The sequence below is a fragment of the Nonomuraea sp. NPDC050786 genome (assembly GCF_040654115.1).
Lineage (GTDB): Bacteria > Actinomycetota > Actinomycetes > Streptosporangiales > Streptosporangiaceae > Nonomuraea.
This window is the reverse complement of record NZ_JBFAHJ010000008.1, coordinates 1-113374: the sequence shown is the minus strand read 5'-3', so window position 1 is coordinate 113374 and position 113374 is coordinate 1. Positions and strand designations below refer to the sequence as shown.

Below are 113374 nucleotides of genomic sequence, written 5' to 3'. Positions count from 1 at the left end.
TGAGGTCCGGCTGCTCGGGGGCGAACAGGTGCAGGTACCACTGCCCGTCCTCGACCTGCGTCCAGGCGGGGCCGCCGAAGATCGACTCCCAGTCGTTGGGCCGGTCGCGGAAGATGTAGCGATCGCGCAGCCCGGCCTTGAACCACGGGTGCTGGTCGGAGGAGTGGTTGGGGACCAGGTCCACGATGACCCTGATGCCCTTGTCGTGGGCGTCGGCGATGAGCGCGTCGAAATCGGCGAGCGTGCCGAACATGGGGTCCACGTCCCGGTAGTCCGCCACGTCGTAGCCGCCGTCGGCCATGGGGGAGGTGTAGAAGGGGCTCAGCCAGATCGCGTCCACGCCCAGGTCGGCGAGGTAGCCGAGGCGGTCCCGCACGCCTGCGAGGTCTCCCATGCCGTCGCCGTCGGAGTCGGCGAAGCTGCGGGGATAGACCTGGTACACGACGGCGTCACGCCACCAGTCGTCGTTGCCGAGCATGGCTGTCCCTTTGCGTGAGATGTCGGTGATGTGTGATGAAGGATGGCGCGCCCGTTTGTCGAGGGTCAAGTGCAACTTGCGGAAAGTTGCAGAAGTCACCTCAACCGTTCAGTTTCCGTGTCCGGAGAGGGCCTGCAGCCTCCGCTGGGGGCTCGGCGGTGAGGATCGCGTAACGCTCTTTCGCAAGTTCTTCCAATTCTTGCAAAGAGCCGCTAACGTCCCGGAAACGTTCGGCTTTTCTCATCACGGCGGCGCCCGCGTGGCGTCGCCGTTCCTCCGTGACCTCAGGAGGTCCCATGCGCAAGCGGGCTCTGGGTGTGGCCGCTGTCGCGGCCCTCGCGTTCGCCGCGACAGCGTGCGGCGGTTCCCAGCCGGCTTCCCAGCCGGCTTCTTCGGCGGCACCCAGTGCGTCCGCCTCCACCTCGGCGGCGAAGAGCGGCGGCACGCTCGTGATCTGGGCGGACCCCAGCCGCGTCAAGCCGCTCAAGCCGTTCGCCGACCAGTTCGGCGCCGAGAACGGCGTGACCGTCGAGGTGAAGGAGATCAGCAAGGACAACCAGACGACCTTCCTCACCGCCTCCCAGCAGGGCAGCGGCCCCGACATCATGATCGGCGCGCACGACTGGATCGGCAACCTCGTCCAGAACGGCGCCATCGACCCGGTCACGCTGACCGACGAGCAGAAGGCCGCCTTCTCGGCCAAGGCGATCCAGGCCGTGACGTTCAACGGGCAGATCTACGGCGCCCCGTACGCGGTGGAGAACATCGCGCTGATCCGCAACACCAAGCTCGCCCCCGACGCGCCCGCCACCATCGAGGACATGGTCGCCAAGGGCAAGGCCCTCAAGGCGGCCGGCAAGGTCAAGGAGGTGCTCTGCATCCCCGTCGGCCAGAAGGGCGACGCCTTCCACGTCTACCCGATCTTCGCCTCCGCCGGCGGCGCGCTGTTCGGCGCCACCTCCAGCGGCGACCCCGACGCCAAGCAGGTGCTGGTCGGCTCGCCGGACTCGGTCAAGGCGTTCGGCAAGCTCAAGGACCTGGGCGAGAAGGGCGACGGCGCGCTGCGCACGTCCATCACGAACGAGAACTACATCACCAACTTCGCCGGCGGCAAGTGCGCCTACCTGATCTCGGGCCCATGGGCGATGAGCGAGGTCAAGAAGGGCGGCATCGCGTACGACATCTCGGCCGTCCCGGCGTTCAAGGGCGGCAAGCCCGCCACCCCCTTCGTCGGCGTGCAGACGTTCTTCGTGGCCTCCAAGGGCAAGAACAAGGCCCTGGCCCAGGAGTTCGTGGCCAACTACGTGACCAACAAGGACGTCGCCAAGGCGCTGTACGAGGCCGACCCGCGGCCCCCGGCGCTGACCGCCGCCCTCCAGGAGGTCCAGGCGAGCGACCCGGACGCCGTCAAGTTCATGGACGCCGGCAAGGACGGCATGCCGATGCCGGCCATCCCCGAGATGGCGGCGATCTGGGAGCCGTTCGGCATCGCCGAGAACGCCGTCGTCAAGGGCGGCGACGCGGCCAAGGCCGCCGCGGCCGCGCAGAAGGCCATCGACGGCTCGCTCAAGCACTGATCATGGCGCTCGACGTGCGCAAAGCCGTGGAGACCGAGGCGTCTCCACGGCCTCGCCGTGAGATCACCACGGCGTTCGTGGTGAGCAGGGTCGCGGTGCTCGCCGTGACCGCCGCGATCCTGCTCTACGCCGTGCCGCCGCTGGTGGCCGCCGGGTCCTGGGTCTCGCTGGCGCTGCTGTGCGCCGCCGGCGCGGCCATCGCCTTCCTCTACCTGACCCGCCGCTTCGTCCCGGCCAAATACCTCGTCCCCGGGACCGTCTTCCTCATCGCGTTCCAGGTGTTCCCCGTCGCCTACACGGTCACCACCGCGTTCACGAACTTCGGCGACGGCCACCGCGGCGACAAGGACGCCGCCGTCACCGCCATCGAGACCGGCTCCGTCCGGCAGGCCCCCGGCTCGCCCGAGTACTCCCTGACCGCCGCGCTGCGCGGCGCGGAACTGGTCTTCCTGCTGGTCGACCCGAAGACCAAGCAGGTGCGGCTGGGCGACGCGAAAGGGCTGTCGCCGCTGGCGGGCGCCCAGGTCGGCGTCACTGGCAAGGTGCTGAGCGCGCCCGGGCTGACCGTGCTGAAGGCGCCCGAGGCCGCCGCCCGCGGCGCGGAGATCTCCGCGCTGGCCGTGCCCACCGCCGGCGGCGTGATCAAGGCGAACGGGCTCAGCCGGGCCGTCGAGGGCAAGGCGGCGCTCGTGTACGACGCCGGCTGCGACTGCGTGCGCGGCAACGGCGACACCTGGAAGGCCGACGAGGGCCAGGGCTACTTCGTCAACGCCAAGGGCGAGCACCTGGCGCAGGGCTGGCAGGTCGGCGTCGGGCTCGGCAACTTCACTCGCGTGCTGACAAATCCCACTATTTCGGGATATTTCGCCGGGGTGCTGGGCTGGAACCTCGTCTTCGCGCTGGCCTCCGTGCTCGGCACGTTCGCGCTCGGCATGTCGGTGGCGCTGGCGCTGCACCATCCGCGGATGCGCGGCACCCGGTTCTACCGGATCGCGCTGATCCTGCCGTACGCGATGCCCGCCTTCGCCATGCTGCTGGTGTGGCGCGACATGTTCAACCGTGACTTCGGCCTGATCAACCAGCTCCTCGGGGTCAACATCGACTGGCTGGGCGAGCCGGGCACCGCCAGGCTCGGCGTGATCCTGGTCAACGTGTGGCTCGGCTTCCCGTACATGTTCCTGGTCACCACCGGCGCGCTGCAGGCCATCCCGCGCGAGCTGACCGAGGCGGCGGCCATCGACGGGGCCACGCCGTGGAAGGCGTTCCGCCGGGTGACGCTGCCGCTGCTGCTGGTCGCGCTCACGCCCCTGCTGATCTCGTCGTTCGCCTTCAACTTCAACAACTTCAACGCGATCGCGCTCACCACCGACGGCGGGCCCTTCCCGGCGGACAGCCCGCAGGTGGGCGCCACCGACCTGCTGATCACCTACACGTTCCGGCTGGCGTTCGGGGCGGGCGGCGCGCAGTTCGGCTTCGCGGCGGCGATCTCGGTGTTCATCTTCGCGATCGTGGCCCTCATCTCGGCCGTGGCGTTCCGCCGCACCCGCAAGCAGGAGGAGGTCTACGCGTGAAATTCGCCCTCAGGCATGTCTTCGTGCTGGTCGTGTGCGCGTTCGCGCTCTTCCCGATCCTGTTCGTGGTCTCGGCCGCGATCAACCCCCTGGGCACGCTGGCCTCCACCGACCTGCTGCCGAACGGCGCCAGCCTGGCCAACTTCGCCAACCTGCTGGGCTCCGACAGCTACCCGTTCGGCCGGTGGTTCTTCAACTCCGTGTCCATCGCGCTGATGTCGTCGTTCGCGAGCCTGCTGCTGTCGATGTTCGCCGCGTACGCCTTCAGCCGCATGCGCTTCGCGGGCCGCCGGGTCGGGCTGCTGGCGCTGCTGCTCATCCAGATGTTCCCGCAGTTCCTGGCCATCGTGACGATCTTCATGATCTTCACCAGGGTGACCGAGCTCTATCCGGTCTTCGGGTTCAACACCATATGGGGCCTCATGCTCCTCTACCTGGGCGGCGCGCTCGGCGTGAACACCTGGCTGATGAAGGGCTTCCTCGACACCGTGCCGAAGGAGCTGGACGAGGCGGCCACCGTGGACGGCGCCACGCACGCGCAGATCTTCTGGCGGATCATCATGCCGCTGGTCACGCCGATCCTCGCGGTCACCGCGCTGCTGGCGTTCATCGGCACGATGAGCGAGTTCCTCATGGCGAACGTGTTCCTGCGCGACACCGGGAGCAAGACCCTCGCCGTCGGCATGTGGGGCATGATCGCCGGCGACCACCGCAACGCGAACTTCGGCATGTTCGCCGCGGGCACGTTGCTTACCGCCATTCCCACGGTGGGTGTGTTCCTCTGGTTGCAGAAGTACATCGTCTCCGGGCTCACCGCCGGGGCTGTCAAGGGATAGGTTCATTGCGCTTCATCGGGGAGCCGCATCACGACGGCTCAGCTCTGTACGTCTCCGACCAGGAACCCGCCGTGGGCTCGCGGGTGACGCTGTGGCTGCGGGCGCCGCTCGCGGCCGGGGTCACGGGCGTGCACGTACGTACGGTGCACGACGGCGAGCCGCGCTACGCCGAGGCCGCTCCGGACCCCTCGCGGCGGGAGGCCGGCGGGTACGGCGGCAGCGACGTCTGGTGGCGGGCCGAGATCACCGCGGTCAACCCCGTCACCCCGTACCGCTTCCTGCTCCACAGCGGCGGCGGCCAGGCGTGGCTGACCGCGGCCGGGCTCGTCACGCACGACGTGACCGACGCGGGCGACTTCCGGCTCGTGTGCCACCAGGCGCCGCCCTCGTGGATGTCGGACGCGGTCGTCTACCAGATCTTCCCCGACCGCTTCGACCGCTCCGGGCGCATGCCCGACCTGCCCGACTGGGCGCTGCCGCGTGACTGGGACCGGGACCCGGTCATCCCCAGCGGGCCCGGCACCTCCGAGCAGTTCTACGGTGGCGACCTCGACGGCATCGCCCGGCGGCTCGACCACATCCAGGGTCTCGGCGCCGACACCGTGTACCTGACGCCGATCTTCCCCGCCCGCTCCAACCACCGCTACAACGCCTCCACGTTCGAGCACGTCGACCCGCTGCTCGGCGGCGACGAGGCCCTGCACCGGCTGTCGGGCGCGCTGCACGCGCGCGGCATGCGGCTGCTCGGCGACATCACCACCAACCACTGCGGCGACACGCACGAATGGTTCACCGCGGCCGTGTCCGACGTGAACGCGGTCGAGCGCGAGATGTTCTACTTCGACCCCGACACCGGCGACTACGAGTCCTGGTGGGGCGTCAAGACGCTGCCCAAGCTCAACTGGGGCAGCGAGCTCGTCCGTTCGAGCATGCGGGCGGTGCTGAAGAAGTGGCTGGGGCCGCTCGACGGCTGGCGCGTGGACGTGGCCAACATGACCGGCCGGCGCGGCGCCGAGGACCGCACCCATGAGGTCGCCGCCATGCTCCGGGCCGAGCTCGGCCCCGACGCCGCGTTCATCGGCGAGCACAACCACGACGCCTCGACCGACCTCGACCGCGACGGCTGGCACGGCACCATGAACTACGGCGGCTTCACCCGTCCCGTCTGGACCTGGCTGCGCGGGCCCGAGCTGGACCTGGAGCACTTCCTCGGGGTGCCGGGCGGCGTGCCGGCCCGCGACGGGCTGGCCACGCTGGCCACGTTCCGGTCGTTCGCGTCCCACATGTCGTGGCGCTCGCTCGTGCACTCCTGGCAGCTGCTCGACTCGCACGACTCGCCCCGCATCCGCACCGTGACCGGCTCGCGCGAGCGCCACCTGCTCGCGCTCGGGCTCCAGGCCACGCTGCCGGGCACGCCGATGGTCTTCGCGGGCAGCGAGTTCGGCCTGACCGGCGTGAACGGCGAGCACTCCCGCACCCCGATGCCCTGGAACCGGCCCGCGGACCAGGACCTGCCGACGCTGTCGGCCTACCGCGAGCTGCTCGGGCTGCGCCGCGCCGAGCCCGCGCTGCGCCACGGCGGCCTGCGCTGGCTGCACGCCGACGCGGACTGCCTGGTCTTCGCGCGCGAGACGTACGAGGAGTCGATCCTGGTGTGCGTGCGGCGCGCGCCGGGGGCGCCGCTCCGCCTCGGCGTCCGGGCCACCGGCGTCTACAACGCCGAGGACGGGGACGTGCTGCCCGGCGACGGGCCCTCGCTCCGCATCTGGCGCCTCACGCGCTGACCGGGATGTTCATGGGCGGGCTGCGCTCGTTCTAGAGTGGGCGGGTGCTTCCAGATCTTCGCCAGCCGCTGGTGAGGCAGCTCGCCGAGTCCGACGCGCCCCGCCGCTACTGGCACATGGCCGACGACGACGGGCGCGCCTGGCTCTTCGAGAGCGTCGAGGGTGACGGCCGCGAGCAGTGGGCGGTCCGGCAGGTGCTGGTGGGCGCCGACCGGGAGGCCCGCCGCTACTGGTGGCGCCACCTGCAGGACGAGCACGGCTTCCTCACCGACCAGCCGCTGGAGGTCTGGGAGCTGACCGAGATCACGGAGCCGGCGTTCGAGGCCGTCTGGGAGGCGAGCGCCGGCTGATCCGGGCTCAGTCGGGCTGGTGTTGCCGGCGATCACGTCGTCCACCCCCCTGGCGCGAGCGAGTTGGATTTTCCAACGCGCTGTCCGATCAGCCGGAGAAGCTCACCATGCCGTTGATGATCAGGTGGACGGCCGTGTCGAAGTTGCGGTCGATCTCCTCGGGGTCGTCCGACATGTGCCCCTGGGTCTCGGCCACGATGAAGCCCGAGACGAACGCGTTCAGGATCTCGCTCGTCCGCCGCAGCTCCGGCTCCGGCACGCCCGCCAGTCGCAGGATGCGATAGAGCGTCTGCCAGAGCACCAGCCGGTGGTCGGCGATCAGCTGCGGATGGGTGTGCAGGTACCCCCACAGGGCCGGATGCTCGCGGGCGTGCCGGTGGTAGGCCAGCGCCAGCGCCTTGAGCTGGTCCTGCCACGACGCTCCGTCGTCCGGCGGTATGTGCATGCGCTCGGCCGCGGTGGCGCAGACCAGTCCGAGCAGCGCCTCCTTGCTCTCCACGTGGTGGTAGAGCGACATGGGGTTGACGTCGAGCTCGGCCGCCAGCTTGCGCATGGACAGGCCCTCCACGCCGCCCTCGTCGATCAGGTGTACCGCCGTGGAGCAGATCTCTTCGATGGTCAGGGGCGTGCCCCTGCGTGCGCTCACTGCCATACACCGTATGGTAGCGTGAGCCATACGGTGTATGGCTACTCGAAAGGGAGCATTCATGGCGCAGATTCCCGCACCCCAGGGCCTGCCCATCCTGGGCAACACGCTGCAGATTCCCTCTCACTCGCCGGTGGAGCACTTCGTCCAGGTCGCCTCCCGGTACGAGGAGGGCATCTTCCGGCTGGAGGTCGCCGGTCGCACGATCGTGCTGGTGTACGACCCCGATCTGGTCGCCGAGGTGTGCGACGAGAGCCGGTTCGTCAAGCGCATCAAGCCGCCGCTGTCGATCGTGCGTGACTTCGGCGGCGACGGGCTGTTCACGGCCGACCACGACGAGCCGGTGTGGGGGCACGCGCATCGCATCCTGATGCCCGCCTTCAGCCAGCGCTCGATGAAGGCGTACTACCCGCAGATGCTGGAGATCGCCGAGCAACTCGTCGAGTCGTGGTCAGGTCGTCAGGGGGAGGACCTGCCCGTCGCCGACGACATGACCAGGCTCACCCTGGACACGATCTCGCTCACCGGGTTCGGCTACCGCTTCCGCTCGTTCGACTCGCCGCAGCTCCACCCGTTCCTGCAGGCCATGGGCGGCGCGCTGACCGAGGCCATGCTGCGCAACCAGCAGCTGCCGTTCGTCACCAAGCTCAAGCGCTCGCACGAGGAGGCGTACCGGCGCGACATCGCCGCCATGCAGGAGCTCGTCGACGACGTGATCAGGCAGCGCCGCGCCGAGGGCGGCACCGGCTCCAAGGACCTGCTCGGCCTGATGCTGGAGGCGTCCGACCCGCAGTCCGGCGTCCGCCTTACCGACGAGAACATCCGCAACCAGGTCCTCACCTTCCTCATCGCCGGTCACGAGACCACCAGCGGGCTGCTCTCGTTCGCGCTGTACAACCTGCTGCGCGAGCCGCACACCCTGGCGCGCGCCTATGACGAGGTGGACCGGCTGCTGCCCGGCGACGAGCCGCCCACGTACGAGACGATCATGAAGCTCGACGTCATCCCGCGCATCCTGGAGGAGACGCTGCGCCACTGGTCGCCGATCCCGGCGTTCAGCGTCAGCGCGGTCGAGGACACCACGATCGGCGGCTACCCCATCGCCAAGGACCAGGGCGTCGCCGTGCTCCTGCCGGTGCTGCACCGCAACCCCAAGGCGTGGGAGCGGCCCGACGAGTTCGACATCGACCGGTGGCTGCCGGAGAACAGGAAGAGCCACCACCGCGCGGCGTACAAGCCGTTCGGCAACGGCGAGCGGGCCTGCATCGGCCGCCAGTTCGCGCTCACCGAGGCCAGGCTGGCGCTGGCGATGATCCTGCGGCGCTTCGCGATCTCCGACCCGAACGTCTACCGCATGAAGATCAAGCAGACGCTCACCATCAAGCCCGACGGGTTCACGCTCAGGGTCCGCGAGCGGCGCGCGCACGAGCGGGCCGCCGTCGCGGCGCAGGTGGTCGAGGAGCGCGAGCAGCAGGAGATCGCCGTCACCGGCGTGCCGCTCACCGTCGCGTACGGCTCCAACCTCGGCACCAGCTCCGACATCGCCGAGCGCCTGGCCGAGCGGGCCGGTCGCGCGGGCTTCGCCGTCACGCTGACCACGCTCGACGACCTGACGCCGCCGAGCGAGGGGCTGCTGATCGTGGTCGCCTCCTCCTACAACGGCAAGGCCCCCGACAACGCCCAGCGCTTCGACGCGCTGGAGACGCTGCCCGACCTCGCCGGTGTGCGGCTGGCCGTGCTGGGCTGCGGGAACACCCAGTGGCCCACGTACCAGGACTTCCCGAAGCGCGCGTACGAGAAGCTGACGGCCGCGGGGGCGGTGCCGCTGATCGAGCGCGGCGAGGCCGACGCCGACGGCGACTTCGACGGCGACGTGTCCGCGTGGACGGCCAGGCTCTGGGCCGCGCTGGCCGAGGAGTACAGCGCCGCCGCCGAGAGCGCCGGTCCGCGCTACGAGATGGAGGTGCTGAGCGAGGCGGAGATCAGGCCCGCGGTCGTCTCCTCGCGCGCCTTCCCGCTGACCGTCGTCTCCAACGAGGAGCTGACCGGCGACCCCACCGGGCTCTGGGACTTCTCGCTCGAGGCGCCGCGTCCCGGCGTGCGCTCGATCGTGGCCAGGCTGCCCGAGGGCGTCACGTACTCGGCGGGCGACCACGTGGCCGTCTTCGCCAAGAACGACCCCGAGCTGGTGGAGTGGGCGCTGCGCTGCCTGCGCGTCCCCCGCGAGCAGGTGGTACGGCTGCGCGCCGCCGGATCCACCCACCTGCCCGTGGACACGCCGGTCACGGCGGGCCTGCTGCTGACCGAGTTCGCCGAGCTGCAGGACGTGGCCACCAGGGCCGACATCGAGGCGCTGGCCGCCCACACCGCATGCCCGTGGACCCGCGGCCAGCTCGCCGAGCTGACCGGCAACTACGCCGACGAGATCCTGGCCAAGCGGGTCTCCGCGCTGGCGCTGCTCGAGCGCTTCCCGGCGATCTCGCTGCCGCTGCCGGTGTTCCTGGAGATGGCCGGGCCCATCAAGCCGCGCTACTACTCGGTCTCCTCCTCGCCGCTGGAAGACCCTTCGCTCGTGCGCCTCACCGTCGGCCTGGTGGAAGGTCCCGCGTGGTCGGGCACCGGCACGTACCAGGGCATGTGCTCGGCCTACCTCGCCGGGCTGAAGGAGGGCGAGGTGTTCTACGGCTACATCCGCGTGCCCGCGCCGCCGTTCCGGCTGCCGGAGGACCCGGCCACGCCGGTGATTCTCGTCGGCCCCGGCACCGGCTTCGCCCCGCTCCGCGGCTTCCTCGAGGAACGCGTCCTGACCGGCGCCCCCGGCCGGGCCGCGATCTTCACCGGGTGCCGCCACCCTCAGCACGACCAGCTCTACGCCGGCGACCTCGCCCGCTGGGGCCTGTCGGCGCACGTCGCGTACTCCGCCGTGCCGGGGCATCCGTACCGGTACGTCCAGGACGCCATCGCCGCGCACGCCGACGAGGTGTGGGAGCTGCTCTCGCAGGGCGCGCACGTGTACGTGTGCGGCGACGGGCTGCGGATGGCTCCGGCGGTGCGGCAGGTGCTGCTGGACATCCACCGGGAGCGGACCGGGCAGGACGGCGCCGAGTGGCTGGCCGGGCTGGAGGAGGCGGGACGCTACCAGCAGGACGTGTTCGCCTGACCGCACCGGGCTCCCCCCAACCCCGCCTGGGCGGAGAAGGCGTACCATGACCTGCGGAAACCTGCGCCAGCCCTTTATCGACAATCCGGACTTAACGCTGCATGCTGGGATATAACCGCAGCATGTGCGACATATCCGTGGAATATTCTCGAAATCTTTCTACGGCACTGTGGGAGCCTCTGGAAAGGAGGCGGCAATGCTGCTGCGACTGAGGGTGTCGCTGCCGGACCGGCCCGGCGGCCTTGGCCAGTTCGCCAGGGCCCTGGGTGCGCTTGGCGCGGACATCCTGCAGGTCACCGTGCTCGAACGCGAGCGCGGTCGGGCCGTGGACGACTTCACTGTCTCCTGGCCGGGGCCGGTGACCACGTCCGAGGCCCGCGAGCGGCTGTCCGCCGTGCCGGGCGTACGGGTGGAGGGTGTCTGGGCGACCAAGGAGGTGCCGGGCTCGGCGCTGGACTACGACCTGCTCATGCACGTGGTGTCCGAGCCCGCACGGGGCTTCGCCACGCTGGTGGACGCGCTGCCGGGGTTGTGCGGCGCGGAGTGGTCGGTGGCGCTGGCCGACGGGGCCGTGCGGCACGCCTCGCTGGCCGCTCCCAAGAAGTTCGAACTCGACCTGCCGGAGCCGCCGCCCCGGGCCGCCACCATGGACGCCGACCAGCTGCGCCTGATGCTGCTGCCGGTGGTGGCCCAGGGGCTGCATCTGGTGGTGGCCAGGGCGGACGGGCCGGTGTTCCACCGCGCCGAGCTCGAACGTGCCGCCCGCATCGTGGACGTGGTCGCCAAGCTGGCCGCCCGGGCCTGATCCCGCTGACGGCCGTCCCGCGACCGATGGCGCGGTCAGTCGTGGCGGGGCCGCCCTGACAGCTCATGGTCGGCGTGGAACAGCGCCTCGGCGATGAGGGCCCATACGTGGGAGTCGCGTGCCTGGTAGAGCACGCGACGCCCGTCCCTGCGCGTGTCCACCAGTCCTGCCAGCCTGAGTTTGGCCAGGTGCTGCGACACCGACGGCCGCGGCACGCCGACGGCCTGGGCAAGGGAGTTCACATCCTGCTCGCCGGACGACAGCAACCACATCAGCCGGAGCCGGGTGCCGTCGCTGAGCATGCGGAACGCGTCCACGGCCGCGTTCACCTGGGCGGCAGTGGGTTGCTCCTGCGACTGGTTGGCACCTGAGACGTTGTCGCGTGCGTACATGACTACATATCCTGGTCAGAACGGACCAAGAGCGCAAGCGAGGGACGCCATGGCTGACCAGCGGGACCTTCGAGGACACGGGCACGGGCACGGGCACGGGCACGGGCACGGGCATCCGGGGTCGGCCGGGAGATTCGGGCGCATGGTCCACGGCCTCTTCACGACGCACAGCCACGACAGCGCCGACAGGACCGACGCCGCCCTGGAGTCCAGCAGCCGCGGCATGCGCGTCCTGGCCATCTCGTTCGCCGTCCTGATGGCCACCGCCGCCGTCCAGGCGGTGATCGTCGTGGCCTCCGGTTCGGTCGCGCTGCTCGGCGACACCCTGCACAACCTGGCCGACGCTCTCACCGCCGTCCCGCTGGCGATCGCGTTCTCCCTCGGCCGCCGCGCCGCCACCCGCCGCTTCACCTACGGGTACGGCAGGGCCGAGGACCTCGCGGGCATCGCCATCGTCCTGCTCATCGCCGCCTCGGCGGCCTTCGCCGGGTACGAGGCCGTCATGCGGCTGCTGAACCCCCAGGACGTCAGGGCCGTCGGCTGGGTGGCGGGGGCGGCCCTGGTCGGGTTCGCGGGCAACGAGTGGGTGGCCCGCTACCGGATCAAGGTGGGCAGGGAGATCGGCTCGGCCGCGCTGGTGGCCGACGGCCTGCACGCCAGGACCGACGGCTTCACCTCCCTGGCCGTCCTCCTGGGCGCCGGCGGCGCCGCGCTCGGCTTCCCCCTCGCTGACCCCGTCGTGGGACTGCTGATCACGTTCGCCATCTGCTTCGTGCTGCGCGACGCCGCCCGCGAGATCTACCACCGGCTCATGGACGCCGTGGACCCCGCTCTCGTGGACACCGCCGAACGCATCCTGGCCGCGGTGGACGGGGTGCGGCGGGTCGGCTCCGTACGACTGCGCTGGATCGGCCACGCCCTGCACGCCGAAGTGGAGATCCTCGTGGACCACGGCATGTCGGTGGTGGACGCGCACGCGGTGGCGGTGGAGGCCGAGCACCGCCTCATCCACGACCTGCCGCGCCTGAAGGCCGCCACCGTCCACACCGACCCGTACGGCCCGGACGGCGCCGACCACCACGCCACCCTGTCCGCCCACCGCGGCCGCTGAACCCCAACCACCGCCCGCTCCAGAAGCGCCACCCGTCTCCCTTGACCGCGGGCCGACCGTGAGGAACGCTGAAGCGGGAGACGTTGCCGGGGGCTATTGCGCGTGAGGCGTCCATTCATCACCTTGCTGGCCGCCAACGCCCTTTCCGTCACCGGAAACGTGCTCTCCATGCTCGCCGTCCCGTGGTTCGTCCTGGAGAGCACGGGGAGCGCCGGCCTCACGGGGCTGGCCGCCTTCGCCACCACCTTCCCGATCGTCATATCCGCGGCGTTCGGCGGCACGCTGGTGGACCTGCTGGGGTTCCGCTGGGCGAGCGTGCTGTCCGACCTGACCAGCGGCCTCGTCGTGCTCGCCATTCCCGCGCTGTCGCTGACGACCGGGCTCTCCTATCCGATCCTGCTGCTGCTCCTGTTCGTACGGTGGCTGGCGGCCACGCCGGGGGAGACCGCGCGCAAGGCCATGCTGCCCGACCTGTCGGCGCTCGGGCGGGTGCGCATCAGCCGCGCGACGGCGGCGTACGACGGCGTCAACCGCGGCGCGACGATGGTGGGCGCCCCCCTCGCCGGGATCCTCATCCTCTGGGCGGGGCCCAGCACGCTCCTCATCGTCGACGGGGTCACCTTCTTGCTGTCCGCGCTGCTCATCTCCGTCGGGGTCCCGCACATCGACACGGGAGAACGCGAATCCGGCGGCTACCTGGCCGACCTGCGCGACGGGCTGACCTTCCTCTGGCGCGACCGGCTGCAACTGAGCGCCACCGGGATGATCGTTGTCGTCAACATGCTCGACACGGGCGTGACGCAGGTGCTGCTGGCGCTGTACGCCCGCGACATAGCCGGCGACCCCCGCGCGTTCGGCCTGCTCACCGGCGGGCTCGGGGCGGGCGCGGTGGCCGGGACCATCGTCTACGGCGCGGCCGGCGGCCGATTACCCACGCGGCTCACCTACGGCTGGTGCTTCCTCCTCGCCGGCGTGCCGCGCGTGCTGGTGCTGGCGCTCGGCGCGCCGTTCCCCGTGGCGCTCGGCGTGGCCGCCCTCTCCGGCTTCGCGGCCGGCGCGATCAACCCCATTCTCGGCGTGATCCAGTTCGACCGCATCCCCGCCCGCCTCAGAGCGCGGGCGCTCAGCGCCATGACGGCCGCCGCCTACGCGGCCATGCCGCTCGGCGGCCTGCTGGCCGGCTCGCTCACCGAACTGACCGGCCTCACGACCACCCTGTACGCCTTCACCAGCGTCTACCTGATCGCGTCCATCCCGCCGTTCGTCTGCCGGGCCTGGCGCGAGCTGGACCAGCCGTCTACCGCGAAAACCTAGCCAGCAGCAGGGACTCGGTGATCGGGGACTCGTGGGTGCCGGCGACCGTGCAGGCGTGCGCCCCCGCGATGGCCCCCAGCCGTACGCACTCCTCCAGCGACCGGCCGCGCACCGTGCCGTACAGGAAGCCGGAGACGAACGCGTCGCCCGCGCCGTTGCTGTCGGCCACCGGGCCGGGCAGCGGCGCGGCCGGGAACGCGCGCGGCCCGGAGCCGCGCGTCAGGACGAGGCAGCCGTCTGCCCCGCGCGTGCACACGACCGTGTGGGCCCGCCCGCGCGCGAGAATGTCGCGCATCGTCGCCTCGGGGTCGGCCAGGGCGGTGGCCGACAGGAACACCAGGTCCGACCGGTACGCGAAGTCCTTGTGATAGTCGTTGCGCCCGTCCCAGTCGTGCAGGTCGGTGGAGATGTGGGCGCCGTCGAGGTCGGGGTAGACGTGGCGGCAGAAGTCCATGATCGACACGTGGACGTGTCCGGCGCGCGCGTTCGCGTACAGCTCGCGCGGCATGCGTTCACCGGGCGTGCCCTTCGGGTCGTGGAGCGAGGTCCGGCGGCCGTCGGGGCCGACGAGCAGGACGCTGCGCCGGGTGCCCGCCGCGGCCGGCCCGAAGGAGCAGTCGATCTCGCGCAGCGCGTGGCGGACGAGCGCGCCCTGCGGATCGTCGCCGATCAGGTCGGCGAAGGCGACGCCCAGCCCGAGGGCGTGGCAGCCGAGCGCGACGCCCGCGCCGGTGTTGCCGACCCGGTCGACGACCGGCGGCACGTGGTATGTGTCCTGGTACGGCAGCGGCAGCTCCGGCACGTACACCGTCGTGTCCACCCCGGCCCCGCCGAGGACCAGAATGTCGCGCCTCACGTGCTCATGGCCTCCACTCCGTGGAGGCGGGTTCGGTCGCTGCCGAGCCGTTGCCTTCCCTCGTCGCTCTGGTCGCTGCGCTCCCGACGCTCCTCAGTCCAGGCAACGGCGCTCCCTCACCGGTTGACCAGGGGGCCGGAGCCGGTGGAGCCGCGTACGACCAGCTCCGGCTGGAAGATCAGCTCGACGTGCTTGGCGGGGGCGCCGTTCACCTCTTCGAGCAGCGTCTGCACGGCCGCCGAGGCCATGGCGCCGATCGGCTTGCGTACGGTGGTCAGCGGCGGGTCGGTGAACGCGATCAGCGGTGAGTCGTCGAACCCGACCACGGACACGTCTCCCGGCACCGACAGCCCCTTCTCCCTGCAGGCGCGGATCGCGCCCAGCGCCATCAGGTCGCTCGCGCACACGATGCCGGTGCAGCCCCGGGAGAGCAGCTGCGCGGCGGCCGCCTGCCCGCCCTCGACGGAGAAGAGCGAGTGGGCGATCAGCTCGTCGACGTCGGTGGCGCCGAGCAGCTGCGCCATGGCCTGCTTGTAGCCCTCGATCTTCCTGATCACCGGCACGAACCTGCGCGGCCCCTGCGCGAGCCCGATGCGCTCGTGGCCGAGGTCGACCAGGTGCTGCACGGACAGCCGGGCGGCCAGGCGGTCGTCGGGCGAGATGAACGGCGCGTCGATGTGCTCGCTGTAGCCGTCGACCAGCACGATCGGCAGCCCCCGGTCGGTCAGCCGGGTGTAGCGGTCCATGCGCGCGGTCGTGTCGGCGTGCAGGCCCGAGACGAACACGATGCCGCTCACGCCGCGATCGACCAGCAGCTCGGTGAACTCGTCCTCCGGCGCGCCGCCCGGCAGCTGGGTGCAGAGCACGGGCGTGTAGCCGTGCTGGGTCAGCGCCTTCTCGATGGCCTGCGCGAACGCGGGGAAGATCGGGTTGTCCAGCTCCGGCGTCACCAGGCCGACCAGCCCGTTGCTGCGCTGCCGCAGCCGGGGCGGGCGCTCGTAGCCCATGAGGTCGAGCGCGGCCATCACCGACTGGCGGGTGGCGGCCGAGACGCCGGGCTTGCCGTTGAGCACCCGGCTGACCGTGGCCTCACTCACCCCGGCCTGGGCGGCGATGTCGGCTAGGCGAGCGTGACCGTTCATCTGGACTGTGGCGCGGAGACCCGGTCCTTCAGAGCCCTGAGAAAGCGCCACCCCTCCTTTCGAAAACAGTAGGGAAAAACCTGGTAACAGTCAGTACGCTTTGCGGTGGGTGATGCCGCAGTTGCAGAAGGTGCGTGATGGCGATCCGCCGCTCGGTCGCCAAACGACAGGGCCTGCCCTCGGTCGTGCAACTGCGTCTCGCTCCCACCTCTGCCCAGGCTGACGCCCTGGCCGCCGCTGTGCAGGTGTGCGATCAGGCGGCCACCTACATCTCTCGGCCGGCCTGGCAGCAGCGCACCTTCGCCCTCCTGGACCTGCACCGGCCGGCCTGCTAACAGGCGCGCGCCCATGTCGGAGGGCTGGCCGCCCAAGCAGCCGTGCGGGCCATCGCTCGGATCGCGGGCGCCTACGCCAACCGCCGCGCCCGCTACAAGGCCGCCAGGGCCGGGATCGCCTTCACCCTCGTCGATCCCGCCTACACCAGCCAGGCCTGCCCGCAATGCGGATGGACCAGCAGGGCGAACCGGCCGGCACGGGGCCGCTTCGCCTGCACCCGGTGCGGCCTCGCTGGGCACGCCGACCACATCGCGGCCCGCAACATCGCCCAACGCGGCGTCGCGGGCTGGGCTGTCGTCAACCAGCCACACGCTACCGGCCTCCCTTCAGCCAGACGGGACCGTGAGAGCAAACCACCGGCTTCAGCCGGTGGTTGTTGACGCCTCACACTTTACTTTCCACCACGCCGCCGAATCCCCTGCTCCAGGGACATCCGAGGCCGGCAGGAGCTCGCCCTCGACCCCGAAGTCCACCAGTTCCAGCGTCGAGCCGGTCACCCCGTCCCGGGCCTCGACGGTCAGCTCGGCCCAGTCCGCCGGGATCGGCGGCCACAGGCTCCGCCATCCGTCATCACGGGTCCACGGCAGCGGCACGCGGCAGCCGTCGCGGCCGCTGCCGGCGTCGCGCGGGCGCTGCGGGTCCGGGCACATCTCGGCCGGCAGGTCGAGCACCTCCGGCAGGCCCAGCTCCTCGCCCTGGTAGACGGAGACCGAGTCGGGCAGTGCGGAGTCGAACAGGTGCAGGCACCACTGCCCTCCTCGACCCGCGTCCACGCCCAGACCCGCCAGGTAGGGGAGGCGATCGCGAACGCCGATCAGGTCGCCGCTCCCGTCACCGTCGCCGTCCGCGAAGCTGCGCACGTACACCTGGTGGATCGCGGCGTCCCGCCACCATGCCGTCATAGTCCCCCCTGAAGGTCCCGACCATGAAATCCCTTGCCGCAACTTTCCGCAAGCCCTTACATGCCACCCCAATACGGAAATTTCGGCTTATGACTCATCAAAACGCTCGACCGAAACCCCTTTGAAGGAGATTCTTTATGTCAAGGGTGGACATGTAGCGTTAAGGCGCGATGTACTACCTCTTCAATCAGCCTCGTCACAGGTGACACGCGCGCAAGGTGTAGGCCCATGAGCTCGGTCGTTCTCGACAAAGTGACCAAGGTGTATCCGGGCGACTACCTCGCAGTCGACCGGATGAGCCTTCGGGCGGAGGCCGGCGAGTTCCTCGTCCTCCTCGGTCCCTCCGGATGCGGCAAGTCCACGCTGCTCCGCATGATCGCGGGCCTGGAGGAGATCACCCAGGGGGAGCTCTGGCTGGACGGGCAGATCGCCAACCACCTGGCCCCGCGCGACCGGGACGTGGCCATGGTCTTCCAGAACGGCGCCCTGTATCCGCACAGGACCGTGCGGGGGAACATCTCCTTCCCGCTGGAGATCGCCAAGTCGGACCCGGCGATGGTGCGGGAGCGCGTGACGGAGCTGTCGAAGGCCTTACACATCGACGAGACCCTGGACCGCCGCCCCGGCACGCTCTCCGGCGGTCAGCGGCAGCGCGTGGCGATGGGCCGGGCGATCGTCCGCCAGCCCAAGCTGTTCCTGATGGACGAGCCGCTGTCGAACCTCGACGCCGGCATGCGTACCGAGCTCCGCATGGAGATCTCGGCGCTGGTCAGGTCGCTCGGCGTGACCACGATCTACGTCACGCACGACCAGGTGGAGGCCCTGACGCTGGCCGACCGGATCGCCATCATGAACCGAGGGGTCCTGCAGGACGTCGGCACGCCGGCCCAGATTTACAACGATCCAGCCACCGCCTTCGTCGCCGCGTTCCTCAACTCCCAGCAGCTGAACCTGTTGGCGGCGGGCGTCAGGACGCCGCAGAACCAGTACGTCATGCTCGACTTCGGCCCGCACCGGCTCACGCTGCCGTGGAGCGATCCGAGGGCGTACGCGATCTCGCAGCACACGGGCGGCCAGGTGCTCGTGGGCCTGCGGCCCGACGGGCTGGCTCCGGTGCCGGAGTCGTACGACGGGCCGTCCTTCTTCGGGCGGGTGCGGGCGCTGGAGTACCACGGGCACGAGTGGCTGGCCTACATCGAGTGCGGGATGCCCGCCGTGCCGGTGCCCGAGCCGCCGGACCCGCGCCAGCGGATCAACGGTGAGAAGAACGGGTCCGGGAAGCTGGCGGGGCTGGTGCGGCGGATGTTCTCGTCGTCGTCCGAGCAGGAGCACCAGGAGCAGGAGAGGGTGGGCCAGCATCCGAACAGCGGCATCCACCGCCGCTCCGACCTGATCGTCCGCCTGGGCAACCGCCCCGTCTGGCGCGCCGGCGATGCGGCCAAGGTGGCCGTGGATCTCTCCCGGGTGATGATCTTTACCCTGGACGGCGCCCGGATCGACCCTCCCCGCCGGTAGTTCCTTCTCCTGCCGAACCCGCCCTCCGCATGCCCCCTGCCTGCCCTCGGCCGCGCAGGTTGACTAACCGGACCGGAGTCCGTATTTTCATGAGTGCTAATCGGACCACAGTCCGGAAAGGACATGACCTCATGAGCAGACTGCTGCACATCTCCGCCTCCCCTCGGGGTGCGGAGTCGATCTCGCTGGGGATCGCTCAGACCTTCGTCGAGGAGTACCTGGCGGCCCGTCCGGACGCGACGGTCGATCACTTCGACCTGTGGGACGGGACGCTGCCCGAGTTCGGGCCCGCCGCGGCAGGGGCGAAGATGACCGTGTTCGGAGGCGGCACTCCCGAGGGGGAGCAGGCCGAGGCGTGGGCGGCCGCCGTGCGCACGTTCGAGCGCTTCGACTCCTATGACCGCTACCTCTTCAGCGTGCCGATGTGGAACTCGGGCGTGCCGTACAAGCTGAAGCAGTTCATCGACGTCGTCAGCCAGCCCGCGATGATCTTCGACGTGCACCCGGAGACCGGCTACCGCCCGCTGCTGGCCGGCAAGCGCGCCGCCGTCGTCTACACCAGCGCGGTCTGGGGCCCGGAGCTGGGGCCGGAGTTCGGGAACGACCACCAGTCGACCTTCTTCAACGGCTGGCTGCGCTGGACCGGCATCACCGACATTCAGGAGATCCGCCACCACCCGACGCTCACGGGCTCGTACGAGGACGAGCGCAAGCAGGCCGACGAACGCGCCCGCCAGATCGCCAGGACCTTCTAACGGCAGGTCATCGAGATCGCGGCCCGCTCAGCACGGCTGGATCGAAGGAGACGGGGAAGGGCTGTTGGAGCGTCAGCACGGTGCCCGCCTTCGCCTCCGCGACGAGCTCGTAGCCCTTCTCGCGCAGGTTGAAGACTTCGACGCGAGGTCCGTCCTGGAGTTCGACCCGAATGAAGACCGGGATGCCCGCTGCGGCGTATTTGGGCGGCTTGATCGTGTAGTCGCGATCTCGATTGACCTTGCCGGGGCTCACGACCTCGACCACGCACACGACGTCGGAGGCGGAGAGTGTGACGGGGCCCTCGAGTATGGCATCGGCATGCCCAACCACGATGTCGGGAATCAGCCCATCCTCCCCGACTTCGAGGTTGCCGGTCTCGACTATCTCGTAGTCCTTAGGGCACGCGTCATCCAGGATGCGGACCAGCCGTTTCGCCGCAAGCGCGTGATCATAGGCGGGCATGGGACTCACTACGAAACTCCCGTCGATCAACTCGATCCGCTCCCCGGTCTCGGGAAGCTTGAGCCAGTCCTCGACGGTGTAGCCATCCGTAGTCGGCGGCAGGGCGAAAAGCCTCACACGCCGGGGTGGCGGATGCGCAACAAGCCAGCCTTCATCCGGCAGAGCAGTCATCGCCTCATCGCCTTCCATGGATCGAGTCTTGCACGCACGGCGACACACAGCCAAGTGTATCCATGTGATCACGTCGAGTGACGAAGTCGCGTTGCCGTGCCTTTGCCGATCTCGTCAGGCATCCGCCAGAACTCTCACGAGGTGTAGGTCCAGCGGGGCCCGTCAGGTGTGTCCTCCACCGCGACGCCGCCCTCCAGCATCGCCGCCCGCACCGCGTCCGCCATCTCGTACCGCCCCTCCTCGCGCAGCCGAGCCCGCAGCGCCAGCACGGACTCGACCAGCGAGCGCAGGTCGCGCGAGCGGAGGCCGGCGGCCGAGGCGAGCTCGCCCAGGCGGGCGATCAGCAGCCGCATCAGCTCCCTGGCCTGCTCGACCCCGCCGGAGTCCTCCTCCGTGTCGGCGGCCCATTTGACGATCTCCGCCTCGAGGTCGAGGACGGTCTGGGCCGCCGCCACCAGGTCGGGCTTGCCCACCGCGGCCTTGAACAGCTCCTCGCACGTGTGGACGGTCTCCTCCAGCGTGACCTCCGCGGGAGCGGGCTCAGCCAGGGGCGGCGGGATCGTCGCCGCACCCGTGGCGCCCTCGGCCAGGCGGCGGAGCTCGGCGAGGTCGGTGCGGGTGCCGGTGGGCAGGACCGTCTGGGAGCCGGGGCGGCGGACGGTGACGCCGCCGCGGCCCGCCACCCGTACGGACTCGGTCTGCAGATCGATCACCAGTGCGGTGTGCTCGTCGAGGCCGAGGAGGGCGGTGCCGGGCGGCAGCTCGCGCTCCATGCGCGACAGCCGGCGCTCACCGAGGTAGCAGTAGCGCGTGTCATGGGTGCCGCCCTCGGCGTTGTCGAAGTGGGGGATCAGCACGGCCTGCAGGCCCAGCGGCTCCAGCAGGTCGATGCCCTCGCGCCAATGGGGCTCCGCGCCCACCTTGTAGATCTCATAGACCGGCACCGTGGCCAGGCCCGCCGTGCAGGCGGCCGCCGAGGCCAGCACCGTCACCCCCTCACGCGAGCGGACCCGGGCACGCAGGTCGCCGGCGATGCCCGAACCGGTCCACCGGTCGAGCGCGTAGGTGGGGCTGCCCGGACCGGAGAAGACCCAGTCGGCGCCCGTGATCCCGGACGCCACCTCGACCTCCAGGCCGACGCTCTGCGCGAAATAGCGGCGGGCGCGGGCGGAGATGTCGGCGGCGTTCTCCTGGAAGGCGTAGGGGGTGTCGAGCAGCACGGCCCGCGCGCCCGGGCGCAGCGCCCGCGCCGCCGCGCGGTGGATCTCGACCATGGTCGGGCTCGTCTCGCCCGACCCCATCAGCACCAGCAAACCGGGCATTCGCTGTCGGCCTCTCTCTCGCACGCCATCGACTACAGCCGGGCCCGCCGCCGTGTTCAAGAGCGAGAACATAATGCGTGTGGGACGTACTTGCATATCATTGGCAGTAAGTTGTTGACGGTGACGGGAAGACACGTGGTCTCGGTTGAGACGCTCATGCTACGGATGGGCACCGACAGTCGCTGGTCCTACCGGCATGCCATCGCCCAGCCCCGGCGCGGGGAGAGCCCGGACGAGTGCGCGCGCCGGCTCAGCGGGGTGGCGGCGGGCGACCCCGGCACCGTCGTGCACTCCACGAGCTGGCGCCACGAGCCGGACGGCGGGATCGTGCTGACCTATGCGGTCTGCCCGGATCCGGCGCCGTGGCTGCCCGCGGTCGAGGTGCCCGCGCTGGAGATCGCCAGGGGCGAGGCCCCCGCGACACCGTCACCCGGCCGCGTCGCCCTGGCCAACGTGGTCGCGCACGCGGTCAGGCACCTGGCCTTCCTCATGGCCGAGGACCCCGTCGTGGCGCGCGCCCTGTCCGGGCATCCGGAGATCGCCCGCGCGCTGGAGCCGGCGGGCGCTCCGGCGTGACAGGCGGCGGCCCAGCGCCTGCATGGGCCGCTCGACGTATCTGAAGGACAGCGCGCTCACGGCCAGCACCGCGGCCACGGCCAGTGCCGTCATCATGAGCTGGTACGGCAGCTCCGCCCGCCGCAGGTCACCGGTGATCTCCACGAAGTACTTCAGCAGCGGATGATGCACCAGATAGAGCGAGTAGCTGATCAGACCGAGCCAGGTGAGCACCCGGGGCAGCCGCCGCCCGCGCAGCGCCATCCCCGCCGCGAAGGTGGCACCGGCCAGCGCGATCGTCGTCAGCCACACGTCCGCCCGCACCCACCACCATCCGGCCTCGATCGCCCACAGGGGCGCGACCGCCACCAGGGCCGCCGTGACCGCCACCGGCCACAGCCGCCCGCCGCCGCGTTCCCACCGGTGGATGGCCGTGCCCGCGAACATCACCGCGAGCACCGCCGTCCCCAGCCACGGCACCCGGCTGCTCAGCAGCAGCAGCACCAGCGCCATCAGGCCGAGCACGCAGGCCGAGGCCGTACGGAGGCGCCCCCACACCACGCACGCCAGCCCCACCACGAACACCGCGGCCGAGACGTAGGCCGGCCATCCGCCTGCCACCGCCGCCCCTGATGCCACGAGCCCGACCGCCACGGCGCCCGCCGCGAACAACATCGACAGCAGCCCGCTGCGGCCATGCCCCCTGACCAGGAACAGCGCCGTGACCAGGAGGTAGAACACCATCTCGTACGAAAGCGTCCACATCGTGTCGGCCACGCCGCCCACGCTGACGACGTCGAGCAGCATGGTCGCGTGCGCGGCCACCGCGCTCCCGTCCCGCGGCACCTCCGTGCGCAGCGGCACCCACCAGGCCAGAGCCAGCATGACCACGATCACGCTGAGATAGAGCGGGTAGAGGCGGAAGAGCCGGCTGATCCAGAACGCGCGCACGTCGCCGTGGCGCTCCAGCGAAGTGGGGATGATATAGCCGCTGACCAGGAAGAACACCAGGATGCCGTAAACGCCGAGGTTGAACCAGTACGGCCTGAGCTGGGGGAGGAACCACGGCAAAAGGTGCTCGGCCACCACGGCCACCGCGCCGATCCCGCGCAGCGCGTCCAGCCACGCGAGCCTGGAGGAGCCGGGCCCGGACGTGCTGGACCCGGAGCTGGGCAGGGCGGCGAGGGCGGACACCCGGCACAACATACCCACGCTCCCTGAAGAGATGCTGGCACCCGCAAACGCCGTGCTCACAAGCCATCGATACGCTGGTGGCCCCATGCGAGAAGGAGACGCAGCATGACCGTCGCCGTCCACGTCGGACCTGAGCCGGTGCCCGTGCTCATCGATGCCGTACGCCGGGCGGGCGGTGAGGTCGTGCCGCTGGAGGACGCGGAGGCGATCGTCTACTACGGCAGCGGCGGCCCCGAGGAGCTGCGCTCGATGCTCCACGACGGCATCCGCTGGGTGCAGCTGCCCAGCGCGGGCGTCGAGCGGTTCACGGACGCCGGGGTCGTCTCCGAGCACCCGGTCTTCACCGCGGCCACCGGCTCCTACGGCGTGCCGGTGGCCGAGCACGCGCTGGGCCTGATGCTGGCGGCCGCGCGCGGCCTGCACCGGGCGGCCAGGGCCACGAAGTGGGGGCGCAACGACTCCAGGGAGTTCGCCGGCTCCACGGTCGCCATCGTCGGCTTCGGCGGCATCGGGCGGGCGCTCATCCGGATGCTGGAGCCGTTCGGCTGCCGCGTCCTGGCGGTCACCGACAGCGGCGAGGCGCCCGGCGCCGACCTCGTGCTCCCGCGCGCCCGCTACCGCGAGACGCTGCCCGAGGCCGATTACGTGGTCGTCTCGGCGCCGGCCACGCCGGAGACGCGGGGGATGTTCGGAAAGCGGGAGTTCGAGCTCATGCGCGAGGACGCCTGGCTGGTGAACGTCGCCAGGGGCTCTCTCGTCGACACCGACGAGCTGGTGGACGCGCTGCGCGGGGGCCGCATCGGCGGCGCGGCCATCGACGTGACCGACCCCGAGCCCCTGCCCGACGGCCACCCGCTGTGGAGCCTGGACAACGCGCTCATCACACCGCACTGCGCGAACCCGCGCTCCTCCTACTGGCGCGGCCTGGCCGAGCGCGTCACCTCCAACGTGCGGCGCTTCCAGGACGGGGCGCCGCTGGAGGGCGTGGTCTCGCCGTCCCGAGGCTTCTGAGGCGCGCCCGCCGGGAGGCTTGTGAGGCGCGCCCGCCGGGAGGCCCGTGCGGCGCGCCCGCCGGGAGGCCCGTGCGGCGCGCCCGCCGGGAGGCCCGTGCGGCGCGCCCGCCGGGAGGCCCGTGCGGCGGCCCGACAGCGGTCGCCCGTGAGGCGGCCCGGCGGCGGTCGCGCCGTGCGGATCAGCCCAGGTTGAGCCTGGCTCCGTTGCTCAGCCCCGAGTCGTGCACCTCGAGCCCGGCCGGGTCGAGGCCCTTCGGCAGCTCGAACACCAGCGCGCCGGTGAACGACCGACCGGCCTCGATGCGGATCGGCGTGATCTCCTTGCCGTCCTGGTCGAGCAGCTTGGTGCCGCCGTGCAGCTCGTCGTTCTCGTCGATCAGCTTCTGCTGGCCCGGGTAGAGCACCCTGGCCTCCGGCCCGACGTTGCTGACCTTCACCCCGACCTGGCACGTGCGCTTGGCCGCCGATCTCGCCGGTTTGGGGCACTTCGTGCTCGTCACGGCGAAGCGCAGCTTGCCGTCCTGCACCGGCCCGTCCTCGCCGATCGCCGGGGAGCGGAACACCCACGCCAGCAGCGCGATCAGCGCCACCAGCAGCACGACCGCGATCACCAGGGCGGTCAGGCAGCCGGTCAGCACGCCCCGCTTGCGCTTGGCGGGCGGGTAGCCCGGCAGCGGCCCCTGACCGGTGGTCGAGTGGTGCGGCAGCGACCCCTGCTGGTGGGGGAGCGGCCCCACCGGCCCCTGAGGCCCCCGCCCGGTGCCCGGCACAGGGCCGGTCCGCTCCGGATGGGGAGCAGGGGGTACGGGCCCGGTCCGCTCCGGATGGGGAGCAGGGGGCACGGGGCCGGTCCGCTCGGCGGGCGGCGGCTGCTGCGGCCCGCGACCCATTCCAGGCGTGGGACCGGTACGTTCGGCCGGCGGTGGCTGCTGCGGCCCGCGGCCTGCTCCAGCACCGGTGCGCTCGGTGGGTTGCGGCCCGCGGCCCGTCCCCGCTGTGGGGCCGGTGCGCTCGGCAGGCGGGACCGGGCCCGCTCCGGGCGTGGGACCTGTGCGCTCCGCGGGTGGCGGAGGCTGCGGGCTGCGCGCGGGCGCCTCCGGGTGCGCGCCGCGGCCCTGCTGCGAAGAACTGTGCGACGGTCCGTGGGCCGGGCTCTGGGATGGACCGTGCGACGGGCTCTGGGACGGTCCGTGCGACGGGCTCTGGGACGGTCCGCGTGATGGGCTCTGGGACGGTCCCGGGGACGGGCTGCGCGACGGGGCCTGGGATGGACCGTGCGAGGGTGCCTGGGACGCGCCGTGCGACGGGCGCGGCCGCCCGGCACCCGGCACCGCGCCCGTGCGGTCGGGCGGCATCCGGTGCGGCTGCTGCGGCATCAGCGGGAAGTCCGACGGGTTCCACGCGTTGGTCAGGTGCTTGGTGGCGGCCAGCTGCGCCGCGGGCTCGTCGGCCGCCCCCACCAGCTCCAGTAGCAGCTGCCTGGCCGCGGGCCGGCGCGCCGGGTCGGGGTGGATGGCCGCGGCCACCAGCCGGTCCAGCGGCGCGGGCAGCCCGCGCAGGTCGGGCGGCGCCGTGCGGGCCCGGGCCGCCATCACGTACGCGTCCCCCTCGCCGAACGGATGCCCGCCGAGCCCCGCGTAGGCGATGAGCGACCCCCACGCGAACACGTCGCCCGCCGGGCTCGTACGCCCCTCGAAGACCTGCTCAGGAGCGATCCAGCCCGGCGTGCCCATCACCATGCCGGCGTTCGTGTGCCGGGAGTCCACGTGCGTCGACCGCGCCAGCCCGAAGTCGATCACCCGGGGCCCGGCCAGCGTCAGCATCACGTTGGCCGGCTTGAGGTCGCGGTGCACCAGCCCCGCCGCGTGGATGGCGGTCAGCGCGGCGGCCACGCCGACGGCCGCGGAGTGCAGCACCGACGGCGAGAGGGCGCCGTGCTCGATCAGGTGGTCTTCGAGCGAGATGCCGTCGATGTACTCGGTGACGAGGTAGAGGACGCCGCGGTCCTCGCCGTGGTCGAGCACGCGCGCCGTGCAGAACGAGGCCACCTTGCGCGCGTTGGACACCTCTTCGTGGAAGCGCGCCCGGTAGACCGGGTCGGCCGTGTAGTCCCGCCGGATCGCCTTGAGCGCCACCCGCGACCCGTCGGCCGCCTTGGCGAGGTAGACCACACCCATGCCACCGGAGCCGAGACGGCTGATCAGCTCGTAGGGGCCGATCGCCGGCGGATCTTCCGGCTCCAGCGGAGTGCCTGCGGAGCGCCCCAACGTCGCCGTCCTCTCGCCGTCGTCATCCCGTCTCAACCCGAACCGTTCCTCCGCCCGGCACGCCTTTTGTACCCAAGACTCTAACGGAGGAAGGGGCCACCCGGTGGCCACTGGTTCTGAGCAGGCATGCGCTCTGACGACAGCCGGACGACAGGGTTACGACACACGATTCCGGTAGTGTCCCGCTCCTTGTCTCATCGCAGCAGAACAGGAGTTCGATGACCCTCGTCAAGGGCTTATGCTCGCGATCGCCGGCCTTGCTTGCGATCGTCATCCTGACCTCCGCCCTGGTCGGCACGCCCGGCCCCGCCCATGCGACCGGGGGCAGCGCCACCACCCCGGAGTCCTGGGCGCTTGTCACGTCGGAGCACCCGGACCGCGCCCATCATGTGAAGTACGAGCCGGTCTGGGACGGCGACGACGACGCGGTGGTCGGCCGCACGGAGCAGCCGGAGAACATCACCCGCGCGTTCTTCCAGCTGAAGGTCTCGCAACTGGCGGGGAAGCGGGTGTTCGAGGCAGCTCTGGCCCTGGGCATCCGGGACGGCTCCGACTGCGGCACCCAGATCGAGGTCTGGGAGACCACGGCGATCGACCCGCTGACCACCTGGAACCGTCAGCCGCAGTGGCTGCGCAAGCTGAGCACGACCACACCCCGGATGACCTGCCCTTCCATCTCGCCCATCCTCCACATCATCACCCAGGCGGTGCAGGACGCGGCCGCGCGTGGCGACGAATACCTCACGATCGGCCTCAAGTCGGCCGACGAGAGCTCACCCGGCCGGCGGCTGTACCGGACCGCGCCCTACCGGGGCAATCGTGGCCCCGGCCTCGTCACCCAGTACAACACCGCGCCTGACGTACCCTCCGTGCTTGCCGTTCGTAGCGACTGCTACACAGGTCCGGACGCCGGGCGGTACGTCCGGACCGCCATACCCGTCCTGCGGGCCACGGCGACCGATCCGGACTCTTCGACCAGCGGCGAGCCGCTGCGGGTCCGCTTCGAATGGGCCGACAGGTCCGGCGCCAAGCTCGGCGAAGCCGTCACCTTGGAGACGCAGTCCTCCTCACCCCACTGCGTGACCGTACCCGCCGGACAGCTCGCCGAGGACGGGACCTACACCTGGCGGGCCCGAGCGGAGAACCTCTGGCGGACCGAGAACCCCGACGGCGCCGGATGGCTGGAAGGATGGGACTACAGCGCGTGGACCCCGTGGCAGCCGGAGTTCACCGTCGACACCACGCGCCCCAGCCAGCCGCTGGTCAGCTCGACCGACTTCCCCGAGGGCCAGGCCGGAGGCCGGGTAGGCGTGCCCGGACGCTTCACGCTGTCGCCGAACGGCTCGCAGGATGTCGCTATGTACGTCTACTCCTTCTCTGGCGGGCCTGCCGGAAGAGTCCAGGCGGACGCCGACGGATCGGCCGTTCTCGCCTTCACGCCGAAATGGACGTGGCCTGACAAGTTGACCGTGGAGAGCATTGACAGGGCAGGCAACCGCAGCTCAGCCACGTCCTACGAGTTCTGGGCCAGTCCCGCCGACGCCCGGTAGGCGCTGACGGCACCGTAACCGTGCACGCCGAACGATCCCGGACGGCCGGTTCACTGAGTGAGCCGGTGAATGCGCAGGGGGCGCATCGTGACGCGCAGGCGGGAGACGTTGAGCGCGTACGGGAGCGGCCGGTGGGGTGACAGCAGCCGGCCGACCGGCTTGGGCCGGGCCGCGCGGACGATGCCGGCGAGGAAGGCGGTGCCGACCGCGAGCGTCAGGTGCACGCCGTCGCAGCCCGGCCGGGCCCACCACTCGTTCGCCGCGGTGCCGTCCAGCCAGATCTCGGGCGCGAACGTGTTCGCGTACGGCAGGCGCGGGCTGCGCTGGTGCGCCGCGATCGGCACGAGCACGGTGGTGCCCGCGGGCAGGGTGCTCCCGTACCAGTCGGTCGGCGTGGTCGTGACGCGGGAGAGCGCGGGCACCGGCGGCCACAGGCGCAGCCCTTCGCGCAGGCAGGCCCGCAGGTAGTCGGGGTCGGTGCGGGCCGACTTGCGCTGGGCGGGGTGGGCGGCGAGCAGCGCCAGCGTCTGCGTCAGCCCGGCGGAGATCGCGCCGAACCCCATCAGCCAGAACGCCGCCTGCATGAGCCCGCGCGACTCGGCCTCGCCGGCGTTCTCCGCGATCAGGCCGGCCAGGCTGCCGGGTTCGGCGCGGCGCAGGTGGTCGAGGATGCGGGCGTCGTAGCGGCCCGAGAGGATCTCCTGGCGCCGCCTGGCGCGCCACCTGCCGGCCCATGTGAGGCCCGCCAGCAGCCTGGTGAGCTCCTCGTCGTCGGCCGCGCCGTCGCCGTAGACGCAGCGCCTGGCCACGCGCTGCCAGCGGGCGTCGAGGCGGCCGTGGTCCACCACGCCCGAGGTCAGCTCCTTGGCCTCTTCCCTGGCGATCTCGATGAACGCCGGGCGCAGTACGTCCGTCGGCAGGCCGAAGGGACGCTGTTCGACGCCCTGCGCGTACTCGCCCCCCTCTGACAGCACGCGCAGGGCGTCGCGCTTGGACAGGACCAGCAGCGCCCGGCCGCGCAGCCCGCGCACCAGGACAGGGCGGCCGCCGTACCTGGACTCCAGCTCGGCCAGGAGCGCGCGGGAGCGCAGCAGGTCGCGTCCGGGCACCGCGTGCGGCGCGCAGGGCGGGACGACGGTGGCAGCCAGGCGCAGGCTCTCCAGCACGGTGGCCCGGGGGAGGCCCCTAGGCACGCGCGACCTCCCGCGTTCCGACCGGCGCCCGCGGGTCCGGGGCCATGCGGGTGCGGACCTCCCGGACCGCGGGCGCCTCCTGGGTGGCCGGAGCGGGATGGAAGTCCATATGCCGATGTGAACGCCGGGGCCGCCGCTCCGCAATGAGCGGTTTCGGCCAACGGAACACTTCCGGTCATGCGCCGATGAGGTGTTCCGATGACCGGAACGCTTACGCGCTGAGGAGCGCGGCCGAGATGGCCTGGGCGGCACCGCGTACGGAGATGCCGAGCCTGGCCAGCGGTGCCGCGCCGGCGGGGGCCGCCACCCCGAGCGACATGCAGATCCGGCCGCCCGGGCCGAACACCGGCGCGGCCACGCACGACACTCCCTCGGTGAACTCCTCCTGCGCGTACGCCACGCCCTGCCTGCGGACCTGGGCCAGCTCGCGTTCGAGCCCGGTCAGGGTGGTGATCGTGCGGCGCGTCATCCGCTCGAACGAGCCGCGCGCGAACAGCTCGCGGCGCAGCGCCGGGTCGAAGGCCAGCAGCGCCTTGCCGGTCGCCGTGCAGTGGAGCGGCGCGCGGTCCATGCCGTCGGAGCGGGAGTCGACCCGGTTGTGGCCGTACAGGCGCTCGACGTAGCGGGCCTCCAGGCCGGAGGGGACGGCCAGGTTCACCGTCTGCCTGGTGGTCTCGTACAGGTAGAGCAGGTAGGGCAGCACCACCTTGCGGGTGCCCGGCACGCGCAGGCGGGTGATGCCGGCCATGGTCTCCAGCAGCTCGCCCGGCAGGTAGCCGTTGCCCACCCGCCTGGCCAGCTCGCGGGAGCAGAGCACGCCCAGGATGCGGTGCGCGGTCGATTTGGGCAGGCCCGTGGCGCGGCACAGCTGCGACAGGCTGACCGGGTGCGCGGCGGCGCTCAGCGCGAGCAGGATGTCGATGCCCCGCTCCAGGCTGCCGGGCTGCGCCACGGGGCGGCCGTCCGTCACTACTTGGCTGGCCGTTTCCGTCGGCATTCATCTCCCTTTCGCTCTCCGAGGAGCGGAAGGGGCTTCCCGGGGGCTGCGGTTTCCCTGAGCTGTACCCGGCCGCCGCGCGTTCAACGCAGGCAGACGCCAAGGGCGGGGCACGGCATGCCGTACCCCGCCCGGTAGGAGCCCCTAGCTGAGGACGCGGAGCGGGAGGGGTGGCCGGCCGCCGGTCAGCGCAGGGCCGCGGCCTCCGAGGCCAGCTTCTCGATGCGGCCCCAGTCGCCGGCCGCCAGCGCGTCGGCCGGGGTCAACCAGGTGCCGCCGACGCAGCCCACGTTCGGCAGCGCGAGGTAGTCGGGCGCGGTGTTGACCCGGATGCCGCCCGTCGGGCAGAACCGCACGTCGGGCAGCGGACCGCTCAGCGCCTTGAGATACGGAACGCCTCCGGCGGCCTCGGCGGGGAAGAACTTCAGCTCCTTGATCCCCCGCTCGACCAGCGCCATCACCTCGGACACGGTCGCGGCCCCCGGCAGGTACGGGACGCCGCTCGAATCCATCGCCTCGACCAGGGACAGGGTCGTGCCGGGCGACACCAGGAACTTGGCCCCCGCGGCCACAGAAGCGGAAATGTCCTCCGAACTGCGGATGGTCCCCGCTCCCACCGTCGCCTCGGGCACCTCGGCGGCGATCCGGGCGATGGCCTCACGCGCGACCGGGGTCCGCAGGGTCACCTCGATGACCGGCAGCCCGCCGGCGACCAGCGCCCTGGCCAGCGGTACGGCGCTCTCGACATCCTCGATCACCACGACGGGAATCACAGGGGCGAGATCGAGCAAGCTCATGAGTTCTTCTCCTCGTCGGCCCGTTCCGGCCGTCTAGTCACGTACAAGTCCCCGCACCACCCGTGGCCGCACCAGTGGCCATGCCCAGAGGCGGACGGCCCAACCGGGTCGCCCGCCGACGACATGCCGAGGGGTCAGCCCACCAGCTCGGTGCGGGCACGCTGGGCCAGCCAGGCCGCGGCGCCCGTCAGGGCCGGCTGAGGGGCGACGATCAGGGCGGTGCCGATGGCCGTCAGGTAGTCGGCCATGTCCGGATTGGTGGCGAACCTGGTGCGGAAGCTGCTGGCGCACACCCGTTCCACGATACGGGGCAGGACCCCGCCGCCCAGATACACCCCGCCTCGCGCCCCGAGGGTCAGGGCCACGTTCCCGGCGAAGCTGCCCAGCATCCCGCAGAACACCTCGACCGTCTCCGCGCACAGCGAGTCGTCCAGGCGGGCCACGATGTCCGAGGCGGTCAGCTGCGGCGCGGCGACGCCGTTCACCAGGGCGAGCGCCCGGTGCAGCCGGACCAGCCCCGGCCCGGACAGCACGTGCTCGGCCACCACGTGCGGCAGCCCCTGGGACTGCAGCGCCTGAACGATCTCCAGCTCCCGCTGGTCCACCACCGGCACCGTGACGTGCCCGCCCTCGCCCGGGATGGGCGTCCAGCCGTGCTCCGTCGGCACCAGCCCGCCCACGCCGAGCCCGGTCCCCGGCCCCAGCACGGCCTTGACCCCGTGGCCCGGCTCGGGGCCGCCCAGGGAGACCAGGTCGCCGCCCGCCAAATGCGGCAGCGACACGGCCAGCGCCTCGAAGTCGTTGAGCAGCACCGCGTACGGCACGCCGAGGTCCCGTACGGAACCCGCCCACGTGGAGTTCGTGAGCCGGTAGCGGTCGCCGTCGATCGGCCCGGCCACGGCCAGGCAGACCGCCCCCGGCCGCACTCCGCCCGCGTGTTCCGCGAGGTAGGCGGCCACGGCGTCGGGAAGGGTCGGGTAGTCGGCCCCGGCCAGGACCGCGACGTTCGACGGCCGCGCTCCCGGCGAGGTGACCAGGGCGAACCTGGCGTTGGTCCCGCCGATGTCGGCGACCAGCCACGGAAGGTCAAAGGCACTCACCGCATACCTCCGGCGTCCAGGGCGGCGACATGGTCGCACGCCGTCCCCCGAAGGATGCCACGAGCGCGCACGCCATCCCAGGCGGGGTGGCGAACCCTCCGCCGGTGACGGTGGCGATCGCTCACCGCGCCAGTCCGGCGTGCTGGGCGCCCGCCGGGGCGCCGCTCTCCAGGTGGGAGGCGCCGGCCTCGGCGGGGAAGCCGAGTCCCGGGCCGTGGTCGGGCGACTCGGCGCCGCTCAGGCCGAAGATCCCGGCGCCCTGCTCGGCGTGCCCCGCCATCCGGCGGAACGCCGCGAACAGCTCGCGGCCCGTGCCCACCCACTGCGCGTCGCTCAGCGGGCGGCCCTCGGGCGTGCGCCGGGCCAGCTCCTCGGCGGGCACCAGCAGCTCCAGCGTCCCGGCGGCCGAGTCGAGCCTGATCACGTCGCCGTCGCGGACGAGCGCGATCGGCCCGCCGTCGGCGGCCTCGGGCGACAGGTGGATGGCCGCGGGCACCTTGCCCGACGCGCCGGACATGCGCCCGTCGGTGACGATCGCCACCCGCTGCCCCCTGTCGAGCAGCACGGCCAGCGGCGGCGTGAGCTTGTGCAGCTCGGGCATGCCGTTCGCGCTCGGCCCCTGGTAGCGGATGACCGCCACGAAGTCCTGCCCGTCCAGCTCGCCCGCCTCGAACGCCTTCAGCAGGTCCAGCTGGTCGTCGAAGACCTTGGCCGGCGCCTCGATCACCAGGTGCTCCGGCTTGACCGCGGACACCTTGGAGACGGCCCGGCCCAGGTTGCCGGAGACCATGTGGATGCCGCCGTCCGCCGAGAACGGCGCCGCGACCGGCCGCAGCACGTCCAGGTCGGAGCTGCCGCCCGTGACCGGCGACCACACCAGCTCGCCGTCGACCAGCTCGGGAGCCTCCCGGTAGCGGTCGAGGCCGCGCCCGGCCACGGTCATGACGTCCGCGTGCAGCAGGCCCTCGTCGAGCAGGTCGCCGATGAGCACCTGCATGCCGCCGGCGTCGCGGAAGTGGTTCACGTCCGCCTGGCCGTTCGGGTAGATCTTGGTGAGCGACGGCACGGCCCCCGACAGGCGGGCGAAGTCATCCCAGGTCAGGACGATCCCCGCGGCGGCGGCCATGGCCACCAGGTGGATCGTGTGGTTCGTGGAGCCGCCGGTGGCCAGCAGGGCGACGCAGGCGTTCACGATGGCCTTCTCGTCGACCAGCTCACCGATCGGCGTGTACTCCGAGCCGTGCGCGGTGATCTCCACCGCCCGGCGCCCGGCCGCCCCGGTGAGCGCGTGGCGCAGCTCGGTGTGCGGGTTGACGAACGTCGAGCCCGGCAGGTGCAGGCCCATGACCTCCATCAGCGCCTGGTTGGAGTTCGCGGTGCCGTAGAAGGTGCAGGTGCCGGGGGAGTGGTACGACTTGGCCTCGGCGTCGAGCAGTTCCACGCGCCCCACCTTGCCCTCGGCGAAGAGCTGGCGGGTGCGCGCCTTGACCTTGTTCGGCAGCCCGGAGGTCATCGGCCCGGCCGGCACGAAGATCGCCGGCAGGTGCCCGAAGTGCAGCGCCCCGATGAACAGGCCCGGCACGATCTTGTCGCACACGCCCAGCAGCAGCGTCGCGTCGAACATGTCGTGCGACAGCGCGATCGCGGTCGCCATGGCGATCACGTCACGGCTGTAGAGGGAGAGCTCCATGCCGGCCCGCCCCTGGGTGATGCCGTCGCACATCGCGGGCACGCCGCCCGCCACCTGCGCCACGCCACCTGCCTTGCGCACGGCCGCCTTCAGCTCCGGCGGGTACGTCTCATACGGCTGGTGCGCGGACAGCATGTCGTTGTAGCTGGTCACGATCGCCACGCCCGGCTTCGCGCTGCCCATCAGAGCGGGCTTGTCCTCGGCGGGCGCGCTCGCGAAGCCGTGCGCCAGGTTCGCGCACCCGAGGTGGGCGCGGGCCGGTCCCTTGGCCCTGGCGGCCTCGCCGTCGCGGCGGATGCGCTCCAGGTAGATGGCCCGGCTGGCGGCACTCCGCTCAATGATCCGATCGGTGACGTCCTGAATGACGGGGTTCACAGTTCTTCCTCCTCGTGCCAGGCGCGACCGCTGCGGCCGAGCAGTTCGTGGGCTCCGGCGGGGCCGGTGGTTCCGGCGGGGTACGGCTCCGGCAGGTCGGCGGAGGCCTCCCAGGCCGACAGGATCGGATCGATCCAGCGCCAGGCCGCCTCCACCTCGTCGCGCCGCATGAACAGCGTCGGGTTGCCGGCCAGCACGTCCATCAGCAGCCGCTCGTACGCCTCGGGCACCCGCGCCGTGAACGTCTTGCCGAAGTTCAGCGACAGCGGCACCGGCTTCAGTGTCACCTCGCCCGCGCCCGGCTCCTTGGCCATGATGTGCAGCTCGATGCCCTCCTCCGGCTGGAGCCGCAGCACCAGGCGGTTCGGGCTGCCGCCGGGGAAGATGGAGTGCGGCACGTCCTTGAACTGCACCACGATCTCCGACCTGCGGTACGGCATGCGCTTGCCGGTCCGCAGGTAGAACGGCACGCCGGCCCACCGCCAGTTCTTGATCTCGGCCCGGATCGCGGTGAACGTCTCCACCCGCTGCGACGCCTCGGTGGGCGGCGTGGACGCGGGCTCGTCCAGGTAGCCCGGCAGCCCCTCCGCCTCCGTGTACTGGCCGCGCACGGTGAACCGTGCCACCTCCGTGCCGGTGATCGGCCGCAGGGCCTGCAGCACCTTGACCTTCTCGTCGCGGATGGCCTCGCGGTCGTTGCGGGCCGGCGGCTCCATCGCGGTCAGCGTGAGGAGCTGGAGCAGGTGGTTCTGCACCATGTCGCGCAGCGCGCCCGCGTGGTCGTAGTAGCCGCGCCTGCCGGGCGTGCCCACGGTCTCCGCGGCGGTGATCTGGACGTGGTCGATCCAGAGGGAGTTCCAGATCGGCTCGAGGAAGGCGTTGGCGAAGCGCAGGACCAGCAGGTTCTGGACGGTCTCCTTGCCCAGGTAGTGGTCGATGCGGAAGATCTGGCGCTCCTCGAAGATCGCGCCGACCTCGTCGTTGATCCGCTGCGCGCTCGGCAGGTCGTGGCCGAGCGGCTTCTCCAGCACCACGCGCGAGCGCGGCGTCACCAACCCGGCCTCGTCCAGCTCGCGGCAGAAGGGGCCGAACGTCCTGGGCGGGCTGGCCAGGTAGAAGACCCGGTCGCGCTGCTCGTACCCGGCCAGGAGCCTGCTCAGCGCGCTCCACCCGGATTTGTCGGCCCCGCTTTCCGGCCCGCCGACGTCGACCGACACGTGGTGCAGGCGGCCGAGGAAGCGCTGCCACAGGGCGGGATCGTCCATCGGGACCTGGTCGCGTACCTCGGCGTCCACCTTGCCGCGGAAGTCGGCGTCGGTCAGCCCGCCCCTGGACATGGCGATGACGCGGGTCTCCGGGGAGAGCCGGCCTTCCCTGTCGCTGTGGTACAGCGCCGGGAGCAGCTTGCGCATGGACAGGTCGCCCGTCCCGCCGAAGACGACGAGGTCGGCGGTGTGGGCGGGGCTGGCGGTCGAGAGGGGGGACACGGTACGGGCTCCGATGATCTACCAAGCAGGGACAGAACGGACACTAACGAGAGTTAGGGTCGCACACAAGCGGAGTTTTGGCATTTGAGATAAAAAAGTCGGGACTTTTCATGACCTAACCCTGTGTGATTCACTTGGTCGATGCCTCGACGTACCGCCGCGACCCTCGCCAGCAGTGGTGAGGTGCTCCGCCTCATCCGCACCGGTGAGGCCGTGACGCGGGCCGACATCGGCCGGGTGACCGGCCTGTCGCGTCCCGCGGTGCAGCTGCGCGTCGGCGAGCTGCTGGAACGCGGCCTGGTCGTGGAGCGCGACGACGCCCCTTCCACGGGCGGGCGGCCGCCGGTCCGGCTGGAGTTCAACGCCTCGGGCGGCGTGGTCCTGGTGGCGGCGCTCGGCGCCACCCGCACCAGGGTGGCCCTCTGCGACCTGGCCGGGCACGAGCTGGCCGGGCGCGAGTTCGCGATGGACGTGGAGGAAGGCCCCGACGTCGTGCTGCCGCTGCTCATGGACACCTGGGACGAGCTGCTCGGCGACCGGCCGCGCTCGATGATCAGGGGTGTCGGGATGGGCGTGCCGGCCACGGTCGAGTTCGCGCACGGCCGCGCGGAGAGCGCACGGGTGATGGCGTCGTGGACCGGCGTGGTGATCCCGCCGATCATCCGTGAGCGCTTCCCCGTCCCCGTGCTCGTGGACAACGACGTGAACGTGCTGGCCATCGGCGAGCACCGCGGCGCCTACCCCGATCTGGACGACCTGATGTTCGTCAAGATCTCGACCCGGATCGGCGCCGGGGTCATCTCCGGCGGCGGCATCCTGCGCGGCGCGCTCGGCGCCGCGGGCGAGATCGGGCACATCCCGGTGCTGGACGGCGGCGACGTGCTCTGCCGCTGCGGCAACACCGGCTGCGTCGACTCCGTGGCCAGCGGCACCGCCCTGCTGCGCGAGCTGCGCGCGAAGGGCAAGGACGTCAGGACGATCGCGGACGTGACCGCGCTGGTGCGGGCGGGCGACGCCGAGACCATGGCGACCGTGCGCAGGGCCGGCCGCAGGATCGGCGAGGTGCTGGCGATGGCCGTGAACATCCTCAACCCGTCGGTGGTGGTGCTGGGCGGCGACGTGGCCGAGGCGTTCGGCCCGCTGGTGTCGAGCATCCGCGAGGTCGTCTACCGCCGCTCCACGGCCCTGGCGACCCGGCGGCTGCGCATCGAGCCGAGCCGCCTCGGCGCGGGGGCGGGCATCAGCGGGTGCGCGGTCATGGTGCTCGACCACGTGCTCTCGCCGGAGGCCGTGGACGAGACCATGACCCTCTCGGCCCTGTCCCGCCCCACCCGCTCCTCTGCCCCGTCCTTCACGCCCGCGCCGTTGTAACCGGACGCCGGGCGGTCAGACGTCCCAGCGGGGAGTGTCGCTCTCGCGGACGAGACCGTCGGCGCCGAAGATCAGATACCGGTCGAGGTCCGCGGCGAACCAGCGGTCGTGCGTGACCGCCAGCACCGTGCCCTCGTACCCGGCGAGCCCCTGCTGCAGCGCCTCCGCGCTGGCCAGGTCCAGGTTGTCGGTCGGCTCGTCGAGCAGCAGCAGCGTCGCCCCCGACAGCTCCAGCAGCAGGATCTGGAGCCGGGCCTGCTGCCCGCCCGACAGCGTCTCGAACGGCTGCGCGCCGGCCGGCGCCAGCTCGTAACGGGCCAGCGCCGCCATCGCCTCGTTGCGGGTCATCGCGTGCTCCCGCATCACCACGTCGGCGGCGGCCCGCCCCGCCAGGTCCGGCCGCAGGTGCGTCTGCGCGAAATGCCCCGGTGACACCCGGGCGCCCAGCCGGGCCACGCCCGTGTGCGCGATCGGCTCGCCGGCCAGCAGCCGCAGGAAGTGGGACTTGCCGGTGCCGTTCATGCCCAGCACGCCGACGCACTCGCCGTACCAGATCTCGGTGGAGAACGGCCGCAGCAGCCCGCTCAGCTCGAGGTCCTCGCACATCACCGCCCGCTTCCCGGTACGCCCGCCGCGCAGCCGCATCCGGACGTTCTGCTCCTTGGGCGCGCGCTGCGGCGGCCCCGCCCGCTCGAACCGCTCCAGCCGCGTGACCGCCGACTGGTACGCCCCCGCCAGGGCGTCGTTGTTGGCCGAGCGCTGGCGCAGCATGTGGACCAGCCGGCGCAGCCTGGCCCGCTCGTCCTCCCACCGCCGCCGTCGCTCCTCGAGGCGCTCCCCGCGCTGCCTGCGGGCCTCGGCGTACGTCGCGAAGCCGCCGCCGTGCACCCAGACCTCGCGCCCCTCCACCGTGATGATCCGGTCGGCGGCCTCGGCCAGCAACTGCCGGTCGTGCGAGACGAGCAGCACCGTCTTGGCCGAGCCCTTGATCGCCCGCTCCAGCCACTGCTTGGCCCGCACGTCCAGGTAGTTGTCGGGCTCGTCCAGCAGCAGCACCTCGTCGGGCCCGCGCAGCAGCGCCTCCAGCATGAGCCGCTTCTGCTCCCCGCCCGACAGCGTGCCCAGCTGCCTGTCCTTCACCCTCTCGTACGGCAGCCCCAGAGCCTCGGTGGCGCACACGTCCCACACCACCTCCAGTTCGTACCCGCCCGCGTCGGCGTAGTCGGCGATGGCCTGGGCGTAGGCGAGCTGGGCGGGTTCGTCGTCGCTCCGGGCGATCGCCGCCTCGGCCGCCTCCAGCGCCGCGGCGGCGTCGCGGACGCGCCGCGGGGCGACGGCGATCAGCAGGTCGTGCACGGTGCCCGCACCGAGGAACTGCCGCATCACCCCGATCCCGCCGCCGCTCGCCACGCGGCCGTCCGACGGGGCCAGCTCGCCCGCGATCAGCCGCAGCAGCGTGGTCTTCCCCGCGCCGTTCGGCCCGACGAGCGCCGCCTTGGCGCCGGCGCCCACTTTGAAGGACGTCTCCAGCAGCAGCGGCCGGCCGTCCGGCAGCAGGTACGTCAGCCCGCTCACCTCAATGTGCCCCATGACGGCCCCCTCCACTCGATCGCCGTTCGACTAACTAGACCATCGATCCAGTCACTGGAACAACGTATTATCTCCGGGTGGAAACCGTGTGGTCGCGCCCCCAGAAGGCACCGAGGCAGACGCTGACACTTGACCGGATCGTGGCCGAGGCGGTCGCGCTGCTCGACGAGGAAGGCGTGGGCCGCCTGACCATGCGCCGCCTGGCCGAGCGGCTCGACACGGGCTCGACCACGCTCTACTGGCACGTCAAGACCAAGGACGACGTCCTCGACCTGGCCCTGGACGCCGTCTTCGGGGAGGTGCGCCTGCCGGTGGGCGGCTCCGGGTGGCAGGAGGCCGTACGCGAGCTCATCGGCGGCTGGCGCGCGGCCCTGCTGCGCCACCCGTGGTCGGCCACCATCCTCGACCGCCCGCTCATGGGGCCGAACGCGCTGGAGCGCACCGAGTTCCTCTACGCGACCCTGGCCGCAGCCGGCTTCGCCGCCCTGAAATCCGCCGCCTACAGCCTGTCCAACTACGTCATGGGCTCGGTCGTCATGCAGGTGACCTGGCAGGACCGCGACCGGGACGACACCGGCGAGTTCCTCAGGAAGCGCGCCGAGCGCTACCCGGCCCTCGCGGAGCACGGCCTCGACCACGCGTGGGACGCCACGTTCGACGAGGGCCTCGGCTACCTGCTGGACGGCATGGAGCAGGCGCGCAGGCGCGAAGACGGCCGGCCCGGGTGAGCCGGCCGCCTTCGGGGGATCGTCAGTCCTCGCGGGGCTGCTTCGGGAGCATCAGGCCGACCGCGAACGTCGTGGCGATCATCCCGGCCGCCACCCACAGCGTGATCGTGACGCTCCCGGTGCCGAAGTAGAGGGTGCCCAGCAGGGCCAGGCCCAGCGCCCCGCCCACCTGCTGGAGCGCGGTCAGCGCGCCGGAGGCGGAGCCGGTCTCCTGGGGCTCGACGGCGGCCATCACGATGCTGAAGTACGGGCTCATGATCAGCCCGCTGCCCAGCCCGGCCACCAGCAGCGCCGGGGCGAGCTGCCAGGGCGAGACCTCGGGGGAGGCGACGGCGATCACACCGGTCACGCCGAGCCCCATGACGATCGCGCCGGCCAGCAGCACCTTGCGGCCGTGCCTGCGGGCGGCCTGCGCGACGCCCATGCCTGCGATCATGCCCAGCGACGAGGGCACGCTGGTCAGCGCCGCCTTGAGCGGGGAGTAGCCCAGGCCGAGCTGGGTGTAGAGGCCGAGCACGAGGAAGAACCCGGTGAAGGCGGCGAAGTAGATCGTGCCGGTCGCCATGCCCGAGACGAACGCCCGCTTGCCGAACAGGCTGGGCGCCACCAGCGGGTCGCCGCCGCGCCGGGCCCTGCGCTTCTCGTAGGCCGCGAAGACCGCGAACACCGCCGCGGAGGCCGCCATCATCGCGAACGCCCACGCCGGCCAGCCGCTCTCGCGCCCCTGGACCAGCGGGAAGACCATGAGAACGGTGCCCGCGGAGGCCAGCGCGGCGCCCGGCAGATCCAGCCGCACGCCCTTGACCGGCCGGGAGGCGGGCAGGAAGCGCAGGGCGGCCAGCGCGGCGGCGGCCCCGAGCGGCAGGTTGATCAGGAAGATCAGCCGCCAGTCGACGCCGGTCAGCGCGCCCGCCAGGATCGGCCCGCCCACCGCGGACAGCCCCATGACCGGCCCGAACATCCCCATCGCCACCGCCAGCTCCTTGGGCGGGAACATTTCCTTCATCAGCCCCATGCCCTGGGGGATCATCGCCGCCCCGAACAGCCCCTGCACCACCCTGGCCGCGATGATCGTCTCGGGGGAGGCGGCCAGGGCGCACAGCAGCGACCCGACGGTGAACCCGACGACGCCGATGAGGAACATGCGCTTGCGCCCCACGATGTCCCCGAGCCGGCCGCCGGTCAGCAGGCCCGCGGTCATGGCGAGGGTGTAGGCCGCGCCGAGCCACTGGATCAGGGAGGTGCCGCCGCCGAGGTCGGCCCGCATCGTCGGGCCCGCGACGTTGGTGACGGTCGCGTCCAGCAACTCCATCACCGAGCCGGCGAGAACCACCGCGAGCGCGGGCCAGCGCCACTTGTAGGGCGCGGATGTGGCGGGTGCCTGCGCGGGGCGGGTGTCGAGGACGGTCATTCTCGGCCTCCAGAATCGGAACGGCTTGTTCTGTTCCAGACTATCAGAACGGAATGCTTCATTCCATTAATGGGCCAAGATCTTCCTGGGCCACGGAGCGCGTCAAGAGTGCGCGTCGTCACGGCGAGCAGCCCGTGGGCCTTCACGACCGGCCATGACCGACGGCAACGGGCGGCGGGGCGTGCGGCCCACCGTGCGCAGCCGTGAAGGACGGGGTTTCAGTGCTTTCTGGGGTGGCGCGTCCGGCCGGGCGGCACGTGAGTGCGGTCAGGGCGCGCGGCGGTGGGAGGCGGCGTCACGGACTGGTGGGTCGGTTGCGCCGCCGGGGCCGTGGCCGGCTCGGGCGTGGGTGTGGGCGTGGGCGTGCGGGAAGTCGAGGCGAGGGTCGGCCGGGTGGAGTTCGTTCGCCGTGAGGTCGGGTGCGCCTGCTTGGGGGTGGGACGGCGCGTGATGGCGGAGGAGCGCGTCGGGGGAGTGGAGGGCGCGCGCGTCGGGGGAGCGGAGGGGGCGCGCGTCGGGGGAGCGGAGGGGGCGCGTGTCGGGGGAGCGGTGCGGAGGCGGGATTCGGCGGCGACCGGGACGGAGCCGTCGCGGGCGCCGGGGCTGGAGTGGTGCCAGTCGACCGCGTCCAGCCGCCTGGCGGTGGACGCCCCGCTCACCAGGATGCCCGCCGTGGCCAGCATCACCGTGCCGAGCAGGACGCCCACGATCATCAGTGCTCGCTCCCGCCGCCCGCCCTCGCCGGCTAAGCCGGCGCGTTCGACGGGATCTGATGATCGTTCGGGTCCGCTCACCCCTCAAATGCTAGAGAGGCCGCGCCGATGCCAAGGGCGATCCGGACAAATCACAGAAAAATGTGATCTTCAACAGGTGCAGAGCAGGCCCCGCAGCGCCGTCTCCAAGCCCAGGCCGGAGCGCGCGGGAGCGGGCCAGGGGAAGCGCACCAGTGACTCGTCCACCCGCACGGTCGCCCCGAACCGGTCCAGCTCCCACAGCCACACCTCGCCGACCCGCTCCCCGAGCTGCCTGGAGACGCCGGCGGTCAGCTGTGCCCGGTGAGAGGCGTTGACATGCGCGAGCACCCGCTCGGCCGTCTCGGTCAACGGGTCGGGCGCCGCGTCCAGGTAGTCGTCGGCGTCCAGCAGGCCGGACTCCTGCCCGGTCAGGTAGACGACCTGGCCCACGTCCAGCCGGAGCAGCCGCGGCGCGCCGCGCTCCCCGAACCGCTCGAGCGCCTCGAACAGGCTCTCGTCGGCACAGTGAGTGGCCACCGCGACCGCCGCCGCGCGCGTCTCGCCCTCCGGTACGGCCTCCGCCCACCCCTGCACCTCGATCAGCCCGCGCGGATGCGTGACGGAGCCCAGCAGGCGCATCGCGGTCAGATTCACCGCCACGACGGCGTCCTCGCGCAGGCCGTGCAGCGGCTCCCCGGGCAGCACCAGCAGCACGGGCCGGCCGCGCTCGTCCACGCCTCCGCGCGCGGGCGCGGGGGCGCCGTCGACGGAGAGCGTGGCGACGCTCGCGCTCGCGGCGAGAGTGCGGACCCGCTCGGGGATCGGCAGCATGGACCCTCCATTCCAATGATAGGTTAGCCTCACCTAAGTAAGGATTACCTAATCACATCGAGGTGAACGTGCGCTACACCGGCCCCAAGGTGCGACTGTCGCGTCGCGCGGGCGTCCCGCTGACCAGGAAAGCCGTCCGCTACTTCGAGCAGCGCCCCTACCCGCCGGGCGAGCACGGCCGCAAGACCAACCGCCGCAGCACCGGCGACTACGGGCTGCGGCTGATGGAGAAGCAGAAGCTGCGCTGGTACTACGACGTGTCGGAGCGGCAGCTGCGCCGCTACTGGGACCTCGCCGTCCGCAAGCCGGGCGCGTCGGGCGCCGAGCTGGTCACGCTGCTGGAGAGCCGGCTGGCCTCACTCGTGCTGCGGGCCGGGCTCGCGCCGTCGATCTACGCGGCCAGGCAGTACATCAGCCACGGGCACATCGCCGTGGACGGCCGCAAGGTGGACATCCCCAGCTACCTGGTCAAGCCCGGACAGGTGATCACGGTCCGGGAGCGGTCCCGCAGGATGCAGCCGTTCGTGGCGGCCGCGGAAGGCGTGCACGCCGACGAGCGCATCGCCCCCTACCTCGCCGTGGACCACGCCGACCTGCGTTTCACGCTGACGCACCGGCCCGAGCGCGAGCAGATCGCGGTCCCCGTGGACGAACAGCTCGTCGTGGAGTTCTATTCTCGTTAGCCGTGACTGAAGCGGTAGAGCGCCATGCAAGCTGGTTAGAGCTCTTCTTCGACCTGGTTGTCGTCGTCGCGGTGGCGCAACTCGCCCACCGGCTCGCGCATCCCACGTGGGCGGACGTGGGGCTGTTCGTGGTGCTCTACTACGCCGTGTGGAGCGTGTGGACGACCTTGACGCTCTACTCCAACGCGGAGGCCGCGCGCACCCGCACGCGCGGCATGCTGATCGGGATGTTCGGGATCGCGGTGATGGCCGCCGCCGCGCCCGACGTCGCGCACGAGATGGCCGCGACGGGCGGCACGCACGACGGCTGGTTCATCGCCGCGTACATCACCTGCCGGATCGGCGCCTCGCAGACGCTGCAGCGCTCCGGCGTGGTCATGACGGCCTGGCCTGCGGCGCAGCTCGGCGCGGGCCTCATCCCGTGGTTCGCCTCCATCGGGGTCCAGGGGCCGGGGCGGTACTGGCTGTGGGGTGTCGGCGTCGTCCTCGACATGATCTTCTCCGTGCTGCAGAGCCGCAGGCCGGAGCGCATGGTCAGCGAGATGCAGCGGCAGGGCAAGCGGATGGAGGAGCGGGAGTTGCGCCGGGCGCGGCTCAGCGGACGGGTGCCGCGCCCGATCGAGGCGGTCAGGGCCGCCGTGCTCGACCCCACGCACCTGGGGGAGCGGCTCGGCCTGTTCGTGATCATCGTGATCGGCGAGGCGGTCATGCAGGTCGTGATGGCCGCCTCCGGGCAGTCCTGGGGCTGGGAGCTCGGCCTGGCGGCGGTCGCGGGATTCGGGCTGGTCGTCTCGCTGTGGTGGCTGACCCTGCAGTACGGCGTGAGCGCGGTGCCGGGCGCGGCCGAGCGGGGACTGCGGGCGTACGTGGCGCTGCCCGCGCACTTCGCGATGACCGTGGGCATCACCGCGACGGCGGCCGGGCTCGGCGCGGTCGCCGCCCATCCGGCCGAGCACCTGCACGGCGGCGTCGGCTGGGTGCTGGGCGCCGGCCTGGCGGTCTACTTCGCCGCCTCCACCGTGCTCGGCGTCGCCACGGGCGCCGAGCGGCGGTGGATCTGGGGATGGGCGCTGCCCTCGGTCGTCGCGCCGCTGGCGGTGGCCGCGGTGTCCGGCCTGATCGCGGGCTGGGCCGTGGTCGCGCTGGTGCTGGCCGCCACCCTGTGGCGGGTGGTCTACCGGCCGCGCGTCCGCGCGATGCAGCCGGCGTAGCGCCAGGCGGCCTCCCAAGGGGCTCAGTCCATGACGTCCTGCCTGCGTAGTGCCGCGACCTCCTTGCGGAGCTCGGCCAGCTCGTCCAGGATCCGCTGGGTCTGCGCGGTGGTGGTGTCCTCCAGCACCGCGCGCTCCTCGGCGCTCTCCTCGTCCATGGCGCTGACCACGACGGCCATGAAGAGGTTCAGGATCACGAACGTGCAGATCAGGATGAAGATGGTGAAGAAGATCCAGGCCGACGGATGCCGGCTCATCACCTCCCGGGCGATGTTGCCCCAGTCGTCGCCCGTCATCGTCTGGTAGAGGGTGAACAGCGAGGTCGGCAGGGTCCCGAAGCGATGGGGCGCGGTGTCCCCGTAGAGCTTGGTGGCCATCACGGCGGCCACGTACAGCACCAGGCCGAGCAGCACCACGATCGAGCTCATGCCCGGCATCGCGCGCAGCAGCGCCGACACCACGCGGCGCAGGCTCGGCACGACCGACAGCAGCCGCAGGGCACGCAGGATGCGCAGCGAGCGCAGCACCGACAGGCCGCCCGAGTGGGGGAGGAGGGCGATGCCGACGATCAACGTGTCGAAGATGTTCCACGGGTCGCGCACGAAGCGCGAGCGCTCGACATAGATCTTGGCCAGCAGCTCGGCGGCGAAGATGTACAGCGCGACGTGATCGACCGCGGTGAGCAGGTGGCCGTGGACGGCCACCACAGCCGGGAAGGTCTCCAGGCCGAGTGTGGCGGCGTTGAGCAGGATGACGCCGACGATGAAGCGCTGGAAGGCCGGATGAGCGAGGAAGGCGGCAGTGCGTTCACGCACGGGGACAGGCTCCTAAGAGATCCGAACAGGTGCTCCACCATGATCTCGCAACATGATCAAGAGGGAGGCTGTGGTATAAAACGCACCTGGATCCCGAACGGAGAGGGGGCGGAGCGACCATGTCCTATCCGGAGTACGGCCCCTCCTACTACGGGCCGCCGCCGCAGAGTCACCCGCAGGGCACCACCATCCTCGTGCTGGGCATCCTCAGCCTGGTGGTCTGCACGTTCATCGGCCCCTTCGCCTGGTCCCTGGGCACCAGGGCGCTGCGCGAGATCGACGAGAGCGGCTATTACTACGAGAACCGCGGCATGGTGCAGGCCGGGCGCATCTGCGGCATCATCAGCTCAGTCCTGATGATCCTCATGCTCGGCTTCCTCATCTTCGGCTTCGGGATCGCGCTGCTGAGCGGGGCCTTCTCCCGCTAGCAGGTCGCCGATGCCCGACTCCAGCAGGTCGAACGCCACGGCCGCCTGAGCCCTGAGGCCGGGCTCGATGCTCTCCCACTGCTCGCCCGCCAGCTGCCTGCGCAGCGCGGCCTGGGTGAGGATCCGCGTCGTGTTGAGGATGTGGGTGGCGACCAGGCGCGGCGTGAGGTCGTCGGCGTCGGCCCCGAGCTCGCCGGCCAGCGCCCGCGTCAGCGCGTCCTCCCGCTTCTCCTGCATCTCGCGTAGCTTCGCCACGAGCGAGGGCGCCTCGCTGACGATCCGGTCGAACACGTCGGCTCCCTGGTTGAGCCCGTAGCGCCAGTGGCGCGTGTCGAGCGCGTCGAAGAAGTCGCGGCGGAACGCCTCCACCGCGCTCTCCCCGGGCGCGCGCTCGCGCAGCACCTGCGGCGCCAGGTCGATCGCCACGTCCTGCCGGTCGGCGAACAGGTCCTCCTTGGTGCCGAAGTAGTTGAAGACCGTGTTGACCGACACGTCGGCGGTCCGCGCGATCTCGGCCACGGTCACGTTGTCGAACCCCTTGATCATGAACAGCCCCATCGCGATGTCCGCGATGCGCTGCCTGGTCTCGCGCTTCTTCCGCTCCCGCAGGCCCTCTTCCATGCCCTCATCGTACCCAACTTGCAGTGACTCCAAATTTATAGCTACTCTAAATTTGGAGGTGATGAAATGATCCGGACATCAGGTCTGAGCAAGACCTTCGACGGCGGCGTGGAAGCCGTCAAAGGCGTCGACATCTCGGTCGGGACCGGCGAGATCGTGGGTTTCCTCGGCCCGAACGGCGCCGGCAAGACCACGACCATGCGCATGCTGACCACGCTGCTGCGCCCCACCTCGGGCACCGCCACGGTGGCCGGCCACGACCTGCTCGGCGACGCGAGGCAGGTGCGCAGGCGCATCGGCTACGTCTCCCAGAGCGGCGGCATCTCGCCCGTGGCGCCCCTGCAGGGCGAGCTCGAGCTCCAGGCCATGCTGTACGGGCTGAGCCGCGGGGAGGCGGAGGCCAGGACGCGGGCGGCGCTGGAGCGGCTCGGGCTCACAGGGCTGGAGCAGAGGCCGGGCGCCGCGCTCTCGGGCGGCCAGCGCCGCCGCTTCGACATCGCGTTCGCCCTGCTGCACGACCCCGTCCTGCTCTTCCTCGACGAGCCCACGACCGGGCTCGACCCGCAGAGCCGGGCCAACCTGTGGGACCACATCCGCTCGCTACGGGAGGAGAAGGGCATGACGGTCTTCCTCACCACCCACTATCTGGACGAGGCCGACGCCCTGTGCGACCGGATTCTGATCATCGATGGCGGCCGGATCGTGACCGAGGGCGCCCCGGCCGAGCTCAAGACCGGCGGGCGCACGCTCGACGACGTGTTCCTCGACATCACCGGCAGGTCACTGCGCGAGGAAGCGGGGATCTGATGCTCCGCGAGACCTGGGTGCTGTTCCGCCACGGCGTGCGCGGCACGCTCCAGCAGAAGATCGGCATCGTCATCGGCGCGATCCAGCCGCTGCTCTTCCTGGTGCTGTTCGGGCCCATCTTCACCACGTTCGGCACGTGGGAGACGCTCGTTCCCGGGCTGATCATCCAGTTGGGGCTGATGAGCACGGGCATGGCCGGATTCGGGGTGGTGTTCGAGAAGCGCTCCGGCGTGCTGGAGCGGATCCGGGTCACCCCCGCCAGCCGCCTGGCGCTGCTGCTCGGGCGCGTGCTCAACAACACGCTGACGCTGGTGATCCAGTTGGTGCTGCTCCTCGCCGTCGCCTTCGCCTTCGGCCTGCGCGCTCCCGTGCCCGGGCTGGCCGCCGGGCTCGTGCTGGTGGTCGTGCTGGGGGTCAGCCTGGCCGCCCTGTCGTACGCGGTCGCGCTGACGATCAACGAGCAGCTGTTCGCGCCCGTGATGTCCACGGCGGTGGTCCCGCTGGTGCTGCTCTCCGGGTCGTTCCTGCCGATGTCGATGGCGCCGGGCTGGCTCGACGCCATCTCGCACATCAGCCCGTTCAGGTATGTGCTGGAGGCCCTGCGCGACCTGTTCAACGGCCGCTACCTGACGGGCACGGTGGGCCTGGGCGTGGCGGTGACCGCGGTGTTCGCCGCGGTCGGCCTCACGGTCGGGACCCGGGTCTTCAGCCGGCAGAACGCCTGACAGGCGTCAGGCCGCGCGATTGAGCCGTCGCTGGAGCGCGGCCAGGATCCCGGCCGGGTCCACGTTCCCGTAGCCGTAGTCGTAGTCGAAGCCCACCTCGCTGCGGTCCTCCGCGGTGCGCCGCAGCAGCGCCCGCAGCTGGGTGGGCGACAGCCTGGTGGCCGGCCACCGGGTGCGCACGGCGGCGACGAGCCCGGCGGCCACCGGCGTCGCCGCGGAGGTGCCCGAGTCGGGCGTGCCCTCGCCGAACGCCTTGGACCCGGAGAAATGCGTGTAGGCGCAGATGTCGGGCTTGCGGGCGGTCAACCGGCCGGGGCCCTGCGAGGAGTAGCCCACCCGCTCGCCGTTGACGTCGACGGCGCCGATCGACAGGACCTTCGGGTGGGAGTTGGCGCCCGCGATGGGCCGGCTGGGGAAGGCGCACCGGCCGTCGGGGCACTGCAGCCCGCAGTTGCCCGCCGCGAACAGCACGTCCGCCCCCGCCGCGTCCAGCTCGGCCACCATCAGGTTGAACGGGTGGGCGGCGTTGTCGGAGTAGTTGCCGGGATGCCCGACCGGGAAGTCCCACTCCGGGGAGAACGAGCCCCAGGAGTTGCTCACCACCAGCGCCCTGGTGGCGGCGGGCTGGGCGGAGAGCACGTCACGCAGGTGCGCGAACGCCGACACCGCGTCCGACAGCAGCCCGTCCATCGCCGTGCCGCCAGGGCGGGTGGACAGCAGCACCGGGATGTCGATCAGCGACGCCTGCGGGGCGGCGATGAGCGTGTCGAACGCGCACATCGTCCCGTGGTCGACCTCGAACTCGCCCGGCGTGCCCGACACGCCCTGCGGGCTCCACGACCGCGCGGCGTCCAGCGTGACGCCCCTGCCGAGCTGCCTGGCCGTGTAGGCCGCGTTGATCCCGGTGTCGAGGACGGCCAGCGCCACCCCGGTGCCGTCGAGCCCTTCCGCGTGCAGCGCCGGCACGTTCAGCAGCCGCTCGACGTCGTGCCAGTCGCCGACCGGCGGGTCGCCCCCGCACGTCTGCGTGGTCCCGATCACCGGATCGGCGAAGACGCCGACCACGTCGGGCCTGAGGGCGGGGAGCATCGCGATCCTGGAGGCCGGCTCGTCGTCCGAGATCGTCCCGCGTACCAGCACCGAGGCGTCCTCGGCGGCCAGCGAGAAGGCGAGCGGCTGGTTGAGCGAGAGCGGATCGCCGCCCGCCGCGGGGACGGGCCGCGCGACGGCCACCGGAACGAAGGCGGGGTCGAGCTCGACCCCCGGCAGGCCGTCGGCCACGTCGGCCGTGGTCGCGGTCCGGCCTGAGTCGGCGACGGCCGCGACCAGATCGGGGGAGGGGCGGAGCTGGATCAGAACCCGCATGTGTCACCACCGGAGGACGGGGAGGGAAACGAACTCCCCAACTTTCATCCATTCCATGGTTTGGCGTCCAGCGAGTTTCAGGTCTTTGACCTGCGTAAATGCCGTAATTCGTATGAAGCGGACGACATTTCTCGCCGGCCGCCGGACTTCCTAGTTTTCTCTCTCTTCACTACGGTGAGGCAGCATGACGCTCCAGGCGCAGAAGCCGGTCGGGGACGGGGAAAGAGCTCATTGGCTGGCGGTGCGGCCGAGGCTCGTCCTCGCCAGCGCCTTCATGCTCTTCCTCGAGCTGGCACTCATCCGGTGGACCGGGTCGAACATCGTCCATCTCAGCTATTTCACGAATTTCGTGCTGCTCGGCTCATTTCTCGGCATCGGGCTCGGGTTCCTGCGCGTGGGGCGGTCGCGGCGGCAGCCCTACTACTCGCCCGTCGTGCTCGCCCTCCTGGTCGCCGTCGTCCTGACGTTCCCCGTGACGGTCGACAGGAACACCGAGGGCGTCCTCTACTGGACGAGCCTGTCCACCAGTGGCCCGCCCGCCTGGCTGATCCTGCCGGTCATCTTCTGCGCCGCCGCGCTGGTGCTCATGGGGCCCGCCGAGCTCGTCGGGCGCTGCTTCCCCGAGCTGCCGCGCCTGGAGGCGTACCGCTACGACCTGATCGGCAGCCTCAGCGGGATCGCGGCGTTCACGGCGCTGTCGTTCCTGAGCGCGCCGCCGGTGTTCTGGGGGCTGATCGCGGCCATCTGCTACGGCCTGCTGCTCGTGCCCCGGCCGCGCTCGCTCTATGTCGGGCTGGTCACCGTGCCCTCGCTGGCCGTGGTGGGGCTGCTGCTGGCCGAGACGCTCACCGCCGGGGCGATCTGGTCGCCGTACTACAAGGTCACGGCCAGGCAGCTCACGCAGCTCGGCGTGCTCGTCACCGACATCGCGGTCAACGGCATCCCGCACCAGCAGGCCGTGCCCGCCGCCGCCCGCCTGCAGTGGGAGGCCCAGTACGGGCTCCCGTACGAGCGGAACGCGAAACAGCCCCAGGACGTGCTCATAGTCGGCGCGGGCAGCGGCACCGACGTGGCCATCGCGCTGTCCAAGGGCGCGAACCGGGTGGACGCCGTGGAGATCGACCCCAAGCTGCGCGAGCTCGGCGGCTCGGTCCACCCCGACCGGCCGTACGACGACCCGCGCGTCACCACCCACATCACCGACGGGCGCGCCTTCCTGGAGCGCACGGACGACAAGTACGACCTGATCCTCTTCGCCCTGCCCGACTCGCTCACCCTCGTCTCCGGGGCCTCCTCGCTGCGCCTGGAGAGCTACCTGTTCACCGAGGAGGCCATGCGGGCCGCCCGCGCCCACCTCAAGCCGGGCGGCACGTTCTCGATGTACAACTACTACCGCGAGAGCTGGCTCGTCGACCGCCTCGCCTCCACGATGCAGCGCGCCTTCGGCCACAAGCCCTGCGTGGACGTCGTCAGCACGGCCGGCCAGCAGGCCGTGATCACGGCCGGCCTGACCGCCTCCGACCAACGCTGCGCGGCCGAGTGGCCGGGCGCCGCCCCCGGCACCCCGCAGCCCGCCAACGACGACCGGCCCTTCCTCTACCTCAAGGACGCCACGATCCCGCCGATCTACCTCATCACGCTCGGCCTGATCCTCCTCGTCAGCCTCCTCGCCGTCCGCGTCGTGGCGGGGCCCTATGAGCGGATGCGCCCGTACTCGGACCTGTTCCTGCTCGGTGTGGCGTTCATGCTGCTGGAGACCAAGAGCGTGACCGGGTTCGCGCTGCTGTTCGGCACCACGTGGGTGGTGAACGCGATCGTCTTCGCCGGCGTCCTGGTCGCGGTCCTCGCCGCCGTCGAGGTCACCCGCCGCTTCCGCACCCCGCCCCTGCCGGTCATGTACGGCGTGCTCCTCGCGGGCCTGCTGCTGGCCTGGCTGGTGCCGAACGCGTGGCTCCTGTCGCTCCCGCTGCCGCTGCGGGCCGTGGCGGCCGTGGTCGTGGCGTTCCTGCCGATCTTCGCGGCCAACGTCGTCTTCGCCAAGCGCTTCGCCGACACGGCCGACGCGACCACGTCCTTCGGCGCGAACCTGCTGGGCGCCATGGTGGGCGGCTGCCTCGAGTACGCGGCGCTGGTGATCGGCTACAAGGGCCTGATCGTCGTGGCCGCGGTGCTCTACATCGGCGCCATGGCGCTGCTGCCGAGGAAGTCCGCAGCGGCGCTATGACAGGCCGCAGAGCTCGCTGAGAGACTTGGCGCCGCTCTTCTGGGAGTTCCTGGTCGGCGTCTGCGTGGGCGTCGCGGCCTGCGTGCGCGTCGGCGAGGCCGAGGACGACGTCACGCTGGGGGAGGCGGTCACATTGGCCGTCTGCGCCTGCCCGATGGGCCGCATCGAGTCGCTCAGCGCCTTCTTCGTCGCCTGGCGGATCTTCATCCAGTCCGGCCGGCCCGAGTAGAACTCCGGCGGGACGAACTGCAGGCTGGTGATCCGCGCGCCCTTGACCTTGACGGCCAGCTCCACCAGCGGCTGCACCAGGTGCTGCGGGATGTTGGTCCTGGCCAGCCGCTTGGCCGCGCCGGCGATCTTGGAGAAGTTGGTGAGGATCTTGGCGGGGGTTGCCTGCTGGGCGAAGGCGCCGATGACGCAGCGCTGGCGGGCCATGCGGGAGAAGTCGTCACTGTCCACGCGGGAGCGGCCGTACCAGAGCGCCTGCTCGCCCGAGAGCTTCCGGTAGCCCGCCTTGATGGTGCCCGCCGTGCCGTAGTGGCCGCCCCACTTGACGTCCTGCTCGACCCGGATCTTGAGGCCGCCGATGGCGTCGACCAGGTCCGCGAAGCCGTACATGTTCATCAGCATGTAGTAGTCGATCTTGAGGTTCAGCGTGTAGCCGATGGCGTCCATCAGCGCTCGTGGGCCCTTGTCCTTGCCGCCCATGAGCTGCGGGTTCTCGTTGGCGTACTGCCAGACCTCGTTGAGCAGCCCGCCGTTCGGGAGCTCGGCCATGTAGCCGTTCGGGAACTGCTTGTGCAGCGGCGACGACGGCGGGAAGCGCACGTGCTGCAGGTTGCGCGGCAGGCTGAACAGCACGGTGTTGCCGGTCTTGAGGTCCACGCTCGCCACGTTCATGCTGTCGGTCCGCACGCCGGTGCGGTTGCCCGCCGCGTCCCCGCCGATCAGCAGGAAGTTCACGCGGTCCTTGCCGCCCCACGGATCCTCGCCCTCCTTCGGAGGGGGCGGGACCTCGGGGTCGTCGGGCTCCGAGGGGAAGATCTCCTGGATCGTGTCCCGCAGGGTCAGGACATAGTTGGCCGTCAGCGCGAACGGCGACATCACCGCCACGCAGAGCACTCCGACCACGATGCCGGTCAGCACCTGGCCCTGCTGGTTCAGCCGGTTGGGGCCGAGCACGATGTACGAGGTCACGAGCACCGCGAACCACGCCAGAGCGAAGACCGAGGCCACCACGACCACGGAGACCATCTTCCCGTCTCCGGCGAACGAGGTGTAGTCCTCCATGTTGCGATGGGTGAGCCAGAAGGCCAGGGCCGCCAGCAGCAGCACCACGTACGCGCCGAGGAGCGCCAGCCCGGCACGGCGGCGCCCGGCGCGCAGATGGGCGGCGCCGGGCGCGATGGCGGACAGGGCGGTCCACCCGAGTACGGCGGCGGACGTGAGGGGCTTGGCGAAGCGGGGGGCCGAGGAGCCGGGACGCGGGCGGATGGGCCGTTTCCCGTCGCCAGGCACGGTCTCTGCCCCGTCGCTGTTGCTCACGCCCGGCTCCTTATACGCCTTACCAGGTAAAACTGGTGTTTGTCCCCCGATGGGGGCAAGATTGCCAGGATTCTAGCTCCCATATCTGGACATCAGAGACATGTGCCCAAGCTGAGATGAACATTGCGTGCACCGTGGGGGATTTTTTACCTTTCACCTGCACGAAGGTCAGGAGACCGTCGAGGCCGGCGCGAGCCAGGTGTTGCACTGGTACGTCTTGCTCTTCTCCCAGCCCTGCCTGAACCAGAGGTTGTTGTTCGCGGGCGTGCCGTGGTCGCGCGGCCAGCCCGGATAGTCGCCCACCTGGCCGTAGAACCAGAACAGGCGGGAGCGCAGGGAGGTGGTCACCGGGTACGACGACGCCACCGACCGCATCCACATGCCGCCGAAACAGGTGGCCTGCAGCTCCAGCCGCCTGCTGAGCGCCAGCTTGCCGCTCTGGCCGGAGGAGTCGAGGCTCGACTGCCACCAGGAGTTCATCAAGCCCGTGATGTTCTGGACGTGGTGCCCGTACTCGTGGGCCAGCATGCTGATGATGCCGCCGTGCCAGGAGATGATCTGGCCGTACCCGCGGGCGTTGCCGTTGCCCCTCGCCATGGCCGAGGTGGAGGCGTAGATCGTGTTGTTGCGCGGGCAGTAGTACGGCACCATGCTGCCCGCCGACGGGTAGTCGCCGCACGCGCCCCTGCCCCGCTTGGCCGCGATGGCGTAGTTGGGCGGGCTGAACTGGATGCCCTGCTTCTGCAGGATCGGGCCCCATGCCCGGTCCATGCACTTGCCGGTCTTCAGGATCAGCGCCTTGAGCTGGCTGTGGCTGAAGATGCTCGCGTTGCCGGCGGGGCAGCTCAGCCTGGGCAGCGCGCCGGCCCGGTACATGGTGTTGTTCTTCAGGCTCGTGTTCAGGGTGACCTTGGGCTGCTGCGGCTGGGTGGGCGTCGTCTCCGGCTCGCTGGTCTCCTGCTGGGTGGGCTCCTCGGAGTGCGACCGCGTCGGCGTCCAGATGGGGGTGGGCTCGTGGGTGGTGCTCTCCGACGGCTCGTACGTCGGGATCGCGACCGGCGTCGTCGTCTCCGAGCCCGACGAGCTCTTGAGCATCGCCGCCCCGATGACGAGCAGCACGAACAGCGCCGCGACCGACCCCACCACGGCGCCGATCACCCCGATGACGCCCATGCCCGACTTCCTGCGCTGCGGCGGCCCCCACTGCGCCGGCGGCAAGGGCGGCGGAGGTGGAGGGGGAGGTGGAGGGGGAGGCGGCGGCTGCCGGTACGGCTGCTGTCCGTAGGGCTGCTGCCCGTAGGGCGGGGGCGGGGGTGGGGGCGGGTACGCCGGCCCCTGAGGCGCCTGCGGCCACTGCGGGTGGACCGGACCCTGCGGGGGAGCTCCGGGAGGGGGCGGCGGCGGGTACGGTTGCCTGCCGCCCTGCTGCGGCCGGCGGTAGTTCGGCGGCGGCCATGGCAAGGACGGTGGCCTCTGTGGCTGCCCTGGCCCTTGTGGCGGGGGTGGATATTGTCCGTTCCCTGGCACCGTGTCTCCCCGATCACCCGGTTGTCTGGAATGGATGGCTCTGGGGTGCGACTTGCCGGACCCTTGCCAAATTTGGGGCAAAAGCATACTGATTTATCACCCGTCACGGATGTAGCAGTGCTCGGTTACGGTCCGAAATCATTCGAGGTGATCTCGGTTATCTCCCGGTCTCCGCGGCGGGCGTTGCCCTAGCTTCTTTGGCATGAATCTCCAGCAGCTCCGCTATGTGGTCGCGACTGCGGAGCACCGCACCATGACCGACGCGGCCAGATCGCTTTACATCGCGCAGCCTGCGCTGTCACGCGCGATCCGCGATCTTGAGCGAGAGCTCGGCATGACGCTCTTCGCTCGTTCCGGCCGCGGCGTGGTCGTCACCGCCCAAGGCCGTCGGGTGGTCAAGCTGGCCAGGGAGGCACTCGATGCCGTTCACGAGATCGAGGGCCTGGCCAACACCAGCGGACTCACGGACGCCGAGCTCCGCATCGCCTCCACGCCCAGCCTCGAACCCGGCCTCGCCGGACGGCTGCTCCCGGCCTACGCGGCCGAGCACCCGGGAGTACGCGTGCACATCGTCCGCTGCGACGGCAGAGACGCCGTGGTCAGCGCCATCAGGGACCAGCGGGCCGACCTCGGGCTCACCGATCTGCCCGTCCCCACCGACCTCATCACCCACCCGCTCGAGCGTCAGGAGATCGTGCTGATCTCCCCGCCCGGGCTCGACCTCCCCAATCCGGTGCCGATGGGCAAGCTGCACGGCATGCGCCTGGCACTACCGGCCCGCGGCAGCATGCGGCGCAGGGAGCTGGACGCCATGTTCGGCAAGTATGCGGTGAGCCCCGTGGTCGTGCTCGAGACCGACGAGCGCAACGGCTGGCTCAATGCCGTACGCGCCGGTCAGGCGTCGTTGCTCTGGTACCGCGGCATGGCCGAACAGGCCGCCCGCGCAGGCTTGATCGTGCGCTCGCTCGAGCCCGCCGTGCGGCGCGTCATCGCCGTCGTGCACGCCCGCCGCCGCCTTCCGCTGATCGCCCAGGACTTCCTGGCCACGGCAGAAAAGGGGACAGCGGCCTGACCAGATTCGGAACGATCCAACACCCGCACTAGAGAACGCACGCGTGCTCACGGCCTCTGCTCCGCAGAGGCGGGCTCGGTCGCCTCGATGCCGCCGCCTTCCCCCGCTCTGGTCGCTACGCTCCCGCCGCTCCTCCAGGCGGCGGCGCTCCCTCGCGGCCCGTCAGGGGGAGACGGGCAGCCGCACCACCGCCCGCAGCCCAGGAGCGGCGTCCTCCAGGACGACCGTCCCGCCGTGCGCCCGCACGGTCTCCCGTACGATGGCCAGCCCCAGCCCGGTGCCGCCCTCGTCGCGGCTGCGACCGGAATCCAGCCTGGTGAAACGGTTGAAGACGCGCTCGCGATCCTGCTCGGGAATGCCGGGCCCGTCGTCGGTCACCGTCAGAACGCCGTCCGCGGTCAGCGCCACCTCGACCTTCGACGAGGTATGACGTACCGCGTTGTCCATCAGGTTCGTCAGCACCCGGCTCAGGTCGAGGGCGTCGCCCCGCACCACGACCGGGTCGCACACCGTCAGGCGCGCCTCGGCGTACCTGTCGACGGTCTGCCGCACGACCTCGTCCAGCTCGACGGGCTCGCGCCTGGCGGGCACACCGCCCCGCTCGTCCAGCCTGGCCAGCGCCAGCAGGTCCTCGGCCAGCCTGGACAGCCGCATCGTGTCCTCCAGGACGCCCTCGGCGGTCTCCTGCCAGTCCTGGCCCTCGGGATGGCCGAGCGCGACCTCCAGCTGCAGCCTGATGCTGGCGAGGGGGCTGCGCAGCTCGTGCGCGGCGTCGGAGATCAGCGCCCGCTGGCGCTGCTCGGCCTCCTCCAGCCGGGCGAGCATGTCGTTCAGCGTGGTGGCCAGCGAGTGCACCTCGTCGCGTGACTGCGGCACCGGCAGGCGGCGGGATCGGGCCGTGTGCGTGATCTCAGCCGCGCCCCTGCGCAGTGCCGCGATCGGGCGCAGCGTACGGCCGATCATGAGCCAGCTCGCCACCGCGAGCAGCACGATCAGCGCGGGCGTGCCCACCAGCAGCACCCTGCCGGCCGTGCCCAGGCTGGTCTGGATCTCGCTGATGGGCCGGGCCGCGATCACGGTCTGCCCGCGGTCCGCGCGGAGCACGATCACCCGCAGCGGCCCGGGGATCGCGTACGGCCGGCCGTCCAGGAGCGTGGCCTGTCCGTGCTTCAGCACCTTGGCCCTGGCCGCGGCGTCCAGCAGCGGAACGAGCCGGTCGGTGCCGTACGTGACGTGCGTGATCCGCCCCTGGGCGTCGATGACCTGCACGATCGTGCCGTCGTGGGTGGTGATCGGGCTGGTCAGCGTGCCCGCGTCGGCCGCCACCCGCACGGACTGGGCCTGTTGCCTGGTGGACTGGTCCACCGTGTCCATGAGCGCCCGCTCCAGCACGCTGAGCAGCACCGATGCCGACAGGGCCAGCGCCAGCGCGAGCACGGCGGCGGCCGCCACCGTGAGCCTGAACCGCAGCCCCTGCCGCCGCCACCAGACGAGCGGGGAGTCAGCCACCGTCGCCCGCCAGGCGGTAGCCCGCGCCGCGCACGGTCTGGAGCGCGTTCCTGCCGAAAGGGGCGTCGATCTTGCGCCGCAGGTAGCCGACGTACACCTCGACGACGTTCGGGTCGGTGTCGAAGGTGTCCCAGACGTGCTCGAGGATCTCCGCCTTTGACACGACCTCGTCCCGCCGCCGGATCAGGTACTCCAGCAGCGCGAACTCCCTCGGCGTCAGCTCGATCGCGCTCTCGCCCCGCTCGACCCTGCGCCGCGCCGGGTCCAGCGACAGGTCGCCCGCCACCAGCACCGACGGCCGGCGCCCGGAGCCGCGCCGCAGCAGCGCCCGCAGCCTCGCCACCAGCACCACGTACGAGAACGGCTTGGTGAGGTAGTCGTCCGCCCCCAGATCCAGCCCGTCGGCCATGTCGTACTCACCGTCCTTGGCGGAGAGCATGAGGATCGGCACCCAGTTCTCCTCCGCGCGCAGCTGCTTGCACACGTTGTAGCCCGACAGCCTGGGCAGCATGATGTCGAGCACCACGATGTCGTAGTCGCCCTGCCTGGCCGCGTGGAGCCCTTCCTCGCCGTCGTGGGCGAGGTCCACCGCGAACCCCTCAGCTTGGAGTCCCCGCTGGAGCGCGGCGGCCATCCGCCGTTCGTCCTCGACGACAAGTACTCTCATATGGCAATTCTCCCGTTCCTGCCCTGAGATGACGCTGAGAAGACTGAGAGCCGTCTCAGACAGTCTCAGGTCTGCCACAGGATGCATCACGCAGGCTCTGAGCATCGACATACCGTTAAGGAGTGAGATGCGCAGAGGCACGTTCGTGAGGTGGGGAGTCCCGATCGCGGCCGCGGCAGTGATCGGAGCCGCGATCGGCGCCGGCCCCGTGATAGCCGCGGTGAGCGGCGACCCCGTGCTGCCGGAGCGTTCGGCGCAGCAGCTGCTGGCCGACGCCGTGGCGGCGACCAGCAAGCAGGGCGGCATCCCGCCGATGTCCGGCACCGTGCAGCAGACGGCCTCGCTCGGCCTGCCGGCGCTGCCGCAGACCGGCGCGGAGTCGCCGCTGAGCCTGCTGTCGGGCTCGCACGAGGTGAAGGTCTGGTACGGCGCCAAGGACAAGCTGCGGGTGGCCATGCCGACCCAGCTGAACGAGACCAATCTGATCGTCAACGGCGACCAGGCCTGGTACTGGGAGAGCGCCACCAACACCGCCACCAAGGTGAGCATCAAGGAGGGCGCCGGGCAGGAGCACAACCTGGCCACGCCCAAGCCGACCGACCTGACCCCGCAGCAGGTGGCCGAGCGGCTGCTGGCCAATGCCGACCAGCACACCGCGGTCCGCGTGATCAACACGGCCGAGGTGGCGGGCCGGTCGGCCTACCAGCTCGTGCTGGCGCCCAAGGACGAGGGCTCGCTGGTGCAGGAGATCCGGATCGCGCTCGACGGCGAGACGTACGTCCCGCTGCAGGTGCAGGTCTACGCCAAGGGGTCGGCCGAGCCGGCGTTCCAGGTCGGGTTCACGCAGGTGACGTTCACGCCGCCGGCGGACGAGAACTTCACCTTCACCCCGCCCGCGGGCGCCAAGGTGAAGGAGCAGACTCTCGGCACGGGCCTCTCGCAGGGCGCCGAGCAGCGCGCCGAGCACGCCAAGGACGTCGCGGGCCGGGCGAAGGTCGTGGGGCAGGGCTGGACGACCGTGGCGGTCGTGCCGTTCTCGCTGTCGGACCTGAAGGCCGGGACGCCCTCGGACGCCGGGACGCCTTCGGACGCCGGGACGCCTTCGGACGCCGGGACGCCTTCGGACGCCGGGACGCCTTCGGACGCCGGGACGCCTTCGGACGCCGGTGACGGCAGGCGCTTCGGCGGCGGCGCCGACCCGAGCGCGCTGGTCGACAGCGTGCTGAAGTCCGCCACCCCGGTGAGCGGCACATGGGGCTCCGGCAAGCTGATCAAGACCAAGCTCGTCACCGCCCTCCTGACCGACGACGGCCGCCTCCTCGTCGGCGCGGTCACCCCGGAGGAGATCACCAAGGCGGCGGGCATCAAGTGACCGCCGTCACGCAGGAAGCGGGGGCGCCCTTCGGGGCGGCCCCGCCCCCGGGGACGGACGCCGGGGAGTTCGCCATCGTCACGGAGGGGCTGACCAAGCGCTTCCGCGGCGGCCAGATCGCCGTGGACGCGCTCGACCTGGCCGTTCCGCGCGGCTCGGTCTTCGGCTTCCTGGGTCCGAACGGCTCGGGCAAGACCACCACGATCCGCATGCTGCTCGGCCTGGTCGCGCCGACGTCGGGCGAGTACTCCGTGCTCGGCCTGCCGCAGCACCAGGCCCTGCCCAAGGTGGGGGCGCTGGTCGAGGGGCCGGCCTTCTACCCGTATCTGTCGGGCTCGGCCAACCTGACGCGCTTCGACGCCGCCGACCCCACCGCCCCGCGCGGCACCGCCGGGCGGCGGATCGCCGAGGCGCTCGAGCGCGTGGGCCTGTCGGCGGCGGCCGGCAAGCGCTACCGCAACTACTCGCTCGGCATGCGCCAGCGCCTGGCCATCGCCGCCGCCCTGCTGGGGCCGCGCGAGCTGCTCATCCTGGATGAGCCGACCAACGGCCTCGACCCGCAGGGCACGCGCGAGGTCCGCACGCTGGTCAAGGAGATCGCCGCCGACGGCACCACCGTCTTCGTCTCCTCGCATCTGCTGGCGGAGGTGGAGCAGATGTGCACGCACGCGGCGATCATGCGTACCGGGAAGCTCGTGGCGCAGGGCACGATCGCCTCGCTCAGCGGCGGGATCGTGGCACGCGTCCGGGTGGAGACGCCCGACGTGGCGGACGCCGCCCGGGTGCTCGGCCGGCTCGGCCTCGCCGACGTGCGGCCCGCGTCCGGGGAAGTGACGGCCGAACTGGGCGGGCACGCGCCGGAGCGGATCAACGCCGCGCTGGTGGAGGAGGGCGTGGCCGTACGCGGGCTGGCCGTGCTGCGGCCGAGCCTGGAGGACGTGTTCGTCGGACTGACAGGGGAGGGCTTCGATGTCGACGGCTGAAACGGCAGGCCCCTTGGGACCGGCCACGTCGGCTTCGTCGCCGACGGTTGTGGCGGCGGCCACGTCGGCTCCGGTGCCGGCGGCGGGGACGTCGCCTTCGGTCTCCGTGGCCGAGACGCAGACCGCCCGGCGCACGCCCGGCCTGGTACCCGTCACGGAGACCATGCGCACCACGGAACGCCGCCGCCCACCGGAGCCACCCGCCGCCGCCCCCGCCCTGACGGGAAGGACGTGGCCGTTCTGGCGCCTGCTCGGCTCGGAACTGGGCCTGACCTTCCGCCGCCCGCGCAACCTGGTGATGCTGGCCGTGCTCGGCATCGTGCCCGTCGTCATCGGCGTGGCGCTGCGCATCGTCAGCTCCGAGGAGGGCATGGGCGGGATCATCGCGGACGTCGCGGGCAACAGCCTGATGCTGACGTTCGCCTCGTTCTCGTTCCTCGTGCTGCTGCTGATGCCGGTCGCCGTCAGCGTGGTGGCGGGCGACTCGATCGCGGGCGAGGCCGGGGCGGGGACGCTCCGCTACCTGCTGGCCGCGCCGGCGGGACGCACCCGGCTGCTGCTGGTCAAATACCTCAACGCGGTCGTCTTCGCGTACGCGGTGACCGCGGTGGTGGCGCTGACGGCCCTGCTGACCGGCCTGATCCTCTTCCCCGCCGGTCCTGTGACGCTGCTGTCGGGCACCACGATCTCGATGACGGACGGCCTGCTGCGCATCCTCATCGCCGTCGGGTACGTCGGCGCCGGGATGGCCGCCCTGGCCGCCATCGGGCTGGCGCTGTCGACCTTCACCGAGGTCTCCATCGGGGCCATCGCGGCCACCCTGGTGCTGGTCATCGTCTGCCAGGTGCTCCGGGCGATCCCGGAGCTGGGCTCGATCACGCCGTACCTGCTGCCGACCAGGTTCACGGACTTCGACGCGGTGCTGCGCAGCCCGATCGACCTGGGGGCGCTGAGGGACGGGCTGGTGACGTTCGGGGCGTACATCGTGCTGTTCGGCTCGATCGCGTGGGCGCGCTTCTCCGGCAAGGACATCACCTCCTGACGCCGCCCGGCACTGCGTACGGAGGCGCGCCCGCCACGCGGACGCGCTCGCTCCGTGCGACGGCACAGGTGGTGGCCCCGTGTACGTCCACATCGACCTCGACGTCCTGGAGCCCACCGCCTCGGCGCGACCTGCTACCCGGAGCCGGACGGCGGGCAGCCGCAGCGGCTGATCGACAGAGGCGGTGGGAGAAGCGCCCCGCCCCCGGGAGCCCCGGGTGGGCGGGACGTCGGCGGCGTCAGGAGGTGGGGCGGCGGCGGAGGCCGAGGGCGCCGATCACGATGCCGATGACGCCCACCACCAGCCCGGCCCCGCCCAGGAGGCGGGCCGTCCCGTCAGAGGTGGACGCCGAGGCGGCCACGGGAGTCACCGAAGGCGCGGCACTGGCCGGAGCGGCGGAGGCGGAGGCCATGCCGTGATGGTCGTCATCCCCGCCGGCAGCGACCAGCTTGAGCGTCGGGGCGGGGTGCTCGGCCTCCGTGCCGTCGGCCTTGGGCGGGTCGGCCCACGTCACGAGCTCGCCCCCCGAGTACGTCTGCTTTGTCGGGAACGTCAGCGAATCCGTGTCCTTGGGCAGCTGTCCCATGGACACCTCGAACTCCTGGAACTCCCCAGGATTGATCTTGCCGCCCGACCACACGATCTTGGTCACGGCCTCCTCGAGGTCGCCGTACTCGGTCTTGACCGGCTTGGGCAGCTTGCCCTGCGTGACCTTGACGTCCCAGCCCGGCAGGGGCTTGACCGACACGAACGCCAGCGGATGGTCGGTCGGGAAGTCGACCTCGATCTTGACGGTCGAGGCGTTGTCGCGCTCGTTCGGCACCCGGAACGCGACCTTGGCGAAGCCGCCCTGCTCGGCGGTGCCCGGCTGGATCGTGACGTGGGCCAGGGCCGGGATGGCGAGCCCGACGGTGAGGGCGGTGGCGGCGGCGAACACGGTCGCCGCACGGCGTACGTAGGACATGCGGAGAACTCCACTTGGTGAATGAAGGAAGGAAAGGGGTGTCAGATGGTCAGGCGGGAAGTGGAGGACCTCGCCTGGCCACGCAGTGCCGGAACTCCGGCTGGAGGGGGACGACCCTGGTCAGCACGATCGGCGCGGCAGCCCGTACGACAGGCACGGCGATCGCGGGCAGCAGCACGAGACGGCGGCCGACGAGGCGCAGCAGCGACCAGAGCGCGGCCTCGCCGCGCGCCAGCCACAGGCCCGTGATCAGCGTGGCCGTCACGTGCGTGAGCAGCATCCCGGTGGTCACGGTCAGGCCGCCCCGAGCATGGCTGTGCACGACGGCCTCCGTCGAGAACAGCCCGCGCAGCGAGAAGTAGGCCCCGCCGTCGCCCGCGAACAGCTCGTGCAGCCCCAGCTGAGCGCTCACCAGCGCGATGGTGACCGTCGCCGTCGAGCGTTCCCTGCCGCACAGCGCCAGCCCCAGCGCCGACACGCCCGCGAGCCCCAGACCGGCGGCCCACGGCGCGGGCGCCGAGCCGCCGCCCAGCATGTGGGCGAACGCGGCAAGAGCCACGCAGACGGCGGAGAAGGCGGCCGTCCGCGCGAGCCGGAGAGGGAGTTGCGCATGCATGGGTGTGCCTCATGCTCTCATGGGGCAGTCACTCATGAGACCCAGAGTACGAAGCCGACAACAACTGTCCGAAATGGGCATTTGTCGCTAGGGTCGTGCCGACCGCGTTGACATAGAGGTGAGAACGTTGCGGCACTTAGGTGGTTTGCTCATCGGGCTTGTGGTGACGGCGGCCTTGCTGGGAGGCGGCGGCTGGGCGGTTCAGCAGGTCGTCGGCAATGCGGCGGCGAACCCACCGGACAGCCAGAAGATGTGGATCGCGCTGGGCGCGATGGCCGCGATCGGGCTGGTCTACGGGCTGGTGGTGGCGGGCCGGATCTCGCCGCTCGCGACGTTCGTGCCGTCGATGGTCCTGCTGGCCTGGACGGTCGTCTACGCGCTCGACATGAACCGGGCGCTCTCCTACATCCCGAGCGAGCCGTCGGTCAACCAGCTCGTCAGGGACGCCGGCTCCGGCGCCAAGACGCTGCTGACGACGGGCGTGTACGCCCTGCTCGGCGTGGCGCTGTTCATCCCCGTGCTGATGCCGTCACGCTGGTCGCGGCGGGACGACGACCTGGACGACGACTACGAGGCCACGCCGGAGGGCAGCTACTACTGAGGCGCGACCACTACTGCGGCGCGGCCGTGTAGAGGCGGGTGACCACCTCTTCGAGGCTCGACTGCTCGGGCGCCGTGGCCATCAGGTCGTCGAGCGTTCCGTCGAACGCCAGCCGCCCGTGGTCGATCAGCATGACCCGGCGGCACAGGCGTTCGATGTCACCCAGGTCATGCGTGGTGAGCAGCACGGTCGTGCCCTGCTCGGCGTTGACGCGCTGCAGGAAGTCCCGGATGCCGGCCTTGCTCACCACGTCCAGCCCGATCGTCGGCTCGTCGAGCACGAGCACGTCGGGCGCGTGCAGCAGCGCCGCCGCCAGGTCGCCGCGCATGCGCTGCCCCAGGCTGAGCTGGCGTACCGGCGTACGGATGAACTCGCCCAGATCGAGCGTCTCGGTCAGCTCGCCGAGCCGCGACCTGAACGTGGCGCGGTCCACCTTGTACAGGTGGCGGATCAGCTCGAAGCTGTCGGCGAGCGGCAGGTCCCACCAGAGCGTCGTGCGCTGCCCGAACACCACCCCGATCCGCCGCGCCAGGGTCGTGCGCCTGCGGGAGGGGTCGAGCCCGGCCACCCGGACCCGGCCCGACGTGGGCGTGAGGATGCCGCAGAGCATCTTGATCGTGGTGGACTTGCCCGCGCCGTTGGGCCCGAGGTAGCCGACGAACTCCCCGGCCGACACGGTGAAGGACAGGTCGCGCACGGCGTGCACGACCCTCCTTTTGATCTTGAACGAGCGTCCGGCCCCGTCAAGTTCGATCATCGTCAACTCCCCGTGGATCGGTAGTGCCTGATGCCCTGCCGCCAGGCCAGCCCGGCCAGCAGGGCGAGGACCAGCGCGGCGGCCGGTCCGGCGAATCTCATGAGCTCGGGCGTGCCGAACGGGTCCGCCCGGCCGAGCACGTACAGGCCGGGCTGCCAGTTGACGAAGGCCAGCGGGAACACGTACGTCACGGCCCTGACCAGGTCGCGGGCGTAGATGCTGAGCGGGTACTGGTTGAGCTGGGCGCTGCCGTACGTCAGGGCGTTGGACACCTCGGGCGCGTCGGTCAGCACGAACTGCATCGCCCCGGCCAGCGTCCACAGCGCCGCGAAGATGACCACGCCCGTGACCACCATGACCGGGATCATCCAGGCACGCCGCCCGTCGAGGTCGAGCGCGGCGATGGCGTAGCCGAGCACGATGACCGACTGCAGGATCCGGCCGATCCTGCCGGGCACGAAGCGGTCGGTGGTGAGCTGCACCCACGCGCTCACGGGCCTGATCAGGATCGTGTCGAGCGTGCCGGCCTTGATGTGCTGGCTGACCCGGTCGATGTTGCTGACGAACGTGTCGCAGATGGCGAACGACACGCCGGCGGTGCCGTACAGGAAGAGGACCTCGTCGCGGGAGAAGCCGGCGAGGGTGGTGGTGTTGGCGAAGACGATCAGGATCACGGCGACGTCGAGGCTGGCGGTGACGACACCGAACACGATCATCAGCGCGAACGACACCGGGTACGCCGCCGCCGCGCGGGTCCAGGTCCACAGCAGCAGGAAGTACGTCCTAACCACCCTGGATCACCACCTTGTGGCGGATCGCCCGGGTGGCGAGCGCGCCCAGGCCGAGCAGGATCGCCGCCCAGAGCGCCTGGAACGCGAACGTCTCCAGGGCCGGAGCCTTGCCGAGGTAGAGGTCGGTGGGGAGCTGGACCATGGCCGCCCAGGGCAGCGACAGGGCCAGCTCGCCGAGCCGGCCGGGGAACAGGTGCAGCGGCACCATCATCCCGGAGAAGAAGGTGGTCAGGACCATCGACGCCACGGCGACCCCGCGGTCGTCGACGAGCCAGCAGACCGACAGCGCCATCAGGTAGCGCCAGCCGAAGCTGACCACGACGCCGATGGCGAGGCCGGTCAGGAACGCCAGCCACTGGCCCGGACTGGTCGGGACCCTGATCCCGAAGAGCGCCGCGCCGACCAGCATGGGCGGTATGCCGCGGACCAGGAACAGGTATGCGGCCCTGCCCAGATCCTCGGCCAGCGTCCAGAGCTGGAGCGAGGCCGGTCGGACCAGGTCGAGCGCGATGTCGCCGCTGCGGATGCGCTCGGGGAGGGTGAGCCCGCCGCCGAACAGCTGCATCGGGGCGATGAACGCCTGGGTGATGAAGCAGAACGTGATGGCGTCGGACATGTCGTAGCCGGCCAGGCCGGGGCGGGCCTGCCAGAGCGCGATGAGGATGTAGGCGCGCAGGACGCCGAACACGCTGTTGGTGAACGCGCCGGCGAGCGCGGCCCAGACGTAGGTGGCGTGTTTGCGGAAGCCGTACCGGACGAGCCGGGCATAGAGCGGTATGGTTTTGCACCTCCGGGGGGTGAGGACACGGTTACGAGCCGTGTTCGGACCCGTGCACGGGTCTGCCGATGGGGAGCACGGAATTATGTGACGGGGACCACGTGCCCCGCAACGCAATAAATTGCCCCGCCGTCCTGAGGCGATGGACGCCTGGTGAAGTGCGGCGCTGTCGGGGCAGAAGACCAATACGACGTCGTACGGGCCGGTGAGCGGGTCTTAGCTGGGGAAATATCCAGATAAGCGACGAGATGCTTACTGGCCGGTAGAACGATCTCGTTGAGGGAAGGAGATCCGTCGGAGGGTCAACATGCGGATCGACAGGGACGTGATGCCGGAGCATCCCTTGAGCTGGCAGGCCCGCGCGCTGATCGGCCTGATGCACGGCACCCTGAAGCCGGCTTCGACGCTGCTCATGCGCCATCCTCTCGCCCTGGTCTGCGCCGCCCGGCTCGGTGATCTCGGGCGGCTGGTCAGGGTGCCCCAGCCCGAGCACGTCACCATCGCGCCCGAGGCGTTCTCGGCGTGCGAGGGCGAGTGGGTGCGGGGCGGGCCGGGGCTCGACGAGCGCAAGGCGGTGCTCTATTTCCACGGCGGCGGCTACTTCTCGTGCTCGCCGCGTACCCACCGCTCCATCACCTGGCGGCTGTCGGCGGCGGCCAAGCGGCCGGTGCTGGCGCTCGACTACCGGCAGGGGCCCGTGCACCAGCTGGCGGACTCGCTGTCCGACGCGCTGGACGCGTACGACTGCCTGCTGGGACGCGACTACGCGCCCGAGGACGTCATCCTGGCGGGCGACTCGGCGGGCGGCCACCTCACGCTGGCGACGTTGCTGGCGCTGCGCGACCGGAAGCTCCCGCTGCCGGGGGCGGCCATCTGCCTCTCGCCGTGGGCCGACCTGACCGACGTCCCGCGCCGCGCGAACCGCTGGCAGGACCCCATGCTCCCGGCCGGCCGGGTGCGCTGGCTGGCGCGCCGGTGGACCTCCGGTCTCGACCCGAGTGATCCGCTCGTCTCGCCGGTGCTGGGCGACTTCACGGGGCTGCCGCCACTGATGATCGTGACCGGGTCGACCGAGGTGCTGCGGGACGAGGCCAGGAGAGTGGCCGAGCGGGCGCGCGAGGCCGGGGTCCAGGTCCGGTACGAGGAGTGGAAACACATGCCGCACGTCTTCCCGATCCTCGCGGACGTGCTGCCCGAGGCCCGGCTGGCGTTCCGGCACATGTCGCACTTCCTGCGAGCGGTGGCCGCCCGGCGCGCGGCCGCAGGGGACATTGCCGCGGCGTGAAAATTGACCACCCAGAAATTGACCACTGCCCCTTTTGAGGTGATCGGCGTACGCTGGCACCTTCAGGGAAGTGTAAGGTTAGGTATACCTAACTTTAAGTCAGGGGGCCTGTTCGATGGCTGAGAAGCCCACGGATCATCATCGAGGCGTCGTCCTGCGGACCGAGCGGCTCACGCGGAACATGGTCCGCGTCGTCGTCGGGGGAGACGGTCTGGCCGACTTCGCCACCTCCGGATTGACGGACCACTACGTCAAGCTGGTCTTCCCGTACGAAGGGGTGGAATATCCCGAGCCGTTCAGCGTGAAGACCTGCCGCGAGACGATGCCGCGCGAGCACTGGCCGCGGCTGCGGACCTACACCGTACGCGCCTGGGACCCCGACAGCCGCGAGCTGACCCTCGACTTCGTGGTGCACGGCGACGAGGGGCTCGCCGGGCCGTGGGCCGAGAATGCCGTTCCCGGCGACGTCCTGCTCATGCTCGGCCCCGGCGGCGGGTACGCGCCCGACCCCGCGGCCGACTGGCACCTCCTGGTGGGCGACGAGAGCGCGCTGCCCGCCATCGCCGCCTCGCTGGAGGAGCTGGCGGACGGCGCGCCCGCGCACGTGCTGATCGAGGTGGACGCGCCCGAGGACGAGCAGAAGCTCGAGACGGCCGCAGACGCGCGGATCACCTGGGTCTACCGCGGCGACCGCCCCGTGGGCGAGAGGCTCGTGGAGGCGGTGCGGGCGCTGGAGTTCCCCGAGGGTGAGGTGTGCGCGTTCGTGCACGGCGAGGCGGGGTTCGTGAAGCAGCTCCGCCACCACCTGCGGGTGGAGCGGGGGATCGGGATGGAGCGGCTGTCGATCTCCGGATACTGGCGGGCCGGGGCCGACGACGAGCAGTGGCGCGCGATCAAGCGCGACTGGAACCGGCGGGTCGAGGCCGAGGAGGAAGAGGCGCTCGCCTCCTAGACTCGCCAGGCATCCTGGACCCGCCAGGCCTCCTGGACCCGCCAGGCCTCCTCGACCAGCCAGGGCGGAAACACCACTTCAGACCGTCGCACCACAGCACTTACTCACCCCGGAGAAACAGCCGCCTTACCTCCAATACCCCTTATGGCAGACATGCGGAAAGCCTCCGCGGATCCGGTCACAGTGTGCTTTGCCGTGTCCCTGATCAGGAGAGGCGAGACCGGATGGCGCGTGGTGCGAGTGACATGCCTCCTGGCGTGCGGCCGCTTACGGTGGGCGACCCGGTCATCATCGGCCGGTACCTGCTCCTCGGCCGCCTCGGCACGGGCGGGATGGGAGTGGTGTATCTGGCCGAACACCCTCAAGGTGGCCTGGTAGCGCTCAAGACGCCGCATGCGGTGCATCTCAACGATGCCACGTTACGCGCCCGTTTCGCTGAGGAAGTGGCTTTCTCGCGAAGATTGGTGCCGTTCTGCACGGCGGCGGTCGTGGAGGACGGCACCGACAAGGACCGCCCGTACCTGGTCACCGAGTACATCCCCGGCCCGGCGCTCTCCCAGGTCGTCGGGGCCAAGGGGTCGCTCACGCCCGACCTCGCGTACGGCGTGGCGCTCGGCGTGGCCGCGGCCCTGGTGGCGGTGCACGAGGCCGGGCTCGTCCATCGGGACCTCAAACCGGGCAACGTGCTGCTGTCCACGCGGGGACCGCGCGTCATCGACTTCGGCATCGCGCGCGACGTCGACACGCTGGCCGCGCACACGCAGGCCGGGCAGGTCATGGGCAGTCCCGGATGGGTGGCGCCGGAGCGGCTGACGGGCGGCCCCGCGGTGCCCGCCTCGGACGTGTTCGCCTGGGGATGCCTGGTGGCGTTCGCCGCGACGGGCCATCACCCGTTCGGCGGCGGGGAGGCGGATGTGCTGACCCGGCGCATCCTGTTCGACCCGCCGCGGCTCGCGGGCGTGCCCGCGATGCTCCGGCCCGCCGTCGAGGCCGCGCTGGCCAAGGAGCCCGCCGACCGCCCCGCCTCCGCCGACCTGCTGCGGGCGCTGCTGGCCGCCGGCGGCGTGGGCGAGCCGTGGGATCTGCGGCAGGCGGTGGCCGGGGTGCTGGAGGAGATCTGGACGCCGGTGCCCTATCCGCCCGGGGGAGGCAGGGTACGTCTCGCGACGCCGCCGGAGGCGGATATGGAGCGTTCCCGCGGGCGCAGGGCGAAGGCCGGGGCGCACCTGTCGCACGCCAGCTTCGCCGCCCTCGCCACGGTCTCCATCGCGGCCGTCACGGTGATCGCGGCGGCGGGCGGCGACGGGATGAGCGTCGGGGGAGGCTCGCTGCTGCCCGGCAACCCGTCCGTCGTGCAGCCTCACGGCAGCGCCGAGTCCACCGTCCGCCCTTCGGCCAGACCCACCGGTGGCCTCCCGCCCACGCGGACCGGGGCCACGACCTCCGTGACCCCGGTCACGTCCACCCCCATGGCCTCCGCCACCCACGCGCGTACGAAGAGCCCGTCCGCCCTGCTCGACCCGTCGCCCGAGCGCAGGAACACCTTCCAGCCCCCGGCCACGGGCGGTCCTGACGTTCCGGATGATCCGGGCGAGTGCGTGAACCCGGCCGGGAGGAAGCGGGGCAGCGCGGCCAGGCGGGACTGCCCGCAGCCGTCGGGCTCGATCACCACGATCCCGCAGGACGGGCCCGGCGAGTCGCCGGACCCGACCGTGTCCGTCCCGGAGACGCCTACGGCTACCGGATCTTAGCCAGGTCGATCAGGTAGAGGTCGTTCCCGAGCGTGTAGCTGACGAGCCTGCCGGTCGCATCCGGGGACGGCATCCTGATGGAGCTGCCCTCTCCAGTGATGCCCAGGTCACCTGATCTGCCGCCGTCCATGTCGTACAGCCCCACACCCTCGGGCTTTCCATCGCCGTAGGCCGAGACGTAGAAGCGGTCCTGGGTCGGCGGGAGCAGTGGGATCATGTCGTGCGGCACGATCTTCTGGTCGGAGCCGTCGCGCTTGCGGAAGAAGGGCTCGTGTTCGGCGGTCCGGCCGGCACAGATGGTCACTCCGCAGATCCCGAGCTGCTCGCCCGGGTTCACGACGGCCGTTCTGGTCTCGCCGGTCTCCAGGTTGACGATCCGGCCGAACCTGGTGCCGTTGGGCTCGCCTCCCACCCCGGGCGTGCCGGCCCACGGCCAGGACAGCAGGTGCATCCCGGTGCCCCTGTCGACCGGTTGCACCTCCCCGCCCTCGACGGGAACGGTGAAGACGCCGCCTGTGTACAAGGAGAAGACAATCTTGCCGTCGACCAGGACGAGCCCGTCGATCCCGCTGCCGTCGTCGGCCACGTCAAGGCGCTGGTCACCGACGATCTTCGCCGTGCCGCCGGCCAGCGGCACCGCCCACAGGTGCACGACGCGGTCCTTCGTCCCAGTCCACCAGGCCACGTAACCGCTCCCCGCGGTGAAACCGGTGGCGAAGCCCACCGTGCCCTTGGGCGTCGGCACGCTGGCGATCTTGCGTGGCGCGTCGCCGTCGAGGTCGTACGCGTAGACGGCGGTCGTCCGGTCGGATCCCGCCGTGCTCGTCAGGAGCAGCGTGCGCCCGTCGATGAACGTCCACGGCCGCCACGGTCCCCCGTCCGGGCTCTTCGCCGGGATCTTCCGCACCGCCTCCGGCCAGACCTTCTGCGCCTGCGCGGCCGGCTTCTCGGAGCGCGGCCCCGAGGCGGTGACCGCCGTGATCGTGTCGCCGCCGCGTACCACGGCCAGGGTGCCGCCCGCGACCAGCACGACCGCCGCCGCGGCCAGCGCCATCCGCGCCCGCTGCCTCCGGTGCCGGTGGATCTGCTCGAGCTGCTGCGGCAGCAGGGCCGGCAGCCGGGGCGCCTGCTCGGCGGCCTGGCCGAGCGTCCTGCGCAGATTCTGCTCAACGTCGGTCATCGTACGTTCCCCCTCGTCAGCGGCTCGGTCGGGATGGCGGCGCGGAGCTTGTCCAGCGCGCGGGAGGCCTGGCTGCGTACGGTGCCGCGCGAGATCCCGAGCACGCCGGCGATCTCGGCGTCGTCGAGCTGCTCGTAGTAGCGCAGCACCAGCACCGCGCGCTGCTTGCGCGGCAGGCCGGCCAGCGCCTGCCACATCCGGCGCTCGTCGCCGCTGGGCAGCGGGTCGTGGTGCGCGCCTTCCGGCAGGTCCCACGCGAGCAGCTCGCGCCTGCGCCGCCGCCAGACGGCGATGTGCAGCCGGGCCATCGTGGTGCGCGCGTAGCTCTCCGGGTTCTCCTTCGAGCGGAGCCGGGGCCAGGCGCCGCGTAACTTCAGCAGCGCCTCCTGGACCAGGTCGGCCGCGTCATGCGGATTGCCGGCCAGGACATATCCGTAGCGCAGCAGCGCGTCGCCGCGTTCGGCGACGAACTCCGCGAAACGGGGATCAGCTTCCAACACCCCTCGCCCTTCGTCGTTTCCTTCACCTCCGAGAGGAGCAAGGTGCGGAAACTGTTGCACGAGAAAGGCCGCGCCAGTGCTGGGGGAGCACTGGCGCGGCCGTCGCCGGGGGCCGCCGCATGCCCGGAGGGCGGTCCGGCGAGCTCAGTGGGCGAACTGCTCCTCCTCCGTCGAGCCCTTGAGCGCGGTCGTCGAGGAGTCCGGCGCGACGGCCGTGCTGACCAGGTCGAAGTAGCCGGTGCCGACCTCGCGCTGGTGCCGGGTGGCCGTGTAGCCGCGCGACTCGGCGGCGAACTCGGCCTCCTGCAGCTCCACGTACGCCGGCATGCCGTCCGTCGCGTACCCCTGGGCGAGGTTGAACATCGAGTAGTTCAGCGAGTGGAACCCGGCGAGCGTGATGAACTGGAACTTGTACCCCATGTGTCCCAGCTCCCGCTGGAACTTGGCGATGGTGGAATCGTCGAGGTGCTTCTTCCAGTTGAACGACGGCGAGCAGTTGTAGGCGAGCATCTGGTCGGGGTACTCGGCCTTGATCGCCTCGGCGAACTCGCGGGCCACGTCCAGGTCGGGCGTGCCGGTCTCCATCCAGAGCAGGTCGGAGTACGGCGCGTACGCCAGGCCGCGGGCGACGCAGGCCCGCACCCCGTTCCTGACCCGGTAGAAGCCCTCCGCGGTGCGCTCGCCGGTGGTGAACTCCTGGTCGCGCGGGTCCACGTCGCTGGTCAGGAGCGTCGCGGCCTGTGCGTCGGTCCGCGCGATGATCAGCGAGGGGACTCCGGCGACGTCCGCGGCGAGGCGGGCGGCGTTCAGGGTCTTGATGTGCTGGCCGGTCGGGATGAGCACCTTGCCGCCCAGGTGGCCGCACTTCTTCTCCGAGGCGAGCTGGTCCTCCCAGTGCACGCCCGCAGCCCCGGCCGCGATCATGCCCTTCATGAGCTCGAACGCGTTGAGCACCCCGCCGAAGCCGGCCTCGGCGTCGGCCACGATGGGCGCCAGCCAGTACGGGCTGTCGGAGCTCCCCTCCGACCAGGCGATCTGGTCGGCGCGCAGCAGCGCGTTGTTGAGGCGGCGCACGACGGCGGGGACGGAGTTGGCCGGATACAGGCTCTGGTCCGGGTACGTCTGCCCGCCCAGGTTCGCGTCCGCGGCGACCTGCCAGCCGGACAGGTAGATCGCCTTCAGACCCGCCTTCACCTGCTGGACCGCCTGGTTGCCGGTCAGCGCGCCGAGGGCGTGCACGTAGTCCTCGGTGTGCAGCAGGTCCCACAGCCGCTCGGCGCCCAGCCGGGCCAGCGTGTGCTCCTCCTGCACGCTGCCGCGCAACCTGATCACGTCCTCCGCGCGGTACGTGCGCTCGACGCCCTCCCAGCGAGGGTGGTTCTCCCATTCGTCCTGCAGCTGCTCAGCAGCTCCCTTGAGGCGATCGATCATGGTTCACTCCTTTTCGTCCCCTGGGGCTCACGCCGAGTCTGTGCCCCCGCAGGCCGGGTCAATAGTCGAGCGTGGGCAGAAGAATCGCGTAATTTTCCTGAACGTGCATTACTCGCGGGTATTCAACTGTGAAGAAATCCATACTTTTCCCTTTGGCCTAGACCAATCCGAGTGACCGAGGACCTGCCGTAAGGCTCTAGAAAATGGGCCGAATTTCTGCCTAAGATGCCCGCATGGCGCCCTTGCTAGGTGAAGAACCGCTGTCTTTGACGCAGGAGCTCGATCTCATCGCGTTTGGCCAGCGCCTGCGCCACCTGCGCAAACAGCGCGGTCTCACCCTGTCGGACCTCGGTTCGCGCGTCAGCAGGGCGCCCAGCCAGCTGTCGCTCCTGGAGAACGGCAAGCGTGAGCCGAAACTCTCGCTGCTGAAGGCGCTGGCCGCCGCCCTGGGCGTGCCCGTCGAGGAGCTGCTGCGCCGCCAGGCGCCCAACCGCCGCGCGCAGCTCGAGATCGCGCTGGAGGAGGCGCAGCGCGACCCCATCTACGCCGCGCTCGGGCTGCCGCGCCTGAAGGTCTCCGCCCGCGTGCCCAACGACGTGCTCGAACACATTCTCGGCCTGTACGGAGAGCTGCGCGCCCGGCAGGCCCGCGGCACCGCCACCCCGGAGGAGGCCAGGGTCGCCAACGCCGAGCTGCGGCGCAGGCAGCGCGAGGTGGGCAACTACTTCGGCGAGATCGAGCAGGCCGCCGCCAAGGCGCTCGACGCGGTCGGCTACCGTACGGGCGCCCTGTCCCAGAGCATGATCCAGAGCCTGGTCACGCATTTCGGCTACACGGTGCACACCGCGCAAGATCTGCCGAGGTCCGTACGTTCCATCACAGACCTCCGCAACCGCCGCATCTACGTCAAACACGAGCAGCTCGGCATGCACACGCCGCGCACCATCCTGCTCCAGACCCTCGGCCACCTCGCCCTCGGTCACGGCAAGCCGCGCGACTTCGCCGACTTCCTGCGCCAGCGGACCGAGGCCAACTACTTCGCCGCCGCCGTCCTGGTCCCCGAGCGGGCCGCCGCGCTCTACCTCCAGGAGGCCAAGGCCGACCGGGCGCTGTCGGTGGAGGACCTGCGGGACGTCTTCGCGGTCTCGTACGAGATGGCCGCTCACCGCTTCACCAACCTCGCCACGCACCACCTGGGCCTCGTCTGCCACTTCGTGCGCAACGACGCCGGCGGCACCATCTACAAGGCGTACGAGAACGACGGCATCGTCTTCCCGGCCGACGAGCAGGGGGCCATCGAAGGGCAGCGGATGTGCCTGCAGTGGTCGGGGCGGCAGGTGTTCGCCTCGCCCGACCGGTTCTCGGTGTACTACCAGTACTCCGACTCGCCCACGGGGACCTATTTCTGCGTGGCGCACGTGGATCCGTCGCGCGAGCGGGACTTCGCGATCACGCTGGGGGTGCCGTACAAGGAGTCGCGCTGGTTCAGGGGCCGCGAGACCACCAATCGCACCAGATCCCGCTGCCCCAACGGCGACTGCTGCCGCCGCCCGCCCGCCGAGCTCTCCGAGCGCTGGGAGGGGTACGCCTGGCCGTCCGCCCGTGCCAACTCCCACGTGCTGGCCGCGCTGCCGCCGGGCTCGTTCCCGGGGGTGGACGAGGCCGACGTGTACACGTTCCTGGAGCGGCACGCCACTACCGCATAAGCTGAAATGTGGGATACCGGGGGAGGTGTCGCATGCTTTCTGAAGTGCGGGGATGGTTGCGGCGCCGTACGTCGTCCGCCGCGGACTGGCCGCTCCGGGACCTCAAGGCCGTCAAGGGGCGGACCACGGTCAGCGTGGTGCTCCCGGCCCGCGACGAGCGGGAGACCGTGGGCGAGATCGTCAGAGTGATCCGGCGGGAGCTGGACGGGCTCGTCGACGAGATCGTGGTGATCGACTCCCGTTCCTCCGACGACACGGCGCTCGTGGCCGCGCGCGCGGGGGCCTGCGTGCACGCCCAGGACGAGATCCTGCCGCAGCTCACGCCGCTGGACGGCAAGGGCGAGGCGCTGTGGAAGTCGCTGGCGGTGACGTCGGGGGACGTGCTGGTGTTCGCCGACGCCGATATCCGGAAATTTCGCGCTTCCTTGATATTCGGCCTGCTAGGGCCGCTCCTCGCGGACCCCACCGTGGTGTACACGAAGGGGGTCTATGACCGCCCCTTGTACGACACCTCCAACGGCGGCGGCCGCGTCACCGAACTCGTGGCCCGCCCGCTGATCAACCTCCACTGGCCGCAACTGGCCGGTTTCGTCCAGCCCCTGGCCGGCGAGTACGCCGGCCGCCGCTCGGCCCTGGAGCGGGTGCCGTTCCTCACCGGGTACGGCGTGGAGCTCGGGCTCCTGATCGACCTGCTGGAGCTCGCCGGGCTGGACGCGCTCGCCCAGGTGGACCTGGGGTCGCGCGAGCACGCCCCGCAGTCGACCGAGGCGCTCGGGGGCATGGCGTCCCAGATCATGCTGGCCGCCTGGTCGCGGCTGCGGCGGCAGGGCAAGATCCGCGGCTGTCACGAACCCTCGGTGCGGCTGGCGCAGTTCCGCAGGGGGCTGGACGGGCACGACGTCCTGCTGCGCGACATCGGGATAGGCGAACGCCCACCCATGATCACCATAACCCCGTGAGCTCACGTCATGCCGCCGGCCCGGATTCCGGGCGTACGGACGTCGTTGCGTGGGCCACCACGACGAGCACGATCATCACCACCGCGATCAGCGGCAGCGCCAGGCCGGTGAACGGCGTCGCCAGCACCGCGGCCACCCCTGCGAGACAGGAGCCGTCCACCAGCCGGCCGGGGCGATGCGGCCGCAGGTGCACCAGCCACAGGCTGGCCAGGAAGACGGCCACCGGTACGGCGACCGCCGCCCCGGCCGCCACGGGGCCGATGTGCGCCTCATGGGTGGCGAAGTCGACGCTCACCGCCAGTCCCGCGCCGATCGCCGCGGCGGAGGTGAAGATCAGATAATGGCCGTACCCCCAGCGGAAAGCGGCCCTGCTCGACGTCAGCAACAGGTGGGCGGGCCGGGAGAAGTACAGCCACCACATCGCGAAGACGATGACCATGCCGCTGAGCGCCACCGTGAGTAGCGGACCCGCGTCGAGCCGCCGCGCCAGCCCGCTCTGGACGGCGATGGTGGCCGCGAGGATGGACTCGCCGAGGACGATGATCGTGAACAGGCTGTAGCGCTCGGCGATGTGATGCGGATGCCAGGTGGTGGACCAGAACCGCTCCGCCCAGAGCGGCACCGCCAGCTCTGCGACCACCAGTACGAAGAAGGCCGCCAGCCCCAGCTGCTCCGGCAACGCCAGCCGGGCGATCCAGCCGGCCTGGACCGCCGTCACGCCGAACGCGTACCGCAGCGCGCTGCGCCGCCCCTCGATGTGCCCCCGGGCGGCGCGCAGCCAGAGCAGCACGAGCGCCATGCGCATGACCGCGTACCCCAGGGTGACCAGGGCGAAGTCCCTGTCCTGCATGGCCCGCGGGATCCCGGCGGCGAGGATGAGCACCCCGGCCATCTGCACGAAGATCAGCAAGCGGTATGACGTGTCGTCGGTGTCGTACGCGGAGGCGAACCAGGTGAAGTTCATCCACGCCCACCAGATCGCGAAGAACGCCATCGCGTAGCCGAGCACGCCCGTGCCCGCATGCCCCTCGGACAGCGCGTGATGGAGGCTGGCTGCGGCCTGCGCCACGGCCACCACGAAGCAGAGATCGGACAGGAGCTCCAGAGGGGTGGCGACCCTGTGTGGCTCGGCGGGGTCACGCCCGGCCATCCTTCGCCACAGCGGCGCCCCGCTCCCTGTGCCCGTCATCACCGTGTTCCTCTCGCTACCGCATGACGTGGCGCCCTCATCGTGCCGCGCCGCTCCTCCGAGTCGCCGGACCCGCAAGCCGACGTCACTTGAAGCCGGCCGCCACGATCTCGGCGATCTGCTCCCGCATGGCCTCGTGGTCGTCCGCGGCATCCCCCAGGATGATCCGTCCGAGCTGCGGCAGCATCGACGGCAGCAGGGCCAGCCCCGTCAGCAGGAACACCATCCGCGCCACCCTGGGCGAGGGCTCCACCCCCAGTCCCTCCGCCAGCGAGCGCGTCTTGCGGCCACATCGCTCCACCCGTGCCTCCTGGCCGGGGAGCAGATCGGGGCCGCGGTAGTTGAGCGCCTCCCACATCAGCAGCCGTACCAGCTCGGGATGCGTCTGGTAGTAGTCCCTGAGCTTGGCCACGTAATCCGCTGGGTCGCCGCCGGGGAGCGCGATCTGAGTGGTCAGATCGTCGAGCGCCTCGGTGATGACGGCGTCGAACAGCTTCTCCTTGCTGCCGAAATGCCCGTAGATGCGCTCCTTGTTGACGCCGGCGCGCTCGGCGATGCGATCCACGCGGGCGCCCGCCACGCCGTACGCGGCGAACTCCTCCCGCGCGGCTTCCAGCAGGGCGGCGCGCGTGGCGGCGGTGGAGACCTTGGGTGCCATGCCGCCCATCATAGCCACCAACTAGTTGGTTGCAATTCAACCATTCAGTTGGCATCCAACTAGTTGGTTGGTGTACCGTCCGGAGACATGGCGATAACCACTCCTTACGCGCCGCCCACCGTCGCGGCGACCGCACCGGCCCGCGCCCCGTTCGGGCGCACGATGACGGCGTTCACCCTCACTGCCGTGCTGGTCAGCGGCCAGTTGTACGTCGTGATCCCCCTCCTGCACGACATGGCCGCCGGCTGGGGGGCCTCGCCGGGCGGCCTGACCTGGCTGGTGACCGCGTTCGGCATCGGGTACGGCGCCGGCTTCCTGGTGTTCGGCCCGCTTTCTGACCGCTATGGGCGCCGCAGATTGCTGATGATCGGACTGCCGCTGGCCGCGCTCACCTCGGCGGCGGTGGCGTTGAGCCCGTCCCCCGAGGCGGCGTTCGCCTTGCGGGCGATCCAGGGGCTGGCGGTGGCGATGTTCCCGCCCGCCGGCATGGCGTACCTGGCGGAACGGGTCGATCCGCGCCGGCGGGTGGTCGCGATCGCGGCGGTGACCGGCGCCTTCCTGGCCTCGGCCGTGGTGCTCCAGGTCGCCGCCCAGGTGCTGGTGGACGCGATCGGCTGGCGCGGGCTGTTCCTGCTGTCGGCGGCCGGTTTCGCCCTGGCCTCCCTGGGCGTGCGCGCGGTCATGCTGCCCGACCTGCCGCGCCAGGGCGCCGGCTCGCTGCTGTCGGTCTATCGCGCGGTGCCGGGCCTGCTCTTCCACCGCGTCCTCGGGCTCCGGTACGTCGCCACGATCATGCTGATGGTGGGCTTCGTGGCCGTATACACCGGTCTGCAGATCTACGGTGTGACGTCCTCCTCCGACCTGCTGACGCTCCGAGCGGCCGGGCTCCCCTCGATCGTCCTGGTGCCGCTGCTCATGCCGTGGCTGGCCCGCATCCCCACGACGATCAGGGCCGCGGCGTTCATGGCGGCCGGCGCCCTCACGCTCGCGGCCGTGGGCCTGACCGGCGCGGCCGCGCTGGTGCTGCTCCTCGCCGTCTACGTCGCCGCCATCACCGGCGGCCTGCCCAGCATGAACGAGTCCGTCTCCGCGGGCGCCGGCCAGGCGCGGGGAACCGCGCTCTCGCTCTTCTCCTTCGCCCTCGCGGTCGGCGGCAGCGTCGGACCGCAGGTGGCCGCCGCGTTCGGGGGATTCACCCCGCTGATGTACGGCCTCGCGATCGGCATGGCGCTGGCGGCCGTGGCCGTACTCGTGTCCGCGAGAGCGCCCAGACGCTGAGGCCGGGGCATTCCGCCCCATGGCTACCGGCCGGTAAGGTGTTACCAACGGTAACGTGTCGGAGGAGAGTACGCACATGGCCGGCTTCTGCCTGGAGCCCAGCGCTGACGTGGTCGAGGTACGCGACTGGGTGCACGAGTTCGCCCGCGACGTGATCCGCCCGGCGGGCGCCGAGTGGGACGAGCGGGAGGAGACCCCCTGGCCGGTCATCCAGGAGGCCGCCAAGATCGGCCTGTACTCCCTCGACTTCTTCGCCACCCAGTGGTTCGAGGAGAGCGGGCTGGCGCTGCCCGTGGCGTTCGAGGAGATCTTCTGGGGCGACGCGGGCATCGGCCTGGCCATCGTCGGCACCGGCCTGGCCGCCGCCGCCCTCGCGGCGAACGGCACCCCGGAGCAGATGGGGGAGTGGCTGCCGCAGATGTTCGGCACTGAGAACGACGTCAAGCTGGGCGCGTTCTGCGCCTCGGAGCCGGACGCCGGCTCCGACGTCGGCGCCATCCGCACCCGCGCCGTCCACGACCGGGGCGACTGGGTGCTCGACGGGGTCAAGACCTGGGCCACGAACGGCGGCATCGCCGACGTCCACGTCGTCGTGGCCTCGGTCGACCCGGCACTCGGCGCCCGGGGCCAGGCGTCCTTCGTCATCCCGCCCGGCACGCCCGGGCTGTCCATGGGCCAGAAGTTCCGCAAGCACGGGATCCGCGCCTCCCACACGGCCGAAGTGGTCCTGGAGGGCGTGCGCGTGCCTGGCTCCTGCCTGCTCGGCGGCAAGGAGAAGCTGGACGCGCGGCTGGCGCGCGTACGCAATGGCGAGCGGGCGGGCGAGCAGGCGGCGATGCGCACGTTCGAGACCACCCGCCCGACGGTCGCCGCCATGGCCGTAGGCATCGCGCGCGCCGCCTACGAGTACGCCAGGGACTACGCCCGCGAGCGGGAGCAGTTCGGCCGCAAGATCGGCGAGAACCAGGCGATCGCCTTCCTCCTCGCCGAGATGGCCACGCGGGTGGACGTGGCCCGCCTGCTGACGTGGCGGGCGGCCTGGATGGCGCGCAGCGGCCGGCAGTTCACGCAGGCGGAGGGGTCGATGTCGAAGCTGGTGGCGGGGGAGACGGCGGTGTGGGTGACGGAGCAGGCGATCCAGATCCTGGGCGGCGCCGGTTACACCAGGGAGCACCCGGTCGAGCGCTTCCACCGGGACGCCAAGATCTACACGATTTTCGAGGGGACATCGGAGATCCAGCGGTTGATCATCGGCCGCGCCGTCACCGGCCTGCCCGTTCGCTGATCGCGTCGTCGGGAAGAACATCGTCTTCCGTCCCCTGTTCCGTCAGCCCGGGAACACGGGGGCGGAGCAGGCGATCATCGATGGCGCGGCGGGGCCGCTCGTGCGATCCGGGCATCATGTGCGCGTAGGTTCTCAATGTGAATCCTGGATCTTTGCGTCCCAGGTACTCGGCCAGCTCCTTGATCGACACGCCATCGACCAGAGCCACGCTGGCGTAGTAATGCCGGAGCTGGTGAAGCCCTTCCTACCGGGTCGTGTCGAACCGTCGGCGTGCCCGCTCATCTCTGTCAGGAACAGGTATGACTCCGGCAGCCCGCCACCAAGGCTGGTTTCCAGACCACCTCGCTGTAGCTGCGCGCCTTCGGGATCGCGCAGCCGCGCCCTGATCGTCCGAGCGGCCAACCAACCGGGCGCGGCGGTAGTCCAACTCCGCGTGAGCAACCCACTGATCGACGGGGACCCGCAGCGGCTCGGCGCGTACTGGCTGGCCGGGCGGCTGGGCGCGGGCGGCCAGGGCGTCGTGTACGAGGCGTACGACCAGGCCGGCACGCGGGTGGCGGTCAAGGTGCTGCGCGGCGACCTGGCCGGCCAGAAGGAGTTGCGGGGACGCATGGCCAGGGAGGTCGTCGCGGCGCAGCGGGTGGCCTCGTTCTGCACCGCCCGGGTCCTCGGCGCCGATCTCGACGGGCCCAGACCGTACATCGTCAGCGAGTACGTCGAGGGCGCAAGCCTGCGGGAGGCCGTGACGGGCGGCCGGCGCTTCGCCGGGGACGACCTGCACCGGCTGGCCACGGCGATCGCCACCGCGCTGACCGCCGTCCACGACGCCGGAGTCGTCCACCGCGACCTCAAGCCCGACAACGTGCTGCTCGGGCCCGACGGGCCCCGGGTGATCGACTTCGGTGTGGCCAGGACGCAGGAGATGTCGCTCACGACGACCGGGGTGGTGGCGGGCACGCCCGGCTACATGGCGCCCGAGGCGTTCTCGGGGGAACGCGTGGGGCCGGCCGCGGACGTGTTCGCGTGGGGCGCCGTAGTGCTGTTCGCCGCCACCGGGGCGGACCCGTTCTCGGGCGAGTCGCTGGGCGCGGTCATGCATCGGGTGCTCTCGCACGAGCCCGACCTCGCCGCGCTGCCCGGCTCGCTGCGCGGCCTGGTCCGCGCGGCGCTGGCCAAGGACGCGGCGCGCCGCCCGCGCTCGCGGGAGCTGCTGCTGGGGCTCCTCAATGCGGACGGCCTCACCGTACGGGCGGACGGATCGGCCGTACGGGCGGACGGTCTCGCCGGGCCGGACGGGGCGGCGGGGGAGACGGCGCGGCTGCTGGCGCGCGGCGCGGACGACGGCGGGCGGCTCGGCGTGCCCGGCGACGACCCGGCGCTCGGGGTCATCGCCGAGGACGCCTACGCCGCCCTCTCGCCCGCCGACCGGGAACTCGTGCCGGACGTCTTCCTGCGCCTGGTCACGGTCACCGAGGACGGCTTCCTCATGCCGCGTGAGGCGCGCAGGGCCGAGCTGCCGGGCGACGCCGATCGCGTGCTGGCCGCGTTCGCCTACCTCGTGTCGGCCGTGGACGGCGGCGAGCGGCTCCGGCTGCTGCGGCCCGCCCTGCCGCTGGCCTGGCCCCGGCTGCGCGCCTGGATCGCGGCCAACCGGGACGGGCTGTCCATCCACCGGCAGATCTGGACGGCCGCCGAGCGCTGGGAGGAACGCGGGCGCAAGGACGCCGACCTCCTGCACGGCAGCTCCCTCGACGACGCGCTGCGCTGGGCCGCCGCCGAACGCCGCAACATCACCCTCACCCCCGCCGAGCGGGACTTCCTGGAGGCCGGCGCGGCGCTCACCAGGCGCCGCTCGCGGCGCACCAGAGCGCTGGCCGCCGGCCTCGGCGTGCTGCTGGTGGTGTCGCTGGTCGCGGGCGGCCTCGCGGTACGGCAGAGCGTCACCCTGGCCGAGCAGGGCGAGACGCTCGCCTGGCAGCGCGACACGTCCGAGTCGGCCCGGCTGGCGGGCGTCGCCGAGTCGGTGCGCGGCCGCGACCCCGTGCTCGCCATGCTGCTCAGCGCCGCGGCCGGACGGCTCTCGCCCACGGCCGAGGCGCGGTCGAGCCTGTTCGCCTCGCTCGCCGACCAGGCCACCGGCGCCTTCCACGACCCCGCGACGGGCCCGGACGTGGCCCGCGCGCTCAGCGCCGACGGCCGCACGCTGGTCAGCGTCAGCCCCGGCGAGGCGCGGATCTGGGACGTGGCGACCGGCCGCCGCACGGGCGGCTTCACCGGCGCCCTCACCACCCCCGGCCGCCCCGCAGCCCGGTTGCGGCAGGTCGCGGTCAGCGAGGACGGCCGCCTGCTGGCGGTGGCCGACACCAAGGGCGTGGCGCTGTGGAACCTCGCCACCGGCGCCCGGGTGGGCCCGCGCGTGCCCGCCGCCGAGGACTTCGACCTGGAGGTCTCCTTCAGCGGCGGCCTCCTCGTCATCGACATCGGACAGGGCAAGATCATCCGCGACCCGCGCACCGGCCGGAGCACCATGCTGCCCGAGCTGGACAAGGTGGCGGTCCACCCCGGCGGCGACTACGTCGTGGCGGGCGGCAAGCGGTGGGCGCTGCCCTCCGGCAAGGCCCTGCCGGGCTTCCCCGGGATCTGCTCGGACTGCGCCACCCGGCCGAGCTTCAGCCGCGACGGGCGGCGGCTGGCCATCGGCGACGACAGGGGGCTCACCGTCTTCGACACCCGCACCCGCGAGGAGCTGGTCTTCTTCGAGAACTGGGGCCGCAAGGTGGCACCGGTGTTCGACCGGGACGGCCGGATGCTCGCGGAGCTGGGTACGACGCTGCGGCTCTACGACGTGGACGCCGTCGAGCCGCTGATGTACGAGCGCACGCCACCCGAACTGGCGACCGCGATCGGGTTCGGGCCGGACGGAGTGCGGTACCTGAGTGGGGACACGGTCGTCACGCTCCCGCCGTACACGGTAGAGGCGGAGCCCGTGGACGAGGCGGAGCTCGACCCGAGCGGCCGACTCCTCGCCTCCCACATGCTGAAAGCCTCCGACGTGCGGCTGGCCGACACCCGCGCGTGGGACGCGGCCCGCGCGCGGACGGCCGGGCGGGCGCTGGCGGCCGGCCCGTCGGCCCCGTACGACAGCGAGCTCACCTTCAGCCGCGACGGCCGCCGGCTCGCGCTGCGGCGCAGCGCCGACGTCGTCGTCTGGGACACCGCCACGGGCGGCGAGCTGGCCAGGGTGCCGCTCACCGGCAACACCGACGGCGCCCTTCCCGGCCCGGCCGGGCTGTGGACGGCGGAGGCCAAGACGTTCACCCTGTGGGCGCTGCCCGGCGGGCGGCGGCTCAAGCAGGTGTCCAGGCCGCGCCTGTCCGGCTGGACGGTGACCGCGCGGGGCCGGCTGGTCGGGCTGGACGCGGACCGGCTGCGCATGGTCGACCTGGAGAGCGGGCAGCCCTACGGGCCGCGGCTGCCGTTCCCGGGCGCGACCGAGGACGTCTGGTTCGACGCGGACGCGAAGCTGGTCGCCGCGGACTTCGCCGGCAAGGTCGGCGTCTGGGACACCCGCACCGGGGCCCAGGTGGGCGACTGGCTGCGGGAGTGGGAGGCGCCGTGGGCGGCGGCGTTCTCGCCCGACGACCGGCTGTTCGCGTTCGCGTCGCAGAACAAGACGCTGACCGTCTGGGACGTTGGGCGTGGGCAGCCGGTCGGGCCCGTGGTGCGGCTGACGGACAGCGCGGGGTCGGTCGTCTTCACCGGGGACTCGGCGGAGGTCGTGGCGATCGGCCGCAAGGCGCGGCTGACCCGGCTGCCCGTGGCGGTCGGGCCGCTCATCGAGGCGGTCTGCGCCCGGGGTGGGCGGAGCCTCACCGCGGCGGAGTGGGCGCGGTACCTCCCCGGCCGGGCGTACCGGCCGGGGTGCTGACCTCACCGGCGCCCGGGCGCCGTCATGACCGGGACGTCGCCACCCGGGCGCCGTCATGACGGAGGGTCGTCAGCCCTGGCCGGACCAGTACGCCTGGGCGCGCTGCCAGGCCGCGGCGCCGACCGCCCGGCCGAGGGCGCGGCCCTGCAGGTCGCCGGCGCGGAAGTGGATGCCGCCGTAGCGCCGCGACAGCCCGGCCTGGTCGGCCGCCTCGGAGAAGGTGTCCCAGCGCAGCGTCACGTCGGCGGCCGGGGTGACGCCCGGCTCGACCTGCGACGAGCCCTTCGCGATCACGGCCTGGCCGCCGAACGCGTCGCGGCCCGTGAAGCTCCGCAGCACCTCGGCCGCCGCTCCGCTGAACGTGCTGTGCCCCGAGACGTACTCCGCGAACGGCGGCGTCGGGAACGTCGGCACCTGATAGGGCACCCAGGTGGCGCCGTCGATCACCCGGCCGCCCCAGGTGGGGATCCGCCGGCCCTGGTACAGGTAGCGGACCGCGGTGATCGGACGGGCGGAGTCGTGGTCGCGCTTGACCTCCCAGGCGGCGATCCCGGCGTCCATCTCCGAGTTGGCCAGCGCGAAGAACATCTTCACGTCCTCGTCCAGGCCGTGCCCGTCGCGCGCCGACACCTGCTGGGCGAACAGGCACCAGTGGCCGGGCGGGGTCTCGCTGTTCGGGCCGTCGGCCCAGTACTCGGCGATCGCCTTCTGGCGGTCGGTCAGCGCCGCCGTGCCCGCCACGATCTCGGCGGCCTGCGCGCGGAAGGCGGCCGTGCCGTTCGCCGATGGCGCGGGCACGCCGTCGGCGAGGGCGCGGGCCCGGCCGCTGAAGGACGCCACCCCGCCCCAGTGGGGCGCCAGGAACGGCGGCGTCACCAGCACCCCCGCCTTGTTGCGGTACGTGAGCGGCTGCCAGCGGCTCGGGTCGTTGACCGAGGTCAGGGGATCGGCGACGACCATCGGGGCATTGACCGGGGCGTAGCCGGTGGTGTCGGCGTAGCCGCCGAGCTGGTTGGAGCCGTCAGTGTGCCGGTGGTCGAGCACCGCCGCGCAGGCGGCCAGGCCGGTGCGGGCGGGCTGGCCGGACGTGTCGGCCGGGTCGTAGCCCAGCTCGTTCATCAGGGCGTCGAAGGCGGGCCGCGCCGCCGGGTAGAGGTCTGCGGCGGCCTGATGGGCGGCGTAGCTGACGGCCTCGGCGCGGTTGGCCTCGGTGCGCTCCGGCTCGGGCCGGCGCAGCGAGCCGCCCAGCCGGGTGCCGACGGCGACCGCGTCGTAGGCGGCCCACGCGTCGTACGCGCAGGTGTGGACCACGGCCAGGGCCCTGGCCACCTGCGGCGGGCCGAGGGTGCCGGTGCGCACGGCGGACAGCACCGCCTCGTTCCACCGCACCACGACGTTGCGCCCGGCCCCGGTGTGCGCCCCCGCGGACGCCAGGGAGGCCGTCGCCGGGTGGGCGGGGGCGGCGGGCAGGAGGAGCGTGGCGGTGGCCGCCACGGTGAGCGCGAGCGCGCGTAAGGACGTCCGGTCGGGCATGGCAGATCTCCTCGCGTAGCGGGCCCCCGTGCACCTGGCCTGGCGATCATGCCACGCTCGAACGCGCATTCGAACTAACTCGAAGGTGGGTGTTGCCTATCCCGTGTTGTCTGTCCCTTCTTGTCTGTCCGGGTGTCGCTCGGCCGGGTGTCGCTCGGCCGGGTGTCGCCCGGTCAGGGGAGCGGGTGGTCGGTGTGGGGGTTGGCGGCGGCGCCCTCGGTGCTGAGGAGCACGAGCGCCGCGTCCGGTCTGAGGCCGAGGCCCGCGCGGCGCCACCAATGCCTCGTGGGACCTGAGGAGATCAATCCGGAGAAAATTCTGGGCGTGGTACCTGACCGGCCGTTGCCATACTGGGGTTGGGGAGTGATCCCCGACCCGTATGGGCGGTTGTTCGACGGCGACGACAGGGAAACACCGGTCCCCGACCCACCGCTCTCGCCGTGGCCGTGGGCGAACGCGCCTGCACCTACCACCGTCACCACGCACTGCCCAGGCCGGTAGGGCTGTCACAAACCGCTTGTTGTAGCCGGGCTGCTGGGGCAGTAGGGGAAGAGGTGGCGCAGGTGGGCATGGGCATGGCGGAGCGATTGGCCTCGGAGGTGAAGCCGAGTATGGCCTGCATCATGGCGAGGGTGACCAGTTCGGCATCACTCAGGCGGTGCGTGATGTCGACCGGCGTGCGCCACGGCGTCAGGTCGGGATGCTCTTTCAGGATGTCGTCGGTCGTCGCCTGGAGTGCTGTCGCTAGGGTGTCCACGTCGTTCGCCATAAGATGATCTTGGACACCCTCGTTCTCGTCTCCGCAGGCACCCCTTGGACCACACCACCAGGAGGAACCAGTGTCATACCCGCAACAGCTCACCCCCGAGGAGAAACTCGCCGACGCAAAGAAGCAGCTGGGCCTTCCGCGTATCGTCGTGATCTGCGGCTCCACCCGCTTCATGACCGAGATGACCGAGGCCGATCTGCGGGAGACCAAAGCCGGAAAGATTGTCGTCAAACCGGGTTGTGACATGAAGTCGCCGCACGAGCTTTGGTCCGATCCTGTCGAGGCCGAGGCGCTGAAGGTTCGACTCGATGATCTGCACCGGGCGAAGATCCGGCTCGCTGATGAGGTGCTCGTAGTCGGCGACTACATCGGAGACAGCACCCGAGCCGAGATCGCCTACGCCAGGTCGCTGGGTAAGCCCGTGCGGTTCACGCACCCCGAAGTCGACCCCGACGCCTGACCGCCCACCCCCACACCCTCCGCAGGCATCCCTTGGAATTGATCATCTACTTCTCGTGGGTTCATCGATCACGGCGCGTGGTGGGGATGCCAAGGTTCACGGCCATATGCTGCCCGCGGCCTGGAGTGCAGGCCACCCACCGCCTGAAGAGCCGCACGCCGATCGGGAAGAACGTTTCCGCTATGGTGAGGCGCCTGTCGGAAACTCGTCTGCGTTCGGGGACCTGCGCCTGCACCACGCAGCGGTTCGTCGAGAACCCGCGCGCTTCGGAGCAAGGCCGACCAGGACCCGTCCACGTGGATGCCGCCGGACCAGGGCGCACACTGCCAGTACGTGGCGGACTGGGTCACGGTGAAACTGCGCTGGGAACTGCCGACCGACCCTGCCGAGAAGGACGCGCTCGCCGCAACCGCGGCTGGCTGCCCTAACGAACCGATCACGATGCCGCCCCAGCCCTAACGGTGCCTGCATCTTTCGTGCGAGCCCGCCTTGGGGGCGGGCTCGCACGCTGCCCCGCGTAGAGCGCGAGGGGCGCTGGATGCGGTTCCTCGCGCAGGGGCTCCAGAATCAGGGGTCCGTCCCAGGACGGCAAGTTCAGGAGTGGGCGGCGCGGATCTCCGTCACGATGAACTCGTCGACGATGTGCCGGTTCTGCACCAGAAACCCCACCACTCCCGCCACCGCCTCCGCGCCCAGGGCAGCCCTCACACGTGCGCTCAGAAGGTAGACGAGGGGCGTCGACGGCTGGGTGAGAGTGAGGCCGCGGTCGTGGCGGTGCACGTCCTGCAGCGCCCTGATGGGGATCGGCCGCTCGGTGGTGAACCACGCCGCGACCTCCCATAGCGGCTGTGCAGGATCGACGTCGGCACAGGCGTGATAGCAGGCGACGCAGCCATGCCTGGCATGCTGACCATGCCGGCAGGTCCACTGCGCGACGTCCGCCGGGCTCTGGGCATGGGCGCTCAGGACGGCTGCTTCGGTGACTCGGCGGCGCACCGGTCTTGACCGGTCCTCCCGTGGAGAGACAGAGTCGCTGCTGATGATCGGATCCCTTCGCGGCTATATCCCAATACGTCGGAGCCAGTCTCGTTACTAGGTCGGAGCCCGGCCGATGGTGACGGTACGCGGCAGAGGGTCCGGCCGCATCAACAAGGCCGGCGCCTTGGCCTACCGTGACGGAGAACGGCCCCACCTGTTCTATAGGCTGCACATCTACCACGGCCGCACGAGCGAGCCCAAGACCTTCCCCTGGATCGACTATCGGGACCTGATCGTGGCCACCCACCAGCAGCCCGAGCGCGGCGAGGGCCGGTGGACGGCGGTCGCGAGGTGGCAGCCACACCCCCCAGCGATCCTGGATCCGACCAGTGCTCGAGCGGTGCAAGCTGGAGCCGCCCGCCGATCGGCCGCCAGCCTGTTCATCGCGGGGGGCGGTCCCGGTGCAGGCGCTGGCCGCTTGTGCTCGAGCGATCCTCGGGCCGCGCTACCTCGTCGAAGCCGAAGGCCTCTCGCAGGAAGCGCACGCCCTCGGAGCGCTCACCGAAGAGATCCGGGAAGCCCCGGCACATCGCTGCCGAGGCGACGTCGTGCGGATATGGCGGGACGGTGTCGTGGCAAACGATCCACGTGCCGTCGCGCAGCGTATCGTTGGTCAACTGCTTCAGCCGCCCCGGTGCCAATCCCGTGCGGTTGCCCGGATGATAGATCCAGGTCGTGCACTGGTCCTCAACGACACACGCGCCGTGCGGGCGTTCTGCGAGCAGGAGGCGAGAGTGTGGCCGCGGTTATCGAGCCAGCCGAGGAACGAGGTGGCGGATCTGTCCTGATCGCGGCTGAAGAGGCGTCGTTAGGGGCTGCCTGGCCTGAGGTCTTCACGCCGCACGCCCACACCAGCAGTGGTGTGGGCGTCGCGGGTCCCGGGCCGCATCATGGGCCGTCAGCCGGCGACCCTGCCGAACAGGTGGTTGGCGGGAGCGTCCGGGTCGTTGCCGTAGAAGAACTCCGTAACCGCCTGGTGGAATTCAGCGCGGTCCAGCACACCAGAGCCGTCTTGGTCCAAAGCGGCGAAGACCGCGGCGCAGTCCTCGCCGGGAACGCCGCCGACCGAGTCGAACATCTGCTGGAACTCCGCCTGGTCGATCTTGCCGTCTCCGTTGAGGTCGGCGAGGTCGAAGAAGCAGTTGGTCACCGGCTCGATCTGTTCCGGGTACAGGGCGGGGTCGGTCAGGACCCGCCTGAACCCTTCGGTCATCTCCCGCAGATCAACCTTCCCGTCACCGTCGTGATCCATCGGGGCGATCACGTTCGTCCAGAACCCGTCCATCCTCTCGGTGAGCAGGCGGGCGGTCTCGGAGTCCGGCGCGGCGCCGCGGGCGGCGATGTAACGCTCGCTCATCATTCGGACGTCCCGCTGGGTGATGAACCCGTCGCCGTCGACATCGGCGCCCCTGAACCATCGGCCGTACTTGAGGTTTTGAAGTGCAGTCACGATTACGCAAAGTATTCTATTGATTACGCAAACGCAAGTGAGCGGGTAGATCGTTCTTCGGCGGCCAAGGCCAGCCTGTACGCGCTGGACGATGTGCAGACGGAAACTCGCTCGAAGAGGCAGCAGGTTTCGTGTCAATGCTCGAGGTGTGGTGGGGTGAAGGCGAGCACATCGAGATGAGGGCCGCCGTAGAGCTCAACGTCGACCAGCGCACTGAGAGCACTAGGTCCTTGGGACAGACGCGAGCACGGCCGATCCGCCGTGAGGACATTGGGATTGCCGTGGCGGTCCAATGTTCCGCTCAGGCCTGGCTGGACCGGATCCCACCACGCTCCGGTGGACAGTTGTACGACGCCTGGCATGACGTCGTCCGACAGGACTGCGCCCGCGAGACAGCTACCTCGGTCGTTGTAGACGCGTACGATCATGCCGTTCTCGATGCCGCGCGACGCGGCGTCCAACGGATTGATCGCCACGGGCTCACGGCCACGGATCTTTGAATTGAGGCTGTGGCCACCGTTGTCGTACTGGCTGTGCAGGCGTGAGGCGGGCTGATTCGAGATCAAATGCAGCGGGAATCGGCCCGACAGGTCAGCGCCAAGCCACTCCACTGGTTCGAACCACATCGGATGCCCGGCGCAGTCGTTATAGCCGAATGAGTCGATCTCCTCGGAGAAGATCTCGATCCGGCCCGACGGCGTCGGCAGGGGGAAACGCTGTGGATCCGCGCGGAGCGCCTCGAAGCTGCCGGGAAACGGTCCGGTCAACGCCGGCAGCTCAGCGGTGGAGCTTCGCCAGAAGTCGTCGAAGCTCGGTAAGGCGGCATCGTCGCCGAGTTCGGCCCTCGTCTGCTCGTACAGGTGTCGGACCCATTCGATCTCGGTGCGCGACTGCGTGAACTCCTGCTCGTATCCGAGCCGGGAGGCCAAGGCGGTGAAGATGTGGTGGTCGGTGCGCGACTCTCCCGCCGGCTCGCGGACCTTCGGCATCGCGACGAGGTGAGGATCCGAGAATCCGGCGGCGAAGTCGTCGCGCTCCAAGCTGGTGGCGACAGGAAGGACGATGTCCGCGAACTTGGCCGTGGTGTTCCACCAGGCTTCGTGAACCACCACCGTGTCAGGGGTCTGCCAGGCTCGGGCCAACCGATGGAGATCCTGGTGGTGGTGGAACGGGTTCCCTCCGCACCAGTAGATCAGGCGAAGCTCCGGCAACGTGAGGCGCCGGCCGTCGTAGTCGATGGTCTTACCCGGATGCAGCAGCGTGTCAGCGATCCTTGCGACAGGGATGAAATCCGGGACAGGGTTGGAAATCCCGGGGATGGACGCCACGGAGGGGCGGCCTCTGGCAACGCCGGTCGCGTCCATCGTCGCGTAACCTGCACCCCAGCCGCAGCCAGACCGACCCATCGAGCCCGCCATGGCGGCCAGCACAACAGACATCCAGATCGGCTGTTCGCCGTGGTCTGCCCGCTGCACCGCGTAGTTGACCATGATGAGAGAACGTCGCGCGGTAAGGCGGCGAGCGAGGTCGGTGATCGCGTCGCGGCTGATACCCGTGATCCTCGCTGCCCAGGCAGCGTCCTTGGGGACGCCATCGAGCTCACCGACCACGTAGGAGGCGAAGCGGTCGAACCCGACGCAGCACCGGCGAAGGAAATCCTCATCGTGCCACCCGTTGACCAGCATCGTGTGGGCGATGCCAAGCATCGCGGCGGTGTCGGTGTTGGGGATGGCGGGCAGCCACTCGGCGTCGAGGAAGCCGGCGACGTCGCTGCGGATGGGGCTGACGTTCACGAACCGCACCCCGGCCTCACGGCACTGTCGCTGCAGGTTCTGCGTCTGGTGCCTGGCCAGCCCACCCGGGTTGATCTGGCTGTTCTTGAGGGCCAGCCCTCCAAACGCCACCACAAGCTCACAGTTGTCGGCTATCTCGTCCCACATCGGCATCCGCGACTGGTAGCTCCACGGATGCCCGCCGATCACATGGGGAAGGATGACCTCCAACGCCGCAGTGCTGTAGGTGTTGCGAGAATCGGTGAATCCCCCGCCCAGCGCCAGGAACCGGTGAAGTTGACTCTGCGCGTTGTGGAACACGCCCGCACTGGCCCAGCCGTAGGACCCGCCGAACACCGCGCTGTCTCCGTGCTGTGAACGCACTCGACGGAGTTCATCGCTCACCAGCGTGATCGCGTCGTCCCAGCTCACCTCCACGAAGGCGTCCGCGCCTCTGGCAGCGTCGCGGATGCGCGGCTCGCCGTTGAGCCAGCCCTTGCGCACCGCGGGGCGCAGCACGCGAGCGCCGTCATCGGCAGCTGTCACCATTCCGGGGCCGATAGGCGACGGCACGGGGTCATCGCCCCTCGGCTCAATTCGTACTAATCGCCCGGAATCGACCACTGCGATGAAACTGCCCCAGTGCGTCGCAACCGACATGCGTCGTTCCACCGTGCATCAACTCCATCCCTGAAGTTTTCCCTGCTTTCGACCGGCGGTTGCTTACGTCGCAGGGGCCTCCACTTCAGTCGACGGCCCGCAGGACGGAGATTTCCCCCATGCCCTGCTGCTCAACCCCGTCAGTGCGCACCGGCTCGTTCGGCGACCTCTGGCCCGTGATCGACGCCTTGCCCGCGTTCTTCCCTGTGGCGATCGTCAATGGCGGCGATCTTGGGAACCGGCAGGCCCATGGCCCGCAGCGCCAGGGCGAAGGTGAGCATGTCCTCATCGATCACCTTCGGCCAGCCGCCGTGGTGGCCGAGCGCGGCGGCGGCATGCCGGCGCGGGTGCTCCGTGTGCGGGGATGCAGGCGCGCGTGCGGCGCCTGGATGAAAACCCGGCGGTCGTCGGCGTCGGCGCAGGAGGTGAACAGCTCCTCGAACTGGTCGACGATAAGGAGTCTGCACCGGGCTTGCGTCAGCAGGTCGCGCAGCACGGCGGGGTTGTCGGCCGGGCGGCCTCGTATGCGGAAGCTGCCGCCGCACCGTTCCCTGAGGCGGCGAACAGCCTCCAACGACTCCGCCGGTTGGCAGCCCCTATCGGTGGTAAGGGGCGTCCCGTCGGAGACGCTGAGACTGACTTCTCGCCAGGTCTCGTCGCTGGCGGCGAGTTCCTGTGCCGCCAGTTGCGCCAACGGCACATCATCAGTGTCGAGCAGCAGCTGTGGCGAGTGGTGCTGAGGTGTTGTCGGTGGCGGTGCCTCTGCGGACGCCGCCGCTTTTGGGAAGTTGTCCTCCAATCGGCGGTCGGCCTCCGAGCTGTCCTGTTCGTGCCGTGGGTGCGGCGTCTGGCTACGGCCGCTCACCAACCCTCTGCGTCGGCCTGCCCAGCGCGGCCTATCCCACGCGGCAGCACTGATGAGAGCGGTCATCAGGAAACCCAGGCTGCCTCCAAGGCCGGTTGTTCCGTCGCTGTTCCGTGAGACACCGAACAGCAGTGCAACCTGATGAAAGGCGATGGAAGCTCACGGCCTGGTCGCTAGCCTGATCCGAACGTTGTCTCTGGCCAGAGATGCCAACGCCAAGATCTAGATTTTCGAGGGACGTCGGAGATCCAGCGGTTGATCATCGGTCGAGCTGTGACCGGCCTGCCGGTGAGGTAAGGATTTCCGAGGTCAGAGGGATGGCGTGGCCACGGAGCAGTTGTTGCGCCACGCCTTCCCCAGCCGACAGCTCATCGGGCGTCACACCCAGTTCTGTCTCAGTTCTGCCTCACGAAGATCCGGGCCGTCGGAACTGCCGATCGATGGCCTCGCGTACCCGGTCGTGCGATGAAGGCAGCATGTGAGCGTAGACACGGAGAGTGAGCGCCGGGTCGGTGTGCCTAGGCTGCTGGGGGTGGCGTCGCGTCTGGTGGGCGCTCGGTCAGCGGTTGCTCGGTCGCGGGCGGTGGCGTGGCTGGTGGAGCGTCTCGATTCGGTGTTGGCGGCTGAGGAGCTTGTGCGGCTGGTGGATTTCGCTTTGTCGTGGCGGATGCTGCTGGAGGGGGTGGTGGGGGATGAGCCGCCTGCGTGGTCGCCGGCGCGGTGCCGGTGTGGTGAGCGATCGTCCCGCTGGGATGTGAAGGCGTTGAAGGCGGACCTGAAGCGCCGGTATGTGGCGGGCGAGTCGATTCGTCAGCTCTCGGTGGCGACGGGCCGTTCATATGGGTTCGTGCATCTGCTGCTGGTGGAGGCGGGTGCGCTGCTGCGGCGGCGGGGTGGGACGCGGAAGGTGCGCGCCGCGTCTTAGCTGATGTTGTTCACCCAAATGCCGATGGGGATGGATAGCGCGGCGGACAGGATTATGCTGGCGAGGAAGAAGCGAAGTTCGTGGCGCCGACCAGCGCGGATGCTGGACTTGGTCTCACCGATGAGGATCTGCCGGATCTTCTCGGCTTCCTCCTTGTTGAGTTCAAGGAGTCGCTGTTGACGCTCGGCTTCGGCGAGGAGCGCTTCGCGCGCAGCCTGTTGAGCGTCGAGGTCGCGCCGCGCCGGAGTTGGTCCATCAGGGTGAGTGCTTCCGTGAAGGACTGATTGACTGCTCGGACGCGGCGGCGAAGTACCTTGGCAGGGTCTTCCTCGGGAGGGTTTCCTCGGCTTGCGTTCGGAATTCCCCGCTCAGGATCAAAAACATTGGGAGCAATACTCCGAGTGATGACGTCACGGCCATTGCGACGGTTTCCGGGATCTTGTGGTAGGCGGACCATCCGAGAAGCCCGGTGGCCACCATCACGATCAGGGTGGTCAAGACAGCAATGATGTGTCGAGGGCGCATTCATTCATTGCAGCGCGGCTGATCGTGACGTGTTAGTGCTGTGATCAGATCGCTATCTGAAGGTGCATTCAAGATCGTTAGCAGTGGAACATAAATCAGATTATGTTCCGCTCTGTGGGGTACCTTCGCGAGTGATCCACTTCCCTCGCGAAGGTCCCCCCGCCTGTCGGGGTCGGGCACGTAGGCGCGCTGCACGTACAGTTCGCTGTCGATCAGCGCGTGCCCGTGTCTACTGGCGTAGCTGGCATACACCGCGACGATGCAGTGGTCACCTTGCCGACGGTGCCGGTGTGCTGGCGGCCCACCCCGGCGGTGTGCGTGCCGCTCTTTTCCTGACCGGTTTCATCCAGCACCAACACCGCCTCCGGGCTGCGCAGATGCTTAACCACGAAGCTGCGGCCGGCATCGCGTACGGCGTCTTCGTCCCAGCTCGCGCGTGACAGCAGGCGCCTGCATCTTGTCCGGCCCCAGATCGCCGGCGTGTCGGGCCAGGTGCCAGCAGTTCTTGCGTGGGATGTCCGACAGCAGGCCTCGCAGATAGGCGTTCGCCGTCTGGCGTGGTTCGACGCGGCCGAACGCTCCCGCGATGTCGGAGGCGAGCTCGGCGAACTTCCCCTCCAGCAGTTCGGGCTCTACGACGGCCAATGCGACCGTCTCTTGATCTTGATTTCTCACAAGATCGCGATCTTAGAGGCGGCCGTTCGCATGCGCGAGATCACTCAGCGTGAACGATCACTGTCCTGTGACGGCAAATGTTGAGCGTGTGCCATCGAAGTGTGATCACCACGCTTCATGACAGTGCCACCCTCGGTGTCCGCCGCCGCACATCAGGCTTAGGCTGCTTGGATGCAGCGCATCCTCGTAGTGGGTATCAGCGGGGCCGGTAAATCCACCATGGCGCGAGCGTTGAGCAGCCAGCTCGCCGTGCCCTATCACGAGATGGACGCCCTGTACTTTGCCGGTCCCGGCTGGGCCGTGAACGAGCGGTTCCCTGCTCAGGTTGCAGAGATCGCCCGTGCGCGGGCCTGGGTCTTCGACTCGTACGGCTACCCAGAAGTCCGTGACCTGCTGTGGGAACGTGCCGACACCGTCGTATGGCTGGACTACCCACGGCGGGTCATCATGCCCCGAATCCTGCGGCGGTCACTACGCAGGACACTTCTACGCGAATCGATCTTCAATGGGAACCGCGAGACCGTGGCGGAATGGTTCCGGCGCGATCACCCAGCATGGTGGGCATGGTCCCAGCATGCGGCGCGACGAGCGGACATACAGCAGCGCATCCATGATCCCCGCTTTGCTCCCTTGCAGGTGATTCGCCTCACCACCGTGCACTCGTCTGCGTCTTGGCTTGGTTCCATGGGCATCGGTGACACCGCCTGATAGTCATCAAACTTCGATGACAACGCTCATTCTTCGATGGCAGGGGACAATCACGAACTACTGCTGTCGTACTAGGGGCCCGTGTCAGTGCCGGGATCGGTCGCGGATGGCAGCTTCAATCCGGAGCAGCGCACCGACCACGGCGATTCCCATGAAGATCAACACCCATACCTGGGTTCGAGCATCCAAGCGGTCATTCACCTGAATCAGAGCCAGTAGGACGCCGCCGACAACAGCGACCGTTCCCACATGCCGGAGTCCTGGGCGGCCTTTGGACAGGTCAAGCAGGTCGAACCAGCTCAACTTGTCTACCGGCTCCGGCTTGTTCGGCTGCGGCTCCTTGTTGGCTGCTGTCATGGCGTGAAGCATCCCACGCCATATCAAGATCCGAAAGCGCCTCCTTGGAGCGATTCGCCTCCGTTTCATCATCTTCCCGCCCGGAGGTGCTGTGTCCAGTCGCGTTGTTGACCAGACCTACCGCATGGTTCCGGTCGGCGACCTCGAACCGCACCCGGACAACCCTCACCAGGGCGACGTGGAGGTGATCGCCAGGTCGATCGAGAAGAACGGCTTCTATGGCACGGTCCTGGTCCAGGCAAGCCGGATGCGGATCATCGCCGGTGAGCATCGCTGGCGCGGGGCGAAGACCAAGGGCCTGGGCCAGGTGCCCGCCCTCATCTTTGACGTGGACGACGACACCGCGCTTCGCATCCTCCTCGCCGACAACCGCACCGCCGAAATCGGCTGGTATGACGACCCGGCCCTTGCCGAGCTGCTGCGCGGCCTGGACGACCTCGACGGCACCGGGTGGACGGAACAGGACCTTCGACGACCTGGCCGAAGCGATCGAGCCGATAACGCCGCGGTGGCCCTCGCCGCCGGAGGAGCTCCGGCCCCGGGCGGCGGCCGCGCCGATCAGGCCGGGTCCGACGCTCGCGACGAGGAGGAGTGGTCCGGGCGGGGCGACGCCGACCGCCAGGAGCGGCCCGCCGTGTGGGGCGTGGTCGTCACCTGCGACACCGAAGCGCAGCAGGTGCAACTCCTCAACCAGGTTGCCGGTCAGGGCTGGGAACGGGCGCCGCGATGGCCCGCATCACAGCGGTCGTCGAGGTGCCCGGCGCGCTGTGGCGGGACGAGAGCGCATCCACCTGGACGGGGCGCGGCCAACCAGGCCTCCCAGGCGGTGGCCACGCTGGCGGGCTCGACCGGGCCGATCGTGGATACGCTGCTGCGCTTCACCGGCCCGGCCGTGCAGCCGTCCATCGGTGACGTGGCCACGGGCGGGTGGGTGCTGCGTGCGGGCGGTCTGCTGGCGGGAGAGCGGTTGCTGATCGACTGCGGCCGCATGCAGGCCGCGAAGGTGACCACGGACACGTGGGATCTGGTCGCCGGGACGGACGTGACGGAGGAGATCGACACGATCGGCCCCGGCTCGCAGTTCCGGTGGCTGCATCTGGCGCCCGCCGCGGCGGCCGGCGACCCGTTCTCCCGCGCGGTGCTGGTCCCTACGTCCGCGACCGGCACGGACGCGAACTCCAAGGTGGGGCGGCCACACGGCCGTGATCATGATGATCCGGGCTTACGGCGTTACATGCACGACGATTGGTGGACGTGGGGTGAGAGGAATCACAATACGTCCAATTATCGCGGGTCAGGATCATTTTTGCGCCTGTCGAAGGAAAGTGTGGTATCACCTCCAAGTGACGACGTTAAGTGCCATTGTTGCTACAGGCAGTGGCATTTGAACGGTAGGAGGCACTTCATTGCCCTTCGACGACTTCGATAGGTCACGTCAGCGCGGGCTGGACGATCATCTCCGGCGAATTCAACGGTCAAACGACGACTGGGAAAGGAGGCGCAAGAGCTGGGAGAGGCACGTAGATAGGCAGAACGCTTCAGAAGGCATGGGTGGATTTGAGATCTTCCTCTGCGTTGTAGGCGTCGTAATCCTCCTGATCATCATGGCGAGCCGGTGAGCGCTGGTCTGCCATAGGACGTCGCATCGGGTGAACAGAAGATGACATGGTTCTCTCCGCGAGGGGAGAACCATGTGTGCCCCATGCCTGATGCTCAGGCAGGGGGACCGGTGTTCGATCTTCGCATCGTTGCCCACAGCCCGTTCGCCGAGCGCTCCGGTGGAGCACGGACGGCAACACCTGGACCGAAGTCCCGGACTCGCGGTTCCTGCGCATTAAGCGCCGCGGCGACAGGTCCTCCGACGCCGGCCTCGTGGTCGGATGCGCGCCTGACAGTGGGTTGCAAGCGGTTCTCCTAGACTGCCGATCATGCGAAAGTTCTCCGGATTAACGACACTCGTCGTCGCCGCCGCCGTCGCTCTCACCGCACTGGCTCCCGCCCCGGCGACAGCCGCCCCGTGGGACTGTTACGGCGGCGGGGGAACGCTCAACACCAAGCACGGTTATGTCAAATACGTGTGGAAAGTGTGCAGTGACGGCTACGCCGCCGCCTCGGGCACTGTGTACGACACCAAGTGGGATCTGTGGACGGCGGTCGTCGAGGTCAGCTTCTCCAAAGCGGGCAAGGGGGTCGGCGGCACCGGCGGCCGCAGGGAGGCGGGCCGGTGGAAGGGCAGCAGTGATTTCGGCTTCTCCGTCGCCGCCCGGCAGGGCGCCGACAAGGTAGTGATCAAGGCTCGGCGCTGCCTTCCGGGCACCCACCTGTGCAACAACACCAAGACCTTCACGGGTGTCTCGATCTTCGCGTAGGTATTGAAAGGCCGCATAGCGGACGATCGATCCCGCCGCTGCGGCGACCGCAGGCGAGCCTGCTGCTGGCGCATCTACGCGACCCGGACCGGCGGCTGTCCGCGGCCGACGGTGTCGGCGCCCTTGACGCTCTGGGAGTCGATGACGCCCGCTGACGGCCCGTCCTCCCGGCCGCCCGCCTGACGGCGTGCCTTGACTCGCAGCTCGACCCGCAGGGCTTCAGTGACACCGACCTGTTGCCACTGCTGGAAGTACCAGTACACGGTCTGCCAGGGCGGCAGGTCGCTGGGCAGGTATCGCCATGGGCAGCCCGAGCGCACCACGTACAGGATGGCGTTGACGATCTCTCGACGGGAGTGCTTCTCTGGACGGCCTCCGGTGTTCGGCTCGGGCAGCAAGGGCTCGATCAGCTACCACTGCGCGTCAGTGAGGTCTGAGGGGTAGCGATCGGGGGCATCCGGTCATCCTGACGACCTCAGCGCCTTCGGCACGCCGCCACGCCGAACATCGATGATCTTCCCAAACGCGCACTCAGGGCGACGTGATCGGCAGCCGCTGGTCGGCGATGTGGACTCGCTGTGGGTTGACGGTGCGACGCAGCAAATGGAGGGGCTGACCGGTGTCGTCGTAGGTGAGGCGCGTGACTTCGAGGAGAGGACTGCCGCGGCTGGCCTTGGGCTTGGAGGCTTCCTTCCCGCCCAGCGCATCGCCCGCCTGGCCGGGATCACGTTCAAGGTGACGCCGCACACGGTGCGGCACACGTGGGCGTCGATCGCGGAGGCGCGCGGGCCCTGAGTCGTCCTTCCCCCCGGGTGGCGTCGGCCGTCGAGTAGGGCTCTGAGCGCGTCAGAGGTTCTGAGCGCGTCAGCTGATCGCGAATCCCCGTATCGGGAGCGGTCTGACCAGCACCGTCGCCAATTGACGGTTTCGCGGGTCTCTTCCGGGAAAGGGACATGCCCACCACCCGCTTGGGAAACGTTTCACATGGGAGATGTCATGCTTTCGCCTGCTGTCCCTAACCCCGCCAAGCCTCATGTCACGTCCGCGGGCCGCCGGGCTCGTGCGGTAAGGCGGGGCGCTGGTTCACGGAAGTTCTGCTCGGGCGACCCGTACGACTTGGCGGGCAACGCTCATCTGTGGAGCGAGTTCGGCGAGGATGATCAGGGCACGCTCTACCGGTGCGATGTATGCGGCGTGACGGATGTCGGGTGACTCGTGTCGGCCGGCTACGTGTCCAGGTCGAGGTCGAGCGCGTGGGACAAGTCTGCGTGGGTGCACCGCCGCAACGCATTCAACCTGGGCACGTGGACTGCTCCGACGGTGTGCGGCGGCTGCCGATACTCGGCGGACCACGCCGGGGATGTCGAGCAGTACCGGCCGGCGCGACGAAGTCTTCGCGGAGCGGCCGGTCAGGCTGGCGTGTGGCGATGAACTTCGCCAAGAGGGTGACTTCCTGCCCGTGGGTGTGCGCTGATCGCGCGGCCAGGCACACGGGGCGGGTGCGGAGGGGTCCTTGCTCTGACGGCGCAGTCGGGCCTGATGTTCATGGTGCTTGCCCAACTGGGTGATGGCCGTTGTCTTGTGGGTTCAGGACGCGCCGGTGATGATCAGACCCCTACTGGCGCTGATCTGCCGTCTGTTCAGCAGAGTCAGCCGGCGTCCAGCCTGGGTGTCCAGCCTTCCCTGGTGGTCAGTGGGTTCGACCCGCGCCGTCTTGGCGTCGTGTCGTTCAGCTACGTGGCGCCGCGTTCTCAGGCCCTGAGCACAGGCTAGTACGACGTGCCGATTATGGATCAAGGCGGGACGCAAATCGATCGCGTGCGTACCGCGATTTCGAGGGAAGGGCCGTCATCGCGCAAGTGAGCGGCCCATGTGTTGGGGCCCACAACGCCGTCGATCAGTAGGCCGTGCCAGTCCTGGAAAGCTTCGACCGCTCTCGTCGTCGCGGGGCCGAATACGCCGTCTATGCCTCCCGGAGCGATCTCCCAGTGACCCGGGGCGCAGTCCGTCAGCACGGTCTGGAGCCGCTCAACGAGGTCGCCCTTGGCACCCTCGTGCAGAAGAGGCATGTCCTCCCCGATGGGCAGTATCTTGCGGCTCTTCAGCCCGTACCTGCCGGTCGCGACCAGCCCGTTGGCCTCCTGGAACGCACGCAACGCACGCTCGGTCTCGCGCCCGAAGACCCCGTCCACAACGATCGGGACCTTGTTGGCCTCGCCGAGGGCAGACTGCAGCCGCCGCACTGCCGCGCCCTGGTCACCGAACTGCAGCAGGTGCCGCTCGGGCGAGAAGGTTGACGCTGTAGGGGCCTCCTGGCCCAGTTTGCCGCTCTGCAGGAGCTGCAGCATGTGGACGTTCAAGAGGTAGACCTGATGGCTGAGCTGATCGAGCCGCCGTCCAATGGGCGGGATCTCGCCGATCAGCTGGGCCCCGCATGGGGATTCGGCAACGCCTCGGCCTTTCCTCGCGCTGCCGCACCGCCGAGGTCGCTCATGAGCTGATCGAGGGCGCGCCCGATAGCCGCGTAAGTGTCATACAGTTCCTCGAGTCGCCTTCGGGCGCCTGCGCCGAAGTACGCCTGTGTGAGAGCCGAATTGCGGTTCAGATTGTCATTCCACGTCAGGAGTACTTCGCGATACCGTTCGCGTGCCTCAGCGAGTTGGTCGTTCGAGCCGCCCGAGGCCCGTCGCTTGGCTGCCCAGAAGACCAGCCGCATGCGGTACAGCCGCTTGTCCAGCAGGCTGCTGACCTCCTCAAACACCTTGCTCGCCTGCTCGCGTTCCCGTTCACGCTGCTGGGTCTTGTGCTGGTGTGCCCAGGCACGCCGCTGGAAGAGGTAGCCGAGTGCACCGCCCAGAACGGTCGTCAGGACAAAGCCGAGCCCCAGCAGGACCAGTTGATCGGCCACCGTCATCACCTCAGGGCAGGCTAGAGCGGGCCAGACATAGAGACATCGCCTGGCGGGCGGGGAGTGTTAGCTGCTCTTGGAGCGTCCAACAGACAGCTGATGCGCTTGACCTCTCCCGGGCTGCGGTGGACTCCTCGCGGATCAGGGCGTTCAGAAGGGGACTGACCGGCCCGTCCCCGGTCGACCGAGGGAGGGCCGGCAGTATGTACCACCTGATCATCGATGCCACCGGCGACGAGGTGCTTGTCACAGAAGGCCGTATCGTGCGCCTGCGGGCTCGGTCATCCCGGAAGCCGGTCCGGCCGGCGACTCACCTGTAGCCGGCGGCGACGATGTTGGCCTGCACCGCGTTCTCGGTGGCGTCCGACGGGTAGCCGGAGGTCATCACGCCCTCGTAGAAGGTGCCGGCTGCGCCGTGGCTGTTGTCGCCGCCGATGCCGAGGATGATGGCCCCCTCCTTCTTCATCGGGTTGTAGCCGGCGACGTTGGGGCGCGGTCCGTTGTAGAAGGTCGACAGGTTGCCCGACTGTGCGTTGCCGCCGCGGATCGACCAGTGGTTCGGCTCGCCCTTGATGATGGCCGTCAGATACCGGTGGCTGATGCTCGGGTCGTTGGCGTTGTACTTCTGGTTGACCCCGGAGAAGAGGCCGTTCTCCAGGTCGGCCATGATCCAGGGGCCGTTGCCGGCGCCGTAGCCCCAGACCTTGATGTTGCCGAAGTAGATGGCCTCCATGGTGCCGTTTCCGTTGTCACGGCTGTTGGTCTCGGCGTTGCCGTAGTCGAAGCAGCAGCCGCCGTTGTAGTGCGTGCCGTCGAAAATGGCGTACATCCCCTCCGGCTGGTCCCCCTTGGCGACGCCGTTGGTGGTGTTGTTGCGGTAGCCGACGCCGGGATCCACGTAGACGCCGTAGGCTCTGCGGCCGTAGACCGTGGTCGGTGCCTTGGCGGCGTTCGCGAGGTTGTCGTACCCGCCCGGAGCCGGGCCGGGGAAGCCGCCGGGCGGCGCCTGGGTGAGGCGGTTGTTACGGCCCGACTGGTCGTAAATGATGGTGATGAGGCAGGTCGTGCCAGCGCAGAACGAGTCCTGCGTGGCGGCGTCGGCGCCGCCGCCCGCGCTCAGGACGCCGATGTCCCGGGTGGTGTTGTCCGAGGCACGGCGCACCTGGTAAAGCGGGCCGTTGTAGGAGGCGTACAGGGCACGGGTCGTGCTGTGCGCCGCCACGCACGGCGTGCCGCCCGCGGCGTAGATGTCACACGGCTGCCTCGACGGCGGTGGCGGTGGCGTGACCGTGGGAGTGGGAGTGGGGGTGGAGACGTCGCCGGTGCAGGTGACGCCGTTCAGGGCGAAGCTCGAGGGCGCCGGGTTGGAGCCGTTCCAGCTGCCGTTGAAGCCGAAGCCGGTGCTGCCGCCGCTGGGGATGCCGGCGTTGTAGTCCACGTTGGCAACGGTGACCTGTGTGCCGGACTGGGTGTAGGAGCCGTTCCACAGCTGGGTGATGGCCTGCCCGGCGGGGAAGGACCAGGTCAGTTTCCAGCCGTTGACGGGATCGCCGAGGTTGGTGACGCTGACGTTCGCGCCGAAGCCTCCAGGCCACTGGTTGGTCACCGTGTAGGTGACCTGGCATCCCGCCGCAGTCGCTGATGCGACGTGCGCCGCGGCAATGCCGGCACCGACTGTCGACAGCGCGACGACGGCGGCGGAGGCGGCCGATAACGCTGCCCGTCGGCGTACAGAGGTGACCTGTCGCATGAGTGCTCACCTTCCTTGAGGTGTGACGTTCTCTCTGTGGGCAGGGCTTTCCGCTGCGAACACGCCGGCCGATCGGGATCGGCCGGCGTTCGACTACGGGCTCGTGCAGGTGACGCCGGTGGGGGTGGTCGAGCCGCTGCCGTTGGCGGTGAATCCGAACGTCGTCGCGCCGTTCCCGGGGATGGTGCCGTTGTAGGGGGCGTTCGTGACGGTGACGGCGCCGCTGGTGCCGGTGTTCACGCCGTTCCACACGCTGGTGATGGTCTGGCCGCCGGCCAGCGTCATCTTCACGGTCCAGCCGTTGATCGGGGACGGCCCGTTGTTGCCGACGGTCATCTCCCCCTGGAAGCCGGTGCCCCAGTCGTTGACCAGCCGGTACGTCGCTGTGCAACCGGTCGGGGTGGGCGTGGGAGTGGGGGTCGGGGTGGGCGTGGGAGTGGGCGTCGGGGTCGGGGTCGGGGTGGGGGTCGGCGTCGGGGAGGTGCCGCCGGTGACCCTGTACACGACGGTGCCGTGTGACGGCACGCTGGCCGAGATGGTGCCGGTGCTGCTGCTGACGGCGTTCGTCCACGCGTCGCGCAGGGTGAACGAACCGCCCTCCAGCCCGATCGCGGACGCGGTGGTGCTGATCGTGGTCGTGCTGCCGCCCTGGTTGAGCAGGGCGACCGCGACGTCGCCGTTGCTGAGCTTCTTGGCCAGCACCCGCCGGGTTCCGTCGTTGCTGACCTGGCGTGCCTGCAGGCCGAGCGGGTCCTGGTTGATGGCGATCAGGTTCTGGTTCTTCAGGATGGTGGTCGTCGCCGGGTCCATGGTGCGCAGGTCGTTCCCGGCGATGAGGGGCGACGCCATGACCGCCCAGAGGGCGAAGTGGCTGCGCATCTCGGTGTCGGTCATGCCGCCCCGGCCGACCTCCATCATGTCGGGGTCGTTGAACGCGCCCGGCTTGGCGTACGACGCGAGCGGGACGGTGACGTTGACGATGTTCTGGATGCCCATCGGGTACCCGTTGGTCTGGCCGGTGTCCCACTTGTTGGTGATGTCCTCGGTCGTCCGCCACATGTTGGCGACATCGCCCCAGTTGCGCTGAGGGCCGGTCTTCGCGTGGATGCTGTTCGGGTTGATGCTGTAGACGATCTGCCGCCCGGTCGCCGCCAGCGCGTCACGCATCTTCGCGAATGTGCGGACCTGGTCGTCGATGGTGCCGTTGGGCGAGCACCAGTCGTACTTCAGGTAGTCCACGCCCCAAGCGGCGAACTGCCTGGCGTCCTGGACCTCGTGCCCCTGGCTTCCGGTCGCGCCCGGGTAGCTGTTGAAGTACTGGGCGCAGGTCTTGTCCACCGGCACCTGGTAGATGCCGAACTTCAGCCCTCTGGCGTGCAGGTAGTCGCCGAGGGCCTTCATTCCGCTGGGGAAGCGCGACGGATTGCCCTGCAGGTTCCCCGCGGAGTCGCGGGTGGGGTTGAACCAGCAGTCGTCGACCACGACGTACTTGTAGCCCAGGTCGCGCAGGCCGGAGTTGACGATCGCGTCGGCCATCTGCTTGATCAACGTCTCGCTGATGTTGCAGCCGAACGTGTTCCAGCTGTTCCAGCCCATGGGGGGTGTGCGGGCCACCCCGTTCTCGAGGGCCCCCGCCTCGTCCGGCAGGGCGATCAGACCGCCTACGAGAATGCCGGCGGCGAGCAGAGTTCCGACCTTGCGCAAGGAGACTCCTAAAGGTGAGCGGAGGGCGGCAGACCTCCGCAACGTGGTGTCGGCCGCCCCGGGGTGAACACAGGATCAGGGGCTGGTGCAGGTGGCGGTGGGAGCGGCCGCGGTGCCGTTGGCGGTGAAGCCGAAGGTGGTGGACGAGCCTGCCGGGATGGAGCCGTTGTAGGGGGCGTTGCGCACCGTCACGGCGGAGCCGGTGACGCTGTGCGTGCCGTTCCACAGGCTGCTGATGCTCTGCCCGCCGGGCCAGGTCCACTTCACGGTCCAGCCGTTGACCGGCGCGTTGCCCGCCCGGACCGTCACCGTCGACTGGAACCCGCCCTCCCAGCTGTTGACCGTCTCGATCGTCGCCGAGCACGCCCCGGGAACCGGGGTCGGCGTCGGCGTGGGAGTCGGTGTCGGTGTCGGGTCCGTGCCGCTCTGGAACTGGGTGAAGAACTTCCATACCTCTGCCGGGACCCAGGTGCGGGTACCGCTGTCGCCGCCGGCTCCGTCCTGTGGCGCGGCGATGTGGCCTTCGTCGAACGCCGCCCACACGATTGGATGCCCGGCCGAGCAGCCTGAATAGGTGGTGATTCTGTGGGTCAGGCTGCCCTGTGCCGGCTCGGGCGGGTTCTGGGCGGTGCAGCCGTTGTTCCTGACGAACCGGTCGCGAAGGGACCGCCCGCCGGAGATGCTGAGCACGTTGTCCCTGATGCCGTGGATCCCCATGTAGGCGATGGGCTGGGTGCCGCCGCTGCATCCGCTGAGCTGCCCGCCGGACTGGACCGCGACCGCGCGGAAGACATTCGCCCGGGCGCAGGCGATCGCGTACGACATGGCGCCGCCGTAGCTGAAGCCCGTGGCGAACAGCTGCGTCGTGTCGACGCAGAGAGCACCCTCGATCTGTCTGATCAGGTCGTCGACAAGGGTCAGGTCTTCACCGTTGTTATTGCCCCAGCCGTTGTTGAGTCCCTGGGGCGCGACGAAGATCGTGCTGTTGTTCGCCAGGCGCAGGAGGCCGTAGTAGGCCCAGACGTCCCGTTGCACGGTCTGGCCCGTGGCCACATCGGTAGCGGTTCCGCCCAGCCAGTGGAGACCGAAGATCAGCCGATAAGGGTGGTTCGCGTCGTAGTTGTCGGGGACCTTGAGAATGTAGCTGCGATTCTTGCCGCTGCTCTGGATCGAGTGCGTGCCGCTCGCGAGCCCGGGTGCCTTGCCACATCCCGCGGTCGCCGCCGCGGCACTGACCGTGCGTGCGGTGGTCGTGCCGAGGCTGGCGCTCAGCGCCGGGCCTCCTGTGACCACCAGGACGGCGAGTGCCGCGACCGCTAAGACGGTCAGCAAAGGTCTACGTCTGGACATCGTGTCTCTCCCTGCCGATCCGAGGTCGGCGTACGTCGAGGGGAAGGTCAGCTGGAAGGTTGACGGCGTGCCCGCGATCCGGCGATGCGTCATCGGTGACACGACGTCGTGCTCCGGGGCCGATCAGAGCGCGGTGATGGTCCACTGGTTGTTGGTGCTGCTGTTCGGCGTCCACATGCCCACGGTGGAGCCGGCGGTGCTGTTGCCCATGCCGTCGAGGGCTGTGCCGGTGCCGCGGTTGATGATCTGGTAGCGGCCGTTGCCCAGGCTGTTGAGCCTCCATTGCTGGTTGTCGCCGCCGTTCCAGGCGGCTTGCAGGCAGGAGGCGCCGTTGGCGGAGTTGCCCCAGCTGTCGGCGACCATGCTGTTGGTGCGGTTGACGATGCGGTACCAGCCGTTGCCCAGGTCCAGCAGCTGCCACTGCAGGTTGGTGCTGCCGTCGTAGTTCCACTGCTTGAGCGCCGAGCCGGAGGCGACGTTGCCGCCGCTGTCCAGGACGAGGTTGGTGGTGACGTTGGTGATCCGCACCCAGGTCGTCGGGACGGGGCCCGAGCCCAGGGCGGGGATCTGGCCGTTGAAGGAGAGCTTGACCACGTACGCCGGGGCGCTGAACGGCGCCGTGGACGAGGGCATGGAGATGTGCAGGGCGGAGCCGTCCTGAGTGCGGTTCGGCAGATTGATGTACGACCCAGCTGTGGCGCCGAGGAGTTGCGCCGAGGCCAGGTTGCCGAGATTGATCCGGTTGGAGTTCAGCGTCGTGATGTCCAGGGTGCTGCCCGGCCAGCCCAGCACGGTGGCGTACAGCACGGTGCTGTCCTTGCTGCGGGTGAAACGGATGTCCCGGTTTGTTCCCGGTCGTGGCTCGACGAAGGAACCGCCGCCCATCTTGGTCGGGCCTTCGCCGTAGCTCGTCCAGGCCCGGGTGGCGTAGAGGGATTCGCCGGAACGGCGCAGGTAGTCCCCGATGCCCAGCAGGATCGAGCGCTGCCCGGACGGGATGGTGCCGTCGGCCATGGGGGCGATGTTCAGCAGCATGTTGCCGCCCTTGCTGACGCGGTCGATCAGCGCGTGCAGCATGGCGTTGAGCGAGTAGTAGCCGATGCCCACGGTGTAACACCAGCTGGAGCTGGAGATGCTGTCGTCGGTCAGCCAGTAGGGCGTCTGGATGTCCGCCGGGCCGCCGCGCTCGTAGTCGAAGACCTCGCCCCTGGTGTTGAACCCGTCCTTGTAGGTGGCGACCACCTCCTTGTTCCAGGCGATGGCCTGGTTGTAGTAGGAGGCGAGGAAGTTCAGCCGCTGGGACTCGGGGATCTGGCTCAGGTTGAAGTCCTGCCAGATGATGTCGGGCTGGTAGCCGTCGACGACCTCCTTGAGCTTGTCGTACCAGAGCTGGTTCTCCGTGGCCCTGTCGAGCTGGCCGTACAGCTTCTTGAGGGTGGTGGTGGACTGCGCCGGTACGCGCTCGTAGAAGCCGGTGAAGTTGTACGCGTGATGCAGGGACACCAGCAACTTCAGGCCCTTGGCCCGGATGGCGTCGGCGTGTAACCGCAGCAGGTCGAGCCGGGGACCGGTGGCGAGCGAATTCCACTCGTTCACCCGGCTGTTCCACATCGAGTAGCCGTCGTGGTGTTCGGCCACCGGTCCCGCGAATCTGGCGCCGGCGTCGGCGAACAGTTGGGCCCACTCGTCGGGGTCGAAGTTGCCGCCGGCGGACTTCAGCTTCGGCGCGAACTGCACCCAATTGCCTGCCTTGTCCCGGGCGCCGTTGATGAAGTTGTGGTACGGCCACACCGAAGGATCACCGTAGACGCTTTTGTGGTGATTGTTCTCGTTAGAGCCGCTGAAGTACATGTTGCGCGGATACCACTCGTTGGCGAACGCGGGAACGCTGAAGACTCCCCAGTGGAAGTAGATGCCGAATTTGGCGTCCTGGAACCACTCGGGAGCCGGCGGGTGCTGGTCGACCGATGACCAGGTCGGTGTGTAGCTGCTCGGAGCGCTGCTGGCCCGCGCGGTGCCGACGCCCAGCAAGCCGCCGGCCGTGGCGATTCCGGCAGTGGTGAGCAGCCGGCGGCGACTGAACGGGAATGATGACGATGCCATGGGCGGAACCTCTCAGGAAGGGGAAGAGCCCTTGTCAGAGTTAAGAGGTTGTGCAGATCCGTGGAGCGACGTAGACAGGCGACGCCTGGCCCGCAACGGTGTTAGCGATAACTGTTAGCGATAACATAGAGTCGTGTGACTCTCCCGGCAAGCTTCGGTCGATCCGCCGGCAGGCCACGAAATCTTGAAGGATGACGACCGTCCCGGCGGTCTGTCTGCCTTAAATGCCGAACTAGCCGAAAAGCCCCGTGGGAATACGGCCGAACGAGCAGTGCGGGAGAGGAAAGCCCATGTGAAGGGGCACGCCATTTCCTCGAGGAGGCGCGGCCGGCGCGGCGACGTCACGGCATCGGTCAGGTGGCAGAGGGGGAAAGAGCACGACCGGAAGCCGCTCCGCGGGCACGTGGCCGGACGGCCGGGCCGTGAATCTTTCATCCATGAAAAGCGTTACCGCTCACGTAGCACCGGCCGGTCCGCCCCTCGCACGGCTGGGTGCTGCCGGGGATGTCCCGCCCGGTCTCGCGTGCGGCTCGCATGACACCGAGCGCGAGATCGTCGTTGCCGCACAGGATGGCGGGCCGCCTCCGCCATGCCGCGCAGCGTGGCGGCCGCGCCGTACAGGGCGCTTTGGTCGATGCCTTGTCGGCGGCACCGGCTAGGCTGTGGCGCACAGAACGAGCGGAGGGGTCCCTTGGACGAGGCCGAGACGCCGCGCCTCACGATCCATGAGGTGGCCCGGCGCGCGGGGGTTTCGCATCAGACGGTTTCTCGGTATTTCCGCCACAACGAGAGCTTGAAACCGGCTACCCGCGCAAAGATCGACCGCGTCGTCCAGGAGTCCAACTACCGGCCGAACCTGGTCGCGCGCTCCATGCGCACCCGGCGTACGAACCGGCTGGCGATCACCCTGCCCGCCCCCACCCACCTGTGGCCGGCGCGCCTGCTCCGCGCCGCCTCCTCCGCCGCCCACGACGAGGGCTTCCAGCTGGAGGTCGTCAGCGTCGAGGGCGATCCGCGCGCCAGGGCAGAGCGGATCCTGGAGCTGGCCGGCTCGGGGCAGGTCGAGGGCATCCTGTCGCTGACGCCCCTGGAGATCGACCCGGCCGCCTCGCCGGTGCCCGTCGTCGTCACGGGCGACTACGACGACAAGCTGCGCGGGGTCAACGAACTGGCGGACGCCTCCCCGGTCCAGGAGATCGTCGAACATCTCGCCTCGCTCGGCCACCGGGTCTTCTTCCACATCGCGGGCGCGCAGAGCTGGCCGTCGGCTCGCAACCGCAAGCTGGTCTACGAGCAGACGATCGAGCGCCTCGGGCTCACCTCGTACGGCGTCGCCCTCGGTGACTGGAGCGCCCAATCCGGCTACGACGCCGTACGCGGGCTGCCGGACGGGTGCGGCGTGACCGCCGTCGTCGCCGTGAACGACCACGTGGCCATGGGCGCCGTACGCGGAGCGCTCTCGCGCGGCTGGCGGGTTCCCGGCGATGTCAGCGTGTTCGGCTGGGACGACGAGGAACTGGGACGCTTCGCCACTCCCGCGCTGTCCACGGTGGCCGTCGACCGGGAGGTGCAGGGGCGCGAGGCCATGGCCAGGCTCATCGCGAAAGTGCGCGGCGAGCCCGAGCCGGAGCCTCCCGCACGGTCGATCAACCGGGTCGTCGTTCGAGAGACGGTCGGGCCGCCGCCCGCCTGAGAACGGAGTGCACGTATTGAGCGGGACGGCACCGGTGTGCTAACTGTATGGCGCCATGAGTCCTATCACCCCAGAGCTCTGACGATGAACGAATCATGGCCGGCCGATCCGCCGGCGATCATGATCGACGACGAGGTCCGGCATCAGACGATCGACGGGTTCGGCGTCTCCACGGCCTTCCGGCGCAACGAACTGATCAGGGCTCTCCCGCAGGACAAGCAGCGCGAGATCCTCGACCTGTGGTTCAGCCGGGAGAAAGGGGCCGGGCTCACCATCCTGCGCCTCGGCATCGGCTCGGCGCCGGCCGGGAGCCCGTACGACGACATGGTGTCGATCCAGCCGGAAGACCCCGGTGGCCCGGACGCCCCGCCCAAGTACGTCTGGGACGGCGACGACAACAGCCAGGTCTGGATGGCCAAGGCCGCTCAGGAGTACGGCGTCGAGCGCTTCTTCGCGGTCCCCTGGAGCGCGCCCGGCTACATGAAGGACAACGGCGAGGAGAAGAACGGCGGCAGGCTGAAGCCCGAGTGGCAGCGTGCCTATGCCGACTACCTGGTCCAGTACACGAGGTTCTACCAGCAGGAAGGCATCCGGATCACCGACCTGGGCTTCGCGAACGAGCCCGACTGGACCGCGAAGCACGCCTCGATGCGCTTCACCCCGGAGGAGGCCGCCGCGTTCGTCAAGGTGCTCGGTCCCATGGCCTCGGACGTGCGGGTGGTGTGCTGCGAGTCGCTCGGCTGGACCGAGGCCCAGGCCTACACGCTCGCCATCGAGGCCGACCCCGAGGCGCGGCGCTGGGTGCGGGTCTACAGCGGCCACGGCTACGCCACCCCCGTGGACGGTCCGCTGCCGACCAAGCGGCCCACGTGGATGTCGGAGTGGCACCCGAACGGCACCCACTGGAACGAGAGCTGGTACGACGGCAGCGGCTTCGACGGCTACACGATCGCCTCGGCCGTGCACGACGCGCTCACCCTCGGCAACGTCTCGGCCTACCTGTACTGGCTGGGGGCTTCGACGGGGAGCACCAGGGCGCTGCTGCGGATCGACGAGGCGGAGGGGGCGTACCACGTCTCGAAGCGGCTGTGGGCGCTGGCCGCGTTCAGCAGGTTCATCCGGCCGGGGGCGGTCAGGATCGAGGCCGCGGCCGGGGTGCCCTCGCTGCGGGTGTGCGCGTTCCGCAACCCCGACGGCTCCCGCGTCGTCGAGGTGCTCAACACCGGCCTGGCCCCCGTCACCTGGTCGGGCGTGAGCGAGACGGCCGAGGTCTACCTGACCGACGCGAACGCCTCGCTCGATCTCCGTCCCGTTCTGGACGGGGTGGTGACGTTCCCGTCACGCGCCCTGACGACGATCGTCCTGCGCTGAGGTGGGGTCGCCCACGCTGAGGTGGGGTCGCCCACGCTGAGCCGGGGTCGCCCACGCTGAGCCGGGGTCGCCCACGCCGAGCCGCCGGGCACGCGATGCGCGTGCGTGACCCGGCGGCTCGGCTCAAACCCGCGGCCGGGTCACAGCGCGAACTCCGCCCCGAGCTCGTCCAGCTCGGCCCGGTCGCACATGTGGTCGATGAAGACGTAGCGGTGCGCGAGTTCGAGGGTGTCGCCGTCGGCCAGCGCGATCTCCTCGTCGAAGGAGGGGGAGGGGCTGATCACGGCGAACGCCTCCCTGCGGACGAACCACTTGATCGGCACCGAGGCGCTGGAGTGCCCGGCGATGGCCAGCACGGTGCCGCCGCCGTCGATCTCGTCGTGCTGCCCGACCATGGCCAGCCACGGGGCCTCGGCGCCCATCATCTCCTCCCCGCCCCGGCCGCCGGCGGCGATGATCGTGCCTCCGGTCCAGGACCTGGGGCCGCGCCAGAAGTAGCCCGCGTAGCCGGCCAGCGGCCTGCCGTGCGTGGTGGGGCTGCCGAAGTCGAGCGTGGCGCCGCGGACGTTGCGCAGCTGTGTGGTGAAGTCCAGGGCCCAGATGCCGCGCTCGGCGTCCACCCCGTGGAAGACCTGGCGGCGCTGCTCGGTGATCCAGTGCTCGCCCTGCGCCGAGACCCAGTGCAGGCTCTCCTCCACCGTCACCCGCTCTCCGTCGGAGGAGAGCTCGGTGAAGCCGACGTGGTTCATGTGGCCGAGGTTGTCCTCCCAGTGGTAGTTCCGCTCCACCGAGAAGGTCGGGCCGCCCCAGAAGTTCTGCCCCGACAGGTGCGCCCACGTCATCTGCAGGCCCTTGTGCCAGCGGTGGTCGTGCGGCCGGTAGACCGACATGGGCGCGCCGGACAGGCTGCGGATCGGGTGCAGGTAGGGCTTGGGCGACTCGGCGTCGGGCGCGTCCGGGTGATAGACGTACTGCGCGATCTCCACGTCGCCGGCGGTGACGATCAGGGACTTGTCCTGGTCGCGGACGCTGAGCCTGGAGTCAGGCATGGGTGTTCTCCTTGCACTTGAGGCGGCTGGCGGCAGCCGGCGTGTCGCCGCCGTTGAGCGAGCGGTAGAAGGGGTTCGTCTCGTCGAGCTCGGCTCGGGCGACGGGACGTCCCGTGATGGCGGACTGATAGATGGTCGTGATCAGTTCCATGACGCGCCTGCCGTCGGCGCCGCTCGCCGGGGGCCGCTCGCCGGCCCGCAAGGCGGCCAGCAGGGCGGCGAGCTGGGCACGGTGCGAGCTGGGCGTGTTGTCGGCCGGCGCCCAGCCGGCGATGCGGTCCTGGTCGGTGACGTGCGGCGCGGGCGTCCAGCGCCAGTTGGAGTTGTCATAGCCGTACAGGTGCTCGACCTCGACGGTGGCGTCGGTGAAGTCGAAGCGCAGGTAGCTGGTCTCGCGGGGGGACAGGACGCTGTTCACGATCGAGGCGATGGCGCCCGAGTCGAAGCGGACGATCGCGAACGACACGTCCTCGGTCTCGACGCGGCGTCCGAGCGTGGCCGCCACGGCGTGCACCTCGTGCCAGTCGCCGAGCAGGCTGAGCAGGAGGTCCATCTGGTGGATGCCGTGGCCCATGGTCGGGCCGCCGCCCTCGGTCTCCCACTTGCCGCGCCAGGGCACCTCGAAGTAGTCGTGACCCCGGTACCACAGCGTGTGGCACACGGCGACGAGCGGCGCGCCCAGCTCGCCGTCGCCGATGTGCCGGCGTAAGCGCTGTGCCGCGCTACCGAAGCGGTGCTGGAAGACATAGCCGGCGTAGGGGCCGCCGTCCTTCTCGTGGGCGGCGATCTCGTCGTACTCGGCCAGCGACAGCGTCGGCGGCTTCTCGCACCACACCCACGCGCCGGCGTCGAGCGCGGCTGTCACCGCCTCGCGATGCGCGACCGGCGGCGTGGCGACGACCACGAGATCGGGGCTCTCCGCCGCCAGCATCTCGGTCAGGTCGGTGTGGCGGGCGGGGATGTCGTAGGCGTCGGCCAGCTCGCGCGCGCGGGCGGGATCGACGTCGGAAACGGCGACGACCTGTACCGCATCGCCGGCCGCGGCCAGGGCGGGCAGGTGACAGGCTTTCGCGATGCCCCCGGCGCCGACGACGGCGACACGGACCGGGGACGAGGACGCAGGCATGGTGGAACTCCTTTGGACGACCCAAAGAGTGATCGATCACTTTTGCCTGGTTAACCTATTTTCGATCGTCATGGGGGTCAACCCCGTCTGCGTCCGTCCCGGGGAATGTGACGTGGCCCTCCTGTTCGGTCTGGAGCGCCGCGGACGGCGACTCCAGACCGAACGGCCCACGCCGTCAGCGCTGCAGTGTCAGCAGGCCCGGCCGGTAGGGCCACTGGCCGTAGTCGCCGCCGGAGTTGGGATTGCGTCCCTGGTAGAGCAGCTGCAGGTTGCAGGGATCAACGGTCATGGTCTGGTCGGCGCTGACCCGGATCAGCTCGCCGTGGCTGATGTCGTTGGTCCAGGTGGCGCCGCTGTTGGCCTTGCCGGCGAAGGGGTTGCCCTCGCTTGCGGCCTGCGGGGTCCACGAACCGTTGAGGCTGGTGGCGGTGAAGGAGCGGAAGTAGCGGCCCTGGGCGCCGATCGCCTCGACGATCATGAGGTACTTGTTCTGGCCTTGGAGCTTGTAGACCTGGACGGCTTCGAACAGGTTGTTGGTCGTGTCGCTCATGATCACGGTCGAGGAGCTGCCGAAGTTGCCCGGGAAGTTCCCGATGGGCATGCTGGCCCGGTAGATCTTGCCGTTGTCGCCGGCGAAGAA

The 113374-nt window shown here is 70.3% G+C and carries 104 protein-coding genes and 2 pseudogenes (1 of these 106 cut by a window edge); 45 read left to right on the top strand and 61 right to left on the bottom strand.

Annotated elements, in window-relative coordinates:
* Positions 1-478, bottom strand: the start of a protein-coding gene (locus AB0H84_RS17635; protein WP_357604520.1) for a glycoside hydrolase family 13 protein. Its footprint begins 1016 nt before the window's first position; the window shows 478 of its 1494 coding nt (coding positions 1-478); its start codon is at positions 476-478; its stop codon lies off the left edge, out of view.
* 296 nt (positions 479-774) lie between these two features.
* Between AB0H84_RS17635 and AB0H84_RS17630 the strand changes: the two genes are divergently transcribed.
* The 5 genes from AB0H84_RS17630 to AB0H84_RS17610 are packed head-to-tail and all read left to right on the top strand — an operon-like array spanning position 775 to position 6596.
* Entirely contained in the window at positions 775-2055 is a 1281-nt protein-coding gene (locus AB0H84_RS17630) for a maltose ABC transporter substrate-binding protein (protein ID WP_357604518.1), read from the top strand.
* A gap of 2 nt (positions 2056-2057) precedes the next feature.
* Positions 2058-3626 (top strand): ABC transporter permease subunit, encoded by a 1569-nt coding sequence (locus AB0H84_RS17625; RefSeq protein ID WP_357604515.1) that lies wholly within the window; start codon positions 2058-2060, stop codon positions 3624-3626.
* Complete coding sequence (locus AB0H84_RS17620) at positions 3623-4462, top strand: sugar ABC transporter permease (protein ID WP_357604512.1); 840 nt, start codon at positions 3623-3625, stop codon at positions 4460-4462. Before AB0H84_RS17625 ends, AB0H84_RS17620 begins: the two co-directional genes overlap by 4 nt.
* A 5-nt stretch (positions 4463-4467) precedes the next feature.
* A complete protein-coding gene (locus AB0H84_RS17615; protein WP_357604509.1) occupies positions 4468-6246 on the top strand; it encodes a glycoside hydrolase family 13 protein in 1779 nt (592 codons plus the stop codon).
* A gap of 44 nt (positions 6247-6290) precedes the next feature.
* Positions 6291-6596, top strand: a complete 306-nt coding sequence (locus AB0H84_RS17610) for a hypothetical protein (protein ID WP_357604506.1) — start codon at positions 6291-6293, stop codon at positions 6594-6596.
* An 88-nt stretch (positions 6597-6684) separates the two neighbouring features.
* On the opposite strand, the gene AB0H84_RS17605 is transcribed toward AB0H84_RS17610, so the two are convergent.
* Positions 6685-7248: a WHG domain-containing protein gene (locus tag AB0H84_RS17605; RefSeq protein WP_357604504.1), complete on the bottom strand. Its 564-nt coding sequence runs from the start codon at positions 7246-7248 to the stop codon at positions 6685-6687.
* Between the two features lie 55 nt (positions 7249-7303).
* Here AB0H84_RS17605 and AB0H84_RS17600 point away from each other — a divergent pair, with 55 nt between their 5' ends.
* Entirely contained in the window at positions 7304-10402 is a 3099-nt protein-coding gene (locus AB0H84_RS17600) for a cytochrome P450 (protein ID WP_357604501.1), read from the top strand.
* Positions 10403-10598: 196 nt separating this feature from the next.
* Positions 10599-11207, top strand: a complete 609-nt coding sequence (locus tag AB0H84_RS17595) for an ACT domain-containing protein (RefSeq protein WP_357604498.1) — start codon at positions 10599-10601, stop codon at positions 11205-11207.
* Positions 11208-11242: 35 nt separating this feature from the next.
* Here AB0H84_RS17595 and AB0H84_RS17590 read toward each other — a convergent pair whose 3' ends face one another.
* Positions 11243-11599: a metalloregulator ArsR/SmtB family transcription factor gene (locus AB0H84_RS17590; protein ID WP_357604495.1), complete on the bottom strand. Its 357-nt coding sequence runs from the start codon at positions 11597-11599 to the stop codon at positions 11243-11245.
* A gap of 142 nt (positions 11600-11741) precedes the next feature.
* Between AB0H84_RS17590 and AB0H84_RS17585 the strand changes: the two genes are divergently transcribed.
* Positions 11742-12710, top strand: a complete 969-nt coding sequence (locus tag AB0H84_RS17585) for a cation diffusion facilitator family transporter (RefSeq protein ID WP_357604492.1) — start codon at positions 11742-11744, stop codon at positions 12708-12710.
* 102 nt (positions 12711-12812) lie between these two features.
* A complete protein-coding gene (locus AB0H84_RS17580; RefSeq protein WP_357604489.1) occupies positions 12813-14024 on the top strand; it encodes an MFS transporter in 1212 nt (403 codons plus the stop codon).
* Here the strand turns inward: AB0H84_RS17580 and AB0H84_RS17575 are convergent.
* Both AB0H84_RS17575 and AB0H84_RS17570 read right to left on the bottom strand, forming a co-directional pair.
* Positions 14008-14880 (bottom strand): PfkB family carbohydrate kinase, encoded by an 873-nt coding sequence (locus AB0H84_RS17575; RefSeq protein WP_357604486.1) that lies wholly within the window; start codon positions 14878-14880, stop codon positions 14008-14010. The genes AB0H84_RS17580 and AB0H84_RS17575 overlap by 17 nt on opposite strands.
* 116 nt (positions 14881-14996) lie before the next feature.
* A complete protein-coding gene (locus tag AB0H84_RS17570; protein WP_357604483.1) occupies positions 14997-16022 on the bottom strand; it encodes a LacI family DNA-binding transcriptional regulator in 1026 nt (341 codons plus the stop codon).
* A gap of 137 nt (positions 16023-16159) precedes the next feature.
* Here AB0H84_RS17570 and AB0H84_RS17565 point away from each other — a divergent pair, with 137 nt between their 5' ends.
* A complete protein-coding gene (locus tag AB0H84_RS17565; protein WP_357604480.1) occupies positions 16160-16357 on the top strand; it encodes a hypothetical protein in 198 nt (65 codons plus the stop codon).
* A 42-nt stretch (positions 16358-16399) separates the two neighbouring features.
* A complete protein-coding gene (locus AB0H84_RS17560) occupies positions 16400-16738 on the top strand; it encodes a zinc ribbon domain-containing protein (RefSeq protein WP_357604477.1) in 339 nt (112 codons plus the stop codon).
* On the opposite strand, the gene AB0H84_RS17555 is transcribed toward AB0H84_RS17560, so the two are convergent.
* Positions 16721-17260, bottom strand: coding sequence for a hypothetical protein (locus AB0H84_RS17555; RefSeq protein WP_357604474.1), 540 nt, complete (start codon positions 17258-17260; stop codon positions 16721-16723). The genes AB0H84_RS17560 and AB0H84_RS17555 overlap by 18 nt on opposite strands.
* Before the next feature lie 228 nt (positions 17261-17488).
* Between AB0H84_RS17555 and AB0H84_RS17550 the strand changes: the two genes are divergently transcribed.
* Together AB0H84_RS17550 and AB0H84_RS17545 are read left to right on the top strand one after the other, a co-directional pair.
* A complete protein-coding gene (locus tag AB0H84_RS17550; RefSeq protein ID WP_357604471.1) occupies positions 17489-18775 on the top strand; it encodes an ATP-binding cassette domain-containing protein in 1287 nt (428 codons plus the stop codon).
* A gap of 131 nt (positions 18776-18906) precedes the next feature.
* Complete coding sequence (locus AB0H84_RS17545) at positions 18907-19530, top strand: NAD(P)H-dependent oxidoreductase (RefSeq protein ID WP_357604469.1); 624 nt, start codon at positions 18907-18909, stop codon at positions 19528-19530.
* A gap of 7 nt (positions 19531-19537) precedes the next feature.
* Here the strand turns inward: AB0H84_RS17545 and AB0H84_RS17540 are convergent, their stop codons facing one another.
* The 3 genes from AB0H84_RS17540 to AB0H84_RS17530 all read right to left on the bottom strand — a co-directional run bounded on the left by AB0H84_RS17540 (position 19538) and on the right by AB0H84_RS17530 (position 23235).
* Complete coding sequence (locus AB0H84_RS17540) at positions 19538-20182, bottom strand: Uma2 family endonuclease (RefSeq protein WP_357604466.1); 645 nt, start codon at positions 20180-20182, stop codon at positions 19538-19540.
* 116 nt (positions 20183-20298) lie between these two features.
* On the bottom strand, positions 20299-21486 hold the full coding sequence (locus AB0H84_RS17535) for a hypothetical protein (RefSeq protein ID WP_357604463.1): 1188 nt from the start codon (positions 21484-21486) through the stop codon (positions 20299-20301).
* Between the two features lie 426 nt (positions 21487-21912).
* Positions 21913-23235, bottom strand: a complete 1323-nt coding sequence (locus tag AB0H84_RS17530) for an acyltransferase (protein ID WP_357604460.1) — start codon at positions 23233-23235, stop codon at positions 21913-21915.
* Positions 23236-23340: 105 nt separating this feature from the next.
* Between AB0H84_RS17530 and AB0H84_RS17525 the strand changes: the two genes are divergently transcribed.
* A complete protein-coding gene (locus tag AB0H84_RS17525) occupies positions 23341-24246 on the top strand; it encodes a D-isomer specific 2-hydroxyacid dehydrogenase family protein (protein WP_357604455.1) in 906 nt (301 codons plus the stop codon).
* Positions 24247-24427: 181 nt separating this feature from the next.
* Here AB0H84_RS17525 and AB0H84_RS17520 read toward each other — a convergent pair whose 3' ends face one another.
* The gene (locus AB0H84_RS17520) at positions 24428-26515 is read right to left on the bottom strand and encodes a protein kinase (RefSeq protein WP_357604452.1); all 2088 of its coding nucleotides are present in this window, start codon (positions 26513-26515) and stop codon (positions 24428-24430) included.
* 218 nt (positions 26516-26733) lie between these two features.
* Here AB0H84_RS17520 and AB0H84_RS17515 point away from each other — a divergent pair, with 218 nt between their 5' ends.
* A complete protein-coding gene (locus tag AB0H84_RS17515; protein ID WP_357604449.1) occupies positions 26734-28065 on the top strand; it encodes a hypothetical protein in 1332 nt (443 codons plus the stop codon).
* A gap of 50 nt (positions 28066-28115) precedes the next feature.
* On the opposite strand, the gene AB0H84_RS17510 is transcribed toward AB0H84_RS17515, so the two are convergent.
* The 6 genes from AB0H84_RS17510 to zwf all read right to left on the bottom strand — a co-directional run bounded on the left by AB0H84_RS17510 (position 28116) and on the right by zwf (position 35704).
* Positions 28116-29258, bottom strand: a complete 1143-nt coding sequence (locus AB0H84_RS17510; RefSeq protein ID WP_357604446.1) for a cytochrome P450 — start codon at positions 29256-29258, stop codon at positions 28116-28118.
* Positions 29259-29469: 211 nt separating this feature from the next.
* Complete coding sequence (locus AB0H84_RS17505) at positions 29470-30255, bottom strand: IclR family transcriptional regulator (RefSeq protein ID WP_357604443.1); 786 nt, start codon at positions 30253-30255, stop codon at positions 29470-29472.
* 185 nt (positions 30256-30440) lie between these two features.
* Positions 30441-31052, bottom strand: a complete 612-nt coding sequence (eda, locus tag AB0H84_RS17500; RefSeq protein ID WP_357604440.1) for a bifunctional 4-hydroxy-2-oxoglutarate aldolase/2-dehydro-3-deoxy-phosphogluconate aldolase — start codon at positions 31050-31052, stop codon at positions 30441-30443.
* A 134-nt stretch (positions 31053-31186) separates the two neighbouring features.
* Positions 31187-32152: a glucokinase gene (gene glk / locus AB0H84_RS17495; protein ID WP_357604437.1), complete on the bottom strand. Its 966-nt coding sequence runs from the start codon at positions 32150-32152 to the stop codon at positions 31187-31189.
* Between the two features lie 121 nt (positions 32153-32273).
* Entirely contained in the window at positions 32274-34217 is a 1944-nt protein-coding gene (edd, locus tag AB0H84_RS17490) for a phosphogluconate dehydratase (protein ID WP_357604434.1), read from the bottom strand.
* A complete protein-coding gene (gene zwf, locus AB0H84_RS17485) occupies positions 34214-35704 on the bottom strand; it encodes a glucose-6-phosphate dehydrogenase (RefSeq protein WP_357604431.1) in 1491 nt (496 codons plus the stop codon). The genes edd and zwf overlap by 4 nt, the downstream gene beginning before the upstream one ends.
* Positions 35705-35845: 141 nt before the next feature.
* On the opposite strand from zwf, the gene AB0H84_RS17480 reads away from it, so the two are divergent.
* On the top strand, positions 35846-37075 hold the full coding sequence (locus tag AB0H84_RS17480; protein WP_357604428.1) for an ROK family transcriptional regulator: 1230 nt from the start codon (positions 35846-35848) through the stop codon (positions 37073-37075).
* 15 nt (positions 37076-37090) lie between these two features.
* Here the strand turns inward: AB0H84_RS17480 and AB0H84_RS17475 are convergent, their stop codons facing one another.
* Positions 37091-38665, bottom strand: coding sequence for an ATP-binding cassette domain-containing protein (locus AB0H84_RS17475; protein WP_357604425.1), 1575 nt, complete (start codon positions 38663-38665; stop codon positions 37091-37093).
* A gap of 77 nt (positions 38666-38742) precedes the next feature.
* On the opposite strand from AB0H84_RS17475, the gene AB0H84_RS17470 reads away from it, so the two are divergent.
* Positions 38743-39393, top strand: a complete 651-nt coding sequence (locus tag AB0H84_RS17470) for a TetR/AcrR family transcriptional regulator C-terminal domain-containing protein (protein ID WP_357604422.1) — start codon at positions 38743-38745, stop codon at positions 39391-39393.
* Between the two features lie 22 nt (positions 39394-39415).
* On the opposite strand, the gene AB0H84_RS17465 is transcribed toward AB0H84_RS17470, so the two are convergent.
* The 3 genes from AB0H84_RS17465 to AB0H84_RS17455 all read right to left on the bottom strand — a co-directional run bounded on the left by AB0H84_RS17465 (position 39416) and on the right by AB0H84_RS17455 (position 42369).
* Positions 39416-40804 carry an MFS transporter gene (locus AB0H84_RS17465; RefSeq protein ID WP_357604419.1) on the bottom strand — a complete coding sequence of 463 codons (1389 nt, stop codon included), beginning with the start codon at positions 40802-40804 and terminating at the stop codon, positions 39416-39418.
* A 218-nt stretch (positions 40805-41022) separates the two neighbouring features.
* Positions 41023-41598 (bottom strand): hypothetical protein, encoded by a 576-nt coding sequence (locus AB0H84_RS17460; protein ID WP_357604416.1) that lies wholly within the window; start codon positions 41596-41598, stop codon positions 41023-41025.
* 69 nt (positions 41599-41667) lie between these two features.
* Positions 41668-42369 (bottom strand): DUF2470 domain-containing protein, encoded by a 702-nt coding sequence (locus AB0H84_RS17455; RefSeq protein WP_357604414.1) that lies wholly within the window; start codon positions 42367-42369, stop codon positions 41668-41670.
* 68 nt (positions 42370-42437) lie between these two features.
* Between AB0H84_RS17455 and rpsD the strand changes: the two genes are divergently transcribed.
* The gene (rpsD, locus tag AB0H84_RS17450; protein WP_357605044.1) at positions 42438-43052 is read left to right on the top strand and encodes a 30S ribosomal protein S4; all 615 of its coding nucleotides are present in this window, start codon (positions 42438-42440) and stop codon (positions 43050-43052) included.
* A 2-nt stretch (positions 43053-43054) separates the two neighbouring features.
* Positions 43055-44263, top strand: coding sequence for a low temperature requirement protein A (locus AB0H84_RS17445; RefSeq protein ID WP_357604411.1), 1209 nt, complete (start codon positions 43055-43057; stop codon positions 44261-44263).
* Between the two features lie 23 nt (positions 44264-44286).
* Here AB0H84_RS17445 and AB0H84_RS17440 read toward each other — a convergent pair whose 3' ends face one another.
* Positions 44287-45078, bottom strand: coding sequence for an ion transporter (locus AB0H84_RS17440; RefSeq protein ID WP_357604408.1), 792 nt, complete (start codon positions 45076-45078; stop codon positions 44287-44289).
* Positions 45079-45197: 119 nt separating this feature from the next.
* Between AB0H84_RS17440 and AB0H84_RS17435 the strand changes: the two genes are divergently transcribed.
* Entirely contained in the window at positions 45198-45506 is a 309-nt protein-coding gene (locus AB0H84_RS17435) for a DUF4190 domain-containing protein (RefSeq protein ID WP_357604405.1), read from the top strand.
* On the opposite strand, the gene AB0H84_RS17430 is transcribed toward AB0H84_RS17435, so the two are convergent.
* Complete coding sequence (locus AB0H84_RS17430) at positions 45426-46127, bottom strand: TetR/AcrR family transcriptional regulator (protein WP_357604402.1); 702 nt, start codon at positions 46125-46127, stop codon at positions 45426-45428. The two genes, AB0H84_RS17435 and AB0H84_RS17430, sit on opposite strands and share 81 nt — an antisense overlap.
* Positions 46128-46193: 66 nt before the next feature.
* Here AB0H84_RS17430 and AB0H84_RS17425 point away from each other — a divergent pair, with 66 nt between their 5' ends.
* Positions 46194-46934, top strand: a complete 741-nt coding sequence (locus AB0H84_RS17425; RefSeq protein WP_357604400.1) for an ATP-binding cassette domain-containing protein — start codon at positions 46194-46196, stop codon at positions 46932-46934.
* Entirely contained in the window at positions 46934-47659 is a 726-nt protein-coding gene (locus AB0H84_RS17420) for an ABC transporter permease (RefSeq protein WP_357604398.1), read from the top strand. Before AB0H84_RS17425 ends, AB0H84_RS17420 begins: the two co-directional genes overlap by 1 nt.
* A gap of 6 nt (positions 47660-47665) precedes the next feature.
* Here AB0H84_RS17420 and AB0H84_RS17415 read toward each other — a convergent pair whose 3' ends face one another.
* Complete coding sequence (locus AB0H84_RS17415) at positions 47666-49024, bottom strand: S8 family serine peptidase (RefSeq protein ID WP_357604396.1); 1359 nt, start codon at positions 49022-49024, stop codon at positions 47666-47668.
* Positions 49025-49208: 184 nt separating this feature from the next.
* Here AB0H84_RS17415 and AB0H84_RS17410 point away from each other — a divergent pair, with 184 nt between their 5' ends.
* Positions 49209-51248 (top strand): spermidine synthase, encoded by a 2040-nt coding sequence (locus AB0H84_RS17410; RefSeq protein WP_357604394.1) that lies wholly within the window; start codon positions 49209-49211, stop codon positions 51246-51248.
* On the opposite strand, the gene AB0H84_RS17405 is transcribed toward AB0H84_RS17410, so the two are convergent.
* Together AB0H84_RS17405 and AB0H84_RS17400 are read right to left on the bottom strand one after the other, a co-directional pair.
* On the bottom strand, positions 51243-52793 hold the full coding sequence (locus tag AB0H84_RS17405; RefSeq protein ID WP_357604392.1) for an LCP family protein: 1551 nt from the start codon (positions 52791-52793) through the stop codon (positions 51243-51245). The two genes, AB0H84_RS17410 and AB0H84_RS17405, sit on opposite strands and share 6 nt — an antisense overlap.
* 168 nt (positions 52794-52961) lie before the next feature.
* The gene (locus AB0H84_RS17400; RefSeq protein WP_357604390.1) at positions 52962-53966 is read right to left on the bottom strand and encodes a neutral zinc metallopeptidase; all 1005 of its coding nucleotides are present in this window, start codon (positions 53964-53966) and stop codon (positions 52962-52964) included.
* A gap of 556 nt (positions 53967-54522) precedes the next feature.
* On the opposite strand from AB0H84_RS17400, the gene AB0H84_RS17395 reads away from it, so the two are divergent.
* Positions 54523-55392, top strand: a complete 870-nt coding sequence (locus AB0H84_RS17395; RefSeq protein WP_357604388.1) for a LysR family transcriptional regulator — start codon at positions 54523-54525, stop codon at positions 55390-55392.
* A gap of 162 nt (positions 55393-55554) precedes the next feature.
* Here AB0H84_RS17395 and AB0H84_RS17390 read toward each other — a convergent pair whose 3' ends face one another.
* Both AB0H84_RS17390 and AB0H84_RS17385 read right to left on the bottom strand, forming a co-directional pair.
* Positions 55555-56901 carry an ATP-binding protein gene (locus tag AB0H84_RS17390; RefSeq protein WP_357604386.1) on the bottom strand — a complete coding sequence of 449 codons (1347 nt, stop codon included), beginning with the start codon at positions 56899-56901 and terminating at the stop codon, positions 55555-55557.
* Positions 56894-57568 (bottom strand): response regulator transcription factor, encoded by a 675-nt coding sequence (locus AB0H84_RS17385; RefSeq protein ID WP_357604384.1) that lies wholly within the window; start codon positions 57566-57568, stop codon positions 56894-56896. Before AB0H84_RS17385 ends, AB0H84_RS17390 begins: the two co-directional genes overlap by 8 nt.
* A gap of 127 nt (positions 57569-57695) precedes the next feature.
* Here AB0H84_RS17385 and AB0H84_RS17380 point away from each other — a divergent pair, with 127 nt between their 5' ends.
* The 3 genes from AB0H84_RS17380 to AB0H84_RS17370 are packed head-to-tail and all read left to right on the top strand — an operon-like array spanning position 57696 to position 60965.
* On the top strand, positions 57696-58940 hold the full coding sequence (locus tag AB0H84_RS17380; protein ID WP_357604383.1) for a DUF2092 domain-containing protein: 1245 nt from the start codon (positions 57696-57698) through the stop codon (positions 58938-58940).
* Positions 58937-59923, top strand: coding sequence for an ABC transporter ATP-binding protein (locus tag AB0H84_RS17375; RefSeq protein WP_357604381.1), 987 nt, complete (start codon positions 58937-58939; stop codon positions 59921-59923). The genes AB0H84_RS17380 and AB0H84_RS17375 overlap by 4 nt, the downstream gene beginning before the upstream one ends.
* Complete coding sequence (locus tag AB0H84_RS17370) at positions 59910-60965, top strand: ABC transporter permease (RefSeq protein ID WP_357604379.1); 1056 nt, start codon at positions 59910-59912, stop codon at positions 60963-60965. Before AB0H84_RS17375 ends, AB0H84_RS17370 begins: the two co-directional genes overlap by 14 nt.
* A 238-nt stretch (positions 60966-61203) precedes the next feature.
* On the opposite strand, the gene AB0H84_RS17365 is transcribed toward AB0H84_RS17370, so the two are convergent.
* On the bottom strand, positions 61204-61929 hold the full coding sequence (locus AB0H84_RS17365; RefSeq protein ID WP_357604377.1) for a YcnI family protein: 726 nt from the start codon (positions 61927-61929) through the stop codon (positions 61204-61206).
* A 49-nt stretch (positions 61930-61978) separates the two neighbouring features.
* Positions 61979-62545, bottom strand: a complete 567-nt coding sequence (locus AB0H84_RS17360; RefSeq protein ID WP_357604375.1) for an MFS transporter — start codon at positions 62543-62545, stop codon at positions 61979-61981.
* Positions 62546-62690: 145 nt separating this feature from the next.
* Here AB0H84_RS17360 and AB0H84_RS17355 point away from each other — a divergent pair, with 145 nt between their 5' ends.
* Complete coding sequence (locus AB0H84_RS17355) at positions 62691-63146, top strand: hypothetical protein (RefSeq protein ID WP_357604374.1); 456 nt, start codon at positions 62691-62693, stop codon at positions 63144-63146.
* A 10-nt stretch (positions 63147-63156) separates the two neighbouring features.
* Here AB0H84_RS17355 and AB0H84_RS17350 read toward each other — a convergent pair whose 3' ends face one another.
* Genes AB0H84_RS17350 through AB0H84_RS17340 form a run of 3 tightly spaced genes read right to left on the bottom strand, consistent with a single transcriptional unit; the run spans position 63157 to position 65382 of the window.
* A complete protein-coding gene (locus tag AB0H84_RS17350; RefSeq protein ID WP_357604372.1) occupies positions 63157-63903 on the bottom strand; it encodes an ATP-binding cassette domain-containing protein in 747 nt (248 codons plus the stop codon).
* Positions 63904-63905: 2 nt separating this feature from the next.
* Positions 63906-64694: an ABC-2 family transporter protein gene (locus tag AB0H84_RS17345; RefSeq protein WP_357604370.1), complete on the bottom strand. Its 789-nt coding sequence runs from the start codon at positions 64692-64694 to the stop codon at positions 63906-63908.
* On the bottom strand, positions 64687-65382 hold the full coding sequence (locus AB0H84_RS17340) for an ABC-2 family transporter protein (RefSeq protein WP_357604368.1): 696 nt from the start codon (positions 65380-65382) through the stop codon (positions 64687-64689). The genes AB0H84_RS17345 and AB0H84_RS17340 overlap by 8 nt, the downstream gene beginning before the upstream one ends.
* A 397-nt stretch (positions 65383-65779) precedes the next feature.
* On the opposite strand from AB0H84_RS17340, the gene AB0H84_RS17335 reads away from it, so the two are divergent.
* The 3 genes from AB0H84_RS17335 to AB0H84_RS17325 all read left to right on the top strand — a co-directional run bounded on the left by AB0H84_RS17335 (position 65780) and on the right by AB0H84_RS17325 (position 69460).
* On the top strand, positions 65780-66757 hold the full coding sequence (locus AB0H84_RS17335; protein ID WP_357604366.1) for an alpha/beta hydrolase: 978 nt from the start codon (positions 65780-65782) through the stop codon (positions 66755-66757).
* A gap of 115 nt (positions 66758-66872) precedes the next feature.
* The gene (locus AB0H84_RS17330; RefSeq protein ID WP_357604364.1) at positions 66873-67709 is read left to right on the top strand and encodes a siderophore-interacting protein; all 837 of its coding nucleotides are present in this window, start codon (positions 66873-66875) and stop codon (positions 67707-67709) included.
* 257 nt (positions 67710-67966) lie between these two features.
* Positions 67967-69460: a serine/threonine-protein kinase gene (locus tag AB0H84_RS17325; RefSeq protein ID WP_357604362.1), complete on the top strand. Its 1494-nt coding sequence runs from the start codon at positions 67967-67969 to the stop codon at positions 69458-69460.
* Here the strand turns inward: AB0H84_RS17325 and AB0H84_RS17320 are convergent.
* From AB0H84_RS17320 to aceA, 3 genes are all read right to left on the bottom strand, one after another.
* Positions 69447-70640: a hypothetical protein gene (locus AB0H84_RS17320; protein WP_357604360.1), complete on the bottom strand. Its 1194-nt coding sequence runs from the start codon at positions 70638-70640 to the stop codon at positions 69447-69449. The genes AB0H84_RS17325 and AB0H84_RS17320 overlap by 14 nt on opposite strands.
* A complete protein-coding gene (locus AB0H84_RS17315; RefSeq protein ID WP_357604358.1) occupies positions 70637-71140 on the bottom strand; it encodes a SigE family RNA polymerase sigma factor in 504 nt (167 codons plus the stop codon). The genes AB0H84_RS17320 and AB0H84_RS17315 overlap by 4 nt, the downstream gene beginning before the upstream one ends.
* Before the next feature lie 144 nt (positions 71141-71284).
* Positions 71285-72571 (bottom strand): isocitrate lyase, encoded by a 1287-nt coding sequence (gene aceA, locus AB0H84_RS17310; RefSeq protein ID WP_357604356.1) that lies wholly within the window; start codon positions 72569-72571, stop codon positions 71285-71287.
* Between the two features lie 266 nt (positions 72572-72837).
* On the opposite strand from aceA, the gene AB0H84_RS17305 reads away from it, so the two are divergent.
* Together AB0H84_RS17305 and AB0H84_RS17300 are read left to right on the top strand one after the other, a co-directional pair.
* The gene (locus tag AB0H84_RS17305) at positions 72838-74277 is read left to right on the top strand and encodes a helix-turn-helix domain-containing protein (RefSeq protein ID WP_357605040.1); all 1440 of its coding nucleotides are present in this window, start codon (positions 72838-72840) and stop codon (positions 74275-74277) included.
* 32 nt (positions 74278-74309) lie between these two features.
* The gene (locus tag AB0H84_RS17300) at positions 74310-75236 is read left to right on the top strand and encodes a glucosyl-3-phosphoglycerate synthase (protein WP_357604354.1); all 927 of its coding nucleotides are present in this window, start codon (positions 74310-74312) and stop codon (positions 75234-75236) included.
* Positions 75237-75243: 7 nt separating this feature from the next.
* Here the strand turns inward: AB0H84_RS17300 and AB0H84_RS17295 are convergent, their stop codons facing one another.
* Complete coding sequence (locus AB0H84_RS17295) at positions 75244-76425, bottom strand: low temperature requirement protein A (RefSeq protein ID WP_357604352.1); 1182 nt, start codon at positions 76423-76425, stop codon at positions 75244-75246.
* Between the two features lie 85 nt (positions 76426-76510).
* Positions 76511-77083, bottom strand: a complete 573-nt coding sequence (locus AB0H84_RS17290; protein ID WP_357604350.1) for a TetR family transcriptional regulator — start codon at positions 77081-77083, stop codon at positions 76511-76513.
* Positions 77084-77170: 87 nt separating this feature from the next.
* Here AB0H84_RS17290 and AB0H84_RS17285 point away from each other — a divergent pair, with 87 nt between their 5' ends.
* Together AB0H84_RS17285 and AB0H84_RS17280 are read left to right on the top strand one after the other, a co-directional pair.
* The gene (locus AB0H84_RS17285) at positions 77171-78361 is read left to right on the top strand and encodes an MFS transporter (RefSeq protein ID WP_357604348.1); all 1191 of its coding nucleotides are present in this window, start codon (positions 77171-77173) and stop codon (positions 78359-78361) included.
* A gap of 76 nt (positions 78362-78437) precedes the next feature.
* The gene (locus AB0H84_RS17280; RefSeq protein ID WP_357605037.1) at positions 78438-79646 is read left to right on the top strand and encodes an acyl-CoA dehydrogenase family protein; all 1209 of its coding nucleotides are present in this window, start codon (positions 78438-78440) and stop codon (positions 79644-79646) included.
* Here the strand turns inward: AB0H84_RS17280 and AB0H84_RS17275 are convergent.
* Positions 79624-79854 (bottom strand): hypothetical protein, encoded by a 231-nt coding sequence (locus AB0H84_RS17275; RefSeq protein WP_357604346.1) that lies wholly within the window; start codon positions 79852-79854, stop codon positions 79624-79626. The genes AB0H84_RS17280 and AB0H84_RS17275 overlap by 23 nt on opposite strands.
* A 225-nt stretch (positions 79855-80079) precedes the next feature.
* On the opposite strand from AB0H84_RS17275, the gene AB0H84_RS17270 reads away from it, so the two are divergent.
* On the top strand, positions 80080-83574 hold the full coding sequence (locus AB0H84_RS17270) for a protein kinase (RefSeq protein WP_357604344.1): 3495 nt from the start codon (positions 80080-80082) through the stop codon (positions 83572-83574).
* A gap of 69 nt (positions 83575-83643) precedes the next feature.
* On the opposite strand, the gene AB0H84_RS17265 is transcribed toward AB0H84_RS17270, so the two are convergent.
* The gene (locus AB0H84_RS17265) at positions 83644-85107 is read right to left on the bottom strand and encodes a vanadium-dependent haloperoxidase (RefSeq protein ID WP_357604342.1); all 1464 of its coding nucleotides are present in this window, start codon (positions 85105-85107) and stop codon (positions 83644-83646) included.
* A gap of 475 nt (positions 85108-85582) precedes the next feature.
* On the bottom strand, positions 85583-85876 hold the full coding sequence (locus AB0H84_RS17260) for a hypothetical protein (RefSeq protein ID WP_357604340.1): 294 nt from the start codon (positions 85874-85876) through the stop codon (positions 85583-85585).
* Positions 85877-85946: 70 nt separating this feature from the next.
* Here AB0H84_RS17260 and AB0H84_RS17255 point away from each other — a divergent pair, with 70 nt between their 5' ends.
* A complete protein-coding gene (locus tag AB0H84_RS17255) occupies positions 85947-86336 on the top strand; it encodes a hypothetical protein (protein ID WP_357604339.1) in 390 nt (129 codons plus the stop codon).
* A gap of 594 nt (positions 86337-86930) precedes the next feature.
* Here the strand turns inward: AB0H84_RS17255 and AB0H84_RS17250 are convergent.
* The 7 genes and pseudogenes from AB0H84_RS17250 to AB0H84_RS17220 form a co-directional block, all read right to left on the bottom strand.
* The gene (locus AB0H84_RS17250) at positions 86931-87332 is read right to left on the bottom strand and encodes a hypothetical protein (RefSeq protein ID WP_357604337.1); all 402 of its coding nucleotides are present in this window, start codon (positions 87330-87332) and stop codon (positions 86931-86933) included.
* Between the two features lie 422 nt (positions 87333-87754).
* The gene (locus AB0H84_RS17245) at positions 87755-87991 is read right to left on the bottom strand and encodes a hypothetical protein (RefSeq protein WP_357604335.1); all 237 of its coding nucleotides are present in this window, start codon (positions 87989-87991) and stop codon (positions 87755-87757) included.
* Between the two features lie 281 nt (positions 87992-88272).
* Complete coding sequence (locus AB0H84_RS17240) at positions 88273-88824, bottom strand: EF-hand domain-containing protein (RefSeq protein ID WP_357604333.1); 552 nt, start codon at positions 88822-88824, stop codon at positions 88273-88275.
* Positions 88825-88958: 134 nt separating this feature from the next.
* On the bottom strand, positions 88959-91145 hold the full coding sequence (locus tag AB0H84_RS17235; RefSeq protein ID WP_357605035.1) for a molybdopterin-dependent oxidoreductase: 2187 nt from the start codon (positions 91143-91145) through the stop codon (positions 88959-88961).
* 6 nt (positions 91146-91151) lie between these two features.
* A pseudogene (locus AB0H84_RS17230) lies at positions 91152-91256 on the bottom strand (hypothetical protein); the annotation flags it as partial.
* A gap of 140 nt (positions 91257-91396) precedes the next feature.
* On the bottom strand, positions 91397-91552 hold the full coding sequence (locus AB0H84_RS17225; RefSeq protein ID WP_357604331.1) for a hypothetical protein: 156 nt from the start codon (positions 91550-91552) through the stop codon (positions 91397-91399).
* Positions 91549-91950, bottom strand: a complete 402-nt coding sequence (locus AB0H84_RS17220; protein WP_357604329.1) for a hypothetical protein — start codon at positions 91948-91950, stop codon at positions 91549-91551. The genes AB0H84_RS17225 and AB0H84_RS17220 overlap by 4 nt, the downstream gene beginning before the upstream one ends.
* Positions 91951-92875: 925 nt before the next feature.
* On the opposite strand from AB0H84_RS17220, the gene AB0H84_RS17215 reads away from it, so the two are divergent.
* Positions 92876-93046, top strand: a complete 171-nt coding sequence (locus tag AB0H84_RS17215; protein WP_357605032.1) for a helix-turn-helix domain-containing protein — start codon at positions 92876-92878, stop codon at positions 93044-93046.
* A gap of 80 nt (positions 93047-93126) precedes the next feature.
* On the top strand, positions 93127-93330 hold the full coding sequence (locus tag AB0H84_RS17210) for a hypothetical protein (protein WP_357604327.1): 204 nt from the start codon (positions 93127-93129) through the stop codon (positions 93328-93330).
* Positions 93331-93783: 453 nt separating this feature from the next.
* Here AB0H84_RS17210 and AB0H84_RS17205 read toward each other — a convergent pair whose 3' ends face one another.
* Positions 93784-94014, bottom strand: coding sequence for a transposase (locus tag AB0H84_RS17205; RefSeq protein ID WP_357605029.1), 231 nt, complete (start codon positions 94012-94014; stop codon positions 93784-93786).
* Entirely contained in the window at positions 93953-94216 is a 264-nt protein-coding gene (locus AB0H84_RS17200; RefSeq protein ID WP_357604325.1) for a hypothetical protein, read from the bottom strand. The genes AB0H84_RS17205 and AB0H84_RS17200 overlap by 62 nt, the downstream gene beginning before the upstream one ends.
* Before the next feature lie 201 nt (positions 94217-94417).
* On the opposite strand from AB0H84_RS17200, the gene AB0H84_RS17195 reads away from it, so the two are divergent.
* Positions 94418-94954, top strand: a complete 537-nt coding sequence (locus tag AB0H84_RS17195) for a hypothetical protein (RefSeq protein ID WP_357604323.1) — start codon at positions 94418-94420, stop codon at positions 94952-94954.
* An 84-nt stretch (positions 94955-95038) separates the two neighbouring features.
* On the opposite strand, the gene AB0H84_RS17190 is transcribed toward AB0H84_RS17195, so the two are convergent.
* Complete coding sequence (locus AB0H84_RS17190) at positions 95039-95311, bottom strand: hypothetical protein (protein ID WP_357604321.1); 273 nt, start codon at positions 95309-95311, stop codon at positions 95039-95041.
* Between the two features lie 124 nt (positions 95312-95435).
* On the opposite strand from AB0H84_RS17190, the gene AB0H84_RS17185 reads away from it, so the two are divergent.
* Together AB0H84_RS17185 and AB0H84_RS17180 are read left to right on the top strand one after the other, a co-directional pair.
* Positions 95436-96740 (top strand): ParB/RepB/Spo0J family partition protein, encoded by a 1305-nt coding sequence (locus AB0H84_RS17185; protein WP_357604319.1) that lies wholly within the window; start codon positions 95436-95438, stop codon positions 96738-96740.
* Between the two features lie 499 nt (positions 96741-97239).
* Positions 97240-97680 carry a hypothetical protein gene (locus tag AB0H84_RS17180; protein ID WP_357604317.1) on the top strand — a complete coding sequence of 147 codons (441 nt, stop codon included), beginning with the start codon at positions 97240-97242 and terminating at the stop codon, positions 97678-97680.
* Between the two features lie 74 nt (positions 97681-97754).
* Here AB0H84_RS17180 and AB0H84_RS17175 read toward each other — a convergent pair whose 3' ends face one another.
* The 4 genes from AB0H84_RS17175 to AB0H84_RS17160 all read right to left on the bottom strand — a co-directional run bounded on the left by AB0H84_RS17175 (position 97755) and on the right by AB0H84_RS17160 (position 100597).
* Positions 97755-98078 carry a transposase gene (locus tag AB0H84_RS17175; protein WP_357604315.1) on the bottom strand — a complete coding sequence of 108 codons (324 nt, stop codon included), beginning with the start codon at positions 98076-98078 and terminating at the stop codon, positions 97755-97757.
* A gap of 133 nt (positions 98079-98211) precedes the next feature.
* Positions 98212-98427 carry a hypothetical protein gene (locus AB0H84_RS17170; protein WP_357604313.1) on the bottom strand — a complete coding sequence of 72 codons (216 nt, stop codon included), beginning with the start codon at positions 98425-98427 and terminating at the stop codon, positions 98212-98214.
* A gap of 1046 nt (positions 98428-99473) precedes the next feature.
* Positions 99474-100028 carry a peptidoglycan-binding protein gene (locus tag AB0H84_RS17165; RefSeq protein WP_357604311.1) on the bottom strand — a complete coding sequence of 185 codons (555 nt, stop codon included), beginning with the start codon at positions 100026-100028 and terminating at the stop codon, positions 99474-99476.
* A gap of 71 nt (positions 100029-100099) precedes the next feature.
* Complete coding sequence (locus AB0H84_RS17160) at positions 100100-100597, bottom strand: hypothetical protein (RefSeq protein WP_357605075.1); 498 nt, start codon at positions 100595-100597, stop codon at positions 100100-100102.
* Positions 100598-100692: 95 nt separating this feature from the next.
* Here AB0H84_RS17160 and AB0H84_RS17155 point away from each other — a divergent pair.
* Positions 100693-100821, top strand: a pseudogene (locus tag AB0H84_RS17155) (IS5/IS1182 family transposase); the annotation flags it as partial.
* A 77-nt stretch (positions 100822-100898) separates the two neighbouring features.
* Here the strand turns inward: AB0H84_RS17155 and AB0H84_RS17150 are convergent.
* From AB0H84_RS17150 to AB0H84_RS17135, 4 genes are all read right to left on the bottom strand, one after another.
* Entirely contained in the window at positions 100899-102338 is a 1440-nt protein-coding gene (locus AB0H84_RS17150; RefSeq protein ID WP_357604309.1) for an arabinofuranosidase catalytic domain-containing protein, read from the bottom strand.
* Between the two features lie 93 nt (positions 102339-102431).
* Positions 102432-104042, bottom strand: coding sequence for a cellulose binding domain-containing protein (locus AB0H84_RS17145; RefSeq protein WP_357604308.1), 1611 nt, complete (start codon positions 104040-104042; stop codon positions 102432-102434).
* A 75-nt stretch (positions 104043-104117) separates the two neighbouring features.
* Complete coding sequence (locus AB0H84_RS17140) at positions 104118-105392, bottom strand: cellulose binding domain-containing protein (protein WP_357604306.1); 1275 nt, start codon at positions 105390-105392, stop codon at positions 104118-104120.
* 123 nt (positions 105393-105515) lie between these two features.
* Positions 105516-107495 (bottom strand): alpha-L-fucosidase, encoded by a 1980-nt coding sequence (locus tag AB0H84_RS17135; protein WP_357604304.1) that lies wholly within the window; start codon positions 107493-107495, stop codon positions 105516-105518.
* A 634-nt stretch (positions 107496-108129) separates the two neighbouring features.
* Here AB0H84_RS17135 and AB0H84_RS17130 point away from each other — a divergent pair.
* Positions 108130-109188 carry a LacI family DNA-binding transcriptional regulator gene (locus AB0H84_RS17130; RefSeq protein WP_357604302.1) on the top strand — a complete coding sequence of 353 codons (1059 nt, stop codon included), beginning with the start codon at positions 108130-108132 and terminating at the stop codon, positions 109186-109188.
* 84 nt (positions 109189-109272) lie between these two features.
* Positions 109273-110559, top strand: a complete 1287-nt coding sequence (locus AB0H84_RS17125; RefSeq protein WP_357604300.1) for a glycoside hydrolase — start codon at positions 109273-109275, stop codon at positions 110557-110559.
* 140 nt (positions 110560-110699) lie between these two features.
* Here the strand turns inward: AB0H84_RS17125 and AB0H84_RS17120 are convergent, their stop codons facing one another.
* The 3 genes from AB0H84_RS17120 to AB0H84_RS17110 all read right to left on the bottom strand — a co-directional run.
* Entirely contained in the window at positions 110700-111608 is a 909-nt protein-coding gene (locus AB0H84_RS17120; protein ID WP_357604298.1) for a PmoA family protein, read from the bottom strand.
* Entirely contained in the window at positions 111601-112734 is a 1134-nt protein-coding gene (locus AB0H84_RS17115; protein ID WP_357604296.1) for a Gfo/Idh/MocA family oxidoreductase, read from the bottom strand. The genes AB0H84_RS17120 and AB0H84_RS17115 overlap by 8 nt, the downstream gene beginning before the upstream one ends.
* 175 nt (positions 112735-112909) lie before the next feature.
* A partial coding sequence (locus AB0H84_RS17110; protein ID WP_357604294.1) for a non-reducing end alpha-L-arabinofuranosidase family hydrolase occupies positions 112910-113374 on the bottom strand: 465 nt, incomplete at its 5' end.

Bases quoted from the DNA above. Each gene is read 5' to 3' on its own strand.
- AB0H84_RS17595 (WP_357604498.1), top strand. From the start codon at position 10,599: ATGCTGCTGCGACTGAGGGTGTCGCTGCCGGACCGGCCCGGCGGCCTT.
- AB0H84_RS17370 (WP_357604379.1), top strand. From the start codon at position 59,910: ATGTCGACGGCTGAAACGGCAGGCCCCTTGGGACCGGCCACGTCGGCT.
- AB0H84_RS17585 (WP_357604492.1), top strand. From the start codon at position 11,742: ATGGTCCACGGCCTCTTCACGACGCACAGCCACGACAGCGCCGACAGG.
- AB0H84_RS17590 (WP_357604495.1), bottom strand. From the start codon at position 11,599: ATGTACGCACGCGACAACGTCTCAGGTGCCAACCAGTCGCAGGAGCAA.
- AB0H84_RS17535 (WP_357604463.1), bottom strand. From the start codon at position 21,486: ATGCCCGGTTTGCTGGTGCTGATGGGGTCGGGCGAGACGAGCCCGACC.
- AB0H84_RS17380 (WP_357604383.1), top strand. From the start codon at position 57,696: ATGCGCAGAGGCACGTTCGTGAGGTGGGGAGTCCCGATCGCGGCCGCG.
- AB0H84_RS17165 (WP_357604311.1), bottom strand. From the start codon at position 100,028: ATGCTGCAGCTCCTGCAGAGCGGCAAACTGGGCCAGGAGGCCCCTACA.
- AB0H84_RS17410 (WP_357604394.1), top strand. From the start codon at position 49,209: ATGACGCTCCAGGCGCAGAAGCCGGTCGGGGACGGGGAAAGAGCTCAT.
- AB0H84_RS17260 (WP_357604340.1), bottom strand. From the start codon at position 85,876: ATGGCGAACGACGTGGACACCCTAGCGACAGCACTCCAGGCGACGACC.
- AB0H84_RS17180 (WP_357604317.1), top strand. From the start codon at position 97,240: ATGCGAAAGTTCTCCGGATTAACGACACTCGTCGTCGCCGCCGCCGTC.
- AB0H84_RS17140 (WP_357604306.1), bottom strand. From the start codon at position 105,392: ATGTCCAGACGTAGACCTTTGCTGACCGTCTTAGCGGTCGCGGCACTC.
- AB0H84_RS17395 (WP_357604388.1), top strand. From the start codon at position 54,523: ATGAATCTCCAGCAGCTCCGCTATGTGGTCGCGACTGCGGAGCACCGC.
- AB0H84_RS17330 (WP_357604364.1), top strand. From the start codon at position 66,873: ATGGCTGAGAAGCCCACGGATCATCATCGAGGCGTCGTCCTGCGGACC.
- AB0H84_RS17400 (WP_357604390.1), bottom strand. From the start codon at position 53,966: ATGGGCGTCATCGGGGTGATCGGCGCCGTGGTGGGGTCGGTCGCGGCG.
- AB0H84_RS17365 (WP_357604377.1), bottom strand. From the start codon at position 61,929: ATGTCCTACGTACGCCGTGCGGCGACCGTGTTCGCCGCCGCCACCGCC.
- AB0H84_RS17545 (WP_357604469.1), top strand. From the start codon at position 18,907: ATGAGCAGACTGCTGCACATCTCCGCCTCCCCTCGGGGTGCGGAGTCG.
- AB0H84_RS17290 (WP_357604350.1), bottom strand. From the start codon at position 77,083: ATGGCACCCAAGGTCTCCACCGCCGCCACGCGCGCCGCCCTGCTGGAA.
- AB0H84_RS17415 (WP_357604396.1), bottom strand. From the start codon at position 49,024: ATGCGGGTTCTGATCCAGCTCCGCCCCTCCCCCGATCTGGTCGCGGCC.
- AB0H84_RS17265 (WP_357604342.1), bottom strand. From the start codon at position 85,107: ATGCCCGACCGGACGTCCTTACGCGCGCTCGCGCTCACCGTGGCGGCC.
- AB0H84_RS17235 (WP_357605035.1), bottom strand. From the start codon at position 91,145: ATGGTGACAGCTGCCGATGACGGCGCTCGCGTGCTGCGCCCCGCGGTG.
- AB0H84_RS17600 (WP_357604501.1), top strand. From the start codon at position 7,304: ATGGCGCAGATTCCCGCACCCCAGGGCCTGCCCATCCTGGGCAACACG.
- AB0H84_RS17570 (WP_357604483.1), bottom strand. From the start codon at position 16,022: ATGAACGGTCACGCTCGCCTAGCCGACATCGCCGCCCAGGCCGGGGTG.
- AB0H84_RS17525 (WP_357604455.1), top strand. From the start codon at position 23,341: ATGACCGTCGCCGTCCACGTCGGACCTGAGCCGGTGCCCGTGCTCATC.
- AB0H84_RS17540 (WP_357604466.1), bottom strand. From the start codon at position 20,182: ATGGAAGGCGATGAGGCGATGACTGCTCTGCCGGATGAAGGCTGGCTT.
- AB0H84_RS17285 (WP_357604348.1), top strand. From the start codon at position 77,171: ATGGCGATAACCACTCCTTACGCGCCGCCCACCGTCGCGGCGACCGCA.
- AB0H84_RS17125 (WP_357604300.1), top strand. From the start codon at position 109,273: ATGAACGAATCATGGCCGGCCGATCCGCCGGCGATCATGATCGACGAC.
- AB0H84_RS17480 (WP_357604428.1), top strand. From the start codon at position 35,846: ATGCCTCGACGTACCGCCGCGACCCTCGCCAGCAGTGGTGAGGTGCTC.
- AB0H84_RS17550 (WP_357604471.1), top strand. From the start codon at position 17,489: ATGAGCTCGGTCGTTCTCGACAAAGTGACCAAGGTGTATCCGGGCGAC.
- AB0H84_RS17435 (WP_357604405.1), top strand. From the start codon at position 45,198: ATGTCCTATCCGGAGTACGGCCCCTCCTACTACGGGCCGCCGCCGCAG.
- AB0H84_RS17625 (WP_357604515.1), top strand. From the start codon at position 2,058: ATGGCGCTCGACGTGCGCAAAGCCGTGGAGACCGAGGCGTCTCCACGG.
- AB0H84_RS17300 (WP_357604354.1), top strand. From the start codon at position 74,310: ATGCTTTCTGAAGTGCGGGGATGGTTGCGGCGCCGTACGTCGTCCGCC.
- AB0H84_RS17280 (WP_357605037.1), top strand. From the start codon at position 78,438: ATGGCCGGCTTCTGCCTGGAGCCCAGCGCTGACGTGGTCGAGGTACGC.
- AB0H84_RS17150 (WP_357604309.1), bottom strand. From the start codon at position 102,338: ATGCGACAGGTCACCTCTGTACGCCGACGGGCAGCGTTATCGGCCGCC.
- AB0H84_RS17295 (WP_357604352.1), bottom strand. From the start codon at position 76,425: ATGACGGGCACAGGGAGCGGGGCGCCGCTGTGGCGAAGGATGGCCGGG.
- AB0H84_RS17115 (WP_357604296.1), bottom strand. From the start codon at position 112,734: ATGCCTGCGTCCTCGTCCCCGGTCCGTGTCGCCGTCGTCGGCGCCGGG.
- AB0H84_RS17630 (WP_357604518.1), top strand. From the start codon at position 775: ATGCGCAAGCGGGCTCTGGGTGTGGCCGCTGTCGCGGCCCTCGCGTTC.
- AB0H84_RS17385 (WP_357604384.1), bottom strand. From the start codon at position 57,568: ATGAGAGTACTTGTCGTCGAGGACGAACGGCGGATGGCCGCCGCGCTC.
- aceA (WP_357604356.1), bottom strand. From the start codon at position 72,571: ATGATCGATCGCCTCAAGGGAGCTGCTGAGCAGCTGCAGGACGAATGG.
- AB0H84_RS17505 (WP_357604443.1), bottom strand. From the start codon at position 30,255: ATGCCGACGGAAACGGCCAGCCAAGTAGTGACGGACGGCCGCCCCGTG.
- AB0H84_RS17350 (WP_357604372.1), bottom strand. From the start codon at position 63,903: ATGATCGAACTTGACGGGGCCGGACGCTCGTTCAAGATCAAAAGGAGG.
- eda (WP_357604440.1), bottom strand. From the start codon at position 31,052: ATGAGCTTGCTCGATCTCGCCCCTGTGATTCCCGTCGTGGTGATCGAG.
- AB0H84_RS17425 (WP_357604400.1), top strand. From the start codon at position 46,194: ATGATCCGGACATCAGGTCTGAGCAAGACCTTCGACGGCGGCGTGGAA.
- AB0H84_RS17195 (WP_357604323.1), top strand. From the start codon at position 94,418: ATGCAGCGCATCCTCGTAGTGGGTATCAGCGGGGCCGGTAAATCCACC.
- AB0H84_RS17565 (WP_357604480.1), top strand. From the start codon at position 16,160: ATGGCGATCCGCCGCTCGGTCGCCAAACGACAGGGCCTGCCCTCGGTC.
- AB0H84_RS17475 (WP_357604425.1), bottom strand. From the start codon at position 38,665: ATGGGGCACATTGAGGTGAGCGGGCTGACGTACCTGCTGCCGGACGGC.
- AB0H84_RS17515 (WP_357604449.1), top strand. From the start codon at position 26,734: ATGACCCTCGTCAAGGGCTTATGCTCGCGATCGCCGGCCTTGCTTGCG.
- AB0H84_RS17605 (WP_357604504.1), bottom strand. From the start codon at position 7,248: ATGGCAGTGAGCGCACGCAGGGGCACGCCCCTGACCATCGAAGAGATC.
- AB0H84_RS17190 (WP_357604321.1), bottom strand. From the start codon at position 95,311: ATGACAGCAGCCAACAAGGAGCCGCAGCCGAACAAGCCGGAGCCGGTA.
- AB0H84_RS17360 (WP_357604375.1), bottom strand. From the start codon at position 62,545: ATGCATGCGCAACTCCCTCTCCGGCTCGCGCGGACGGCCGCCTTCTCC.
- AB0H84_RS17420 (WP_357604398.1), top strand. From the start codon at position 46,934: ATGCTCCGCGAGACCTGGGTGCTGTTCCGCCACGGCGTGCGCGGCACG.
- AB0H84_RS17320 (WP_357604360.1), bottom strand. From the start codon at position 70,640: ATGACCGACGTTGAGCAGAATCTGCGCAGGACGCTCGGCCAGGCCGCC.
- AB0H84_RS17120 (WP_357604298.1), bottom strand. From the start codon at position 111,608: ATGCCTGACTCCAGGCTCAGCGTCCGCGACCAGGACAAGTCCCTGATC.
- AB0H84_RS17335 (WP_357604366.1), top strand. From the start codon at position 65,780: ATGCGGATCGACAGGGACGTGATGCCGGAGCATCCCTTGAGCTGGCAG.
- AB0H84_RS17130 (WP_357604302.1), top strand. From the start codon at position 108,130: ATGCCTTGTCGGCGGCACCGGCTAGGCTGTGGCGCACAGAACGAGCGG.
- AB0H84_RS17465 (WP_357604419.1), bottom strand. From the start codon at position 40,804: ATGACCGTCCTCGACACCCGCCCCGCGCAGGCACCCGCCACATCCGCG.
- AB0H84_RS17555 (WP_357604474.1), bottom strand. From the start codon at position 17,260: ATGACGGCATGGTGGCGGGACGCCGCGATCCACCAGGTGTACGTGCGC.
- AB0H84_RS17430 (WP_357604402.1), bottom strand. From the start codon at position 46,127: ATGGAAGAGGGCCTGCGGGAGCGGAAGAAGCGCGAGACCAGGCAGCGC.
- AB0H84_RS17455 (WP_357604414.1), bottom strand. From the start codon at position 42,369: ATGCTGCCGATCCCCGAGCGGGTCCGCACTCTCGCCGCGAGCGCGAGC.
- AB0H84_RS17135 (WP_357604304.1), bottom strand. From the start codon at position 107,495: ATGGCATCGTCATCATTCCCGTTCAGTCGCCGCCGGCTGCTCACCACT.
- AB0H84_RS17185 (WP_357604319.1), top strand. From the start codon at position 95,436: ATGGTTCCGGTCGGCGACCTCGAACCGCACCCGGACAACCCTCACCAG.